Below are 83,250 nucleotides of genomic sequence, written 5' to 3'. Positions count from 1 at the left end.
ACGGCAATGCACTACCTGTCAGCTATACACTTCCGCCACTGCGGCGTGTTCGGGACTTTCACCCGTTAGTCCGATGCGCTGCCAAGCGCACAAAGATACAGGTTCATGGTTGGAACCTGTATCTTTTCTTTTGTAAAGTTTCAGCCTGTCTGACCTTTTCCTTTTTTTCGACCTGAATCTTCCTGACAAAGAAATAGATGATTGAATGCCCTCCGCCAAGGACTAGAAATAAATAGGGGATGCTTTGCTTGATATCCACATAATGGATCACAGCTAAAAATAAGAGAATGGATAGAAATCGCCCGCTGTTTAGGAATATTTCCCTGACAACGATATATTCAATTCTCATTTCTGCCGCCTTCCAACCGCTTCCGATCACATCATACGTCATCCCCATAAAAGGAACAAGCAGTAAAGGATAACCAATGGCAATCGATACGGCATAGATTAACAGCCTTCCGTATGTAACATCAAAGGCAATTAAGAAAAGGGATGCATAGAGCAAAATTCCCCCAGCCAAGACAGCTTTAAGTCGATGGTTTTTATTGAGGAACCTTGAAACAAGAAAATAAGCAACAAAGGAGACAGCTGAATTTAATAATCCGTAAGTTCCAAGGGCCATTTCTGTTCCAGTAGAAATGAAGACCATAACTGAAATCAAAAAGGCAAAAATCCCCTCACGAAGCCCTTGGCAAAAGGTGGCATTGGTCACCATACGCCAATTATGATTATGTTTTCGTTCGGTCACAATGCGAGTAAAAGAGAATTTCCCATGTGCAGGTCTGCGTTTTAAAAAAAAGCTTAAAAAGACTGCGAGGGAAAATAAGCCAAGGGATATGCCGAAAATCACGGAGTAGCCGGTAAATTTCTCTAATCTAGAAATGATATATCCTGCCGCAATTGGTCCAAGCATTCCGCCTACAGAAGTCAGGATCCCAAGAAAACCATTGAAAAAATCCCTTGTTTCCGGCTCCGTTATTTCAAAGGTCAAAACATTAAAGGCGAGCCAGTAAAAGCCATAGCCTATCCCTAACAAGGCACCAAGCAGCAGCAAATATTTTGCAGCTGAAGCACCTATTGCTAAAACCGTTAAATAAAAGAGAGCAAGGAAAATAACGCCTATTCTTAGAACCAAAACCCGATCAATCCTTTTTGCCCAGCGCCCGGCAAGAATAAAGGTGAGCGGCTGAACCGTCACAACGGCCAGATTGTAAAATCCAATATCCTTTAGGTCACCTGTCTGCTTCCAGAGGTATATATTTACAAAGGTATTGGATAGCGCCACACTTAAGGAATAGAGCCCGCCTACCAAGAGTAACAGTGTTAAATCTTTTGTCAGCTCTACTTCACCAAATAAATGCTTTTTAAATTTACTCATAAAAAAACTCCTCTTTATTTCTAAAGAGTAGTCTTTTACAAATCAGCTTATGTTATGCAAAAACGGCTTTGCATCATTTGACCAATACTTTTTCACGTAAATGATACGCCTTTTTCGGCGTATAGATACAATATGGTTCACTCTCCAAATAATCCCCTGTCAAGTTATAGGCACGTGAGCGGTTTCCGCCGCATACATAACGGAATTCGCAGATTCCACATTTTCCTTTTAGTAAATCAGGATTCTTTAATTTTTTAAATAACGGTGAATAGCGGTAAATAACCTTCAGCAATTCATCTTTTACATTTCCAGCTTTAATCGGCATGATCTGGCTTGGATACACATCACCGTTATGGCTAATATATAAGGTTCCATTGCCGTCATTCAGCCCCTGCGGATTATAGTTCAACAGTTGCTGAACCCCTGCAGGTCCTTCACGCAGAGCATTCTGATATTCCAAGCCATTATAATTGATATGCAGCTGCCGCATTTTATTTTGAATCACTACCCGCTGATAATGCTGCCCGTATATTGTTTTGACCTTAAAAGGTGCCTTCCTGCTGTAATCATAAAGCCATTGAAAAAAGAGTTCATGCTCACTCGCTGTCAAAGGAGTAATTTCCTGGTTTCCGGGAGTCGGCACCATCATGATAATATTCCAAAGCGCTACGCCAAGATCTTTCACGAGCTTTCCCATCTCTTCTATCCTATCGTAATTAATCTTGCTGACAACCGAATTGATCTCTGCGGACAGACCCATTTCCTTTATAAAGCGGAGCAAAGACAGGGTTAAGTCAAAGGTACCCGGAACTCCGCAAAGTGCATCATGTGAATGCCTATCAGGACCGTCAAGGGTAAATGCCCACCTGCTTACCCCGATGTCATGCGCTCTTTTTATAACATCGTTTGTTACATTATGAGTAGCGCTTGCAGCGATGACCACTTTTAATCCTTTATTCAATCCATACTGAACTAAATCAAAAAAATCTGTGCGTGTAAAGACATCTCCTCCGGTCAGGATAAGCAGCGGGTTATCGAGCTCTGTAATTTCATCCATCAGCCGCATCCCCTCTTCAAATGTCAAGTCATCCGGTTCTTTTTCAATCTGTGTTTTCAATTGACAATGCAAACATTTCAAGCTGCAGGCTCGTGTCATCTCCCAAATGACAACGAAAGGACTCTGGTGACGATTTACATTTATAATCTCTTTCTCCATAAGCCAACCTCCTCAGTTAACACAACACACCTTATAAAAAATGTATCATGTTTCCAATATAATGAAAGTTAGGTATATCACTATGGGGAAGGCTAATAAGTGAATTTTCCCCCACAAAAAAAACCAGCAAAGAGAGCTGCTGGTTTTTTATATTTATTCCTAATTTATTTAGCCGCTTCAAAACGTTTTGCCACTTCAGTCCAATTAATGACATTGAAAAAATTATTAATATATTCGGGACGGCGGTTTTGATATTTTAAATAGTAGGCGTGCTCCCAAACATCCAGACCAAGAATTGGCGTTTTCCCTTCCATTAACGGTGAATCCTGGTTTGCTGTGCTTGACAGCTCCAGTTCCCCATTATGAATCGAAAGCCATGCCCAGCCGGAGCCAAATCGGCCGGCAGCTGCTTTTGAAAATTCGTCTTTAAAGCTTTCAAAACTGCCAAATTTAGACTTGATAGCATCTCCTATGGCACCGGTGGGTTCACCGCCGGCATTTGGCGCTAAAATCTGCCAGAATAACGAGTGGTTGGCATGACCGCCCCCATTGTTGCGCACCGCCGTTCTTACTGCTTCCGGGACCGCATTTAGATTGGCAATCACTTCTTCTACTGTTTTCGAAAGAAGATCAGGATGTCCTTCCAATGCATTATTTAAATTCGTTACATACGTGTTATGGTGCTTAGTATGATGAATATTCATTGTCTCCTTATCAATATAAGGCTCCAGGGCATCATATGCGTAAGGTAATGGTGGTAATTCAAATGCCATAAAAAAATTCCTCCTGTAACTGTATTTTTGGTCGAAAAATGAACCATAAATGATAAACATTCATGGTACTTCTTAAATTTTTATGTTTGCAGACGAACATAAATAGTATGGCATATTCAACAAAAAAATATTCTAAAGACATTATTCTAATATCGTGTTTTTTTCGTATCATAAAAGAAAGGCGAAGGAATTTGAAAGTCGCTAAAAGTTCAATAATTTGTCATGAATCCGCAAATCTGCGCGGTGTCAGCGATATATGTCATATCTTAAATGGATTTATCACCAAAAAAAGGCAAAGCTATATTGACATGTTAACAATATTTGATTAAATCTTAAGTATAGGTACGAAAAAGGAGTGATCAAGCATGTCGAAAAATATGCAAGAATTACAAATTTCGTTATATAGTCTTTTAATACAATATTTTATTGATAAAGAACCGGTACAGAAAATTCCAATGGGCACCTATCTGTTTCAGGAAAAAGAAGAAGTAGAAAATATTTATTTGTTAGTCAACGGCAGCGTCTCCATCGGCAGATTTCACGTAAAAGGGAAAGAATTTATTATCAAAATTCTAGGCGGCGAAGAGTTGATTATGGAATATCAACTCTTTACGAAACACCCGACATACCATTTCTTTGCGAAAACGATGAATGATTGCGAAATGATCGTCATCAAGAAAAAACAATTTGAAGAATACGCAATGAGCGAGCCGGCTGTGCTCAGTGCCATAACAAGCTGGATCAGTACACGGTATGTAAAGGCGCAAATGAAATGCATGGATTTAATCATGAATGGAAAAAAAGGCGGACTCTATTCCATTCTTATCCGCCTCTGCAACAGTCATGGCATCATGACGGAAAACGGCATCGTCATTGATATTCCTTTGACCCACCAAGAACTGGCCAACCTAACCTTTGGTACAAGAGAAGTGATTCAAAGAATGCTGAAGGACCTGCGTGAAAAAGATGTAATCGATTATGATCAACAGCGCTTTACGGTTAAAAATCTGTCTTATTTAAGATGCGAAGTGGATTGCCAGCGGTGCAGCAGGGAAATCTGCGGCATAAACTAATTCTTTTTAAAAATCCATATAAGGGTCTCACATCTGTTAACGATAGCGAATCACAGCCTGTTATTATAGCAGGCTGTTTTTTTAAGGTTCTATTCCCTTTTGGACAGGCATATACATCGATATATCGTGTTCAGGAGGAAAGATTTATGAAGCGTTTAGTTATGATCATTGCTGCTGCAGTCATCCTGTATGCTATTTATTATGATATTAATTACGGCACCCTTCCTGCTACTTCTAATTTTGCCCCAGTGACCCGCAAAACGGACGATGTAACAACAGCAAAAAACAAGTCTCCCCTTCCCTATTATGAAAAAAAAGTATCGCCCGGAGACACGGTTCTGTCACTCGTCGAAGAGCAGCTGAATGACTCCATTCCCGTCCCTCTATCAAATGTGGTTTCCGATTTTAAAAAACTAAATAATGGCCTTTCACCTACAGAAATTCAGGCTGGGAAAATATATAAATTTCCAAAATATGAAAAAGAAATCTCTGCGGATCCGTCCTAGAAATACACCGTTTCACTCAACTTCCTTGTCAATTTTGTCTGTTCATTCTACAATAAGAAAGGTACTGCAAAAGAAATGGGTAAAAAATTAGAAGATTGATTTTCAATTAAAGGAGCGAATCACTTTTGAGTGAAATCATACATCGTACAAAAACCCGCCCCATTAAAGTAGGAAACTTAACTATTGGCGGTAATAATGAAATCGTTATTCAAAGTATGACAACCACCAAAACACATGATGTGGAGGCAACGGTTGCACAAATTAAAAGACTTGAAGAAGCCGGATGTCAGCTGGTTCGTGTGGCATGTCCTGATGAGCGCGCCGCAAATGCGATCTCCGACATTAAGAAGCGGATTAACATCCCGCTTGTCGTGGATATCCACTTCGACTATAAATTAGCTTTAAAAGCCATTGAAGGCGGAGCAGATAAAATTCGCATCAACCCGGGCAATATCGGAAAACGGGAAAAAGTGGAGGCTGTTGTTAAAGCAGCAAAGATGCGCGGCATTCCCATTCGGATTGGGGTCAATGCCGGATCACTAGAAAAAAGAATCCTCGATAAATACGGTTACCCGACAGCAGATGGGATGGTCGAAAGTGCCCTCCACCATATTAAAATTCTCGAGGACCTCGACTTTCATGATATTATCGTCTCCATGAAGGCGTCTGATGTGCCGCTTGCGATTGAGGCCTACGAAAAAGCTGCTCAAGCCTTTGATTACCCGCTTCATTTAGGTATAACCGAGTCCGGTACGTTATTTGCCGGTACGATAAAAAGTGCAGCAGGACTAGGTGCCATTTTGAGCAAGGGCATTGGAAATACGATGCGTATTTCATTAAGTGCTGATCCGGTTGAGGAGATTAAGGTGGCACGTGAGTTGTTAAAAGTGTTCGGTCTCACTTCTAATGCTGCAACGCTTGTATCCTGCCCGACATGCGGCAGAATTGAAATTGACTTAATCAGTATCGCCAATGAAGTAGAAGAATATATCCAAAAGATTAAAGCACCAATTAAAGTAGCGGTTCTCGGCTGCGCTGTAAATGGACCGGGAGAAGCCCGAGAAGCCGATATCGGCATTGCCGGGGCAAGAGGTGAAGGTCTGTTATTCCGTAAAGGAGAAATTGTCCGCAAAGTTCCGGAATCCGTGATGGTTGAGGAGTTAAAAAAAGAAATCGACCAAGTGGCCGCAGAATACTTTGCCAAACAGAAAGCAGAAAATCAAAAAGCTTGATGAGAAAAGCGTAAGGCCCGAGGTCCTTACGCTTTTCTTTGCTACCCTCTTGTATTGATTACTTCCCAGTTAATATTAAAAAAACGGGAGAATAAATAAACCAAGCACCAAGGAGATAGCCCCTATTGTAATCGCCCATGTACCGGATGATGCTCCGCGTCTTCTGGCAACAAAGCCTAGAATAATGCCTGCTACCCCACACAAGACCGGGAAAACAAACAACGAAATAATCGAAAGAGCCAGCGCGGCAAGACCAATGCCTGTACCGCTTCCAACTTCTGATTCATTGTCTGAAGCATCCCTGCTTCGTAATGTTAAAGGTTCAGCAAGTTCAGCTGAGGTTTCTTCTTGATAGCCGCCCGTTCCAAAATAATCTTCTTCAAACGATCGGCTCTCTTTTTGTAGATCCTGTTGTTCTTTTTCCAGGTCTGCCATCATGATCCCTCGCTTTCTTTTTGCATGCATCGCCCGATAAACTAACGAGACGGCTAAGCAAATGGAATGCTGCCCGATCAGGCTAATCATCCATTTTGATTTAGCAATCTTAGTGTGTGCTGATTTCGCGTCTTTCAACATGGCAATTTTTTGCTGAGAAGTGATGGATAACCATTTATACAAGCGCAATTTTGAACTCTCAATCATATTCATTGCAGATACATGCAGATTTGGATAAACTATTTTCAAGACAACTAACAGAAACTGACGAAGGTGAAGAGGATGAAAACACGCTTTGGAATTGATATCGACGGGACAGTAACATGCCCGACCGCGATTCTGCCTTATATCAATAAAGCATTTGGTTTAAATATCACATTGGATGATGTGATACAATACGAATTAGATCCGTTAGTGGATATTACGAAGGAAGAATTTGCCCAGTGGTACTTGCAAAACGAGCAAACGATCTACGCCGAATCTCCGCTTGCAGAGGGGGCAAAAAATGTCTTAAAATCATGGGAAAATAAATATGAATTGTATTTTATCAGTGCGCGTGATCCTTATTTACTCCCTTTAACCAAGGATTGGTTTTTGCAACAAGAATTACGCTTTGACCATATTCATTTACTCGGCTCACATAACAAGATTGCTGCTGCAAAGCAATTCAATGTCGATGTTTTCTTTGAAGATAAGCACGATAATGCCGTCATGATTCACAAAGAATGCGGCATCCCTGTTGTTCTTTTTGATACACCCTATAATCGCGAACCCATACCCAATGGTGTGATTCGTGTGCAAAATTGGGAAGAAGCAGCAGAATGGATTGATCATTGGTTCGATACAGCAAAAGCTCTGCAGGGTTAAACTGCAGAGCTCTTTTTTACCCGATGATTATTCTGCTGCGACTGTGGCACACTCGGGACAATGACCATAAATTTCAAATTTATGTCCGGATATATCATAGCCCTGTAAACTATCGTTCAGTTCTTCCATCGGGCAGGTCTCAATTTCCTTCGTTTTGCCGCAGCTAAGACAAATAAAATGATGGTGATGCTGAGCATGCGCGCATGTTAAACGGAAATGCTTTTCCCCTGATAACTCAGTCATCTCAACAATCCCCAACTCGACAAAAAGGGATAAATTGCGATAAATGGTATCAAAACTTAAGCCCGGATACTGATCCTTCAAATGATCCAATACATCCTTGGCCGTTAAATATTTATTGTGAGCGGAGAAAAGCTTGAGCAAATCCTCCCGTTTATCCGTATGCTTGAAGCCCTTCTCCTTTAACAACTGCATAGCCTTATCTACATTCATATTTACTCACCCCATTTGACAGCTTTTTTGTGCCTTCCTTTTTTATACAATATGGAGAAAATTAAGATCATCACGGCAATGATGACAATGGTTCCCCCCGGAGCCAAATCGAGGTAAAAAGAAAGCATTAAGCCGCCGATAACAGCGATTTCTCCAAAGATAATCGAATATAGGATCGTCTGTTTAAAGCCATGAGCCACTCTGATGGCAGCCGCAACCGGCAGTGTCATAAGCGAGGATACAAGGAGGATCCCCACTATTCTCATCGATGCTGCGATCACTAACGCCACCATGATGATGAAAATTAAATGCAGGCTTTTCACTGGCAGTCCGGAAGCTTTCGCATGCTCTTCATCAAAGGAAATTAAAAACAGCTCTTTAAAAAGAAGCATAATCATTCCGATAACGAAAACACTAATCAACAATATAACCCATAAATCAGTCCTGCTGACAGCCGATACACTGCCGAATAAATAACTGAACAAATCCGTATTAAAACCGTCTGCTAATGAAATAAAAATCACGCTTAATCCGATTCCTCCAGAAAGAATAATAGGAATCGCTAATTCTTGATAATGCTTATAAACCGTCCGCAGCTTTTCAATAAACAGCGATCCTGCCACGGAAAATGCCATTCCCATATAGATCGGATTTAACGAACCGGCAGCAAGAAACTTTTTCTCTAACAACAGGCTGGCCGCAATTCCCGCCAGCGTCACATGACTAAGGGCATCGGCAATCAATGATAATCTGCGGACAACCACAAATACTCCGAGAAGCGGGGCAATAATGCCGATAATCAACCCTGTTAAAAAGGCATTTTGTAAAAATTCATATTCCAGGATACTAGTAATCATTTCACATTCCCCCCAGACCCAGGAACATGATGGTGCAGGTGATCATGCTCATGCGTTAGCAACTGAAGATCATAGCCATAAAATGAAGACATCCCGCTTTGATTTAATTCTTCAAATTCCCTTATATTCCCGTGAAAATAAAGATGTTTATTCAAACAAGCTACATGGGTCACTTTATTCGTAATGGTGCCAATATCATGCGTCACTAACACTAAAGTAATCCCGATACTCTTATTTAACTCGCCAAGCATCTCATAAAAAGAGCGTACATTTCCAGCATCCACCCCCACTGTCGGTTCATCTAAAATTAAGAGCTGCGGGTCGCTGACAAGGGCTCTGGCAATAAACACTCTTTGCTGCTGCCCGCCGGAGAGTTCTCCGATATTTCTTTTTAGAAATGGAAGCATTCCAACGGATTCAATGGATGCAAGCACCTTTTCCTGATCCTCTTGCTTCATTTTATGAAATAAACCAATTTTTTTCGTTAAGCCGCTTCTTACCACTTCATAGACGGTAGCGGGAAATCCTGTATTAAATGAATTAGCCTTTTGCGAAACATAACCAATTTTCTCCCACTCTTTAAAGCGGTTAATTTCCTCGCCAAAAAGCTTAATTTCACCTTTTTGTTTTTTTAATAATCCAAGAATAAGCTTTAATAATGTTGATTTTCCGGAACCATTTGGTCCGACAATTCCGAGAAAGCTTCCTTTTTCAATCCGGAGATTGATGTCTTCAAGGACATACTCGTGTTCATAGCGGTAAGAAAGGTTTTGTATCTCTATTGATAGCGGTTCATTATCCATATGCATCACCTTTTATTTCGTAATCAATCCGATTTAGTAGTATACAGGAATAATGGAAAAAAGTAAAGCGTAGCACCTTTATGAGGCTATGCGTCACTTTTCCCGATTATCCTTCATATGATATAGGGAGGTGGGTAGCATGAAAATTTTCGAGAGTATTATTAATCATAAGGTCAGTACGATGACAGCAGATGAATTATTAAAATATGCAAACCAGTTTCAAATCGCTATATCAAGGCAAGAGGCCGAGCAAATTGCGAATTATTTGCGGGGAAAACAGGTCAATATCTTTAATGAAGGGGAACGAAAACTATTAATTAAGGAAATAGCGAAAACAGCCGGGGTGGATACAGCCAAACAGGTCAATCAGCTTTTCTTACTTTTTACAAAATAAAAAAACTCAGACACCACTCAGCAAAAGCTTTGCGGTGTCTGAGAAATGAATTTTAGCTTCAGCCTTCCATTACGTCAGCCAATAGTTTTTCATTAAAGGTTTTGTTGCGCAGCATGAGAATTTCATGCTTATAGGGCGGTTTTTTATTCTCTTTATCTTCACCGACATAAGGAGTTTCCAATATTTTTGGTACATCTTGTAACTGCGGATGATGGACGATATAATTTAAGGCACTAAAACCAATATGCCCGAAGCCGATATTTTCGTGGCGGTCTTTTCGTGCACCCTGGGCATTTTTACTGTCATTGATATGCAGCACTTTTAAGCGTTCAACCCCGACAATCTTGTCAAAGTCATTCAGAACACCGTCAAAATCTTCAACAATCGGATAACCGGCATCATGGGTATGACAGGTATCAAAGCAAACAGACAGTTTTTCATTATGAGTAACTCCGTCCATAATCATTGCCAGCTCCTCGAATGTTCTGCCGCATTCCGACCCTTTGCCGGCCATGGTTTCAAGGGCGATCTGCAGCTGCTCCTTACCGGTTAACACTTCATTTAGCCCCTCGATAATCTTTTTAATCCCGACTTCAGTACCCTCTTTCACATGTGCTCCCGGATGAAGCACAATCTGGCGGGCACCAATTGCTTCTGTCCGTTCGATTTCAGTGCGTAAAAAGTTTACTCCTAATTCAAATGTAGCCGGATTCACGGCATTGCCAATGTTTATAATATACGGGGCATGGACGATGATTTCATCAATCCCATTCTCCTCCATATGCTTTCTTCCGGCTTCGATATTTAAATCCTCAATTTTTTTTCTTCTCGTATTTTGCGGGGCTCCCGTATAGATCATAAATGTATTAGCGCCGTAAGACACCGCTTCTTCACTTGCTGCAAGCAGCATTTTTTTCCCGCTCATCGAAACATGTGAACCTATTTTAAGCATCGACATCTCCTCTCACTCCCCTTACTTTTTCCGTTGTAATCTTTTTTGCCGCTTTTTAAATTCTTCTGTTTCATGCTGCAGTTTCTTTTTATAACCAGGCTTTACCTTTTTCGGTTTTTGAAACAAAGATTTTGCTTTTAAATCGATTTCATCCGCCTGCCGCTGCCTTTTTTTCCTTCTATTCCGGTCCTCAAGCTCAACCCATTCATCCTGTTGAAAATCAGCATTTTTGAATTCAATGCCCATTTTTTCGAGGCGGATTAATGCATCTTCATCACTATCTCCATAAATCGTAAGGGCAATTCCTGACGTACCGGCACGAGCCGTTCTGCCGACACGGTGAATATAAAAATCCAAATCCGTCGGCAGTTCGTAATTGATAACATGACTGATTCCCTGAATATCGATGCCGCGCGCGGCAAGATCAGTGGCGACAATATATTGATACTCCAAATCAAGGATTTGTTTCATCATTTTCTTTCGTTCACGAGGCGCGAGATCGCCATGAATTCTTCCAACCTTCATTCCCTTAGCCATAAGACCGTCTGCGATCTCATCTGCCATTTTCTTTGTGTTAGCAAAGACTATGGCTAAATACGGATTAAAATGAAGCAAGGCATGGTGAACAAGGTTGAGCTTGTTCCGGTGGCGTGATGGCAGCAAATAGTGCTCAATATTGGCTGCCGTCGCCTGCTTCGGCGCAATATGAATATATTTCGGATTTTCCATGTATTTTTTTAAGAAAGGCTTCAGTTTTTCCGGAATTGTCGCGGAAAAGACAAGCATTTGCAGCTGCTTTGGCAGTCTGGACGCTATTCGGTCGACATCCTCCAAAAAGCCCATATCCAGCATCAAATCAGCTTCATCGACAATCAGCGTCTCGGCTGTGTGGACGAAGAGAGCCTGTTCTTTCACTAAGTCATGAATACGGAAGGGTGTACCGACAACGATCTGCGGCTGGCTTTTTAACTTTTCGATGGACTTTTGTTTATCCGTACCGCCGATAAATAAGCGGGCGGTGATTTCTTGTCCTGCCGCTGCATGCCCTGCAATCTTCAGAACTTCATGGTAGATTTGTGAAGCAAGTTCTCTTGTCGGTGCAGTAATAATAACTTGTACCTCTTTGCGGTTCGGATCAATTTTATGCATCGATGGCAGCAAATAGGAATGAGTTTTTCCTGTTCCAGTCTGTGACTGCCCAATCACACTCTCCCCTTTTAAAGCGGAAGGAATAATCCGTTCCTGTATTTCAGTCGGTTCATAAAAGCCTAAGTCTTTCACAGCTTCTATAATAAATGGTTTCAGATTAAAACCGGTAAATTTTGTTTCGCTCATATGGTATTTAACTCCTTTATTTTCAAGCCTCTTACATTCATTATGGCCAAATACTTGTCAATACAGCCTTTTTTGCCCATCTTATTATAATCAATAAATGTTAGAATCACCAGTAAATCCTTTGCTGGATTCCGTTTATAAATGTTTTACTTCTTTATCAACCAAATCGGAAGCTGATGCATATCCTGTATTAAGATACATTGGGCAGTCTCTATTGACCAAGACTAAATGAATGAAGAAAGGAAGTAAATCATATGCTGCCAGGAAATCCTACACATAGACCGATGTCTATGCACCCGCACTATCCGCCGATGCACCCCGGCTATTACAGACAAATGCCCGTACAACCGCGCTTTTCTCAGATGAACTATAGAGGTCCAGCACCAATGCGGCAAAGACAAGGCGGCGGACTGTTAGCTAAACTGTTAGGGGGAAAGCAGCGTGGCGGCGCTCCGCGTAACCTTTTAGGCGGAATGGCAGGACAAAATACAGCCCGGGGTCCTTCCATTCTGCAATCACTGACTAACCCTTCATCAATAAATGGTTTTTTGACGAACACGCAAAAGGTGTTAAACACAGCCCAGCAACTTGGACCGCTCGTGCAGCAAGTGCAGCAATACGGTCCGCTGGTAAAAAATCTTCCCGCCATGTGGCGTCTTTACAGGGGACTTAAAAATGTCCCGGATGCGGAGACGGAGGAAGAAACTGAGACTAAAACTAAGGCTAAATCTCAATCTAAGAAACAGCACTCTGATGCAAACGAACAAACAGAGGAAAAGGCTTTTTCCGAATCAGCCGCTGCCAATATGGAAGAAAGCGGTTCGAAGTGGGATGTCCCCGGTCCGTCTGTGCCCAAAATGTATATTTAGAAAAAATGCCGCAGGGCATTTTTTCTTTTTACAGCTGAACATTTAACTTAGCTGTTTCTAAAATTTGGTTGTTATCCACAAACGTTATTCAGGAGGCAATTGGTTTTGTATAATTATATATAGTTTTATATAATGAAATTAGATTCTATAGATAAAGTGAGAGGATACGCCAATGAAGGTCATTAAAATATCACCGCGCGGTTATTGCTACGGAGTTGTAGATGCCATGGTCATTGCCCGCAATGCGGCTTTAGATAAGGCACTGCCAAGACCCATTTATATATTGGGCATGATTGTCCATAACAAACATGTGACAGATGCTTTCGCTGAGGAAGGCATCATCACATTAGACGGGAAAAACCGCAAAGAGATACTGGAACAAGTGGACAGCGGTACGATCATCTTTACCGCCCATGGAATTTCCCCTGAAGTACGAGAACTGGCAAAGGAAAAAGGGCTTGTCACCATTGATGCAACCTGTCCGGATGTAACGAAAACCCATGATTTAATCAGGGAAAAAGAGCATGAGGGATATACCGTGATTTATATCGGCAAGAAGGGTCATCCAGAACCGGAGGGTGCGGTTGGTGTTGCCCCCCATATCGTCCATCTCGTCTCAAACATGGAGGATGTAGATGGGTTGACTATTCAAAGTGATAAAATCCTTGTGACGAATCAAACAACGATGAGTCAATGGGACGTAGCTCATATTATGGAGAAAATTAAAGAAAAATATCCACAGGCAGAATTTTATAAAGAGATCTGCCTCGCAACACAGCAAAGGCAGGAGGCCGTTGCCGCACAGGCTGGCGAAGCAGATGTGTTAATTGTCGTTGGCGACCCACGCAGCAATAACTCCAACCGTCTTGCCCAGGTATCAGAGGAAATTGCCGCTACGAAGGCCTACCGGATTTCAGATATTACCGAACTGAATCTTGATTGGATCATGAATGCCAAAACCGCAGCCGTAACATCAGGTGCATCCACACCGACTCCGATTACTAAAGAGGTTATCACATTCCTTGAACAATTTAATCCTGATGACGAGAAAACATGGATAAAAGAGAAAAACGTACCGTTAAGTAAAATACTGCCCAGAGTCAAAACAAGCGAATAAAATAAAGAGGCTGTTCCTCGGAGGTACATACCCCAGGACAGCCTCTTTACATTGTTATAGAAATTGAAACGGCTCAGTATTTTCCGTGGAAGAAAATATACTGACATCGTACCCTTTCTCGGAGCATTTTCCCGTTAAATATTGTGCCACCCCCTGCTTCATAATCTTCTCCACATTATGCCCGGGGTCAATTACATTCAGCCCCAGCATCATCGCGTCATGGGCGGTATGGTAATATAAGTCCCCTGTAATATATACGTCTGCACCGTTAAATTTCGCTGCGGAAATATATTTATTCCCGTCACCGCCAAGGACAGCCACCTTTTTCACTTTGGCTGATAAATCGCCGACGACTCGGACTGCCGGTACAGCGAGAGCCTTTTTCACCATTCCGGCAAATTCCTTCAGGGTCATTTCTTGAATTTCCCCAATTCTGCCCAGTCCCAGCGTTTCCCCTTTATTTTCAAGAGGATAAATATCATAAGCAACTTCCTCATATGGATGGGCTTTGAGCATCGCCTGTAGAACTTTTTTCTCGAGATGTTCCGGAAAAATCGTTTCGATCCTCTCTTCGCTCACCTGTTCCAGTTCCCCAATATGTCCGATAAACGGATCGGTCCCTTCTCCAGCCTTAAATTGCCCCGTTCCCCGGCTGCTGAACATACAATGACTATAGTTGCCTATTGCTCCTGCTCCGGCCTCTCCCAGCGCATTTTTTACCGTCTGAGACTGTTCCTGCGGTACATAGACAACCAGTTTTTTCAGCTTTGTCTCATAAGTTGGCACTAACACCTTCGTATTCTCTAAACCAAGTGCAGCTGCCAGCCAATCATTGATACCGCCCTGGGCAATATCTAAATTGGTGTGAGCTGCATAGACCGTAATTTCGTGTTTGAGCAGCTTTTCAATCATTCTTCCCGGAAGTTTATCAGTTAAAATATTTTGCAGCGGCCGGTAAATAAGCGGGTGATGAGCAATAATCAAATCAGCTTTCTTGGCAATGGCTTCATCGACCACATTCTCCAAAACATCAAGGGCTATCATGACCCGCTGTACCGGTTTATTCAAGCGGCCAATTTGCAGGCCGACTTTATCCCCTTCCATGGCATACTGCTTCGGAGCAAACTGTTCAAATAATTGAATGATTTCATGACCATTAACTTTTTTCACTGACCCAGTACCTCCTCTGCGAGCTGAACTTTCCGTAACAGTTCCTGTTTTTTCCGGTTATTCTCATCGGTTGCAGAAGCATGCTCTAAATTCCGCACAATTTTCAGCCAGTTTTCTTTTTCGCCATGCCACTTTTTCTGAAATACCGGATTCTTTTCTTTCAGTAAAAACGGACCGAATAACAATCCTTTCTCAAGTTCATCTCCATAAGCAGCATGGGTATCCGTTTGTTCCGCAACCAGTATTTCATATATTTTACCGTCCTCTTCCACTATCTCTTCACCCGTTAATCCCCACTTGTTTTCAAGGAGCCACGTGCGAATGGAAAAAGCGCTGATATTTGGCTGCAGGATGAGACGTTTTACACTCTCGAGTTTTCCCTTCCCCGCTTCTAAAATACTTGCGATTAAAGCGCCTCCCATTCCGGCAATCGTGATACAATCAACTTCTCCCGGCTCGATTACCTCTAAGCCGTCCCCTTTGCGGACAGAGATTTTTTCCGCCAGCGCTTTTGCTTCCACCTGACCTGTAGCCGATTGAAATGGCCCTTCTGCCACCTCCCCGGCAATAGCAAATGGAACCACTCCTTTTTGCACCACATGGCATGGCAAATAAGCATGGTCAGAGCCGATATCAGCTAGACGGGCACCACTCGGTATGTATTTAGCGACGATTTCCAGCCGCAGCGATAATTTTTCACTATTCATTCCTTCACCACTTAACCTTCAAATATATAGATTTTCATTCTCTATAAGTATAAGAAAAGTCCTCTGCATATGCAAAGGACTTCCTTTTTTACTGCTTGTGTATCCGTTTTCTTTTATCGATACAACAAATTTGGATTAAAGACCCATTAACCACTCTGCAACTTCGCCGGCTTTATCCGCAGGAACTAAACCTTTAGGCATAGCGACGTTATTTGTTCCAGTCGAAATAATATCCTGAATTTCTTCCTTCGTTCTTCTGTCACCAACACCTTTTAATGCAGGTCCAACTGCGCCTTGATATTGGTCTCCATGACAAGCAAGACAGCTTTGCTTATAAATATCCTCAGGATTTGAAGCAACTTGTTCAGTCGGTGCTTCTTGTTTGCCTCCGTTTGCTATTTCATCAGCTAACTGTTTTGAATCGCCAATACCTTTGAATGAAAAAAGAAACATGGCTAAAACTCCAACCACCATAATAACCACAAATGGCATAATCGGATTGCGTTTCATAACATTACCCTCCCTTATGTACAACATTTTGAATAAATAACGTATTTAAACAACTTCTATTTTACTTGAAAAATGATCATAGGAAAAGACCTAATGCAAACTTTGTCACATGAGTTTGCAAAATAGACATAAATTCACCAATATAATGAATACTACGACCTTATCCTTAGTTTTTCCGAAAAAAATACCTCTATCCCTTTATATCACATGGCTCAGAAAAAAGAACAGCAGCAGGATCATTCCCAGGATTCCGGAAATAGTAAAATAAACCAACTTCAACTTAATTCCGCTAAACAGCCAAATAAAACAATTGCACAATAAAATTCCATAAAGACTGAAAATATGATTAGAAAAGAGCTTTTGTACTACTTCCACCGACATAAGTAATACAAATATTGCCGTAAGAATAAGCGGAATCTGATAGAAAAAGCCTTGTTTTGTAAAATAAATGGTTAAATAAGTACCAATGAATAGAAAAATAATGGAAATAGCGATTTGCAAAATGAGAGATAATTCAGTAAAATATAGAAAAAATATGAAAACAGGAACAACAAGGAGCCATAGCAGCTGTTTTTTGTTTTTACTCAACTTATTTCTCTTATTCTTAATCCCATTCCCTTCTGTGTAAAGGGCCAATAAAAAATTGCAGTATTGTTCCGGCAGCAAATGATGTTCCTTCCAGTAATCAATTTCTTTAATAATAATTTGTTTTCGAGTCTCATCCATCAGTAAGTCATCACTTCCTAAAATGTAAAAAAAATAGTTCACCTCTATCATAAGAAGTAAACTATTTTTAAGCAATACTATTCTAAAAAGTCTTTCAACCTTTTGCTTCTGCTTGGGTGTCTCAGCTTTCTTAATGCTTTTGCTTCAATTTGACGAATACGTTCACGTGTTACACCGAAAACCTTTCCTACTTCTTCCAGTGTACGTGTCCGGCCATCGTCAAGACCGAAACGGAGACGCAATACATTTTCTTCCCGATCTGTCAAAGTATCCAATACATCCTCAAGCTGTTCTTTTAACAGCTCATAGGCAGCATGCTCAGATGGTGATGTTGCATCCTGGTCCTCAATGAAATCGCCAAGATGTGAATCATCTTCCTCACCAATCGGTGTTTCAAGTGATACTGGCTCCTGCGCGATTTTTAAGATTTCACGAACTTTATCCGGTGATAAATCCATATCTTCTCCAATTTCTTCCGGAGTCGGTTCGCGCCCTAAGTCCTGGAGCAATTGACGCTGCACACGGATTAATTTATTAATGGTCTCAACCATATGCACCGGGATACGGATCGTTCTTGCCTGGTCAGCAATGGCACGAGTAATGGCCTGGCGGATCCACCATGTTGCATACGTACTGAATTTAAATCCCTTTTGGTAATCAAACTTTTCTACTGCTTTGATTAAACCCATATTTCCTTCTTGGATCAAATCGAGGAATAGCATACCTCGACCGACATATCGTTTGGCAATACTGACAACTAAACGAAGGTTTGCTTCAGCGAGACGCTTTTTCGCTTCTTCATCCCCTTGTTCAATACGATGCGCCAGATTGATCTCCTCTTCAGCGGATAATAAATCGACACGGCCAATTTCTTTTAAATACATCCGTACAGGGTCATTAATTTTCACCCCTGGAGGGACACTTAAATCATTTAAATCAAATTCTTCTTCGTTTTTAGCTAACTCTTTCACATTCGGATCAGATTCCTCTTGCTCTCCTACAAGCTCAACTCCGTGATCACCAAGAAATTCATAAAATTCGTCCATTTGGTGGGAATCGAGCTCAAATGATGCTAATTTTTCTGCAATATCATCATAGGCTAAGACACCTGTCTTCTTTCCCAGCTGTGTTAATTGTTCTTTCACTTGTTCCAGGGTCAATTCTGATTCAACCTCTTTTGAATGAGCCGACTTTTCAGCCATTTGTCCCCCTCCTTCCAGAAATCAAAGAAAAACATTTATAATGTTTTGCGTAATTGTATTATTTCTGTTAAAAGCGCTTTAGCCCGGTTAAAATCATGATGGCGTTCAGCATCCTTTAATTCCGTTTCTTTTTCTTTTATCTTTAACATCTTTTGATGTTTCAACACCTGATTTATATAATCGAGTAATTCCTGCTCAGAAATATCTTCTTCCACGGAGATCATTTCAATCTCAACCAAGATTCTCCGCAGCTTTACATCATCGATGAAACTAAGAAATGCACTGACATTTGGTTCATGACCACTTTCATAAAAGGCGTATAAATAAGTTATGATTGCCTGATGCACATCAATATTAAAGGAATTTCCCCTCATAAGCTCTTGAACTTTATAAGTCAAATCAACATCACGAAGCATATGGGCAATCAGCAGCCGTTCCGCATTCTGATAAGCAGGCTTAATACGAACTGTCTGCTTATGCATAACGGGTGGTCTTGGCGGCTGTTTCTGATTTTGCTTCCTGGAGTATTGTTTTTCCTGTTCTTTTAATGCTTCTAATGAAAGTTGAAATTCATCTGCCAGCTGTCGTAAGTACATATCTCTTTCAACAGCCATATCAAGGCGACTGATTTCTAACAATATCTGTTCGATATATCGTAATCGATCTCCTTCATTTTGCATATTTTTCCCTTTACGATAATAAAGCAGCTTGAAGCTCATCAGGGTCATACTGCCCTGAATGATATCAGTACGGAATTTCTCCTCCCCGAATTCCTTTACATATTCATCAGGATCCATCCCATTTGGCATCATGGCAACTTTAACTTGACACCTCGATTCATGCAGCATTTTTCCTGCCCTAAATGCAGCTTCAATACCGGCAGAATCTGAATCGTAACAGATCGTTATCGATTGAACATTTTTCTTCAAAATTGAAACATGCTCTTCTGTTAGGGATGTTCCCATCGTAGCAATGCCGTTTTCAACACCTGAGCGATCAGCAGCGATGACATCAGCGAATCCTTCAAATAATACAGCCTGCTGTAGTTTGCGGATCGCCGGTCTTGCTTGATGATAATTGTATAACACTTTACTTTTATTAAAGATAGCTGTTTCAGGACTATTTAAATATTTGGGCTCTCCCGCCCCCAAGGTTCTTCCTGAAAAAGCAATCGTATTGCCATTTTGGTCCATGATAGGAAACATAATCCGATCACGGAAGCGATCAAAATAACTTCCATCCTGTTCACGCCGGATAATAAGTCCTGCCTGCTCTATCAGGCTTGGCTGGAAATCTTTCTTCGTTAAAAATTTATAAACAAAATCCCATGAGTCCAATGCATAGCCAATGTGAAACTTATCAATCGATGCGGAAGTGAATCCTCTTTTCTGTAAATACTCTAATGCATGCTGACCCTCTTTTGTGTTTACTAACAAATGATGATAAAATTTACTTAACAGATTATGTGCTTCGATCATTTGCTGGAACTGAGGAGCAATCGATTGCTGGCTTTGTCCTGATGGGGCAAGTTCCACACCCAGATCCATATTGGCTCTGTCAGCAAGCTTAATGGCCGCTTCCTGAAAAGAATAACCTTCTATTTCCATTAAGAAGGAAAAGACATTTCCTCCTGCACCGCAGCCAAAGCAATGGTATATTTGTTTATCTGAAGAAACGGAAAAAGATGGAGTGTTTTCGCCATGGAACGGACAGAGACCGAAATAATTACGTCCTTGTTTTTTCAGCTGCACATAATCGCTAATGACATCAACAATATCCGAAGCCTGCCTGATTTCGTTTAACTTGTCTTCGGAAATCCGTTTTAACAAAGGAACACCTCCATTCCTTTTATGAGGTATTCGCTAAAAAAGTCTAATTTCCTTCAAAATTCGTTAAGATTTTCGACAAATCTTGCGTAAATTTTGCCTAATCCTGACTGAATTCCCTATTGTACTAATAATTCTACATCACTCCGCATATTCCTTCTTTCGCTGAGTAACTTTTCTGATGAAGAAATGTCGAATTTTTTTTCATCAGCCTTCTTGACTTCTCACAATAAATAGTTTATTCCCCGAATGGAAAGTCTAAACCTATTCTGAAGCATTTTTATCACAATTTTTTATTATAGTATATAAATCTGATATTTGCATTAGTTTTTTTATAAAAAATGATGTAATTACTGAGTTTTTTATGAATAAAATTCAACTATTTTGAATGAACCTCTTTAATATATGTAATACACTTGCGTTTAAAAACAAACAATTAAAATAGCACATTGCCTTGATGTGCTATTTTAATTCTATATTTTTTTGATGCGTATCAAAAATAATATTGGCTGTTTCTTCAACCGCCTTGTTTGTCACATCTATAATCGGGCAGCCAATTTTTTCAATAACCTTTTCAAAGTAATCAAGCTCTTCTTGAATCCGCTCCATTTTTGCATATGTCGCACTATCACTAAGACCCAAAGTTTTTAAACGTTCCCGCCTAATATTATTTAACTTTTCGGGACTGATTTTTAGACCAAAGCATTTGTCTGGTGCAATCTTAAAAAGTTCTTCTGGAGGATCTACCTCAGGAACAATCGGCACATTCGCCACCTTTATCCTCTTATGAGCTAAATATTGCGAAAGCGGCGTTTTCGATGTTCTGGATACACCGACAAGTACTAAATCAGCCTTCAATATGCCTCTTGGATCACGCCCATCATCATATTTCACGGCAAATTCTATCGCTTCAACCTTATTGAAATACTCTTCATCTAATTTATGCATGATGCCAGGTTCATTCAATGGTTTTTCACCGCATAATATTTCGATTTGCTCGATAAGCGGACCAAGAATATCAGATGCCATAATTCCTTCTCTTACCGAGGTCTCTTTCATATACTCACGAATTTCCGGTTTCACGAGAGTATAGACGATCATTCCTCTATCATGCTTCGCAAGAGAAATCACTTCATCTACATTGTTAATATCCTCTACAAATGGAAATCGTTTTACTTTCACCACTTCGCCGTAAAATTGGCTTATTGCCGCTTTTGTGACGAGTTCAGCTGTTTCTCCAACTGAGTCGGATACAACATAGATGACAGGCACTTGTTCATCCACATAACATCCCCCTTTATTTCATTAATTGAGTGTTTACATCACGCATCCTCAGCAAGTGCTACCAATGCCTTGGCGATATTCGTTTTTGTCACTCTGCCAATGACCTCAAAACCGGCATCGGTCTCCTTCACTACAGGCATGGCGTCAATCTGCCGTTCAATCAATTTCTTTGCTACATCAATTAGTAAATCATCGCGGGTGCACATAGCAATATTCGGCATTCTGGTCATAATAATATTGACTGGCAATGCATTTAATTCCTGCTTGCCGATACTCGCCCGCAATAAATCCTTGCGTGATACTACACCGACGAGTAATGAAGATTGATCCACTATGAATAGAGTACCCACATCTTCTAAAAACATTGTCACAATGGCATCATAAACAGAAATATTCTCGCTGACAACAACCGGAATGGATTGATAATCCTTCACAAGCAGTTTTTGCAGGTTTTCCGTCAGCAGTTGTACACCAGTTTTTCCTGTATAAAAATAGCCCACACGAGGTCTTGCATCCAAAAAACCAGCCATTGTTAAAATGGCAAGATCGGGTCTCAGTGTTGCTCTCGTCAAACTCAACCGGTCAGCTATGTGTTCACCTGTTATCGGACCATTTTCCTTTACGATTTCCAAAATTTGTTCTTGACGTTTATTCAGTTCGATTGTCAACACCACCTAACATGCCTGATAATACATAATAATGCTATACTATTATGTAATTATTATATACTATTTATTTTACAAATGAAAAGATAGTCTACATAAGAGACCTTTTACATTCCCCATGAATACCCCTTTTAGAATCCATGGAACCCGGCATGAGATGATTAAGCTCAGACAAAAGAGAGCCCAGAAAGTCAGGCTCTTTTTATCTTAACGATCCGTTCATTATTTTTCAAGCATTATGCTACTTCACAATAATTTCATTTACATTGGCAAACTTCTTAATTAATTGCGCAATGGCCGCCATTTGATTTAAACGATTTTGTTTCTTCGCCAGATCATCCGCCATAACCATCGTATGGTCAAAATATTCGTTGATCGCTGGTTTCAAGGAAATAAGCAGAGCAAAATAATCTTCTTCCGCTGCTGTATCTTTCAGCGCTGCTTTAACAGCCAGATATTGCTCATACAAATGCTTTTCAGACTCATTTTCAAATAAGGATTCTTGAATTTCGCCAGCTTGCTCTGCCTTGCTGGAAATATTTAATACCCTGCTCAATGCTTCTATATTTTCTTTAAAGTCAGCATTCGTTCTTGTGGCTTCAAGCACAGCAGCTTTTGCCACGAGCTTCGCAGTATTTCCAATTTCACCAGCTAGTACAGCATCAATTAAATCATAACGAATCCCTTCCTCCTGAAGCAGATGCTTTAGACGAAGCTTGAAGAAAGCAGCCAACTCAGCAGGAACTTCTGCCAATTTTTCCGTGCCGATGCCATCAGCTTTCAGTTCGCTTACGGCATGTTCAAAGATTTCCTCCAGCGTAATATCCCATCCCTTGCTGTTAAGCGTCTGTACAACTCCTGTAGCCTGGCGTCTTAATGCATACGGGTCCTGTGAACCGCTCGGAATCATCCCAATGGCAAAGAAGGAAGCAATCGTATCGATTTTTTCAGCAATGGAAAGCGCAGCGCCCACACTACTTGCAGGCGGAACATCATCGGCATTGCGCGGCATATAATGTTCGTTCACAGCCTTCGCTACTGCCTCATTTTCTCCTTTTTGCAGAGCGTACTTTTCTCCCATAAAGCCTTGCAGTTCAGGGAATTCATATACCATATTGGATACTAAATCAAATTTGCAGATTTCCGCTGCTCTGTCAGCATTCTTTTGCTGCTCCTCAGTAAATTGAAGTTGTCCGGTCAGCCAATTCGTCAAGCGGCGCACCCTTGTCACTTTTTGCGCCAATGTACCGATCTCTTCATGATAAACGATCTTTTTCAGCTTTTCTAAGGCTTGACCAATCTCTGCTTTTTGATCTTCACGGTAAAAGAAGTCAGCATCTGAAAGACGCGCGTGCAGCACCTTTTCATTTCCGCGGGCTACATTTTCTAAATATTCTTGATTACCATTTCTTACTGTGACAAAGAAAGGAAGCAATTTCCCATCCCCAGCTTTCACTGGAAAATAGCGCTGATGCTCCTTCATCGAAGTAATTAACACTTCCGCAGGCAGATCTAAAAACGCTTCGGAAAATTTTCCAAACAGAGCTGTCGGATATTCGACCAGGTTATTAACCTCTTCTAACAAATCTTGGTCTACTGGGATCACCCATCCATTTTCGTTCTCAAGGACTTTAATTTGCTCAAGAATCATCCCTTGTCTTTTTTGCGGATCAGCAATCACAAACGCATTTAACAATACTTCTTCATAATCTGACGGATTGGTAAATTCTACTCGACCGCCCAGAAAACGATGTCCCATGCTCCAATTGCTTGTTTCGACATTTGTAATGGAGAAAGGAATGATTTCCTGTCCATATAGAGCCACTAACCATTTAATGGGTCTAATGTAGCGAAGTTCCTGATCGGCCCAGCGCATGTTTTTTGGGAATGTCAGAGATTTTATCAATTCCTGCAGTTCCGGAAGCAGTGTGCTTGTTTCTTGTCCTTCGATAAACTTATTCACATGGGCATATTCCACACCGCTGATTTCTTTAAAATAAATATCGTCAACAGTCATTCCCTGTCCGCGGGAAAAGCCGATTGCGGCCTTTGTCCATTCACCGGAATCAGTCAAGGCGATTTTTTTCGCCGGTCCTTTTGCTTCCTCATGAATATCTTCCTGCGTGGCATCAACCTTTGTCACAAGAATCGATAAACGGCGCGGTGTTGAGTAAGCCTGGAGCTTTTCATAGCCGATTTTCTTTTCTTCAAACCATTTACGCATCTTTTCAGCCAGCTGATTCATCGAGTCTGTCACAACACGTGCCGGCATTTCTTCTAAGCCAATTTCTAATAAAATATCTTTCTTAGCCACGGCTGTTTTCCTCCTTTGCCATTAAAATAGGAAAGCCCAGTTTTTCACGTTCCTCATAGAAAGTCTTGGCAACTTTACGAGCCAAATTGCGGCAGCGGGCCAAATAGCCTGTTCTTTCGGTTACTGAAATAGCACCTCTTGCATCAAGCAGGTTAAAGGTATGAGAACATTTTAAAACATAATCATATGCGGGATGGACAAGACCTTCATCCATTTGCCGATGGGCTTCTTTTTCATATATATTAAATAAATTAAACAGCATCTCGACATCAGATGTTTCAAATGTGTATTTCGAATGCTCGTATTCCGGCTGACCGAATATATCGCGAACCGTGAATCCCTCTGTCCATTCAAGGTCAAAAACATTTTCCTTGTCCTGTATATAAGAGGCGAGACGTTCAATTCCGTAAGTGATTTCAACAGAAACAGGCTTACATTCAAGACCTCCTACCTGTTGGAAATAGGTAAATTGCGTAATTTCCATTCCGTCAAGCCACACTTCCCAGCCCAGTCCGGCACAACCTAATGAAGGATTTTCCCAGTTATCTTCTACAAAGCGAATGTCATGCTGCAGCGGGTCAATTCCCAAAGTCTTCAAAGAATCTAAATAAAGCTCTTGAATATTATCAGGCGATGGCTTCATAATAACCTGAAATTGATGATGCTGATACAGACGATTTGGATTTTCTCCGTAACGACCGTCAGCAGGACGGCGGGACGGCTCAACATAAGCCACATTCCAAGGCTCAGGTCCGATAGCGCGCAGGAATGTGTATGGACTCATCGTTCCCGCACCTTTTTCTGTATCATAGGCCTGCATTAAAATACAGCCTTGCTCCGACCAATGTTTTTGCAACGTTAAAATCATATTTTGAATATTCATTGGTAAACCTCCTTAAAATTTTTTCAATGCAACAAAAAACTCCCGTTCCTATGCATGACTGCATAGGGACGAGAGTTTTACCCGCGGTTCCACCCTATTTGCCGGTGCTTTTACCGGCCGCTTTTAAGTAGTGCCTTATGACACTTGTATTGCTCCGGAATGCCCTTCCTTAACGCTCTACATTCGGCTCACACTATCCCGAATTCGCTTTACTAGAGGGAGCTAAGTACTCCTTTCCATCACAGCAATTTATCCATTTGATATTTCTAGTTGAATCATAGCGAAAACAAAATCAATTGTCAATATTGGATCGATCCACTTTTCCAAGTTTCTCAAGCTGTTCAAGAAATTTCCTCGTTTTTAGAAATAAACCGGAATACTCCTCATAATAGCTGTCAATCACCTTTTTTAATTCCGCTTTTGTTTGTGGTTTGACAGATATGTTTCCGAGGCGGGTTAAGTCCAGGTAATAAAAGATCCGCAGCAGCTTAACCGCTGCTGCTGAAACTTTGAGATGGTATGGGTCTTTATCGAGACAGCGGTGGCAGATGATCCCCCCCTCTTTAACGGAAAAGGAAAACTGTCCTTCGGTGGCACCGCATACGACACATTGATTCAGCACCGGATACATTCCCAAAGTGGGAAGCATTTTCATCTCATATATATTTTTCATAATATCTGGGTCATAGCCTTCATTAATAAAATTTAAGGTTTGATAAAGTAATTCAAAAAAATAGGGATTGGTCTTTTTTTCTTCCGCGCACCTGTCGGTTAATTCGACAATAAAACTAGCATAAGCGGTCAAGAAGATATCTTCTTTGATTCCACGCCAGGAAGCGATCATTTCTCCCTGCTGCAGGCTTCCAAGCCCACTGCCTTTCTGCACTAAAAAATAGCCGTATGTAAAAGGCTGGGTGATTGCCGCCAGCCTGCTTTTTGGTTTTTTCGCGCCTCTCGCCATAACCCCAATTTTTCCCCATTCCCTTGTAAACAAGGTAATAATTTTATTGGTTTCTCCATAGTCCGTTGTTCGAAGGACAATCCCTTCACATTTTTGCAGCATCTTACACCATCCCTGTAAAAAGAGACAAACCTACACTACAGAATTGGAAAATCTATTTCTGTTAGCTCACTGTCCTGACTTTCGGGTATTTCTTGATTCTCCTTTTCCAATTCCTTAAAAAGAAGATATGTGTCAACATTACCTGTTTGTACAAACAGTTTCCAGGTAAAATCTAACATTGAAAACCCCACCTTTCAATTTATGGACTAGCTATTTGTTGTTCCAAATCCTTTTTCTTATAGTTGCCAGTATTCAATTGATCATGAGACGAAAATATTGTCAATCAAAAAACAAGTATGAAACCAAACCCCCATTAAAAGTTAACCAAGTTAATATTCATCTTCGCGGAACCCGTAATCGCGCAGCTGCGAAGCTTTATTGCGCCAATCCTTTTGCACCTTCACCCATAATTCCAGGAAAACCTTTGAACCAAGTAAATTTTCTATATCTACCCGCGCTCGCTTCCCAATTTCTTTTAACATCTTGCCTTGTTTCCCAATAATGATTCCTTTCTGCGAATCTCTTTCCACTATGATTGTCGCCATCACATGAATCATTTCTTTATCGCTCTTCCGTTCCATTTTATCCATGACAACCGCCAGAGAATGCGGCACTTCTTCTCTTGTTAAATGTAATGCTTTCTCTCTAATCAACTCCGTTATGATAAAACGTTCCGGGTGATCCGTTACCTGATCCGCCGGATAGTACTGCGGTCCCGCTGGAAGGTAATTCTTAATAATATCCAGCAAATTGTCGACATTATTCCCCTCAAGAGCGGAAATCGGTACAATTTCGGCAAATTCATACTTTTCTTTATAGGAATCAATGACAGAAAGCAGTGCGTCAGGATGAATCCGATCAATTTTATTTATGATTAAAAAGATCGGCGTTTTAATATTTTGGAATTTCTCTAAAATAAATTCCTCCCCGCGGCCATATCCTTCCTCTGCATTGACCATAAACAAGATGACATCTACTTCCTTCAAAGTATTTTGTGCCACCTTCATCATAAAATCGCCTAATTTATGCTTTGGTTTATGAATACCAGGTGTATCAATAAAAATAAACTGAGCATTATTGGTTGTTAAAACACCCTGCACCTTATTCCTTGTCGTTTGCGGTTTATCACTCATAATCGCAATTTTTTGGCCGATCACCCGGTTAATAAAGGTGGATTTTCCTACATTTGGTCTTCCGATTATCGAGATAAACCCTGATTTATATTCTTGTTCGTTTGCTTCACTATTCATTATGGCCTCCGATGTAAATGATCCCTTAATTATTCTTTCTTTTTATTTTACCCTATTTTATTTATTATTTCACTGTCTGCAGGAAATTCACTATAATTGTTTGGAATTTTCCAACAATTTAAGTTTCCATTTTAAACAAAAAAATAAAACGTGCTGTAACGAAAATTCTAGCATTACAGCACGTTTTTCACTATTTTGGGCAGGAAGATGATACACCCAATGATCACCGACAGGATGGCATACACAAGCACAGCCCCTGCTGCAATATCCTTGGCCTGCTTTGCCAATGGGTGAAACTCCTCTGTTACAAGATCGACGGTACGTTCAATGGCTGTATTAACCAGCTCAAGTGAGAACATACCGCCAATCGCTAAAAGGATAAAAATCCATTCGCTTGCAGACAGCTGAAAGTATAAACCGAACAGGATAACAAGTCCCGCTGCCGTACAATGAATCCTCATGTTTCGCTCATGACGAATCGTATGGAAAATACCTGAAAATGCGAATGAAAATGAATGAAGAAGAGTGCCCTTTTTCCTACCTTTGCAGTCCGAACTCATCTAAAAGTTCCTTTTGTCTAACAAACATCTTTTTCTCGTCTTCCTCTTCTTCATGATCATAGCCGAGCAGATGAAGAAATCCGTGTACGGCTAAAAATCCAAGCTCACGGCTGAATGTATGGCCATATTCTGCCGCTTGTTCTTTTGTTTTGACAACAGAAATAATAATATCTCCCAATACCCTTGGCATATCAGCTCCGATTAGCGGGATTTCCCCTTCACCAAGCTCTTCCATAGCGAATGAGATAACATCTGTTGGCTGGTCTTTATCACGGTACTCGCGGTTTATTTCCCGGATGCGCTCATTAGTCACAAATGTAACCGATAATTCACTGCCATCCTCCACTTTTTCTTTACCCGCAGCGAAATCTAACAAACGCTCGAGCATAGCAAAATCCTCGTCCTTAAGCGTTTCGGTTTCGTCCATAAAATCAAGATTTAAACTCATGCATGCTTCACCTTCTGTTCCTTCAATTCAGGATATTTGATTCTTGAGTGGAATATCCCATTCAGCGTTTCACATAATGTATCGGCGACCATATCCAATTCCTTAATCGTAATATCGCATTCACTAAATTGATTATCCTGTAACCTGGAAGCGATAATATTTCGTACCAGTCCTTCGATCTGCTCTGGAGTCGGCTGACCCATCGACCGTACAGCTGCTTCCACACTGTCCGAAATACCAACAATTGCCGTTTCCTTTGTCCGTGCTTTCGGTCCGGGATAGCGAAATTCTTCCTCTGTGACCTCCACACCGCTTTGCATTACCTTATGATAAAAAAACTGCAGCAGTGTTGTTCCATGATGCTGTTCCGTAATATCGATAATTTCCTTTGGAAAACGGTGTTTCTTTAACAACTCTACACCATCCTTTACATGATCCATAATAACATCTTTGCTCGTCTCCGGCTTTAAGTGATCATGCGGGTTTTCGATATTCATTTGATTCTCAATAAAAAACTGCGGTCGTTTTGTCTTTCCAATATCATGATAATAACAGCCGACTCTTGCCAAAAGACCATTGGCGCCAATTGCCTCACAAGCACTTTCAGCCAGGTTTGCGACCATAATGCTATGATGATACGTTCCCGGTGCCTCTGTTAAAATCTTCCGTAAGAGGGGATGATTCGGATTAGAAAGTTCAATCAGCTTCATCGTTGACAATAGGCCAAATCCCGCCTCAAAGAATGGCAAGAGTCCAATCGTTAGGACAGCTGATAACACCCCTGACGTCAAAGCAAGCAAGACTAAGACCGCATACTCTTCTACGGAATACTGACTGTTACGCAAGAAAAGGATCGAGAATATAACCAGCACATTGACAATGGAAACAAACAGACCGGCCCGTAGTATTTTGGCCCGATGATTATGTTTGCTTAAAAACATAATCGAGGCATAACCACTGCAGAGGATATAAATCGCAATAGTCATATGGAGTGAGCCTGAAACACCTTCATTAAACATAATACTGCCGCACACAGCCATAATAGAAGTATATAGGACTGCTATTTTTTCATCGATTAATATTTTAAGCAGCATGGCTCCCACTGCTGCCGGAAAAACAAAGGCAATTTCCGAATCCGTGTACATTGGAAAAAAGCTAATCATTTTCATTAAGACAATGGAGAGAAGAAAAATCAGGCTGAACTGCATCATATAGCTGTGTTTTGTTTCATTTTTGACATCTAAATGATTAAAATAATAATACAATGCAGTGATAAAAAGGGAAATAAAAATCAGCAGCCCGGCGAACGGCTGAAGCGAGTGCTTATTATCCAGCAACCCGACGAGCTCCAGCTGGCGGAATATATCCCGGTCAATTAATTGATTTTCTTCCACGATAATCTGCCCCTGAAGAATTTTAACCGGATCGACTGCTTCTACGGCTTGATTCCTCAGCTCCTTTGTTGCCTGTGGATCATAGAATTCATTTTGAATAATGGCATATCTCCCCAGTTCAATCGTGGAATTCTTCAACCCTGTCCCTAAAGAGGTAAAACGCAGTTCCTCCTCCACTTCTTTTTTAGCATTTTCCACACTGCGCGCAGGGATACGGCGGCTCATGACTTTATTAATCGCGGTAACCGAAAGATCGCGGGCAATCGTCAATTCATCATTTGCCGTTGAAAGCAAGGTTTTTAATGACGAATCAGACAGATCCTTCGCTACAGTTTCCGATAATTTGCCTTTGAAATTATTCAGCTTTTCTGCCTCTAATTCCGCTAAGCTTAGTCCTTCCTTGTCCTCTTTTTTCGCAAAATCGCTGTTAACCTCTTTTGCAGAATTATAGATCGAAGTGATTAAATCAATCCGGTTTTGCGTTATATCCTTATTTAATATATAAACATCTTTTACTTGATTCTCGGCTTCTTTCTTTTTTTCAGCCGTACTTACTTTATCTTCAATCGTAATCGGTGAGCGGATCGTCTGCTCGGCCACAGAGAATAGGTTTAAATCCAGCTTCTCCGGCTTCACATTCTGATACATCGTGATAAAGAGAACTACTCCCAGTATAAAAAACAGAGCAACCCGAAAAAAGGTCATTCCCAGAAGGCTTCTTATTTTCAATAAATGGTGCTGCAAGTTTTTCTACCACCTTTATCTAATGAAATTTTCCTCTCACGTTATGTAAAATGATAACAGTTTTTCTAATAACTTTCACCGTTTTCTAAAATTTTCCTCAAAATAACCAATTATCCCTTCATTTTATCCATATTCCATCATTCGTAAACTTTTGTTGACCTTTATACACCTTGATGATTTAAAGCGCAAAAAACCATTCGGAAACCCGAACAGTTTTTTTTATTCTTTCGCTTCATAAGCTTGGATAATTTTTGACACTAACGGATGACGGACGACATCACTGTGCTCAAGATAAATCATGCGAATGCCAGACACATCATGGAGAATTTCTTCAGCAATCACCAGCCCGCTAGTTACGCCCTTAGGCAGGTCAATCTGGGTTTTATCCCCTGTGATAACCATTTTTGAGCCAAACCCCAGCCGGGTTAAAAACATTTTCATTTGCGCAATCGTTGTATTCTGGGCTTCATCCAGAATGACAAAAGCATCATCCAGCGTTCTGCCCCTCATATAGGCTAATGGAGCAATTTCAATAATCCCGCGTTCCATCATTCTCACCGTTTGTTCTACACCTAATACATCATGCAGGGCATCATACAGAGGACGCAGGTAAGGATCCACCTTCTCCTTTAAATCCCCAGGAAGAAATCCTAAACTTTCCCCAGCTTCCACCGCCGGGCGGGTTAAAATAATCCGCTTCACTGCTCCGCTTTTAAGCGCAACGATCGCCATGACAACGGCCAAATACGTTTTCCCTGTTCCAGCGGGTCCAATCCCAAAAACGAGATCATTTTTTTTGATGGCCGATAAATAATAGCGTTGTCCGATCGTTTTGACACGAATCGATTTTCCTTTTGCGTTCTTGGCAATTTCTTCCTCATATAAATCTTTAAAATAGCTAAGTGTTCCTTTTTTCGCCATCTTTACGGCATAGGCGACGTCTCTTTGGTTAATGTGAATCCCTTTCCGGATCACATATAGCAAGGCATCAAGAATTTGCCCGACCATTTCTACATGTTCCGGATCACCAGAAACGTAAACCGTTTCACCTCTGGTAATGATGGAAACACCAAGTTCCAATTCAATTACTTTTAAATTTGCGTCTGAATTTCCAATTAAGACAATCGCCTCATTTGAATCCTTCAGCTGTACATTCATGGTTTTTAAATCTGCTGTCATTCCGACTCTCCTTGAATAATTGGTTGTCCCTCTGCAATATTTTCGATAATTTGAAAATGTACTGATATTTTTACTTTACCATTGTCTATGGACTGGTGCAAAACATTTTCACCCTTAATCGAGGCATCCTCATCCAGCTTATCTTTAATATCAGCCCGTGCCATCTCCAATGCTGTTTCTATCGCTTCATCCTTTGAATAAATTCTTGTCTCCTGGTCTTTTTCCCTTATCGTATCACTAACAAACGAAACAGGCAGTTTCCATTTTAGAAAATTCACCGTTTTTTCATTGGATTCAATATCATAATCTTTGTATTCGGTTCTGCCAAAACCCCAAACCGGAATATTATAGTTCCATGCCTTTAAGTAAAATTTGCGTTTTTCATTTCCGTTGTACACCTGAAAGGTGCTTTTGAGCGGCAGTTCCACGTCGGAACGATACCACGTTTCCCCCCACACCTTCCCTTTAGCAGGAACCTCGATCGTTTCCCCTTCTTTTCCGATTAATCCCGAAACTAAAAGCTGTCCCTCCGCGACACTGTCATGGATATCGACTACCATCTGTCCTTCTTCCACAAACATGTCCACGATGACGGCCTTCTTTTTCGCCACAAGATGCTGTGGACTCAAGTATTCAGGCTGCTTCGGTTCATTTTTTTCCACGACTTGCAGATGATAGGTTGTCCCGTTTAATTCCACACCGACCCATGTAATCTCCTCAATACGATTCGACAGCTGGCGCTGAATCGATTCCACGTTATCAACCGACCATTGGAATTTACCAGTCTTTATCCCTATTTTGTCCAATTCCTTGCGAATCTTATACTCTGTTGCCGGATCGGCCCCGTCAATTTTAATGCCCCAAACCATATTCGATAAAAGCAGGAGCACGACTAAAAAAAATATAGCACCGACAAGAATCCCGCTGTTTTTATATAGTCTTTTCAAAAAGAACGGGACTCCCTCCCGCTTGAGAAATTCGGCACGGCAGCCACTGCCTCTTATATTCACCCTAAGCTTATGGACTTCATCAAGTTTAATTTTAAAGGTAATGGATTGGACTCCCTGGCGGCGGACATCCCAAATAGATAATCCATTTCTTGTCAGGTTATTAATGCATCGTTCAAGCCCTTTTCCGGTGATTTTGACGACGACACTTCCAAGATAAAAATTCAGCCATTGATTCTTCATTTATGTCCTCCCCCCGATACTGATCAGTGAAACCGTTCCTGCACCCGGTTTAGCCATGATTATTCCTGCAAAAAAGTGACCTGGTCAATTTTCCCCTCCAGCAAGATTTCTTCCGGTAATATCGTTTTAATCACAAATGCTTTCCCTTTTATTAATAACTGCCCTTGTTTTAACAGCAGTCTAAGTTCCTTATCAGAAAAAGTAATCAGCCCGCGGTGGTTTTCGATATAGATATGTATGTTGCCGATCATCGTAATTCGGGGTAGGTCCATCATGACATCCTGTGGAAGCTCCATATTTTTGGTAATCCAGCTGCGTAAGATGTGTCCCCACTTTTTCGCCATAAAAAAGAACCCCCTTTCATCACATATTATGAAATGAAAAGGGGTTCTAGCACCTTTTTTTCCTGCCTGCTTTAACTTCTAAAATTATTCCTCATGTATGGCTTTTTTGCTCTGGGAGGACCCAGGATTTCCGACCAAATAATCGCATCGATGACTTGATTCTCCCGGACTTCTAATTTCTTTTGTGATGTTGTTCCCGGCGTCAGCGCTGCAGGCGTATCAGCCTCCTGAGCCGTTTCAGGTACAACATCTTGCAGACCAATCGACGTTCGTTCGGCACGAACTAAGTTGCTTGCCGCGGTTTCTGCACTGCGTTTCAACTGGCGAACCGTTTTTTCCCTCGTTTTTTTTGAAATAGGCTTCGTCTCTTCTGAAACAGAACTCGCTAATTCCTTAAATAGCTCCCGCGCTTCTTCAAAAGGATTCAGCGGTCGAGGCTTATGACCGTTGCCCAACTGTTTTGGACTGCCCTGTTTTTGCGCAGAATCCTCTTTTTTCTTTTTAAAAAAGGAGGAAATAACAGCAATTAAGATAATAGCCAGAAATGGATTATCAAAGAAAAAGTTCACCTGAAGAACCTCCTTTCGCCCTTTTTAAGCTGGATTCACGACCTAGTTGCGTTTTTCATCCTTTGTTCCTGACCCTGACATCTTACTGATGGAATCACGCATATCTGTATCTGCCGTAATATTTTGCAGGTTCATGTAATCCATAACACCAAGGTTACCACTCTTCAGCGCTTCTGCCATGGCTAATGGAACCGTCGCTTCCGATTCGACAACCTTTGCTTTCATTTCTTCTACACGGGCCTTCATTTCCTGCTCAAGGGCTACAGCCATAGCACGTCGTTCTTCCGCCTTTGCCTGGGCGATTTTCTTATCGGCTTCAGCCTGCTCTGTTTGCAGGTGTGCTCCGATATTTTTACCGATATCTACGTCCGCAATATCGATCGATAGGATTTCAAATGCTGTTCCCGAATCAAGCCCCTTCGAAAGAACAGTTTGCGAAATGGAATCCGGGTGTTCCAATACTTGACTATGGTGCTCACTTGAACCGATTGTACTGATGACCCCTTCGCCGACACGGGCGATAACCGTTTCTTCACCGGCCCCCCCTACAAGGCGGTCAATATTGGCTCTGACGGTAATTCTCGCTTTCGCCTTTACTTCGATCCCGTTCATCGCCACACCGGCAATAAATGGAGTTTCAATCACCTTCGGATTCACACTCATTTGTACGGCTTCCAGCACATCACGGCCAGCTAAATCAATCGCGGCACAGCGTTCAAAGCTTAATTCAATATTAGCTCTGTGTGCGGCAATTAAAGCATTCACCACACGGTCTACATTCCCTCCGGCAAGATAGTGGCTTTCCAGTTGATTTGTGGTCACCGTTATCCCTGCTTTATGGGCTTTAATCAAGGGATTAATCACCCGGCTTGGGATAACGCGGCGCAGCCTCATTCCAATTAAGGTAAAAATACTGACCTTAACACCTGCTGCAAGAGCTGAAATCCACAGCATGACAGGGACAAATGTAAATAATACGGCTAATAAAATAAGACCAATGACTACAGCAATTAATAAAAAAGCTGTTCCTGCGCTTATCATCATAAATCACTCCTCTATTCTTTTTCAAAATCCGCAAGTTCGCGGACGACAATTCTGGAACCTTCAACTTTAATAAACTTCACCTTTGTTCCTTTGGCAATAAAACTACCTTCTGATACGACATCGATCCGCTCATCTTCCACCAGAACCGTACCTGAAGGGCGCAAATCAGTTAGAGCCATGCCGATAATCCCGAGCAATTCAGTCCGATTGCGATTGGAAACATACCCGCTTTCGGTTGTCGTTGCATCTGTTAAAATTAGCTTTTTAAAAAATTTCATTTTTCTATCATACACCTTTATCATGACGATACTTGCCAAGATGGAAACTGTAAACGCGATTAACAAAGAGAAGGCCATATGGACAAAATTGCCCGCGGCAAGGAAAAAGCTGGCTAAAAATGCCCCAAAGCCGATAATCCCAATGATTCCTCCCGGCAGCACCATCTCTAATAAAATAAGGATAATACCAGCGGCGAATAATACCAGCGGCATAATACCGGCGATGCCTGCTGTTAAATGCCCGTAAAAAAAGAGCGCAAACGCGGCAATGCCGACGAAACCGGGAAGTCCAATACGGGGCGTAAATAATTCCAGCACCAGACCTAAACAACCAATGGTTAAAAGGATCGGAATAACAGCAGGATGAATCAGAAAGTCTGTCAAATGCCCGAAAAATGAAGGATCAGCCTCGCTGCTCTTATTCATCGTACTGGCATTTGCAACTACCGGAAAAACTGTTGATAGTAGGATAAATCCAAGGGGAATCCGCAAATGAAAGCTCCGGTTCACGGTTCCAGCCTCCTTTCTTTACTTTCATTATAAATGAATACGATTCAACAAAGAAATGGTTTCAAAAATCGCAAAAATATGAAATAAGCCAAGCAAACTAAATTAAAAAGGCTGCAGAGGAATCTGCAGCCTTTTATAAGCAATAATAGATGTTTTATGAAAGATGTTGTTGTACAAGTTTATTTACAAGTGAACCGTCTGCTTTGCCCTTGACTTTTGGCATCACAGCAGCCATTACTTTACCCATTTCCGCTTTTGACGAAGCTCCCGTTTCTGAAATCGCTTGTTTGACAATTTCAGATACCTCTTCTTCCGATAGCTGTTCAGGCATGTATAGCTCTACATATTTTAATTCAGTTCGAATTTTTTCAACAAGATCATCACGACCTGCTTTATCAAATTCATGGAGGGAATCCTTACGCTGTTTTAATTCGCGTGTAAGGACAGTTAATTCTTCTTCATCAGTAAGCTCATGACCAAACTTTAGTGCTTCATTTTGCAATGATGCCTTAATCATTCGGATAACACTCAGCTTATCTTTTTCTTTGTTTTTCATCGCTTGTTTCATATCATTGTTAATGCGTTCGAGAAGACTCAATTATTACACCCTCTCTTAGAACTTGCGTTTTCTAGCTGCTTCAGACTTCTTCTTACGTTTTACGCTAGGTTTTTCGTAGAATTCGCGTTTTCTAGCTTCTTGAATAGTACCTGATTTAGATACAGTACGTTTGAAGCGTCGAAGAGCATCTTCAAGCGATTCGTTTTTGCGAACGACAGTTTTAGACATTCTCTTTCCCTCCCTCCGAGCACAACACACTTACATCAAGTACATGAAATACCATGTACTTTGCAATTATAATATAACCGTGAAACTAGGTCAACTGTATTTCTTCTTAACCTCTGTTTGATTTTGTCAAACCTTGCTTAAAAAGTGCTTTTTATTTTTCAGTAAAGCGATGATCGTGCTGTTTTAATTCTTCAACGATTTGAATACCCGCGCTTGCCCCAATTCGCGAAGCACCGGCTTCAATCATGGTTAAAGCATCATTTGCGTTTCGGATTCCCCCAGAGGCTTTCACCCCTATTTCAGGACCTACCGTCTGCCGCATCAATTTAACATCTGCTACATTTGCCCCGCCGCTGGAAAACCCTGTTGATGTCTTAACAAAATCAGCACCGGCCTTGACGGCAAGTTTACAGACCAATTCCATTTCTTCTTTTGTTAATAGACAAGTCTCAATAATGACCTTCGTAAGAGCATTGCCGCGCGCAGCATCCACAACAGCACGGATATCCTGTTCAACGGTTTCCAGATCATGGCTTTTCAGCGCTCCGATATTGATAACCATATCTACTTCTTCTGCACCATTTTCAATGGCGTTGGCCGTTTCAAATGCTTTTGTCTCGGGAGTGGCAGCACCCAATGGAAAACCAATTACCGTACATACCTTTACCCCAGTGCCCAATAAGCGCTGACTTGCCAGCTTGACCCATGCCGGATTAATACATACAGAAGCAAAGTGGTGTTGAACGGCTTCGTCACAGAGCTGTTCTATTTGCTTCTTTGAAGCATCGGCTTTTAATAATGTATGATCAATCATACCCGCAACATTCATAGTGAGGAACGGCTCCTTTCAACAAGAAGTTTACCTCTATAATGATAACATGTCCCAAAAAAACATGCGAGTTGCATGGGAAATATTTGCTAAAGAAACACGAAGTGCTGCATATAATGACGGGGCGTCACAATAACGCCCCGTATTTTGTCGAAGGAAACTGGATTAAACAGCCTTTTCTTCTGTTATTTCCGTATCTTCAAGGACACGAACAAATTTACCTTCATTGTATGGATAGCCGGCCTTTTCAATTTTCACTTTCACGATTTGACCAACCATATCTTCTGTTGCAGGGAATACAACTTTGAGATAATTATCGGAATAACCTTCGTATAAGCCAGCTTCTGGATTATCTGAAAATCTTTCTTCCGGTATCACTTCCAGCACTTCTCCCTCAAACTTAGATGCATATTCCTTGGCCAGCTGGTCAGATAAAGTGATTAAACGATGAACCCGCTCATTTTTGACTTCCTCATCCACCTGGTCTTCCATTCGCGCTGCAGGCGTGCCTGTGCGTTTAGAATAAGGGAAAACATGCAGTTCAGAGAATTGATGTTTTTGAATAAAATTGAAGGTTTCCATGAACTCTTCCTCTGTTTCACCAGGGAAACCGACAATGACATCGGAAGTGACCGCAAGTCCGGGAAGCACCTCTTTTAAGCGATCCAATCTTTCAGCAAAGAATTCCATCGTATATTTTCTGCGCATTCTTTTTAATACACTGTTTGAGCCTGATTGAATGGGAATATGCAGGTGTCTCACAATGATATTGGACTCTTTTATGACCTCGATCACTTCATCTGTAATCTGACTTGCCTCGATTGAGGAAATACGGAGACGTTTTAACCCTTTTACCTGTGCTTCTAAATCGCGAAGAAGCATCGCAAAATTATAATCCTTTAAATCCTCACCATAGCCGCCGGTATGAATTCCAGTCAGGACAATTTCCTTGTATCCTGCATCAACCAGCTGCTGCGCTTGATGGATGACTTCCTCCGGATCCCTTGAACGCAATAGCCCTCTTGCCCATGGAATAATACAAAAAGTACAGAAATTATTGCAGCCTTCCTGAATTTTCAAGGAAGCCCTTGTCCGATCGGTAAAGGCCGGTACATCTAATTCCTCATAAACACGGCTTTTCATAATGTTTCCAACCGCATTGATCGGCTCTCTTTCCTTTTTAAATTGATCGATCAGCGGCAGCAGTTTTACCCGATCCTGTGTTCCAATAACAATATCTACACCCGGAATCTCCAAAATTTCAGCAGGGGAAGTTTGTGCATAACAGCCTGTTACACCAATGATGGCATCCGGATTTTTCCGGATCGCACGGCGGATTATCTGCCGGCTTTTTTTATCCCCGGTATTCGTTACGGTACAAGTGTTTATAATATATACATCGCTCGTTGCTTCAAAATCAACGCGTTCATAGCCTTCTTGTTTAAATAATTGCCAAATGGCCTCTGTCTCATAATGGTTTACTTTACATCCCAGTGTATGAAATGCCACCTTTTGCATATTTTTCACCCCAATAATTCTAAATGATAGGAAACAGCTGATAAAAGATAAAGTGGTGCTGTTTCTGTCCGTAATATCCTCGGCCCAAGTCCGCATGCTCTAAATCCATTTCCTTCAAGCTCTTTAACTTCATTTTCTGTCAAGCCGCCCTCGGGTCCAAAAACTACAAGAAGCGTGCTTCCCGTTTTCAGTCCTTTGAGTGCATGAGCAAGTACTGATTTTTCGCCCTGCCTGGCCTGATCCTCGTAAGCAATTAATTTCACATCATATTGACTGCCCATTCTAAGCAAAGTTTGAAATGAGATGGGAGGTAACACTTGCGGGATGACTGCCCGATGTGATTGTTCTGCAGCCTCTTTCGCAATTTTCTCCCAGCGGCTCACCTTCTTTTCCGCCTTTTTTTCATCCCATTTCACAACTGAGCGGGCTGCAGTAAAAGGGATAAACCGGGCTGCACCTAATTCTGTGCCCTTTTGGATAATCCATTCAAGCTTATCCCCTTTGGGCAAACCGCTCACAATGGTTACATCAACCGGCATCTCAGCAGACTCTTCCATCCATTGTATAACATCTGCCAGCACTTCATCATCGGAAATTTTTGTTAGCGAACATAAAGCTGTTTTCCGCTCTTCGCTTACGCAAAGAATTTCTTCCTTTTCCTTCATCCGCATCACCCTTGCGATATGATGGCAATCATCGCCTGTGATCCGGAATCTGTTTTCTTGACTGTTATAATCTGCAAAATAGCGCTGCATCGTATGAACTCACCTCCCGCAAAAAAATGGTGAAAAAGGGGTGTGTAAGTGACACGGTACCCCCTTTATCTTCCCTTATTTCCTTTTCGCGATTATCGCGACCCAGTCTTCCATGTACAGTGTTTCTACAATATCAAAGCCAGCCTTTTCAATCGCATCCTTGACCTCGTCTTTTTTCTGTTTAATAATTCCCGATGCAATGAAATAGCCGTCTTTCTTGACTGTCTTGGCAGCAGCATCCGTAAACATTAGGATCACCTCGGCAAGAATGTTGGCCACGATAATATCCGCGGCAATATCGATGCCTTCAAGCAGATTATTTTGCGTAACCGTTACGTTCTCCTGCACTTTATTCAATTCAATATTTTGCTTGGCAGATTCTACAGCAACCACATCTAAATCAAGCGCATGAACATTCCCCGCCCCAAGCATCGCAGCGGCAATACTTAACACACCGGATCCGGTCCCGACATCAACGACCCTGTCGCCTTGTTTGACCGTTCTTTCTAATGCCTGGATACACATGACGGTCGTTGGATGTGTCCCCGTACCAAATGCCATACCCGGATCCAATTCAATAATCAGCTCGTCACTTTGCACCGGTGTATATTCCTCCCAAGTGGGAACAATCGTAAAGCGCTCCGAAACCTTCACGGGATGATAATACTTTTTCCATGCAGTTGCCCAATCTTCTTCATGAACCTCGGATACTGATACACTATTTTCACCAATATCAATATTATAGGAAACTAAATTGTTAATGGAATTTTTAATTTCTTCTACTGTTTCAGCCAAAAAGCTATTGAGCGGTAAATAGGCTTTGATAATAACACCTTGATCAGGATAATCTAAAGGGTTGAGTTGGTAGATTTCGCCAAATTGATCCTTCCGCTCTTTTACTAGTTCAAACGGGTCTTCAATCACAACACCGCTTGCACCTGCTTCATGGAGAATATTTGATATCGGCTCAATCGCTTCATTTGTGGTATGGATACTGATCTCTGACCATTTCATTACTTCCAACTCCTACTATAATTATTCACCCTTGAAGGCTCTTTTCATTTTCCCGAAAAAGCTGTCATCTTCTTTATCATTTGATCCGCTTGTTTCAGCAAATTCCTGAAGCAGCTGTTTCTGCTTTTCCGTCAGCTTCGTCGGTGTGATCACTTTGACGATAATATGCTGATCGCCCGTGCCGCGGCCTCTGACATTTGGAATTCCTTTTCCTCTTAAACGGAATTTCGTGCTTGTTTGCGTACCGGCCGGCACTTTTAATTTGACTTTACCATGTAAAGTTGGAACCTCTAACTCGTCACCAAGTGCTGCCTGAGCAAAAGTGATTGGCACCTCGCAATATACGTCGTCGCCGTCCCGTTCAAAAAATTCATGAGGCTGAATATGGAACACAACATACAGATCTCCTGAAGGTCCGCCGTTGATGCCTGGTTCCCCCTGACCGTTTACACGCAGCTGCTGCCCATCATCAATACCGGCAGGAATTTTCACGGCAATTTTGCGGCGTTTCTTCACTCTGCCAGTACCGCCGCAGGTTGAACATTTATGTTTAATTTCCTTACCTGTTCCATTACAGTAATGACAGACACGACGGTTAACAATTCGCCCGAATGGTGTATTTTGTTCTGTATTTAATTGACCTGAGCCATGACAATGAGAACATGTTTGTGGCTCTGTGCCTTTTTTGGCACCCGTGCCATTACAAGTCTCACAATTTTCTTCCCGCGGAATTTCAATCTCTGTTTCTTTACCAAAGACAGCATCCTCAAATTTTAACGTCATCGTATATTGCAGATCGGCCCCTTGTCTTGGAGCATTTGGATCACGTCGTCTGCCGCCCCCGCCGCCGCCAAAAAAGGTGCTGAAAATATCTTCAAAGCCGCCGAACCCGCCGAAGTCTCCTCCGCCTCCGAATCCGCCATATCCCTGATTAGGATCGGTATGACCGAATTGATCATAGTGAGCCCGTTTTTGCTCGTCACTTAATACTTCGTAGGCTTCTTTTACTTCAATAAACTTTTCTTCTGCACCCGATTCTTTGTTGATGTCCGGATGATATTTTTTTGACAGTTTTCGATAGGCCTTTTTAATTTCATCCTGCGTGGCACCTTTGCTTACGCCAAGTACCTCATAATAATCTCTTTTACTCACTGATTGCCACTCCCCGAATCATTTCACATAAAGATTATTCTAGCATTTCAATATTTGTTCATGCAACATGTTTACCTGTCTTCTAAGCAAAAAAATCAAAGCCAAGTTAAACCTGACTTTGACTTTTTTCTGTTTCTCTTTCAATTTGTAGGCTCGATACAGTTTATTGTTTATTCATGCCGTTGTGCAAATTTATTTATCGTCTTTTACTTCTTCAAATTCTGCATCTACTACATTGTCATCCTTGCTGTTTGTGCTGCCTTCAGCGCCGCCTTGTGCAGCCTGTTGTGCTTTTGCCGCTTCTTCGTAAAGCTTAACTGTTAAGTTTTGTACGATTTCTTGAAGGGCGTCTTTCTTCGCACGGATTTCATCTAAATCGTTTTTCTCGATAGCTGCTTTTAGATCGTCCTTAGCAGCATTTGCCTTTTGAATTTCTGCCTCATCAACCTTGCCTTCAAGGTCCTTCATAGTTTTATCTGTTTGGAAGACAAGCTGGTCCGCTTCATTGCGAAGTTCTACTTCTTCTTTGCGCTTTTTATCCGCTTCAGCATTCATTTCAGCTTCTTTGATCATTTTTTCAATTTCATCATCGGATAAGCCTGTAGAAGATTTGATCGTAATCGCCTGTTCTTTGTTTGTGCCAAGATCCTTCGCACGAACATTTACGATACCATTCTTATCAATATCAAAAGATACTTCAATTTGCGGGATTCCTCTTGGTGCTGGCGGAATATCGCTTAATTGGAAGCGGCCAAGTGTTTTATTGTCGGCAGCCATTGGACGTTCCCCTTGAAGAACGTGAATATCAACGGCTGTTTGGTTATCAGCTGCTGTAGAGAATACCTGTGATTTAGAAGTAGGGATCGTTGTATTGCGATCAATCAACTTCGTAAATACACCACCCATTGTTTCGATACCAAGTGACAGTGGAGTAACGTCTAGAAGTACTACGTCTTTGACATCTCCAGTAATCACGCCGCCTTGAACAGCAGCTCCCATTGCTACTACTTCATCAGGGTTTACGCCTTTATGCGGCTCTTTACCAGTTGCTTTCTTAATCGCTTCCTGAACGGCAGGAATACGAGTCGATCCGCCGACTAAGATCACTTTGTCGATTTCAGATGTTGACAATCCGGCATCTTGTAACGCTTGGCGTGTTGGTCCCATTGTCCGTTCAACAAGATGTGCAGTCAATTCATCAAACTTTGCCCGAGTTAAAGTGACTTCCAAGTGCAGAGGACCTGCTTCACCTGCTGAAATAAACGGCAGTGAAATTTGTGTGCTCATCACACCAGAAAGATCTTTTTTCGCTTTTTCAGCGGCATCTTTTAGACGCTGAACAGCCATTTTATCTTTTGACAGGTCAATTCCGTTCTCTTTTTTAAATTGATCGACTAAATAATCGATAATCACTTGGTCAAAATCGTCACCGCCAAGACGGTTGTCACCAGCAGTTGATTTTACTTCGAATACACCATCGCCTAATTCCAAAATAGAAACGTCGAATGTACCGCCGCCCAAGTCATAGACAAGGATGGTTTGGTCTTCATCTGTTTTATCTAAACCATAAGCAAGTGCGGCTGCAGTTGGTTCGTTAATAATCCGTTCTACTTCAAGACCGGCAATTTTTCCGGCATCTTTTGTTGCCTGGCGCTCTGCATCATTAAAATAAGCCGGAACGGTAATAACCGCTTTTGTTACAGTTTCACCAAGATAGGCCTCAGCAGTTGCTTTTAAATTTTGCAGTATGATAGCGGAAATTTCTTGAGGGCTGTATTCTTTCCCTTCAATCTCCTCTTTGTAGCTTGTTCCCATATGACGTTTAATCGACATAATCGTATTAGGGTTTGTAATTGCCTGTCTTTTGGCAACTTCCCCCACCTGGCGTTCGCCATTTTTAAATGAAACAACTGAAGGAGTTGTTCGGTTGCCTTCTGGATTAGGAATTACCTTTGGTTCTCCGCCTTCTAGCACAGCAACGCAGGAGTTTGTTGTTCCTAAGTCAATACCAATAATTTTACTCATTTTACCATTTCCTCCCAATCAATATGTAGCTACTGATTTACCTTTACCATCGCAGGACGAATCACTCTGTCCTTTAATACGTAGCCTTTTTGAAATTCGTCAACAACAATATTAGACTCGAAGTTTGGATCCGCTGCCTGCATCACTGCCTGATGAAAGTTTGGATCAAATTCTTTTCCTGTTGCTTCGATTGGCTCTAAGCCTTCTTTTTTCATCGCGTCCAGCAAACTGCGATATACCATTTCCATTCCTTGTAAAATAGCTTTCGCTTGTTCATTGTCCGCTTCCATTTTCAGCGCCCGCTCAAAGTTATCTATTGCAGGCAATAGATCAGTCAATAAACTTTGTGCTCTATATTTTTCGGCTGCAGCAAGATCAAGTCTTGCACGGCGACGAGAATTGTCAAAGTCTGCTTGCAAACGAAGCATGCGGTTTTCAGTTTCTTCCAGCTTTGCTTCCAGCTCAGCAGTCTTTCTGCAAGCCTCCTCCAGTTCGCTTTGTAATTGTTCTACAGAAGGAGCTGTACTCGTTTCTGCACCACCTTGAGCCGGTTCTTCAGCAAGCTTATTTTCAACTGTCTCTTCTGTTTCCTTTTCATCAGTTTGGACAGTTAACTCTTCTTGAGATAGATCCTTTTCTGTCACCATCGTCACCTCCTCAACATATTAGTTCACATTGTGAATCATGATTGTATATGAACATATTGAAAGGGATGGAAAACACTTCCACCCTTATCAATATTTCCACGACTATTTCGTTTGATACAATTCTGTCAGTACAGTTGATAAGTCTTTCGCTAAAACCTGCATAAGACTGACAACACGGGAATACTTCATCCTCGTCGGTCCAAGGATCGCAATCGAACCAAGCTGTTCTCTTCCAACTGAATACGTGGCCGTAATTAAACTGCAGTCTTCCATGGCCGTGTTATTATTTTCCCTGCCAATGCGAATGTGAATTCCCGTTGGATTTTTCCGCAGAATGTCATAAAAATCATCTTCCTGTTCAATCAGTTTTAACAGATTGCGCACTTTATCGATATCATTAAATTCAGGCTGACTGAGCATATTGGTTTTGCCGCCAAAGAACAGCTTTTCATTATGAGTCAGCTTTAAGGAATCGGCAAGGTTATACATAATGGCATCATAATGATGAATATGCTGGCGTAACAGAACGGCTACTTCTTTAAAGATATTATCATTTAAGCGATCGAGTGAAACCCCTGTTAAGCGATCATTTAAAATGTTAACAAGTTTCTCGATATCACTGGCATCGAGTGATTCCGGCAAATGAAACATCTTATTCTCTACATGACCGGTATCTGTTACGATAATGGCGATAGCCGTTTCTTTATTGAGCGGAACAATTTGAATTTTTTTCAGCTTATTATCCCTGGCCATCGGACCAAGAACAATGGCGGTGTAGTTCGTTAGCTCAGATAATATTTTCGCTGAGTTTTTTACGATTAATTCCATTTCATAAATACGCTCAGCAAATATGGATTTAATTTTGTGAATATCCTTATGCTCTAATTTCTGCGGCGACAGCAAATGATCGACATAGTAGCGGTAACCTTTTTCAGACGGAATCCTGCCTGATGAAGTATGGGTCTTTTCAATAAACCCAAGTTCTTCTAAATCTGCCATCTCATTACGGATTGTCGCGGAACTATACGTAATTTCATCCTTTTTCGCCAAACTTCGAGAACCGACCGGCTGTGCATTTTGGATGAAATCATCAACGATCACCTGCAAAATAAGCAATTGTCGATCAGTCAGCAATCTTCATCACCTCTGTTAGCACTCTTTAAGCCCGAGTGCTAATTCTAATAATAAATTATCAAATAAACTGGTATGATGTCAATAATAACGCAGTGTGTTTTTTCAAACTTCGCAGTACAAATGTCGAAATTTAGCAAAAAGCAGCAGGTGAATGAATTTCGCCTATTCACCTTTTATTATATTAACCATTTTATAAATGTTGATTAAAAACGATTCGGATGCTGCACTAATCTGGTGATCACAAAAATGCCTGGAAGACCTCGTTGCCTAAAAAACGCCCCTGTCTCGTCAAGGATATATACCCACCCGTAACCTGAATCCATTTTTTTTCGCTTAGCTCTTCTATTTGCTCCTTAAAATAGTGCAATGGATTATCGCCATACTTTTCCTGAAAAATGGCGATCGAAACACCTTTCGTTTTGCGCAATCCGAGAAACATTTCTTCCTCCATCATTTCCCTTTGCGTCACCGTGTGTTCCTCATAAACAGGTAATTTCCTTTCTTGAAGCGGGGTCATATATTTCTTCAACGGTCCGTAATTAGACATGCGCACTCCGTTCAAATAGCTGTGTGCACCAGCCCCAAAACCATAGTAATGGTTATTATCCCAATAGGTTAAATTATGACGGCTCTCATATCCGCTTTTGGCAAAATTGCTGATTTCGTATTGTTCATAGTGATGCTGTTCCATTTTCTCCATCAATAATTCGTACATGGCGGCTTCCGTATCCTCACCCGGCAGTTCCAGCTTTCCCTTGTTCAGCAATTGATAGAATACGGTTTTCGGTTCAACGATGAGAGAGTAGCCGGAAAAATGCGTCGTCTCCAGGGAAAAAGCCGTTTGCAGCGTTGCTTTGAAATCAGCAAGTGTCTGTCCAGGAAGGCTGTAAATCAGATCAACACTTATATTATCAAACCCGGTTTTCCTTGCAGAGGCCAAGGAACGGAACACATCTTCCGCTTTATGTGTTCTGCCGATTTTTTTTAACAGTTCATCGTTAAAGGACTGGACACCAAAGCTGAGACGATTAACTCCGGATGCATATAACAGCTTAAGCTTATCCTCTGATAAATCCCCGGGATTAGCCTCGACTGTGAATTCTGTCTCCTTATTCAGCGGTAAATACTTATGAATAACGGCAAACAGCCTGTCCAGCTGAGCAACTGTCAGCGCTGTGGGTGTTCCCCCGCCGATAAAAACGGAATGAAGACTTTCAGCGGGCAGACGTTCCAACGTAAGCACGATTTCCGCCTCCAGTGCCGTAATATACTGTTCTACCGGCTGTCCTTGTAAAAATACTTTATTAAAATCACAATAATGGCATATATGTTCACAGAATGGAATATGGATATAGGCTGCTTTCACCATGGTCTTTATCTCCTTACAATAGGAAAAAGAGGCTTAGTCCGCTTTATTGGAAAACAAAGCAGCCAACCTCTTTTTTTATCTATAATCATCTAGTTTGGTAACCCATTATCGATAAAAATTATTTCTTTGTGTTACTGCTGTCATCCATTTTCAGCACAGCCATAAACGCTTCCTGCGGCACTTCTACAGAACCTACCTGCTTCATGCGCTTTTTCCCTTCTTTTTGCTTCTCTAAAAGCTTACGTTTCCGGGAAATATCACCGCCGTAACATTTAGCCAATACGTTTTTGCGCATCGCTTTAATGGTAGACCTTGCGACAATTTTTTGTCCAATCGCCGCTTGCACAGGAACTTCAAACTGCTGGCGTGGAATCAGCTCTTTTAGTTTCTCGACAATCACTTTTCCGCGTTCATAGGCAAAATCCCTGTGCACGATAAAGCTTAGTGCATCAACTGTTTCAGCATTTAAGAGAATATCCATTTTCACCAGCTTCGATGGTTTATAGCCGATCAACTCATAATCAAAGGAGGCATATCCTTTTGTACTTGATTTCAATTGATCAAAGAAGTCATAAACAATTTCCGAAAGCGGAATTTCATAGATAATACTTACCCGTTTTTCGTCCAGGTACTCCATATTAACGAAATTCCCGCGTTTATTCTGGCAAATCTCCATAATGGCGCCAACGTAATCATTGGGAGACATCATTGTTGCTTTGACATAAGGTTCTTCAATTTTTTCAATTTTTTGCGGATCCGGCATGTTGGATGGGTTATCTACCTTTATCATTTCTCCATCTGTCAGGGTTACTTCATAAATAACACTTGGCGCTGTTGTGATCAAATCAATATTGAATTCACGTTCAATCCGCTCCTGAATGATTTCCATATGAAGCAGACCGAGAAATCCGCAGCGGAATCCAAAGCCTAATGCCTGCGAAGTTTCCGGTTCAAATTGCAGTGCGGAGTCATTTAATTCAAGCTTTTCTAAGGCATCACGCAGGTCATTAAATTTAGCACTGTCAATCGGATACAACCCGCAATAGACCATCGGATTTAAACGACGGTAACCCGGCAGCGGTTCTGCCGCACCATTTTTCGCATTGGTAATCGTATCCCCGACACGGGTATCACCAACGTGTTTAATCGAAGCCGATAAATAACCTACGTCGCCGACTGTTAATTCATCAACCGCCAGCGGTTTCGGATTATGAACACCGACTTCCGTTACTTCAAACTCTTTTCCGGTTGCCATAAAGCGGATTTTGTCTCCGACTTTAACCGTACCATCGACAACCCTAATCGAAACGACTACGCCGCGGTATGCATCGTAAATAGAATCAAAAATAAGCGCCTTTAACGGAGCATCCGGATCACCGGACGGTGCAGGCACTTTCTCGACAATTTGTTCAAGAATCTCTTCGATTCCGATACCCGCCTTTGCCGAAGCAAGTACAGCTTCAGAAGCGTCTAATCCGATCACGTCCTCAATTTCCTGTCTGACACGTTCAGGCTCTGCACTTGGCAAATCAATTTTATTTATAACCGGAACGATTTCCAAATCATTATCCAGCGCTAAATACACATTCGCCAGCGTTTGGGCTTCAATTCCCTGCGCTGCATCGACAACGAGGACAGCCCCTTCACAAGCTGCAAGAGAGCGCGATACCTCATAGGTAAAATCCACGTGTCCCGGAGTGTCGATCAGGTGGAAAATATAGGTCTCTCCATCTTTAGCCTGATGCTTTAATTGTACGGCATTTAATTTAATCGTAATGCCTCTTTCTCTTTCCAAATCCATCGAATCGAGAAGTTGCTCCTTCATTTCTCGTTTAGTCAATGCCTTCGTTTTTTCTAAAATCCGATCAGCTAATGTCGATTTTCCATGGTCGATATGAGCAATGATGGAAAAATTGCGGATTTTTTCCTGCCTTTTTAGTCTTGCTTCTCTATCCATAACGTTCACTCCTACTAACATCCACATGTACACTAGTTTTGATTATATCAGCAGGATTGTGAAGATTCAATAATTCATTTTTATACGCCATGCCCTTTACATTTCATAAAGGTTCGAGTGCAAAAGGAACAAATGCCCGCCTTTTTATACATGGTCCTGAATAAGACTGACGAAATAATCAATCATATTTTCTGTCGTGCCGGAAACAATTTCTGCTATTTTTTTCCCTAACGAGGAGAAGAAATTATAAGCCTTCAGTTCCTCCAGCTCTTCTTTTTTCTTTTCAAGATCATGACTTGAGACTTCATTTCCGAGGATGGACGCTTCTATTTCTCCGCCATCCTCCTGAAGTGTGAGTGCCCCTTTTAAACCTTGATCGTCATAGCCCTTCATTTTATGAATCCCTTCATTTGCCTGCTGCATCCCGAATAATACAGAGATAAACATTGCACTTGCAATTAAAATTGCTTTTGCCATAAAACGCTTCAATCACAAACACCTTCTTTTCTAACTTTCCTGACCCGGTTCGGAAACAGGCTGATTTACCTTCTCGGCCTGCCAGTAATATTCACTTACCACGTCTGCCAATGCTTCTGCTGATCGATTTAATTCTTCAAAGGTGTTATCCACTCCGCCAAACTCGACAAGAATGGCATGTTCGGATAAATCCTGATTAAACTTGCCATTTGTCCCTGCACCGGCCTTTGTAAACGTTCCCCGGCTTAATCCATTGTATTTTTGCTGCAGCAGGTCATGTAATTGATTGGCAAAAGCAAGATTCTTTTCATAATTTGCATGTTCACCGCCAACAATAAAGGCCAATTTCGCGTAAGACTTGCCATTGATCATGATTGAAGTATGTTGTTTTCGCCGTGAATCCCGATGAATATCGATTAAATAGGTTAAATCGCGGTCGCCTGAAACCGCTGCCTCGACAATCTCCCTAGATTCCTGATAGGACTGGACATAGGACCAGCCTTTTTTTGACAGATTTGCTTGTACATCGGTTTTATCTACCACGGTTCCGATTCCGCGTTTTTCCAATTCCTCTTTCAGTTTATCGCCAATTCGCGTCACATTTAATTGCGAATGAAAAGCAAGATTGGGGTTTGTTACCCCTTCTAAATACGGGAGAAATGATTCACGATTATGGGTAAAATAGACATACACTACTTTCCGATCACCTGTAGAATTAGGCGGCGATTCTGGTGATTCAGTGCCAGACCCGCTTTCCAGCCCTTCAATATTCTGCAAGGCCGCTTCCTGTTCGGCATGTAAAATCTCCATTGGAGGTGCGGATTCAATTGGCATATTGGTATAATTTGTTCCTTCCCCCGCGACTAAAATCTCTGTGTCAAACAAGGAAAATGCCGGCAATTCTCTTCCGAGTAAACTCCTTGGGTCATCAAGATTAATATTTGTAGTCAGCTTAAATAAATAAGCCGAAAGTTTAGGCGTTAAAGCTTCCGCTGGCAGCCCATCTAAAAAGTAATGATTTTCCCAGCCCATTAGGTGATAAAGCATCTCTCCTGTTATATTTGACGCTGCCGAATTTACTGAATTGGAAGCCGGTCTATACTGCGGATTTAACGATGTTAATAAACCGCTGACTGAAAAAATAAGCAAAAGAAACAGGATAAAGCCAATAACTGCTTTCACAATGCTTGTCCCTTTGACTGCGATCATGACACGGTCGAATTTTTGCGATTTCATTATCCCACCTCTTCTAAGCAATTCTACTAATTAATATGTAATTGCTAGAAAAGATAGAACATAAAAAAAAGCGAAAGAAGGCTTGCTATCTGGTATAAAATCCTGTATTATCCTGGTTCACCTTCTCGTGCAGACTCGCATTTAAGCCGTTAGCGAGGAGATTGGCCATGTCTTCGATAAAGACATCTACTTCCTTCGGCGTCACCATCAGGTTATGTCCAAGCGGTGCCAGCACTTCATAAATCAGCTTTCTTTTTTCATCCTCTGAAAGGGTTCCCACCATTCCCAAGAAGGTATTGCGGTGATGCTCCTCAGGTAAATCCTCCTCCGTCAGCTTTTTGCGTTTGCCAAATGTCATTCCTGCCGGTGCCAATGAACGGGAAGGACGGTTTCCTTCACGCAGTTCTTTTCCAAAATGTTTCAAAATATAATCAATAGTATCGCTTGTAATCGAAACGGCGTCGACAACAGTGGGCACCCCGATCGCGATCACCGGAATTCCGAGTGTCTCTTTACTTAACTCCTTACGCTTATTTCCTACACCTGAACCGGGATGAATCCCTGTATCTGAAATTTGAATGGTAGAATTCACTCTTTCAATCGAACGTGCTGCGAGAGCATCGATAGCAATGACAAAATCCGGCTTCGTTTTTTCAATCACGCCCATGATAATATCGCTTGTTTCAATTCCGGTCAGACCCATGACTCCCGGTGATAAGGCACTGACAGGACGATATCCTTCTTCCACACTTTCAGGCTGCAGCTCGTACAGATGTCTTGTAACTAAGACATTCTCACAAACCTGCGGCCCAAGAGCGTCCGGTGTCACATTCCAGTTTCCTAAGCCCACGATTAAACAAGAGGCATCCTTTTGGATCCCGCATTGCTCGATGAAATGGGAAAATTCCTTGGCAAATGCATTTTCTACTTTCATTTGCAATTCTGAATCTCCCTGTCTGATCCCGATCACTTCAAGCGTCAAATATTTCCCTTGTTTTTTCCCAATCGTTTTTTCCCCTTCTTTCGTTACCTCAACAAAGGAAACTTTGATATCATCCTCTTCTTTTTCCTTTATAATGACTCCTTCAATTTGTGAAACATTTTTCTCTTTCCCGACATGTGTCTCTTTTTCAAGCACCATTTCACGCGCTTCAATGGCGAGGTCGGTTCTGACAGCATATTGGCTTAAATCGAGCGAATCCTTCATATTTGAAATCCCCCTGCTCATTTTTTTCATACGTATACCTTCCATTTTTTCCGTAATGAGGATAATTCATTCACAATGATCAGGAAACCATCTCCATTCCTCTCTAAATTCAACAGAAGATCTTGCATAATTGATTTTCCTTTGATAAAATATCATTTGTTGTTAACTAACGATATTGATGAATGTAAAGTCGAGTTCATATAGTCTCGATGTTTTTTTTAGGAGGTGAATGGAATGCCAAATATTAAATCAGCTATTAAACGTGTTAGAATTAACGCGGATAAAAATGCACAGAACACTATGACTAAATCTGCAATGCGTACATCTGTAAAGAAAGTTGAAGCTGCTATCGTTCTTAACGATGCTGAAGCTGCTACAAACTCTTTCGCAGAAGCTGCTAGCAAGCTGGACAAAGCTGCTTCTAAAGGTCTTATCCATAAAAATGCTGCTGCCCGTAAAAAGTCCCGTTTAATGAAAAAAATGAACGCATTAAACGCGTAATACAATAAAAAGACTGCCTGAATCTTTCAGACAGTCTTTTTATTTATCTTTATTGATTTAGTTTTAACAAAAATAACTCAATTAATAATTCCTTATTCATCTGACCCGTTTTCATTTTGAGATCGGCTTCAGCTAACTCCTTCATAATATGTGTCAATTCTGTGTCACTAAATTTCTGCGCCTGCCCTGCAGCAAGCTTGATCCGGAACGGATGCACCTTTAAATAGCCGGCGATTTGCTGCTGTCCGTATCCGCGCCGTGATAGCTCCTTCACCTGGTAAATCAAGCGGAATTGTCCGGTAATGACGGACAGGATCTTAATCGGCTCTTCGTTTAATTTCAATAAATCATAATAAATCCTTAATGCCTCATCGATTTTACGGCCGACTATCTTATCAACGAGAGCAAAAATATTTTGCTCCAGCGACCGGGAAACCAATTTTTCTACTGTTTGGGCATCGATCGTTAATCCCCTGCCTGTATAAAGAGCAAGCTTATCCACTTCGCTGGTGAGCATAAATAAATTCGTTCCAGCGAGAGTGAGCATTAAATCAACCGCTGCCGGTTCGATCGCAACGCCATTAAATTCGGCTCTTGAACGAATCCAATTTTTCAACTCTGCCTCATTTAATTTCTTTGCCTCAAATACAGCCGCTTTTTTCTTTAATTCTTTTGTTAGTTTTTTCCGTTCATCCAATTTTTCATATGGCGCAATAAAAACCATAACCGTATAGGGTGCCGGCTCTTTAAGGTAAGCCTCCAGCCTGGATAGATTATGTTCGACCTTTTCTTTTGTTTTCTCTGCTGTTAGAAAAAACGGATGATGTAAAAATAGCAGTTTTTTCTCACCTAAAAACGGCAATGTTTCTGCATCCTCAAGTGCGGTTTCAATTGGAGTTTCATTTAAATCATAGGATGATAAATTAAATTCAGCATCTTCTTCCTTTAACACCTGCTGGGTTAACAGCTGCTTCGTTTCGTTAATAAGAAATGTTTCTTTTCCATATAATAAATAAAGCGGCAGGATTTCATTTCTTTTGATTTGTTTCCAAATTTGCGCAATCATTGTTTTCGCTCCAGACAAACCTTATTTCTTTTCTTTATCCTTAATGGTAATGAAGCGAAGGAGATTTGACAAGTATGTACAAGGAATTGGCACTCCCTAAGAATGCCAATTCCCAATCTATATTGAACGTCATCCAGCTAAGCCCTAGGAAATTAGATGGTGACGGTAAAGCGGTATTACTATTTTGACCTCCATCCGGTCAAGTATTAATGACAACTATTGTCAACCATGAAAAGGCTTTAAAGGAGTGGTAGATTTTTTTTTTGTAATCGCTTATACTATGATTAGAATGCTAGGAGGGGAATGCTATGAACCAATTCGAACATGATGTTCAATGTAACAGAAATGATGCTGTAGACTCAGGGGTAGGCTTTTTTGTGTCATTTGGTTTCTTTGCAACATTATTTATCATTGCAACAGTCGTAAAACTTGTTGCTGCTTAATTTACATATTGTCATGTAAGAGGGACTGCCATGTTTGGCAGTCTCTTTGATTTGTCGTTTTTCTTTTCATGTATTTATGCGCGCCGGAATCTTTAAGTACGTTAATATACTATGGATGATGAACAGAAAAGGTTCCTAATTCTTTTTCGAATGTATAGGTGATTGCCCCAGATAGATCTGTACGCAGGATTTTTATTTTCCGCTCCGAAAGTCTCTCGATTACTTCCTCGGAGGGGTGTCCATAGCGGTTATGTTTGCCGACAGAAATCACCGCGATATGAGGCGATAATTGCGCAACAAATGCTTCGGATGTCGAAGAATGACTCCCATGATGTCCTGCCTTCAAGACGTCTGCTTTGAGGGCCGGATATTTTCTCATTAGTCTTGCTTCTCCCTCTTCTTCTAGATCCCCGGTAAAAAGCCATTTCAGCCCGCCTATTTCCGCAAAAAGCACAATGGAGCCATCATTCCCCTCAGAAGTACTGTCTGCTTCCGGTGATATAATTTGAAAAAGATAATCCCCGCTTTTCCAACGCTCTCCATCATGAACGAATTTCAGTGGGATCTGCTGTTTTTTCGCCAATTGAATCATCCTGTTTACCAAGTCATTCCGTTCCCTTACATCCGGCAGGACCAATTCCTTTACCTTCACTTCCTTTAAAACAGCCGGAGCACCGCCGGCATGATCCTGATCCCCATGTGTGATGATTAGCTTATCAATCACAGTAACCCCTTTACTTTTAAGAAAAGGAACGACCGTATCCTTCCCGGTATCATAACGGCTTTTCCTAATCTGCCAGGGTTCCTGCTCAAATGGAATATTTCCTCCGGTGTCAATTAAGTATATCCCCCGTCCGAAAGGCAGCTTGATGAAGATACAATCCCCCTGTCCGACATCCAAAAAAGTGATTTCTCCTTCTAATGAAAAATGGTTATAAGCATACTGAGAGGCAAAAAGCAGGAAAGGCAGCAGAAAAAGAAGCGTGCGCCATTTCCCTTTATGACCTGCTTCCCAAAGAACAAACAGCATGAGAAATCCCCAGATATATAAAAGAAGAAAAGGCGGTTCCGGTCTGCCTAAAACCAAGGTATTCCATGGTAATGAAGCTATTTTTTCTGTTAAATGATTCATAAAAATAATTACACTGTTTAATGGCATGAGCAAATGTCCAGCTAATCCGGGAAAGAGCAAATCGAAAAGGAAGCCGAAAAAAACATAGGGGAGGAGAACAAGATTAAACAATGGGATGTAAAGCAGATTAACAAGAAGAGAAATAAAGGAAAACTCAAAGAAAAAATAAAGCAGCACCGGTGCGGTACAAATCATCGATATGTAGGAGACCGCAAGCCCAAGTGAAACAGGATGTGTATATCGCGTGAGGATGATTGGGGCCGAGAGCAGGATGGCATATGTGGCCAAAAAAGACAGCTGGAACCCAACGTCATAAATAGAATTGGGCAAGACAAAAACATAGAGGAGAAAAGTCAGACTAATGACATCTAAGAGGCGCTGACGGTCTTTTCTCCATGAACAAAAAAGAAGCAGCATCGTCATCAAAACCGAACGATTCACAGATGGAGAAGCCCCTGCTAGGATGCCATAAATGGGGAGGCAAATGAAGAGCAAGAGAATGCCTTTTTCCCTTGTTACACCTAAGCGCAGCAGGAGAAAATAAATCATGGTCACAAGGATGGTAATATGAAGCCCGGAAATCGCTATAAGATGAACAATCCCCAGCTCCCGAAAAGAATCCAGCATATCCTCATCCATCAATTCACTGGTGCCAAACAATAGTGCAGCAGAAAGCGGTACCGCTTCCTCCGGGAAATGTTCTTCTAAATAGGAAATCCCTTTCGCCCGAATACCTTTTAATCCAGAAAGTAATCCTTTTGTCCTTTGACAATTCTCAAGATTAAATTTTTCCGGCTCCAGCAGCCAATATATGTGCTTTCTTTCTAAATAGGTTTTGTAATTAAAGGAATTTTCATTGGTAGAGGACTGCGGCCTTTCGAGAGTGCCCTGCATACGGCAAATAAGCCCGGGGGTTAAATATTTCTTGAGTGCGGTGTGTTCTTCCTCTGATTTAATGCGGTATTTCATGACGAGTTTTTCATGAAAATGGCGCTCTTCTGCTGTAAGCGTCAGCTTATCGCCGTCTATCGTTCCAAGCTCATTGAGCGATAACTCAAAGGTTTTTTCTTTCCCTGATAGATTTGTTTGCACGTTCATTTCTTCTATCTCCGCCCTGATCAAAAAGAGAAAAAATATCAGGAGAACAAGTGCCAGCTCTTTACGGTGATACTTTTTTCTTTTTTGCAGGAAGAGAAGCAAGAGTCCCAAAAGAAAAATCGGCAAAGCAAAGCTTTGAAAGACAGCCAACACTCCAAGTAAAGCTGAAAAAGCGCAAAAGACACCTTTATTTTTCATTTTCTTCCTCCTTGACAAGAAAGAGCAAAATCAACCAAATTTTAAATAAAGAGGAAAAACAGGTAATCCCGTTTCCCTCCATTGTTTTCGCCTTATGCAGATTTCATTGCTTTGGCAAATGAACCACTTCGATATCCTTTAAAAAAACTTCATTCCATTTATTAGGATAGGCATCGCGGAAAACAATTCGGCCGATACCGGCTTGGGCTAATGTTTTCGCACATTTTTCGCACGGTTCGTGGGTGATGTAAGCCGTTGCCTCCCGCAGCAAACCTCTTTCGGCATGGATAACGGCATTTTCTTCAGCATGAAGCGTCCGGATGCATCTTCCCTGATCGTTAATTAAGCAGCCGATATCCTCACAGTGGTCATGACCATGAATTGATCCGTTATAGCCTGTCGAGACAATATGCTTATCCTTCACGATCACACAGCCGACATGAAGACGCGGACAAGTCGATCGGGTTCCAACTTCTTCTGCAATATCTAAAAAATAATCATCCCAGCTTTTTCTTTTCATTTGACAGATCCTTTCATGCTACAGTATAAAGTGAAAACATGTATCTTTATTTAGTTTATCTTCTGTAAGAAAAATACGTCAATGCCGGGAAAAATTCAAGTATTATTTGACTGATACTTCCTCTTTTAATTTTTCAAACGTTTTTTCCCCGATGCCGCTGATCTCCATTAATTGTTCAACCTCCTGAAAATGCCCGTTTGTTTCTCTGTATTCAATAATCGCTGCTGCCTTTGATGGTCCGATGCCCGTTATGGTTTGCAATTCCTCTTCTGAAGCAGTATTTAGATTCACCTTCCCTTCATCAGATGATCCAAGAGCCGCAGCAGCGCCTATAGCAGGTGTTTCACTGTTATTTTCTATCGTCTGTTCCCCCAATTGCGGCAGATAAAGAACCATCTCATCTGTGACTTTCATCGCAAAATTAATTTGGTTTTTATCCGCATTTTCGAGCAGTCCACCGGCTAAATGAATGATATCAATCACCCTATCCCCGGGTTTCGCCTCATAAACACCCGGGTTTACTACTGCCCCCTTTACATCTACCATGATCATCTCTGGTTCCACTGGGGCTGCGGCAGTTTCCTGACCTTGTTCTTCCTTTAATGGTTCCGCAGCGTCTTCCTCCCACCCCGAATCTGCAGGTTCTGCATTTTCCGGCTTCGCCGGCATAAAATAGTAAATAGCAAGGGCCGCAATAATTAAAACACCAACAAAAAGATACATTTTATTTGCTTTTAACCAATCCGTCATAATCAACATTCCTTTCTATTTTAAAAGGGATAACTATATTAGTTAGCATAATAAATCTGCTTTTTTCATAGCATTATATGAGAGTTCGTCTGTAAAGGAGGGATGGTACAGTGAAAATTGGCATCATTGGAACAGGAAACATGGGAAGAATATTAATAGAAGCATTGATGGAAGGTAAGGCGGTTTCCCCTTCCTCCATGATTATTACAAATAGAACCATTTCAAAAGCAATGGCCATCAAAAAACAGTTTCCGGGGATACATGTCACAGAAGAAATAATTGAGGTGGGCAGGACTGCCGATTTGATTTTTATCTGTGTGAAACCACATGATATACTGCAGGTACTGCTCCAGCTTAAATCCGTGCTATCAGAAGAAAAATGTCTCATCTCGATCACAAGCCCAATCAATACAGACCAAATTGAGGCATATGTACCTTGTTCAGTGGCGAGAGTGATTCCAAGCATTACAAACCGGGCCTTATCAGGGGTGACGCTCTTGACGTATGGCGCAAGCTGCGACAAAAGATGGAAAATGATTTTAAACTGTCTGCTGAGCCCTATTTCAACACCTGTTGAAATAGAGAGCAATATTACAAGAGTCGCCTCAGATATTGTCTCTTGCGGACCTGCTTTTTTCAGCTATTTAACCCAGAGATTTATTCAAGCAGCCGTCCATGAAACAGAGATTGACCAAGAGACAGCCACTACTTTAGCGAGTGAAATGTTAATTGGACTTGGAGAATTATTGCGGAAGGGATATTATACACTCCCGACACTTCAAGATAAAGTTTGTGTAAAGGGCGGCATTACCGGAGAAGGGATCAATGTTTTAGAAAATGAGCTTGGAAATATTTTTGAACATATATTCCAAGCAACACAGATTAAATTTGAGGACGATCTTAAAGACATAAAGAAACAGTATACTATTAATAATTCTCCATAATTTTACGAACTCCTTCTTATTTTTTAAAAAAACAGGTGACTTTTTTTGAAAGCCACCTGTTTTGCCCTGCTTCATTGTTTTCTTGCGGTAAAAAATATCCGCTCAGACAGTTCTTTCGGCTCATGATCCTGGAAATCTGCCGTTACGGAGAGAATCTCAAACCCGCTCATTTTTAACCATTCCTCATATTGGGCAGCGGGAAACGTCCGCTGAAAATGAAGCTCATCATAACGATGGTACAGCCCGTTTGCCGGATCCAGTTCAAAAAAGGTTAATTCATGTTCAACACTGTATGGATGATTTCCTTCAAAGCACTGCCAGATATAGCTGATCTCCTCGCCATTATAGGCATAGGTTTGATCCTTAAATAATTCATTCATTTTATACAAGGAGTGAACATCAAACAGGAATAAGCCACCCGTTCTGGTGTGGTTCCACACCCCACGAAACGTCGCGAGAACCTCCTCTTCTGTCTGCAGGTAATTAAGGGAATCACAGAAAATCCCCACCATATCATATTGCTCCAGACCTTCGAGCTGCGACATATCCTGTTCAATTAAAAACAGCGGCAGCTTTTTTCCGGCAGCTTTCTCCTGTGCTACTGCCAGCATATCCTGTGACAGATCCACACCTGTCACATCGTATCCTGCAGCGGCTAATCTGACAGACAGTTCGCCAGTACCGCATGCTAAATCAAGAACTTTCCTTCCAGAGATCCCATATCTTGTTATTTGTAAATCCAAGAAGTGAACCCAGTCCTCATATGGGACGTCCTTCATTAGATCATCATAAAGATAGGCAAATCTTGCATAGGTCATTGACTAAGCACACTTTGCATATTTTCTAATGGAGCATCGCCCCATAAACGTTCCAAATTATAGTAGCCTCGTTCATCGCGGTGGAAAATATGCGCTACTACATCTCCCAAATCAACGAGGATCCATTTTGCTTGGTCATAACCTTCGATTCTTTTGATATCAATGCCAAGCTCTTGTACCTTATCCTTCATTTCATTGGCAATAGCCTGGACTTGTTTATCTGAATTCCCATGGCAAATAATAAAGTAGTCTGCCACAAGGGAGATACCTTTCATATTTAGTACAACAATGTCTTCAGCACGTTTATCATCAGCAGCTTTTACTGCAGTTTCCAGTAATTGACGTTCGTTCATTCAATCGGCCTCCTTGGATATTAAATCATTATATGTCAAAATAGTCAGCGGGAAAACACGCTGATTCCTTTTCAATAAAAAATGTACTGTATTTTTAATGGCTTGAATTAAAGCTTGATCTAAATCTTTCTCGGCCATTTCCCTGACTTCCTCGACACCGGGAAAATGTCTTCCCGGCTCAATATAATCCGCCAAGTAAACTACTTTTTCCAAGCTAGTCATCTTCGCTCTGCCAGATGTATGGTAGCGGACGGCATCAAGAATTTCCGGGTCCGTGATTCCGGCTTCTTTTTCTGCTAAATAAGCACCAACTGGAGCATGCCACAATTCACTGTTAAATTCAAGCAGTTCATTTCCCAACCGCTGTTCCAGAATGATTTGTTTCATTTCCTCTTTATCACGAAACTTTGCGTAATCATGAAAAATTGCTGCCAACTCAGCCTTTTTCCTATCAACACCGTATTTTTCTGCTAAATAGACAGCTGTGTCCATTACCCCCAAAGTATGTTCATATCGGTGCTTTGTCAATTGTTTTTTTACGATGTCCAATGCCTTTTCGCGTTTCATATAACCCATTCTCCTCAATATACTCCACGACTGAATGCGGAACGTAGTAGCGGATGCTCTCTCGTTCTTTAAGTTTATTTCTGATCATAAGCGAAGAAACCTCAAGATTCGGTATGTTCACGGTCAGTATCGGATAGGGTGCCTCTTGCCTGTAATGAGGCCGGTTCACCCCGACAAACTTTACTAACTTGAGTAATTCTTCAATTTTATGCCATTTCGGTAAATATTCAACCATATCGGCGCCAATAATGAAATAAAATTCATGTTCATACTTTCTTGTTAAAAGCTTCATTGTGTCATACGTATACGATCTGCCGGGCCGCTCCAGTTCAATGGTCTGGACATGAAAAAATGGATTATCCTCCACAGCTCTTCGTACCATTTCCAGCCGATGAGTACTCGTTACCATCTCAGGACTTTGTTTATGAGGAGGCTCTTGATTAGGCATAAACCAGATTTCATCTAAATCCAATCCTGATCTCACCTCATCGGCAATGATCAAATGACCTAAATGCGGCGGATTAAACGTTCCCCCCAAAATACCAACCTTTTTCAGAGCTTTCCCCCCTTTCCCCTTTATCCAAAAACGCTCTGCTACAGTCTGTAACAGAGAGCTAGCTTTTCAGGCCTTCTTTCACTCGTCCATACCGGAGTACATATCCTGATATTTATTCTATAGTCTTTGCTTTTTTTAGATGATGAAGCCTAGTTTGTTTTTGGAAGTACCAGCTGTTTATTTTCCTTTGATTCCTTATAAAGGACAATGATATTGCCGATAATCTGAACAAGTTCCGCTTTCGCTCCATTTTTCAGGGCTTCTGCTACCTCGTTTTTATCTTCATCACAATTTTGCAGAACACTGATTTTCATCAGTTCCCTTGCTTCCAGCGCATCGCTGATTTGTTTAATCATATTTTCATTTACGCCGCCCTTCCCTACCTGAAAAATTGGATTCAGATGGTGAGCTTTTGAACGTAAAAATCTTTTTTGCTTTCCAGTTAGCATTTTTCTCCTCCTAGTTGTCGCAATACAACTGCTTCCATTCTATCTGCATCAGGGAAGATACCCATCCACTTTTCAAAAGCCAATGCACCTTGATAAACAAACATTGGAATTCCATTTTGTGTAATAGCTCCCTGCTCTCTTGCCTGGCGTAAAAATCTTGTTTCTAGCGGTGTATAAATAATATCGCTGACAAATGCACCTTCTTTTACATTCCGAAGATGAAGAGGGGTCTCATTTACTCGCGGATGCATTCCAACAGAAGTAGTCTGGATAATAATATCGTATTCGCTGCAGTCTTGCTTTGTTTCTGTAATCACCATGACCTCAGATTGTGTTTTATACGGACAATGTTCAATCAGACTTTCAGCTGACTGCTGTGTCCGGTTGGCAATATCAATTCGTTCCACACCCGCATAAGCCATTGTATAATAAATCGCCTTTGCGGCACCGCCTGCTCCAACCAATAGGACTGTTTTCCCCTCAACATCGGAAACTGCTTGTTTAATGCCTTCAAAATAGCCGGTTCCATCTGTATTGTAGCCTATCAATTTTCCCTCTTTATTAACGACCGTATTGACCGCTCCAATTGCTTCTGCCAGCGGATCAATTTCATCCAAAAAAGGCATGATTGCCGTTTTATGGGGCACAGTGATATTAAAACCAGCTACATTAATCGCTCTAAAGCCTTTTACTGCATCCTCTAACAGAGGTCCCTTAATATGGAATGGGAACATTTCCGCATCCATACCGTAGAATTCAAATAAATCATTGTGCATAGCCGGTGACATCGAATGGGCAATCGGATCGCCGATGACTCCGTATAACTTTTTCACTTTTCTCCCCCCTATAACTGTGTCTATCCACTAATGTCCTATCATTTCTCTCTATTATTACGGCGCTTCGCTTATGAACGAACACCGAGTTAAGGCTAAATTAATGATTTTCTGATAAGTGAATGTACTCCTTTTGGTGCATATGCCGCTATGACCGCACCGGGATCGTTTACAGTAATCCAGCCAAGACCGGAAAATACAATGTCCATTTTTCCTTCTTTAATCGAATATTCATACCGAACCAATTCAGGAAAATCAGCTTGTTCGTCTTTTCCAGGTGGAACCAGCAATTCTCCCTTTTGCCGTTCATACAATTCATCCGCATTTTCCAGCTTTGTCCGGTGAATCGTAAGTTCATTCGAAAAATAACAAGAAAAAGATCTTCTTCCGCCTTTGATATAATCAAACCGTCCAAGACCGCCAATAAATAAAGTTTGCCCTTCGTTTAACTGGTAAACTCTAGGTTTAATCTCTTTTTTCGGTGTGATGATTTTCAAATCGTTTTTATTCACAAAGTGTGCCATTTGATGGTGATTGATGATTCCCGGTGTATCCACCAGTGCTTTTCCATCTGCAAGCGGAATTTCAATGATATCGAGTGTTGTACCCGGGAAATGAGAAGTGGTAATAATATCTCCTTCACCGGTTACTTCTTTTAAAATCCGGTTGATAAAAGTAGACTTGCCGACATTTGTACAGCCGACAATATAGACATCTTTCCCATCTCTGTATTCATCAATCGCCGCTGCTGCTTCCTTCATTGAATATCCCTTTTGCGCACTGACCAATAGAACATCGGCGGTCTTCAACCCCAGTTCTTTTGCCTGCCCTTTCATCCAATTAATCAGCTTGTTCGGCTTCACTGATTTCGGGAGCAAATCCACTTTATTGCCAATCAGCAGCACTTTATTTTTTCCGACAAAGCGGTGCAGCCCTGGGAGCCAGCTTCCGTTAAAATCAAAAATATCGACAATCTTAACAATTAAGCAATCGCGTTTACCGATTTCATTTAAAATTCGTAAGAAGTCATCATCTGTTAAGCTGACATCCTGAATTTCATTGTAATGCTTTAACCGAAAGCATCTTTGGCAGATAATGATTTCCTTTTGCAAAGCGGACGGGGGTGCATAGCCCAAAGCTGCAGGATTTTCCGTTTGAATCTGTACACCGCATCCGACACATGAATATTGTTCACTCAAAGCTTTATTCCTCCCATTGTAACATGCCCTTTTTTCTAAACCAATTCAGCATTCTTCTCTCGACAAAGCGATTAAATTGTGTGGCCAGTCCATCCGTTTGTGATACCGGTACGACTAAAATCGTTTTAAAGCCGCTGCGGTTCCCGCCAAAAATATCGGTTAACAGCTGGTCTCCAATCACAACGGTTTCTTCTTTTTTTAAGTTCATTTGTTTTACGGCATGCAGAAAAGCATGTGTCAATGGCTTACGGGCACGGTAAACAAAAGGGATTTGCAAGGGATCAGAAAAAGCTTTGACTCTTTTTACATCATTATTCGATACGATCGTTACTTTTATATCATGCTGTTTCATTTTCTCAAACCACTCGACAACGTGGGGCGTGGCATTTGGGCGATCCCATTCTACAAGCGTATTATCAAGATCGGTAATAATTCCCTTGATCCCGTTTTCCTTCAAGTCTTTTGCTTGAATATCCAAAATACTTTTTACATGTTGATTTGGAAGAAATTGTTTCAACACTATTGTCTACACCTCTAAATGAATTTCCTAAAGCAAAATTCCAATTATGTCAATATTACTCTATATTACCTTAAACATCATAACCAATTTTATAAATACTTTCAAAATGTTTCTGCGGGATATGGCGTTTTTGGTAGAAACTTGAAAACTTTTCGACAGTAATCAACAGTTCCTTATTTTGTGGATAACTTTATGCACAAAATAAACGTTCATTCAGTTTAGCTCATTCTATTTATTAACAAAATATTCACAACTTATCCACCCATCCCTGTGGATAAAGGAACGATTGTTCTTAAGATTCAATTTTGATAAAGTAAGAATACGAACCAGACCTGCTGAATAGAATATGGTTTTATGTTACGTCTTAGAACCATTTCATGGCATTTGCTAATTACTAACTATTATCTGCACAATTAGCAAAAAAATGGAGGTGACTTCTGACATGCGCAAATTGTCAGACGAGCTGCTTATTGAAACTTACTTTAAAGCCAAGGAATTAGACTTGAGCCTTGATTTTATCCGCTTACTTGAAAAAGAACTTAATCGACGTTCCATCTATCCCATCATGACTATCTCTTCACAAGCCTGAATTCTCATCCCGAATATAACCGATGCATTCGCCAACGTGAATGGCACATGGAATCTGAATCGCAGGAGATATTTCAAATAGTCCGTTTTCAAACAGCAGGACAACCGTGGATCCGAATGTGAAATAAGCCATTTCCATTCCCTTTTCTAAGTCTTCACCTAAGTCTTGAATTTCTATAGAATTGATAAACATGGCGCCTACTTTCACAATGGCTAACGAGCGATCAGCCAGTTTTACCTCAGTAATCGTCCGGTAATTTTTCGAAAGCGGGCTTTTGCCGTACTTTAGACCATATTTATTGACAGGATAAGAAGATGACCCCAATGACCACTGTTCTGCCACTCTTCCGTTGACAGGGCTATGGATTCGATGATAGTCGCTCGGACTCAGATAAAAAATCATATACGTTCCATTTTGATATTTTTTTGCCCGGGACAAACCGCCGAGCATTTCAGAAATGGAATAGCTTTTCCCCTTCACCATTATTTGCTGGTCCATTGTAATCATTCCGATGTCTTCAATGACAGCATCAACCGGACTGACGACAGCAGCTTGATTCTGGTCAACCTTTCTTGCGTCTTGCTTTAAATTTCGAATAAAAAAATCATGAAGTGATCGATATTCGCTAAGCGGCATTTCCATTTCATCCTGATTTATTTTATAAACATGAGCAAAAGAAGGAATGAAAATCCTGCTTTTCTCAGATTTTGAGAATCTTGCCAGCAACTGCGAAGTCCACTTTCTATTGGTTAATTCAATGAAACAACGATACATGACCTGCAGCAATTTATTCCAACCTCCAAAAAGATTTCTCTGATTTTCGCTTTACTATTTGTCATAAAAATTTTAAAATAGAATATCAATAGATAATACACATTGTGGAGCAATTCCTTTCCCGAAATAAAGGAGTGAGGAGAATGTTTTTATTACATATTGTCGATCAGACAATAAAAAAGTTTAAATCTCAAACGGCAAATGTCTTGACATTAGGAAATCTATCACTGGGTGGATTTTCTATTATGGCATCTGTCAGGGGCGAACTAAATTTAAGTTTGCTGCTTATCTTTATTGCGGCATTGCTCGATCGCTTCGATGGCATGACGGCAAGAAAATTAAACATTGAGTCAGACCTTGGTAAACAATTAGATTCTATGAGTGATATTATATCATTTGGCGTGGCACCTGCAATATTATTATATCAAGGTATTTTATCTGACTTTGGAGCACCTGGGGCATTTTTCGCTGTTTTCTATATTGGCTGCGGTGCTTTCCGTCTTGCCCGTTTTAATATTTCTGACAATAACGGGTATTTTACCGGACTGCCGATCACTGCTGCAGGCTGTTTAGCAACATTAAGCTTTTTAGCGATTCCGTATTTCCCATCATCACTTTTTCCCTTTATCATGATAGTCCTTTCATTATTAATGGTCAGTTCCTTCCGTATGAAAAAAGTTTAACAATGATACCCAACAAAAAAATCCACTAAGCGAAAGCTCCTCCGCTATAGTGGATTTTTTATTTTTTATTTTTCCGCCTGCCGCATAGTATGAACTTGTTTATTTTTGCTGGACAGGCAAATACTTGCTGTTTATAACATACACATTAGTTAACAGTCTGCATGATCATGTGGAGGTGATTTCATGTCCGGACTTCTTACAGCACTGGGCTACATCATTAAAGAAATCATTTTTCTCGTTTCCTATGTGAAAAACAATGCCTTTCCGCAGCCGCTGTCTCCTGCAGAGGAAAAGAAATTTCTGCAATTAATGGCTGAAGGCGATTCCCACGCCCGGAATATGCTGATTGAACATAATTTACGTCTCGTGGCCCATATTGTGAAAAAATTTGAAAATACAGGTGAAGATGCAGAAGATTTAATTTCCATCGGGACGATTGGGCTCATTAAAGCGATTGAAAGCTATTCTGAAGGAAAGGGAACAAAACTAGCCACCTATGCAGCACGATGTATTGAGAATGAAATCCTGATGCACTTAAGAGCATTAAAGAAAACAAAGAAAGACGTTTCTTTACACGACCCAATTGGCCAGGATAAAGAAGGGAATGAAATATCGTTAATTGATGTCCTGAAATCTGAATCAGAAGACGTCGTGAATACCATTCAGCTGAATATGGAGCTTGAAAAAGTGAAGGAGTATATCGATGTCCTGGATGAACGAGAAAAAGAAGTGATTATCGGCCGTTTTGGTCTTGATCTTCAGAAGGAGAAAACACAGCGGGAAATTGCCAAAGAACTTGGAATTTCGCGGAGCTATGTATCAAGGATCGAGAAAAGGGCATTGATGAAGATGTTTCACGAATTCTACCGCGCAGAAAAAGAAAAACGCAAACGATTTGACTAGCTTGGGATAAGAAAGAAAAAGGACCATTGCGGCCCTATTCAGCACTTACTTCCGCGGCAATAATACAGCCAATGACACTGCAAACGCTAAAAGACAACACCATCAACAACATCTATTCCACCCCTTTGATGAATATCTATAGCTTGCCCAAAGTACATGTTTTCATGAAAGAACGCTTTATGAGATATTTTCCTTTTTAAATAAATATTCTTGACCTTCTTCTGTTTCCAGAAGCTTTTTGCGATAGGTCGTGGAAGAGGAAAAGAAGAAGATTGAACCAAATAGAAAAACAATGGAACCCGCCATCATCACCGTGATCTCGATTTGACTTTTCGCTGCTGAAGGAATGATAAGTCCCAAATAGAAAAAAATGCTGGCACAAAGCGTCACAATCCCATAACCTTTAAAATCAATCATTTTTTCGTAATATTGCTTTACCCTCTGCATTTGGTCACCCGCTTTATCCATGATACCAATCATAAGTATACTGCTAATCTACTAGACTACTGTATCATAAATAACAAATAGCAGGCGTATGTAAATAATAACAATCATGGGGTTTTTGGATGGCAGGGCTTAGAGGGTTCGTGAAGCTTGGCTTCACTCTGTGGTGAGGATGAATTTGGACGCAGTACTTTTATTTGTTTAGTTTGCGGCTTTTCCCAGCCTTCAATGATTTTTGGGTTTATGGGAAAAATAAAAGAGGTGTGATTTCTGGTTTGACGACCAGATTTCCTACCTCTTTTCTTGTGTTGGATTTAGTCTTCCAGAGCATGGGTTAAGTCTTCGATTAGATCCTCGACATCTTCTAGGCCAACGGAGATCCGGACAAGACCATCTGTGATTCCGAGTTCTGCACGTCTTTCAGCTGGAATGGAAGCATGCGTCATTTTAGCGGGAAGAGAGATTAAACTCTCGACGGCACCAAGGCTTTCCGCCAGCGTAAAGAGTTTCACTTTTTTCAGGAGCCTTTCCGCCTTTTCCCCGCTTCCTGTATCAAAAGAAACCATGCCTCCGAAACCGCGTGATTGCTGCTTTGCCGTCCTGTGGTCCGGATGCGATTCAAGACCAGGATAATAGACTTGTGCGACCGCTGGATGCTGCAGAAGAAAGTCCGTAATCACCTTTGTATTTTTTTCATGCTCTTCCATTCTGACTGCAAGGGTTTTGATTCCTCTCATTAAAAGCCATGAATCCTGCGGTCCAAGAACCGCGCCAGTCGAATTTTGGATAAAATGAAGCTCCTTGGCTAATTCCTGGCTATTCACGACAGCAAGCCCGGCAACAACATCGCTATGACCGCCTAAATATTTCGTTGCCGAGTGGAGGACAATATCGGCACCAAGTTCCAGCGGGTTCTGCCAGTAAGGGGTGGCAAATGTATTATCGACAATCGTCAACAGCTGATGTTTCTTCGCCAGCCGAGCCGCTGCCGCAATATCCGTAATCTTTAATAATGGGTTAGTCGGAGTTTCGATGAAGATGGCTTTCGTATTTTTACGGATTCCTTTTTCCACCTTTTCCATGGCACTCGAATCAACAAAGCTATACTCTATCCCAAAACGGTTCAATACCTTTGTGATCACACGGAAGGTTCCGCCATAGACGTCATCTGTCAGTATGATATGATCCCCGCTGTTTAACAGCATCACAACGGCCGTAATAGCTGCCATTCCGGAGCCAAAGGCAAATCCGGCTGTGCCGCCTTCCAAATCCTTGATTAATTCTTCTACTCCATGTCTTGTCGGGTTGCCAGTGCGGGAATATTCGTACCCCTTATGCCCGCCGATTCCGTCCTGTTTATAGGTACTTACCTGATAAATGGGTACAGACACCGCACCTGTCTGTGGATCCTCCGCAATCCCGCCATGAATCAGTTTTGTTTTCCGCTTCATTCGTCATACCCCGCCTTCATAAATCTTTTTGCTCAAATAACGTTCACTTCCATCCGGAAATACGACAACAATATGGCTGCCCGAAGCCGCAATAGCTGCTTCTTCTAAAGCTGCAAATAGTGCAGCACCGGATGAGCTGCCTATTAGCAGCCCTGCTTTAACAGCCGCTTCCTTGACATAGTGGATGGCGGCTTTATCCGAAACGGTATATATTTGATCAAAGTAAGCGGGATCCATGTATTCAGGCAGAAACTCCATTCCAATTCCCTCTGTTTTATGCGGACCGGGCGTTCCTCCGTTTAAGATGGATCCTTCTGGTTCGACGATGACAGTTTTAATTTCAGGGTTTTTTTCTTTTAAAAAACGCGATGTTCCCATAAAAGTACCGCCAGTTCCGGCTCCTGCTATAAAGACATCAATACGGCCTTCCATTGTTTCCCACAGCTCAGGTCCTAATGTCTTATAATAGGTTGCCGGGTTGGCGCGGTTAGCGAATTGCTGCGGACAATAAGCCCCTGGAATAACACCTGCCAGTTCCTGAGCCTTTTCAATTGCCCCCTTCATTCCTTTTTCTGCCGGGGTTGTCACAATGGATGCACCTAAAGCTTTCATAATGGTTTGTTTTTCAATACTAAACTTTTCAGGGACGACTAGGAGAACGTTAATATCATGGTTAATGGCTGCAAGTGCTAATCCGATTCCTGTATTACCTGCTGTTGGCTCAATCAACGTTCCTCCCTTTCGCAGCTTCCCGCTTTGGAAGGCATCCTCCAGTAGTTCCATCCCCAAGCGGTCCTTCACACTGCCGCCGGGATTCAAATATTCCAGCTTCGCAAATAAGCGTACCCCTTGTTTTAAGGGAAATTGACTGATTTCAACTACAGGCGTATTCCCAATTAACTCATGGACATTATGAAAAATCTGCAAAAAGCTCCTCCCCTTTTGCCCTTACCGTACTTTCAACAACGCCGCCATTTTCATCACAAGATTTGCAGAATGAAGAGCTGCTTTTTCTAGATACTGATCAAAAGAAATATTCGATTCCTTTCCGGCAATATCAGACAGAGAACGAATAATGACAAAAGGAACTCCAAATTGATAGCATACCTGTGCAATGGCTGCAGCTTCCATTTCAACCGCCTTAACTACATTGAACTTATCACGAATATTTTCAACTACTGCCAGTTCATTGACAAAAATATCTCCTGATGCAATTAATCCCTGCACAACCTGAACCCCTTGAAGTTCCTTGGCCCCTTCCCAAGCGACTTTAACCAATTCCTCATCAGCAAGAAAAGCGGGCGGCAGTTGTGGTACTTGGCCATACTCATAATCAAATGCAGTTACATCAACATCATGATGGCGCACCTCTGTAGAAATCACGATATCCCCAACATTTAAACTCTCCTCTGAACCGCCGGCTGAACCTGTATTAATGACAAAATCAGGCTGGTATTTATCGAGTAAAATCGTTGTTGACATGGCTGCATTTACTTTTCCAATTCCGGATCGAAGCAAAACAACCTCAACACCATTCATCATGCCGGAAGTATATTCACAACCTGCTATCACTTCCACTGTTTTGTTCTCTATCTTGTCTCTTAATAAAACTACTTCTTCTTCCATTGCTCCAATAATTGCGATTTTCATTGTATTATTTAACCTCTCTTTATCTTTTTATTTCAACCCAGACAAAATCATTGTTTTATTCCCATTCGATAAGTGTCTTTCGTTTACGAAAATAGATGAGAATACCGCTATAGTTTATAGTATTCACGCTGCATGTCTTCTGCTAAACGATAAACAATTTTTCAATACTTTATGTACCTTTAAAAAAACAGTGAAAACAAATTCTTTGCTGGCTTCCGCAACCACTATTTTACCACCACTTGGAAGCATCTTTCTATAGCAGAAGCTTTCAGCAGTCTTTTAGATTGTATCCAGATTTAAAAGTGCGTTAAAATGGAGGGGCAGAGTGCAACCGAAAGGATGAGTCTATATGGATTTTAAATTTGATTTAATCGAGGATAAAATTGAATTTTTTGCAGGAAATGACCTCAAAACACTGGAAAAGAAAATTAATGAGCAAATTGATCATAACAAGGCTCTGCTTATAAGTGTCCATTCCGTTTCCCATCAAATGCATGTTGATGAAAATGGAAAGCCTTTTTACTCCGCAGTGGTTCATTTCAAAGCAAAAAAATAAAGTGGAGTCTTATCTCCACTTTACTCTGTTAATTCTTCGACTAACGTCGGCTTCCAGCCTTTTTCATCCACCCATTCAATGTAAACACGATATTTCTGTTTCGTATCCTTCGCCTGGATCGTACCAACAGATTTATTCTCTCCATTGTTGCCGAGGTAATGAATGGTCATATTGCCTTGATCAATCCCGGTTGCATAACTAATCGCCTGTACCATTTCATCCCAGTCAACACCGCCGTAACTATTGGAGTGTTCCCCGGTCTGAGCGGTGCCGACAGGTTCCCAAGCAGGGTTTACAATCGTTTTCTTCACATCCGGGTCATTTCCGCCTTCAGTAACGATTTCACTGTCCTCTTTCACCTTTGCATCCTTTTTATCACTGTCTTTATCTGCTGGATTCTTTTCGTCTTCATTATCCTTTGATGCTGCCGTTTTATTTCTATTTTCTGCTGAAGCAGTGTCCTTATTTATATCATCCGCTTTGTCAGCCTTGTTCGAATGCTCTAAAGTACCAGGCTCCTTCTCTGTCGCCACTTGCTCTTCAGTGGCAACAGAAGCAGTCTTTTTGTCATCCTTAAAAAAAATCTGTACTGAAACGATGACAATTAGTAACAATACAATCACAATCAAGCTGTTTAAAATAATATTCGTTTTACGTCTCTTCTCTCTTTGCTTTATACGAGAATTGTGAAAAGGTTGCTGCTCGTCTTTCATCATCATTCTCCTCTCTCAAAAAATAGCTGCTTGTACATATTGTACAGTCGGAGCTGCCTCCCTATCAAATCATAAGCCTTTTCTACCTTATACAAAGGAGGCTATTAACAGAGTCCCTCATTAAATGTAGTATACTATATCACAAGGTTCCACAATTGAAAAGAACAAAAGGAATTATTTGGCATTTTCCTGATCGCTTTTATATACGAAATTTACCATATCCGCGAACAATGGATTCACTCCGCCTTCATTGGAGCGCACATCTAGATTGACTGTAACAAGGGCATACTTCGGTTTATGAAAAGGGAAATAGCCGGCAAACCATTTGTTATGGAGTTGTTCCCCATCCTTTGTATATTTTCCGGTTTCACCTGTTCCTGATTTTCCCGCGACTTCAAACGGCAGATTTTGAAACCACCTTCCTGTCCCCTCCTTGTTCATTACTACTTCACGAAGGAGCTTCTGCAGCTTTGATGCTGTATAAGGAGAAATCGTGTCTCCTTGAAGTTCCTGCTCCTTAAAACTAAGCAGAGACGCCCCGTTTTTATACTCAATTTTCGACGAAAATCGAACCATTTCTTTTTTTCCGCCCCTGGCAATCGTCGCCATCATATTCGCTACAGCCAGCGGTGTTGCCCTCACCTCATGTTGACCGATTCCTGTCAATGCCGCAAAATTCGGGTCCTTTTTTGCTTCCTCAGTTAGAAAAACACGCCCATTCTCTTCCTCTGGCATCTGTTTAAAATCCTCAAAATGATAAATGTCTCCCTGCCAGCCGACCGGTCCGGTAATAGAGAGCTTATTAGCATATTCCTCAAGGATGTTTACATCCAGCTTCTGTAATTCTTTAGCCAGGGTAGCAAATGTATTATTACAGCTTCTTGCAAAGCTTTCGGAAAAATTAAGCATCCCGTACTGATACTGAAGATCCGGCTCCCCATTGATTTTTCTGCTGCAATTAAACAGGCGTGTCGGGTCATCAAGCTGATGATCGATGGCGGCTGCAGCAACAACCGTTTTAAAAATTGAACCTGTGATTTGCTGCTTTAACATCACATTGGTAATACCGCCCGTATGCTCATTAAACGGGTCCTTGCGGTTAATTTCCGGCCGGGAAACGAGGGCAAGCACAGAGTTGGTTTCAATATCTAAAAGGACCAATCCGCCTTTTTTTATCCCATACTGATCAACAAGTTCTTCGGCCTTCCGCTGCAGGTCGGAATCAATCGTTGTTTTCACATTGATCGGGTAAAATGGATTTGCCGGTTCCACATACTTTACATTAATTCCAAAGAGGGGACCGCCACTTGCATCAACATGAAAGACAAGCTTAGCTTCCCCTTCCGGAAGCAGGAACTCATCAAAGCTTTTCTCCATCCCCGTCAAACCGATCGCTGTTTTCCCTGAAATATTCTTACCCGGATATCTGGATGACAACAGCTGTTTATTTTCCCCGGTAATGCCAATTAGGTGCTCCGCAAGGTCATTCTGCAATTCAACTTTTTTCTCTACAGCAAACACTCCCGGAATTTGCAATCCGTTTATTTCTTTCATCTGTTTGTTTGTTAAAGTAAGGGGCTTCGGTGTCCCGAAGACAAAGGGTTCTTTCGCCCTCTGAACCTCCGCCGTCAATGAATTCTTGGAAACTCCAAGGATGTCTGCCACCTTCATAGCATCCCATTCCGATTTCTTTAAAAAAGGAAACAAGATCAAAACCGGAATATATTGATGCGTTAACGGATTACCGTTTTTATCGAGAAACCCGCCTCGACCGCTGTCTATGACGATCTCCTGTGAGCGCTGTGCAACACTTTCCTGCAGTAAATTAACCTTATGCTTTGAGAAATGTTCTGTTGCAAACAGCTGGAGCTGCATTAATCTTCCTAACAATAATGAAAAGCAAATGAAAAACAGACATATAATAAAGACGGCTCTTTTCTTCCACATAAATAATAAACACCTCGTCAAAAGTGTTGACGAGGTGTGGTTTTTATAAACAGATCATGCCAAATTATTTAATGGAAATAATTCGAACATTCATTTCTCCGCCTGGAGTGGATACTGATACTTCTTCTCCAATTTTACGGCCTAAGAGGCTTTTTGCAATTGGTGAATCATTGGATATTTTCCCTTCAAATGGATCTGCTTCCGCACTACCCACGATCGAGTAGGTTTCTTCCTCTCCATCCGGAAGTTCGATGAAGGTTACAGAGCTTCCTAATGAAACCGTATCACGGCTTAATTCAGCTTCGGAAATAATTTTTGCATTGCGGATCATATTTTCAAGTGTTGTAATACGACCTTCCACAAAAGCTTGTTCTTCTTTTGCGGAATCATATTCAGAGTTCTCGGATAAGTCACCGAAACTGCGGGCAATCTTAATCCGCTCTACCACTTCTTTCCGTTTAACCGTTTTCAATTGTTCTAGTTCTTGTTCAAGCTTTTCTTTCCCAGCTTGCGTCATTGGAAATTCTTTTTCTATTGCCAAAACCCTTCACTCCTTCTAGTATTCACAAACCCAATAGATGGTGTAGTAATAAATAAGTGCAAAATCTGCTATTGATTAAAATATATACATGCGCGTTCTTTCTAGAACGCGCACATTTATTTTGCATCACTAATGGAATTTTTATATTTATGCTATTGTTGCACAAAACGTAAGATTATGCAATTGGTTAACATGTAATTTTGCCGTTTTGTAATAATCATCGCTAAATGTTATTAATATTTAAAGTTAAAGTTCTTTTCTCATCATATTATTCGGATATACCGGTTTAGCCACTTTGAATTTTACAATTTGCAGCGGGTGGCGTGCCGCATCTAATTCCTGTCCATCCTCATCCCAAATCTTCTCTATTGTTTGAGTAAAGTTCTCAATTTCAGGTCCGAAGAATTCAACTTCCTGCCCCGGTTTAAAATGGTTCCGCTGCTGGAGCGTAACGATACTTGTTTCAGGATCATAATCTAGAACAAGTCCGGCAAAATCGAAGCTTGTCTTTTTGCTATGATTACCAAACATTTGCTCTTTATACCCCGGTACCCCTTCGAAAAATGCCGGAGCGGTTTCCCGATTCGCACATTTTTCCAATTCATCAAGCCATTCCTGCTGAATCACAAAATGGTCCGGATCGGCACAGTAGGTGTCAATGACTTTTCGATAGACGCTCACAACGGTGGCAATGTAGTGAATCGACTTCATTCGTCCTTCAACCTTCATACTGTCGATTCCTAATTCAACAATCTTAGGAATTGATTGAACTAAGGTCAAATCCTTCGGGCTCATGGCAAATGGTGAATCTTCTGCAGCAAATAATGGAACCTCTTCGTTTTCATCCCGCTGATAAAGATCATAATCCCATCTGCATGACTGACAGCATCCGCCGCGGTTTGAATCCCGCGCCGTCATGTGGTTGCTCAGAGTGCAGCGGCCAGAATAGGCAATACACATCGCACCATGGACGAATGTTTCAATTTCGATATCTACTTTTTCTTTCATTAACCGGATTTCCTCAGCACTCGTTTCACGTGCCAAAACAACACGCTGCAGCCCTTCTTCCTTCCAGAATTGGACTGCTTTCCAATTGGATAAGGATTGCTGTGTGCTTAAATGCACTTCAATTTCCGGTGCCAGTCTTTTACACGTTTCAATGATTAATGGATCGGCAACAATAATCCCATGTATGCCGGCCTCTTTTAGACCAAGCATATATTCTTCCAAGCCGGCAATATTCTCATTATGGGCAATAATATTGGTTGTTACATATACTTTTGCTCCATATTTCTTGGCGAACTCCACGCCTTCCTTCATTTCTTCAAATGTAAAATTATCCGCATTTGAACGAAGACCGTATTCCTGTCCGCCGATAAATACAGCATCGGCACCGTAGTGAACGGCAATTTTTAATTTTTCAAGATTCCCGGCAGGTGCCAGCAATTCCGGCTTTTTGACAATAACCCGCTTACCGTCCACGATTTGTGAAATCGGTTCTCTGACAATGGTCATCTTAATCCCCTTTCCTTGTTTAAAAATTTCATTCCTGTACGTTCGCTTATCTATTAATAAACCGTTTCTTTAAAGAAAAAGCCTGTATCTAGCGGACGGTGCGGCGGTTGAATTTCTTCTATTTTCTCCACCCATTCATTCTTCATATCTTCATATGCATCCGGATCTTCCACGCAGGTATCAATCGCCTGACGGTAAAGCTTTGTTACAGCATAAATATATTCTGGGCTTTGCAGAATACCATCGATTTTAAAGGAATCTACGCCCGCCTCAATCAAGTCCTGCAATTCATCAATGATACAAAGGTCAGCAGGACTCATGATATGGGTTCCATTTTCATCTTCAAAAACAGGGTATTTATTTCCCCTTTCTTTATCATGAAGAAACATATCTTTTTCATATTTACGGTTTTGCACTTCAAGGGATTTCCCCTGATATTCAAAATAATTGCCTAAGAGCGATCGCTTCGATTGAAACATGTTCAACATCCCATGCACCTGGACTTCAATTTCTACTTCCGCATGTTCCTTCATTTCGATGATGGCATCCATGTTGATTTCCCGGGCAGCTACGGCACGTTTGGCACCTTTACGTCCCCAGTAGTTACATGTATACCAATTTGTTGCCAATTTCTCTGTATCCCAATGCAGCGGTAAATTCGGCGCCGCCTCTTTTGCGGCCATTAAAACCGCCGGATCGCCAAAAATAACGGCATCGGCACCTGCATGATCCACGAACTCTAAGTAGCCGCCGAGCTCGGGCACTTTGTCATTATGAAACAATGCCGTCATTGCCACATACACTTTTTTTCCTTTTTCATGAGCGATGGCAATAACCTTTTCCACATCCTCACGAGAAAATTCCCCTGCTATCCGCAAACCATATCGTTGTTCTCCGATCACAAATGCATCAGCCCCAGCATCAATCAATGGCAGGATATCATCTACATTTGTTGGTGTTACTAATAATTCTGGTTTATTCACCCTTTACACCCCTTCTTGCTTATTGCAACTCCGTCACCTACCGGTAAAATCACCGTATCGTAATCAGGATGGCTCATCAGCCACTCATTGAAGTGTTTGATTTTCTTGACGAGCCCGTTTGTTCGTTTATGTTCAATTGTTTCCTCGGCAACCAGGCCTTTAAACAATACATTATCCGTAATAATAATACCGCGTTCTGTCAAGTAACGGGAATAAAGCTCAAAAAAACGCTGATACTGCCCCTTAGCGGCATCAATAAAAATAGCATCATACGGCGCATATTTAGCCGCCTCTTCTTCCATTTCAAGGGCATCACCCTTGATTAAATGAATTTGCTCTCTGCCAAACATGGCGAAATTCTCTTCCGCCATTTCTACCCGTTCCTCATCTCTTTCAATCGTCACGATTGAAACGTCAGGCACAGCATAGGCCATGCGCAAAGCAGAATATCCAATCGCGGTTCCAACTTCTAAAATACGTTCCGGTTCTAATATTCTTAAGATTTGCAGCATCGCTTCCATACCTGCCGGTTCCATAATCGGCACATGATAATCAGCGGCATATTTCTCCATCTTCATGAAAAATTCCGGTCGTTCCGGAATTAGGTTTTCAATGTAAGCATGTATCTTATCATTTTGCAATATGTGTCCCCTCAATCCATTAGGCATGAAAAAAATAGCGTTTCACAGGTCTGCCTACTTCGCCGCACACCTGTGTCTACGCTACTTAACAACGTCCGTTAAAAACACTCTTGTTATTCTATCATACTTCTGCGAAGAATGCCACTTCCCAGCATCCTCTGCTTCTGTATCGTGCATAATCCCTGCCGCACCTGAATCATTATGGGCTGCTGATATGCTCTTCTTTCTTCACATTATGCTCATCATTCGTTTTCGAGAATAATACGTCCCCTTCCGGTGTTGCCAAGAAATATAAATAATCGGTTTCGGCAGGAGAGACAGCGGCCTCAATCGAGGATGTTCCTGCATTGGCAATCGGACCAGGAGTCAGACCAGTATTTTTATAGGTGTTGTATGGTGAATCTACTTCCAAATCTTTATAATAGACGCGATCTTTATGCTCCCCAAGGGCATATAATACCGTTGGATCCGTCTGAAGCGGCATTCCTGCTTTGATACGGTTATAAAAAACACTGGCAATTTTATGGCGGTCAACCTTTTCCGTCGCTTCTTCCTCAATTAAAGACGATATCGTAAGTAATTCATGCACAGTCAATTGTTTTTCTTCCATCTGTCCCCGGTAATCATCGACAACCGATTTTGTTTTATCAAGCATGACTGTGACAATTTCCTCTATCGAAGGGTTTTCAGTATAAAATGGATAAGTGGCAGGAAACAAATAACCCTCAAGCGGATATTTAATGGTCGGTTTAAGCATTTCTTCTGATAAAACATCCGGATATTTCGCAATTAACCCTTCAATAAAAATCGGATCATTCAATTGCTTCATAACATCTTCCTGATTTCGTTTCGTCTTTTCCGCAATAATCGTTGCAATTTCCTCCAGCTTTTTCCCCTCTGGAATCGTTATCTTAAATACCACTTCCTGCATAACCTTTCCAGTCTTTAAGCTGTCGACAATCTGCTCGATTGTCATCGAAGGCTCCATTTCATATTCCCCGGCCATAAAACCCGTTTCATTATTAAACTTCACATAATATTTAAACACACGGGCATTCTTGATAACACCACTATCTTCCAGCATTTGGGAAATAGTAGAAACTCCCGAACCAATTGGGATCTTAACTAGAATCTTTTGATTACTGTCAGGATCTACCGGTTTTAATGCTGAATGTACGTATAAAAAACCGCCTCCAAAAATCAACAGCGCTAAGAGTAATAAGGAAGCTGAGATAATCGTTACAATCTTACGCACAAGCTTTGCTTCATTCTGTCTTTCGATTAATTCCTCCGTCATATCAGAATTTTTACCATCTTTCTTGCCGGAAACCTTCATTTTCCCCCTCCATTCATCAGGGTGTTGCCTTTTTCTCGAATCATTATACTATATTTTTACGCTATAGTAATTAAATTACAAAAAAATGACCGGTCATATTTTATGACCGGCTTGAATCCATTACTCTTCCTCTTCGTCAAGAAATGTATTGAGCATTTCTTCTACTAAGTCCCATTCTGCATCGGTTTCAATTGGCATTAATTCGCCGTCATCACCGTTTTCATTTGGAGTAAAAGCAGATGCATGAATTTCGATCTCTTCATCATCGTTCTCATCGTTACCAACAGGATAGTAAAGAACATATGATTTTCCAAATTCTTCAGAGTCAAATGTAAACAGCACTTCACAAAGCTGCTCGTTTCCCTCATCATCCACAACTGTAATATTATTTTCGCCGTGATTCATTTTATCACCTCATTCATTTTGACTGGCTATCTAAATATCCTTGCAGGATCATAGCTGCTGCCATCTTATCAATCACTTTTTTGCGTTTTTTTCGGCTGACATCCGCTTCGAGAAGCACCCGTTCAGCAGCGACTGTTGTCAGTCTTTCATCCCAAAGGATAACCGGGAGTCCAAACCGTTTCCGTAACTCCTCGGCATAAAACTGACTTGCCTCGCCGCGCGGACCGATAGTGCCATTCATATTTTTTGGCAGACCTACCACTACTTTATTGACCTCATATTCTTCAATGAGGCTGCCGATCGCATCAAAGCCATACTGCTCTTCTGCTTCATTAATTTCTAATGTTTTCAAGCCTTGAGCAGTCCAGCCAAACGCATCGCTCATCGCTACGCCAACCGTTTTGGAGCCAACATCTAAGCCCATTGTCCTCATATATGACCCCTTTACTCTATCCCTTATTTTCCTTTAAATAAGATTTCATCAGCTCTTCAATGATTTCGTCCCTCTCGAGCTTGCGAATCTTATTTCGTGCATCGCGATGTCTTGGAATATATGCCGGATCACCGGATAGCAGGTAGCCTACAATTTGGTTTATTGGATTATATCCTTTTTCCTGCAGGGCATCATAGACTTGAAGCAAAACTTCTTTCACATTATGCTCAACAGGCTCTTCAGGAAAATTGAATCTCATCGTTTGATCAAATGAGCTCATCATCTACACCTCACTTTTTGTAGAAGAAAAACAACATCAATAGATTCATGAGAAATAACTAATGTATTCGTCTTCCGTCAACCATACTTATAGTTACCTACATTTTACACTACTTTGTGACATTATCAAACGGATTTTACCCATTCTTCAACATATTGTAAAGCTGCATCAAGCTGTTCCGGATTTTTCCCTCCGGCCTGCGCCATATCTGGACGTCCGCCGCCGCCGCCGCCGCAGCGAGATGCCACTTCTTTAATTAGTTTACCGGCATGGAACCCTTTATCAATTAAGTCCTTCGATACTCCGGCAATTAAATTGACCTTTCCTTCTGCTGGACTGCCAAGAACGATAATCGCAGATGGAAGTTTCTGTTTCAAATCGTCTGCCATGTTACGAAGATTATTCATATCTGTTGCTTGAACCTTAGCCGCTAAAACAGGTATACCATTGATATCCTTGACTTTTGAAACGAGACTTCCCGCTTCAATATTACCCAATTTCGCTGCTAATGATTCATTTTCACGCTGTAATTGTTTGATTTCTGTATTCAGTGCTTCAATTCTAACCGGTACATCTTTTACATTTGTTTTTAGTTTCGATGCTGCTTCTTTTAAGAAGCCGATTTGTTCATTTAACATATTGTATGCCGCCTGTCCGGTTACCGCCTCAATTCGGCGTGTACCCGCCCCGATGCCGCTTTCTGACACAATTTTGAACAAACCGATAACAGCTGTATTTGGAACATGACAGCCTCCACAAAGTTCAAGACTGAAATCACCGACTTTGACAACGCGGACGATGTCGCCATATTTCTCGCCAAAGAGCGCCATTGCTCCCATTTCCCTTGCTTCATTGATCCCTTTAAAATCAATATCCACATGAATGCTTTTCCAAATTTGTTCGTTGACCATTTCCTCCACTTTTTCCAGTTCTTCCGGATGTACTTGTCCGAAATGCGAAAAGTCAAAGCGCAGACGATCTGGTTCTACTAAGGAGCCTGCCTGATTAACGTGTGATCCCAGTACTTCCTTCAATGCTTTTTGCAGCAAGTGTGTCGCTGTATGGTTTTTAATAATTTTTGCACGTGTTTCTGCATCAATTGCTGCTTGTACAGTTGTATTGACCTTTAAAGTCCCTTCCGTCACAATGGCACGATGCAGATGCTGTCCATTTGGCGCCTTTTGCACATCTTGAATTTCAGCCTTAACTCCGGCAGCTGTGATCGTACCTTTATCGGCAATCTGACCGCCGCTCTCAGCATAGAATGGAGTCTTATCAAGGATGAATTGAATTTCTTCTCCTGCCGCCGCTTCTTGAACCACCTGACCTTCTTTTAACAGCACTGAGACATTTGCCGTCACTTCCAGGTTGTCATAGCCAATAAACTCACTCTCATTCTTAATATCCGTGAGGACACCACTTTGTACATGCATGGAGTCGACATCAGCGCGTGCCGAACGGGCTCTTTCCCTTTGCTGCTCCATTTCCGCTTCAAATCCTTCATGATCAATGGTCATCCCTTCATCTTCCGCATATTCCTCTGTTAATTCAACCGGGAAGCCAAATGTATCATATAAACGGAAAATATCCGCGCCGGAAATGACTGTGCTGCCTGAGTTTCTCTCCTGCTTAATCACTTCGGAAAGAATCGCTAACCCCTCATGCAATGTTTCATGGAAACGATCTTCTTCATTTTTAATCACCTTTTCGATGAAGGCACGATTTTCTTTTACCTGAGGGTAGAAATCAACCATGATTTCACCGACAACGGAAACTAACTCATACATAAATGGACGTTCAATCCCGATTTGTTTTGCATAACGAACTGCACGTCTTAGCAGGCGGCGGATGATATAACCTCTTCCTTCGTTAGAAGGCAGTGCGCCGTCCCCAATCGCAAATGCCACCGTTCTGATATGGTCGGCAATTACTTTAAAAGCGACATCATGTTCTGTACTTGCTCCATATTTTGCCCCGGAGATTTCTTCTGTGGCATGAATAATCGGCATAAATAAATCCGTATCAAAATTAGTCGGTACATTTTGCAGGACAGAAGTGATGCGCTCAAGTCCCATCCCTGTATCAATATTTTTCTTTGGCAGCGGGGTATAAGTGCCATCAGGATTATGGTTGAACTCAGAGAAGACTAAGTTCCAAATTTCTAAATAGCGATCATTCTCACCGCCAGGATAGTTTTCAGGATCTGATGGATCGTTACCGTATTCAGGACCGCGATCATAGAATATTTCTGTATTTGGACCGCTTGGACCTTCACCAATATCCCAGAAGTTTCCTTCTAAGCGGATAATTCTTGCTTCAGGAATCCCGATTTTCTTTTTCCAAAAATGAAAGGCTTCTTCATCCTCAGGATGGATCGTGACGGAAAGCTTATCTTTTTCCAAGCCGAGCCACTTTTCATCCGTTAAGAATTCCCACGCCCAGTCAATGGCTTCTTCTTTAAAATAATTTCCAATCGAGAAGTTTCCCAGCATTTCAAAAAATGTATGGTGGCGGGCTGTTTTGCCGACATTCTCAATATCATTAGTACGAATCGACTTTTGGGCATTGGTAATGCGTGGATTTTCCGGTACAACGCGGCCGTCAAAATATTTTTTTAATGTTGCTACCCCGCTGTTAATCCACAAGAGTGACGGATCATCATGCGGAACAAGCGGTGCACTTGGCTCTACTGCATGACCTTTTTCTTTAAAGAAATCAAGAAACATTTGGCGAATTTGCGAACCTGTAAGCTTTTTCAATCTATTTCCTCCTATTTTTTCATGGATCAGCGAACGAAAGTTTTTGTCACACACAAAAAAAGCCCTCTTCCCCAGACAGGGACGAGAAGCTTACTCGCGGTACCACCCTGATTATGAACAGTCAAACACGCTCATCTCTCAATATAGCCTTAACGCGGCGGACGGCAGTGATTAGCTGCACTCAGGATTAGCGCTCTGTTATCCTTCATCTAGAGCCTTTTTCAGCCTAAGAAAGCTCCTCTCTTCCTGTGAAACACACATCAGATGGACTATAACATACTCGTTCCTTCTTCATGTTACATATGTAATATTATTATACTTCGCATTATAGCGATATTTTTTTGAAGTTGTCAACAATCCAGCGGACAAATAATCATTATTCTTCTAAGAGCGGTGTCCGCTTCCTGCCAAAATACTTTCTCAAATGAAGCAGTCCGACTTTGATAACAGCCAGGATAGGAACAGCTAGAATC

88 protein-coding genes, 1 pseudogene and 1 other annotated feature (1 of these 90 running past the window's edge) are annotated in these 83,250 nt (G+C 41.4%); of the genes and pseudogenes, 14 read left to right on the top strand and 75 right to left on the bottom strand.

Annotated elements, in window-relative coordinates:
• Positions 1 to 103 precede the first annotated feature (103 nt).
• From HNR53_RS12965 to HNR53_RS12955, 3 genes are all read right to left on the bottom strand, one after another.
• Positions 104 to 1,378 (bottom strand): MFS transporter, encoded by a 1,275-nt coding sequence (locus HNR53_RS12965; RefSeq protein ID WP_184526574.1) that lies wholly within the window; start codon positions 1,376 to 1,378, stop codon positions 104 to 106.
• A 73-nt stretch (positions 1,379 to 1,451) separates the two neighbouring features.
• A complete protein-coding gene (locus HNR53_RS12960; protein ID WP_184526572.1) occupies positions 1,452 to 2,594 on the bottom strand; it encodes a TIGR04053 family radical SAM/SPASM domain-containing protein in 1,143 nt (380 codons plus the stop codon).
• A 164-nt stretch (positions 2,595 to 2,758) separates the two neighbouring features.
• The gene (locus HNR53_RS12955; RefSeq protein ID WP_184526570.1) at positions 2,759 to 3,367 is read right to left on the bottom strand and encodes a superoxide dismutase; all 609 of its coding nucleotides are present in this window, start codon (positions 3,365 to 3,367) and stop codon (positions 2,759 to 2,761) included.
• 365 nt (positions 3,368 to 3,732) lie between these two features.
• Between HNR53_RS12955 and HNR53_RS12950 the strand changes: the two genes are divergently transcribed.
• The 3 genes from HNR53_RS12950 (at position 3,733) to ispG (ending at position 6,178) form a co-directional block, all read left to right on the top strand.
• The gene (locus tag HNR53_RS12950) at positions 3,733 to 4,440 is read left to right on the top strand and encodes a Crp/Fnr family transcriptional regulator (RefSeq protein WP_246439562.1); all 708 of its coding nucleotides are present in this window, start codon (positions 3,733 to 3,735) and stop codon (positions 4,438 to 4,440) included.
• A 146-nt stretch (positions 4,441 to 4,586) separates the two neighbouring features.
• Positions 4,587 to 4,946, top strand: a complete 360-nt coding sequence (locus tag HNR53_RS12945; protein ID WP_184526568.1) for a hypothetical protein — start codon at positions 4,587 to 4,589, stop codon at positions 4,944 to 4,946.
• A gap of 134 nt (positions 4,947 to 5,080) precedes the next feature.
• Complete coding sequence (ispG, locus tag HNR53_RS12940; RefSeq protein WP_184526617.1) at positions 5,081 to 6,178, top strand: flavodoxin-dependent (E)-4-hydroxy-3-methylbut-2-enyl-diphosphate synthase; 1,098 nt, start codon at positions 5,081 to 5,083, stop codon at positions 6,176 to 6,178.
• A 75-nt stretch (positions 6,179 to 6,253) separates the two neighbouring features.
• Here the strand turns inward: ispG and HNR53_RS12935 are convergent, their stop codons facing one another.
• Complete coding sequence (locus HNR53_RS12935; protein WP_184526614.1) at positions 6,254 to 6,613, bottom strand: DUF4190 domain-containing protein; 360 nt, start codon at positions 6,611 to 6,613, stop codon at positions 6,254 to 6,256.
• 282 nt (positions 6,614 to 6,895) lie between these two features.
• Between HNR53_RS12935 and HNR53_RS12930 the strand changes: the two genes are divergently transcribed.
• Positions 6,896 to 7,480 (top strand): 5' nucleotidase, NT5C type, encoded by a 585-nt coding sequence (locus HNR53_RS12930; RefSeq protein WP_184526566.1) that lies wholly within the window; start codon positions 6,896 to 6,898, stop codon positions 7,478 to 7,480.
• 27 nt (positions 7,481 to 7,507) lie between these two features.
• On the opposite strand, the gene HNR53_RS12925 is transcribed toward HNR53_RS12930, so the two are convergent.
• The 3 genes from HNR53_RS12925 to HNR53_RS12915 are packed head-to-tail and all read right to left on the bottom strand — an operon-like array spanning position 7,508 to position 9,593.
• Positions 7,508 to 7,933 (bottom strand): Fur family transcriptional regulator, encoded by a 426-nt coding sequence (locus HNR53_RS12925; protein ID WP_184526564.1) that lies wholly within the window; start codon positions 7,931 to 7,933, stop codon positions 7,508 to 7,510.
• A gap of 2 nt (positions 7,934 to 7,935) precedes the next feature.
• Positions 7,936 to 8,790 (bottom strand): metal ABC transporter permease, encoded by an 855-nt coding sequence (locus tag HNR53_RS12920; RefSeq protein ID WP_184526563.1) that lies wholly within the window; start codon positions 8,788 to 8,790, stop codon positions 7,936 to 7,938.
• Positions 8,787 to 9,593, bottom strand: coding sequence for a metal ABC transporter ATP-binding protein (locus HNR53_RS12915; RefSeq protein ID WP_184526561.1), 807 nt, complete (start codon positions 9,591 to 9,593; stop codon positions 8,787 to 8,789). The genes HNR53_RS12920 and HNR53_RS12915 overlap by 4 nt, the downstream gene beginning before the upstream one ends.
• 139 nt (positions 9,594 to 9,732) lie before the next feature.
• Here HNR53_RS12915 and HNR53_RS12910 point away from each other — a divergent pair, with 139 nt between their 5' ends.
• Positions 9,733 to 9,987, top strand: a complete 255-nt coding sequence (locus HNR53_RS12910) for a DUF2624 domain-containing protein (RefSeq protein WP_184526559.1) — start codon at positions 9,733 to 9,735, stop codon at positions 9,985 to 9,987.
• Positions 9,988 to 10,045: 58 nt separating this feature from the next.
• Here the strand turns inward: HNR53_RS12910 and HNR53_RS12905 are convergent, their stop codons facing one another.
• Entirely contained in the window at positions 10,046 to 10,939 is an 894-nt protein-coding gene (locus tag HNR53_RS12905; RefSeq protein WP_184526612.1) for a deoxyribonuclease IV, read from the bottom strand.
• A gap of 21 nt (positions 10,940 to 10,960) precedes the next feature.
• Positions 10,961 to 12,274 (bottom strand): DEAD/DEAH box helicase, encoded by a 1,314-nt coding sequence (locus HNR53_RS12900; protein ID WP_184526557.1) that lies wholly within the window; start codon positions 12,272 to 12,274, stop codon positions 10,961 to 10,963.
• Between the two features lie 254 nt (positions 12,275 to 12,528).
• Between HNR53_RS12900 and HNR53_RS12895 the strand changes: the two genes are divergently transcribed.
• Together HNR53_RS12895 and HNR53_RS12890 are read left to right on the top strand one after the other, a co-directional pair.
• Positions 12,529 to 13,143, top strand: coding sequence for a YqfQ family protein (locus tag HNR53_RS12895; RefSeq protein ID WP_246439560.1), 615 nt, complete (start codon positions 12,529 to 12,531; stop codon positions 13,141 to 13,143).
• 172 nt (positions 13,144 to 13,315) lie between these two features.
• Entirely contained in the window at positions 13,316 to 14,260 is a 945-nt protein-coding gene (locus tag HNR53_RS12890) for a 4-hydroxy-3-methylbut-2-enyl diphosphate reductase (protein ID WP_184526555.1), read from the top strand.
• 54 nt (positions 14,261 to 14,314) lie between these two features.
• Here the strand turns inward: HNR53_RS12890 and HNR53_RS12885 are convergent, their stop codons facing one another.
• The 37 genes and pseudogenes from HNR53_RS12885 to gpr all read right to left on the bottom strand — a co-directional run bounded on the left by HNR53_RS12885 (position 14,315) and on the right by gpr (position 52,227).
• The gene (locus HNR53_RS12885) at positions 14,315 to 15,430 is read right to left on the bottom strand and encodes a Nif3-like dinuclear metal center hexameric protein (protein ID WP_184526553.1); all 1,116 of its coding nucleotides are present in this window, start codon (positions 15,428 to 15,430) and stop codon (positions 14,315 to 14,317) included.
• Positions 15,427 to 16,137 carry a tRNA (adenine(22)-N(1))-methyltransferase gene (locus HNR53_RS12880; protein ID WP_184526551.1) on the bottom strand — a complete coding sequence of 237 codons (711 nt, stop codon included), beginning with the start codon at positions 16,135 to 16,137 and terminating at the stop codon, positions 15,427 to 15,429. Before HNR53_RS12880 ends, HNR53_RS12885 begins: the two co-directional genes overlap by 4 nt.
• A 135-nt stretch (positions 16,138 to 16,272) precedes the next feature.
• Positions 16,273 to 16,647, bottom strand: a complete 375-nt coding sequence (gene cccA / locus HNR53_RS12875; protein ID WP_184526549.1) for a cytochrome c550 — start codon at positions 16,645 to 16,647, stop codon at positions 16,273 to 16,275.
• Between the two features lie 198 nt (positions 16,648 to 16,845).
• Complete coding sequence (locus HNR53_RS12870; protein WP_184526547.1) at positions 16,846 to 17,373, bottom strand: hypothetical protein; 528 nt, start codon at positions 17,371 to 17,373, stop codon at positions 16,846 to 16,848.
• A 77-nt stretch (positions 17,374 to 17,450) separates the two neighbouring features.
• Positions 17,451 to 18,575 carry an RNA polymerase sigma factor RpoD gene (gene rpoD, locus HNR53_RS12865; RefSeq protein WP_184526545.1) on the bottom strand — a complete coding sequence of 375 codons (1,125 nt, stop codon included), beginning with the start codon at positions 18,573 to 18,575 and terminating at the stop codon, positions 17,451 to 17,453.
• 35 nt (positions 18,576 to 18,610) lie between these two features.
• Positions 18,611 to 20,404 (bottom strand): DNA primase, encoded by a 1,794-nt coding sequence (gene dnaG / locus HNR53_RS12860; RefSeq protein ID WP_184526543.1) that lies wholly within the window; start codon positions 20,402 to 20,404, stop codon positions 18,611 to 18,613.
• Between the two features lie 459 nt (positions 20,405 to 20,863).
• Positions 20,864 to 21,685 carry a pyruvate, phosphate dikinase/phosphoenolpyruvate synthase regulator gene (locus tag HNR53_RS12855; RefSeq protein ID WP_184526541.1) on the bottom strand — a complete coding sequence of 274 codons (822 nt, stop codon included), beginning with the start codon at positions 21,683 to 21,685 and terminating at the stop codon, positions 20,864 to 20,866.
• A gap of 38 nt (positions 21,686 to 21,723) precedes the next feature.
• On the bottom strand, positions 21,724 to 22,356 hold the full coding sequence (ccpN, locus tag HNR53_RS12850) for a transcriptional regulator CcpN (protein WP_184526608.1): 633 nt from the start codon (positions 22,354 to 22,356) through the stop codon (positions 21,724 to 21,726).
• A gap of 235 nt (positions 22,357 to 22,591) precedes the next feature.
• The gene (gene glyS / locus HNR53_RS12845; RefSeq protein ID WP_184526539.1) at positions 22,592 to 24,664 is read right to left on the bottom strand and encodes a glycine--tRNA ligase subunit beta; all 2,073 of its coding nucleotides are present in this window, start codon (positions 24,662 to 24,664) and stop codon (positions 22,592 to 22,594) included.
• Entirely contained in the window at positions 24,657 to 25,547 is an 891-nt protein-coding gene (gene glyQ, locus HNR53_RS12840; protein WP_184526536.1) for a glycine--tRNA ligase subunit alpha, read from the bottom strand. The genes glyS and glyQ overlap by 8 nt, the downstream gene beginning before the upstream one ends.
• Positions 25,548 to 25,608: 61 nt before the next feature.
• Positions 25,609 to 25,799: a binding site (T-box leader), on the bottom strand.
• 40 nt (positions 25,800 to 25,839) lie between these two features.
• Positions 25,840 to 26,610 carry a DNA repair protein RecO gene (gene recO / locus HNR53_RS12835; RefSeq protein WP_184526534.1) on the bottom strand — a complete coding sequence of 257 codons (771 nt, stop codon included), beginning with the start codon at positions 26,608 to 26,610 and terminating at the stop codon, positions 25,840 to 25,842.
• 35 nt (positions 26,611 to 26,645) lie between these two features.
• Complete coding sequence (locus HNR53_RS12830; RefSeq protein WP_184526532.1) at positions 26,646 to 26,789, bottom strand: YqzL family protein; 144 nt, start codon at positions 26,787 to 26,789, stop codon at positions 26,646 to 26,648.
• Positions 26,790 to 26,939: 150 nt separating this feature from the next.
• The gene (era, locus tag HNR53_RS12825; protein ID WP_184526530.1) at positions 26,940 to 27,860 is read right to left on the bottom strand and encodes a GTPase Era; all 921 of its coding nucleotides are present in this window, start codon (positions 27,858 to 27,860) and stop codon (positions 26,940 to 26,942) included.
• A gap of 173 nt (positions 27,861 to 28,033) precedes the next feature.
• Entirely contained in the window at positions 28,034 to 28,420 is a 387-nt protein-coding gene (locus HNR53_RS12820; protein ID WP_184526528.1) for a diacylglycerol kinase family protein, read from the bottom strand.
• Positions 28,398 to 28,868, bottom strand: a complete 471-nt coding sequence (gene ybeY / locus HNR53_RS12815) for an rRNA maturation RNase YbeY (protein ID WP_184526526.1) — start codon at positions 28,866 to 28,868, stop codon at positions 28,398 to 28,400. The genes HNR53_RS12820 and ybeY overlap by 23 nt, the downstream gene beginning before the upstream one ends.
• Positions 28,865 to 30,967, bottom strand: a complete 2,103-nt coding sequence (locus HNR53_RS12810; RefSeq protein ID WP_184526606.1) for an HD family phosphohydrolase — start codon at positions 30,965 to 30,967, stop codon at positions 28,865 to 28,867. The genes ybeY and HNR53_RS12810 overlap by 4 nt, the downstream gene beginning before the upstream one ends.
• A 258-nt stretch (positions 30,968 to 31,225) precedes the next feature.
• Positions 31,226 to 32,185 (bottom strand): PhoH family protein, encoded by a 960-nt coding sequence (locus HNR53_RS12805; RefSeq protein ID WP_184526524.1) that lies wholly within the window; start codon positions 32,183 to 32,185, stop codon positions 31,226 to 31,228.
• The gene (gene yqfD / locus HNR53_RS12800; protein ID WP_184526522.1) at positions 32,182 to 33,375 is read right to left on the bottom strand and encodes a sporulation protein YqfD; all 1,194 of its coding nucleotides are present in this window, start codon (positions 33,373 to 33,375) and stop codon (positions 32,182 to 32,184) included. Before yqfD ends, HNR53_RS12805 begins: the two co-directional genes overlap by 4 nt.
• Positions 33,376 to 33,434: 59 nt before the next feature.
• Positions 33,435 to 33,719 carry a sporulation protein YqfC gene (gene yqfC / locus HNR53_RS12795; RefSeq protein ID WP_184526520.1) on the bottom strand — a complete coding sequence of 95 codons (285 nt, stop codon included), beginning with the start codon at positions 33,717 to 33,719 and terminating at the stop codon, positions 33,435 to 33,437.
• Between the two features lie 71 nt (positions 33,720 to 33,790).
• Positions 33,791 to 34,288: a hypothetical protein gene (locus HNR53_RS12790; protein ID WP_184526518.1), complete on the bottom strand. Its 498-nt coding sequence runs from the start codon at positions 34,286 to 34,288 to the stop codon at positions 33,791 to 33,793.
• 42 nt (positions 34,289 to 34,330) lie between these two features.
• Complete coding sequence (gene floA, locus HNR53_RS12785) at positions 34,331 to 35,329, bottom strand: flotillin-like protein FloA (protein WP_184526604.1); 999 nt, start codon at positions 35,327 to 35,329, stop codon at positions 34,331 to 34,333.
• 14 nt (positions 35,330 to 35,343) lie between these two features.
• Positions 35,344 to 36,024, bottom strand: a pseudogene (locus tag HNR53_RS12780) (NfeD family protein); the annotation flags it as partial.
• A 250-nt stretch (positions 36,025 to 36,274) separates the two neighbouring features.
• Positions 36,275 to 36,718: a GatB/YqeY domain-containing protein gene (locus HNR53_RS12775; protein ID WP_184526516.1), complete on the bottom strand. Its 444-nt coding sequence runs from the start codon at positions 36,716 to 36,718 to the stop codon at positions 36,275 to 36,277.
• 15 nt (positions 36,719 to 36,733) lie between these two features.
• Positions 36,734 to 36,907 carry a 30S ribosomal protein S21 gene (gene rpsU / locus HNR53_RS12770; RefSeq protein ID WP_015595024.1) on the bottom strand — a complete coding sequence of 58 codons (174 nt, stop codon included), beginning with the start codon at positions 36,905 to 36,907 and terminating at the stop codon, positions 36,734 to 36,736.
• A 151-nt stretch (positions 36,908 to 37,058) separates the two neighbouring features.
• Positions 37,059 to 37,736 carry a deoxyribose-phosphate aldolase gene (deoC, locus tag HNR53_RS12765; RefSeq protein ID WP_184526514.1) on the bottom strand — a complete coding sequence of 226 codons (678 nt, stop codon included), beginning with the start codon at positions 37,734 to 37,736 and terminating at the stop codon, positions 37,059 to 37,061.
• A 165-nt stretch (positions 37,737 to 37,901) separates the two neighbouring features.
• Positions 37,902 to 39,254, bottom strand: coding sequence for a tRNA (N(6)-L-threonylcarbamoyladenosine(37)-C(2))-methylthiotransferase MtaB (gene mtaB / locus HNR53_RS12760; RefSeq protein WP_184526512.1), 1,353 nt, complete (start codon positions 39,252 to 39,254; stop codon positions 37,902 to 37,904).
• 5 nt (positions 39,255 to 39,259) lie between these two features.
• Positions 39,260 to 40,009 (bottom strand): 16S rRNA (uracil(1498)-N(3))-methyltransferase, encoded by a 750-nt coding sequence (locus HNR53_RS12755; protein ID WP_184526510.1) that lies wholly within the window; start codon positions 40,007 to 40,009, stop codon positions 39,260 to 39,262.
• A 75-nt stretch (positions 40,010 to 40,084) separates the two neighbouring features.
• Positions 40,085 to 41,023: a 50S ribosomal protein L11 methyltransferase gene (gene prmA, locus HNR53_RS12750; RefSeq protein ID WP_184526508.1), complete on the bottom strand. Its 939-nt coding sequence runs from the start codon at positions 41,021 to 41,023 to the stop codon at positions 40,085 to 40,087.
• Between the two features lie 21 nt (positions 41,024 to 41,044).
• On the bottom strand, positions 41,045 to 42,175 hold the full coding sequence (dnaJ, locus tag HNR53_RS12745; RefSeq protein ID WP_184526506.1) for a molecular chaperone DnaJ: 1,131 nt from the start codon (positions 42,173 to 42,175) through the stop codon (positions 41,045 to 41,047).
• A gap of 192 nt (positions 42,176 to 42,367) precedes the next feature.
• On the bottom strand, positions 42,368 to 44,200 hold the full coding sequence (gene dnaK / locus HNR53_RS12740) for a molecular chaperone DnaK (protein ID WP_184526504.1): 1,833 nt from the start codon (positions 44,198 to 44,200) through the stop codon (positions 42,368 to 42,370).
• 29 nt (positions 44,201 to 44,229) lie between these two features.
• Positions 44,230 to 44,847, bottom strand: coding sequence for a nucleotide exchange factor GrpE (gene grpE, locus HNR53_RS12735; RefSeq protein WP_184526502.1), 618 nt, complete (start codon positions 44,845 to 44,847; stop codon positions 44,230 to 44,232).
• Positions 44,848 to 44,949: 102 nt separating this feature from the next.
• On the bottom strand, positions 44,950 to 45,981 hold the full coding sequence (gene hrcA / locus HNR53_RS12730) for a heat-inducible transcriptional repressor HrcA (protein ID WP_184526500.1): 1,032 nt from the start codon (positions 45,979 to 45,981) through the stop codon (positions 44,950 to 44,952).
• Positions 45,982 to 46,219: 238 nt separating this feature from the next.
• Positions 46,220 to 47,350 (bottom strand): radical SAM family heme chaperone HemW, encoded by a 1,131-nt coding sequence (gene hemW, locus HNR53_RS12725; RefSeq protein WP_184526498.1) that lies wholly within the window; start codon positions 47,348 to 47,350, stop codon positions 46,220 to 46,222.
• Positions 47,351 to 47,468: 118 nt separating this feature from the next.
• Positions 47,469 to 49,307 carry a translation elongation factor 4 gene (lepA, locus tag HNR53_RS12720; RefSeq protein ID WP_184526496.1) on the bottom strand — a complete coding sequence of 613 codons (1,839 nt, stop codon included), beginning with the start codon at positions 49,305 to 49,307 and terminating at the stop codon, positions 47,469 to 47,471.
• Between the two features lie 144 nt (positions 49,308 to 49,451).
• Complete coding sequence (locus tag HNR53_RS12715) at positions 49,452 to 49,796, bottom strand: YqxA family protein (protein WP_184526494.1); 345 nt, start codon at positions 49,794 to 49,796, stop codon at positions 49,452 to 49,454.
• A gap of 18 nt (positions 49,797 to 49,814) precedes the next feature.
• A complete protein-coding gene (gene spoIIP / locus HNR53_RS12710) occupies positions 49,815 to 51,020 on the bottom strand; it encodes a stage II sporulation protein P (protein ID WP_184526492.1) in 1,206 nt (401 codons plus the stop codon).
• An 85-nt stretch (positions 51,021 to 51,105) separates the two neighbouring features.
• Positions 51,106 to 52,227, bottom strand: a complete 1,122-nt coding sequence (gene gpr, locus HNR53_RS12705) for a GPR endopeptidase (protein ID WP_184526600.1) — start codon at positions 52,225 to 52,227, stop codon at positions 51,106 to 51,108.
• A gap of 234 nt (positions 52,228 to 52,461) precedes the next feature.
• On the opposite strand from gpr, the gene rpsT reads away from it, so the two are divergent.
• Positions 52,462 to 52,728, top strand: a complete 267-nt coding sequence (gene rpsT, locus HNR53_RS12700) for a 30S ribosomal protein S20 (protein WP_184526490.1) — start codon at positions 52,462 to 52,464, stop codon at positions 52,726 to 52,728.
• A 49-nt stretch (positions 52,729 to 52,777) separates the two neighbouring features.
• On the opposite strand, the gene holA is transcribed toward rpsT, so the two are convergent.
• Entirely contained in the window at positions 52,778 to 53,794 is a 1,017-nt protein-coding gene (gene holA / locus HNR53_RS12695; RefSeq protein ID WP_184526488.1) for a DNA polymerase III subunit delta, read from the bottom strand.
• Between the two features lie 308 nt (positions 53,795 to 54,102).
• Here holA and HNR53_RS12690 point away from each other — a divergent pair, with 308 nt between their 5' ends.
• Complete coding sequence (locus tag HNR53_RS12690) at positions 54,103 to 54,237, top strand: YqzM family protein (RefSeq protein ID WP_184526486.1); 135 nt, start codon at positions 54,103 to 54,105, stop codon at positions 54,235 to 54,237.
• Between the two features lie 109 nt (positions 54,238 to 54,346).
• Here HNR53_RS12690 and HNR53_RS12685 read toward each other — a convergent pair whose 3' ends face one another.
• The 3 genes from HNR53_RS12685 to HNR53_RS12675 all read right to left on the bottom strand — a co-directional run bounded on the left by HNR53_RS12685 (position 54,347) and on the right by HNR53_RS12675 (position 57,935).
• Positions 54,347 to 56,665 (bottom strand): DNA internalization-related competence protein ComEC/Rec2, encoded by a 2,319-nt coding sequence (locus HNR53_RS12685; RefSeq protein WP_184526484.1) that lies wholly within the window; start codon positions 56,663 to 56,665, stop codon positions 54,347 to 54,349.
• A gap of 103 nt (positions 56,666 to 56,768) precedes the next feature.
• Positions 56,769 to 57,185 carry a deoxycytidylate deaminase gene (locus HNR53_RS12680; protein ID WP_184526482.1) on the bottom strand — a complete coding sequence of 139 codons (417 nt, stop codon included), beginning with the start codon at positions 57,183 to 57,185 and terminating at the stop codon, positions 56,769 to 56,771.
• Positions 57,186 to 57,287: 102 nt separating this feature from the next.
• A complete protein-coding gene (locus tag HNR53_RS12675; RefSeq protein ID WP_184526480.1) occupies positions 57,288 to 57,935 on the bottom strand; it encodes a helix-hairpin-helix domain-containing protein in 648 nt (215 codons plus the stop codon).
• Between the two features lie 110 nt (positions 57,936 to 58,045).
• On the opposite strand from HNR53_RS12675, the gene comER reads away from it, so the two are divergent.
• Positions 58,046 to 58,879: a late competence protein ComER gene (gene comER / locus HNR53_RS12670; RefSeq protein WP_184526478.1), complete on the top strand. Its 834-nt coding sequence runs from the start codon at positions 58,046 to 58,048 to the stop codon at positions 58,877 to 58,879.
• A 71-nt stretch (positions 58,880 to 58,950) separates the two neighbouring features.
• Here comER and HNR53_RS12665 read toward each other — a convergent pair whose 3' ends face one another.
• From HNR53_RS12665 to HNR53_RS12630, 8 genes are all read right to left on the bottom strand, one after another.
• Positions 58,951 to 59,697: a class I SAM-dependent DNA methyltransferase gene (locus HNR53_RS12665; protein WP_184526476.1), complete on the bottom strand. Its 747-nt coding sequence runs from the start codon at positions 59,695 to 59,697 to the stop codon at positions 58,951 to 58,953.
• Positions 59,694 to 60,050 carry a ribosome silencing factor gene (gene rsfS, locus HNR53_RS12660; RefSeq protein WP_184526474.1) on the bottom strand — a complete coding sequence of 119 codons (357 nt, stop codon included), beginning with the start codon at positions 60,048 to 60,050 and terminating at the stop codon, positions 59,694 to 59,696. The genes HNR53_RS12665 and rsfS overlap by 4 nt, the downstream gene beginning before the upstream one ends.
• Positions 60,051 to 60,617, bottom strand: a complete 567-nt coding sequence (gene yqeK, locus HNR53_RS12655; RefSeq protein ID WP_184526472.1) for a bis(5'-nucleosyl)-tetraphosphatase (symmetrical) YqeK — start codon at positions 60,615 to 60,617, stop codon at positions 60,051 to 60,053.
• On the bottom strand, positions 60,559 to 61,173 hold the full coding sequence (locus tag HNR53_RS12650; RefSeq protein WP_184526598.1) for a nicotinate-nucleotide adenylyltransferase: 615 nt from the start codon (positions 61,171 to 61,173) through the stop codon (positions 60,559 to 60,561). The genes yqeK and HNR53_RS12650 overlap by 59 nt, the downstream gene beginning before the upstream one ends.
• Before the next feature lie 149 nt (positions 61,174 to 61,322).
• Positions 61,323 to 61,622: a ribosome assembly RNA-binding protein YhbY gene (gene yhbY, locus HNR53_RS12645; RefSeq protein ID WP_184526470.1), complete on the bottom strand. Its 300-nt coding sequence runs from the start codon at positions 61,620 to 61,622 to the stop codon at positions 61,323 to 61,325.
• Positions 61,616 to 62,455 carry a shikimate dehydrogenase gene (gene aroE, locus HNR53_RS12640; RefSeq protein ID WP_184526468.1) on the bottom strand — a complete coding sequence of 280 codons (840 nt, stop codon included), beginning with the start codon at positions 62,453 to 62,455 and terminating at the stop codon, positions 61,616 to 61,618. Before aroE ends, yhbY begins: the two co-directional genes overlap by 7 nt.
• A 95-nt stretch (positions 62,456 to 62,550) precedes the next feature.
• Positions 62,551 to 63,654, bottom strand: a complete 1,104-nt coding sequence (gene yqeH / locus HNR53_RS12635) for a ribosome biogenesis GTPase YqeH (protein ID WP_184526467.1) — start codon at positions 63,652 to 63,654, stop codon at positions 62,551 to 62,553.
• 4 nt (positions 63,655 to 63,658) lie between these two features.
• Entirely contained in the window at positions 63,659 to 64,174 is a 516-nt protein-coding gene (locus HNR53_RS12630; protein ID WP_184526465.1) for a YqeG family HAD IIIA-type phosphatase, read from the bottom strand.
• A gap of 442 nt (positions 64,175 to 64,616) precedes the next feature.
• On the opposite strand from HNR53_RS12630, the gene sda reads away from it, so the two are divergent.
• The gene (gene sda / locus HNR53_RS12625) at positions 64,617 to 64,763 is read left to right on the top strand and encodes a sporulation histidine kinase inhibitor Sda (RefSeq protein WP_184526463.1); all 147 of its coding nucleotides are present in this window, start codon (positions 64,617 to 64,619) and stop codon (positions 64,761 to 64,763) included.
• Here the strand turns inward: sda and HNR53_RS12620 are convergent.
• Complete coding sequence (locus HNR53_RS12620) at positions 64,752 to 65,549, bottom strand: phosphatidylserine decarboxylase (RefSeq protein ID WP_184526460.1); 798 nt, start codon at positions 65,547 to 65,549, stop codon at positions 64,752 to 64,754. The two genes, sda and HNR53_RS12620, sit on opposite strands and share 12 nt — an antisense overlap.
• A 131-nt stretch (positions 65,550 to 65,680) precedes the next feature.
• Here HNR53_RS12620 and pssA point away from each other — a divergent pair, with 131 nt between their 5' ends.
• On the top strand, positions 65,681 to 66,220 hold the full coding sequence (gene pssA / locus HNR53_RS12615; RefSeq protein WP_184526458.1) for a CDP-diacylglycerol--serine O-phosphatidyltransferase: 540 nt from the start codon (positions 65,681 to 65,683) through the stop codon (positions 66,218 to 66,220).
• Positions 66,221 to 66,403: 183 nt separating this feature from the next.
• The gene (sigK, locus tag HNR53_RS12610) at positions 66,404 to 67,123 is read left to right on the top strand and encodes an RNA polymerase sporulation sigma factor SigK (RefSeq protein ID WP_184526456.1); all 720 of its coding nucleotides are present in this window, start codon (positions 66,404 to 66,406) and stop codon (positions 67,121 to 67,123) included.
• A gap of 177 nt (positions 67,124 to 67,300) precedes the next feature.
• On the opposite strand, the gene HNR53_RS12605 is transcribed toward sigK, so the two are convergent.
• The 4 genes from HNR53_RS12605 to mtnN form a co-directional block, all read right to left on the bottom strand.
• Positions 67,301 to 67,603 carry a YrhC family protein gene (locus tag HNR53_RS12605; protein ID WP_246439559.1) on the bottom strand — a complete coding sequence of 101 codons (303 nt, stop codon included), beginning with the start codon at positions 67,601 to 67,603 and terminating at the stop codon, positions 67,301 to 67,303.
• 278 nt (positions 67,604 to 67,881) lie between these two features.
• Positions 67,882 to 69,018 carry a bifunctional cystathionine gamma-lyase/homocysteine desulfhydrase gene (locus HNR53_RS12600; protein WP_184526454.1) on the bottom strand — a complete coding sequence of 379 codons (1,137 nt, stop codon included), beginning with the start codon at positions 69,016 to 69,018 and terminating at the stop codon, positions 67,882 to 67,884.
• A gap of 3 nt (positions 69,019 to 69,021) precedes the next feature.
• Entirely contained in the window at positions 69,022 to 69,945 is a 924-nt protein-coding gene (locus tag HNR53_RS12595) for a PLP-dependent cysteine synthase family protein (RefSeq protein WP_184526452.1), read from the bottom strand.
• A gap of 21 nt (positions 69,946 to 69,966) precedes the next feature.
• The gene (gene mtnN, locus HNR53_RS12590) at positions 69,967 to 70,668 is read right to left on the bottom strand and encodes a 5'-methylthioadenosine/S-adenosylhomocysteine nucleosidase (protein WP_184526450.1); all 702 of its coding nucleotides are present in this window, start codon (positions 70,666 to 70,668) and stop codon (positions 69,967 to 69,969) included.
• Between the two features lie 349 nt (positions 70,669 to 71,017).
• On the opposite strand from mtnN, the gene HNR53_RS12585 reads away from it, so the two are divergent.
• Positions 71,018 to 71,224 carry a YrzA family protein gene (locus HNR53_RS12585; RefSeq protein ID WP_184526448.1) on the top strand — a complete coding sequence of 69 codons (207 nt, stop codon included), beginning with the start codon at positions 71,018 to 71,020 and terminating at the stop codon, positions 71,222 to 71,224.
• 20 nt (positions 71,225 to 71,244) lie between these two features.
• Here the strand turns inward: HNR53_RS12585 and HNR53_RS12580 are convergent, their stop codons facing one another.
• From HNR53_RS12580 to HNR53_RS12525, 12 genes are all read right to left on the bottom strand, one after another.
• Positions 71,245 to 71,943, bottom strand: a complete 699-nt coding sequence (locus HNR53_RS12580) for a YrrS family protein (RefSeq protein WP_246439558.1) — start codon at positions 71,941 to 71,943, stop codon at positions 71,245 to 71,247.
• 168 nt (positions 71,944 to 72,111) lie between these two features.
• Positions 72,112 to 73,884: a peptidoglycan D,D-transpeptidase FtsI family protein gene (locus tag HNR53_RS12575; protein ID WP_184526445.1), complete on the bottom strand. Its 1,773-nt coding sequence runs from the start codon at positions 73,882 to 73,884 to the stop codon at positions 72,112 to 72,114.
• 64 nt (positions 73,885 to 73,948) lie between these two features.
• On the bottom strand, positions 73,949 to 74,425 hold the full coding sequence (gene greA / locus HNR53_RS12570) for a transcription elongation factor GreA (RefSeq protein WP_184526443.1): 477 nt from the start codon (positions 74,423 to 74,425) through the stop codon (positions 73,949 to 73,951).
• 246 nt (positions 74,426 to 74,671) lie between these two features.
• A complete protein-coding gene (locus HNR53_RS12565; RefSeq protein ID WP_184526441.1) occupies positions 74,672 to 75,940 on the bottom strand; it encodes a peptidase U32 family protein in 1,269 nt (422 codons plus the stop codon).
• A gap of 53 nt (positions 75,941 to 75,993) precedes the next feature.
• Complete coding sequence (locus HNR53_RS12560) at positions 75,994 to 76,923, bottom strand: U32 family peptidase (RefSeq protein WP_184526439.1); 930 nt, start codon at positions 76,921 to 76,923, stop codon at positions 75,994 to 75,996.
• Positions 76,920 to 77,564: an O-methyltransferase gene (locus HNR53_RS12555; RefSeq protein WP_184526437.1), complete on the bottom strand. Its 645-nt coding sequence runs from the start codon at positions 77,562 to 77,564 to the stop codon at positions 76,920 to 76,922. The genes HNR53_RS12560 and HNR53_RS12555 overlap by 4 nt, the downstream gene beginning before the upstream one ends.
• 199 nt (positions 77,565 to 77,763) lie before the next feature.
• Positions 77,764 to 78,900 (bottom strand): endolytic transglycosylase MltG, encoded by a 1,137-nt coding sequence (mltG, locus tag HNR53_RS12550; protein WP_184526435.1) that lies wholly within the window; start codon positions 78,898 to 78,900, stop codon positions 77,764 to 77,766.
• 120 nt (positions 78,901 to 79,020) lie between these two features.
• A complete protein-coding gene (locus HNR53_RS12545) occupies positions 79,021 to 79,305 on the bottom strand; it encodes a DUF1292 domain-containing protein (protein ID WP_184526433.1) in 285 nt (94 codons plus the stop codon).
• A 13-nt stretch (positions 79,306 to 79,318) separates the two neighbouring features.
• A complete protein-coding gene (gene ruvX, locus HNR53_RS12540; RefSeq protein WP_184526431.1) occupies positions 79,319 to 79,738 on the bottom strand; it encodes a Holliday junction resolvase RuvX in 420 nt (139 codons plus the stop codon).
• A gap of 16 nt (positions 79,739 to 79,754) precedes the next feature.
• A complete protein-coding gene (locus HNR53_RS12535) occupies positions 79,755 to 80,018 on the bottom strand; it encodes an IreB family regulatory phosphoprotein (protein ID WP_184526592.1) in 264 nt (87 codons plus the stop codon).
• Between the two features lie 125 nt (positions 80,019 to 80,143).
• Positions 80,144 to 82,744 (bottom strand): alanine--tRNA ligase, encoded by a 2,601-nt coding sequence (alaS, locus tag HNR53_RS12530; protein WP_377802147.1) that lies wholly within the window; start codon positions 82,742 to 82,744, stop codon positions 80,144 to 80,146.
• Between the two features lie 409 nt (positions 82,745 to 83,153).
• A protein-coding gene (locus HNR53_RS12525; protein ID WP_184526427.1) for an AI-2E family transporter crosses the window boundary here: on the bottom strand, positions 83,154 to 83,250 show its final stretch. 983 nt of this gene lie beyond the right edge of the window; only the last 97 of its 1,080 coding nucleotides appear in the window; its start codon lies off the right edge, out of view — the gene reads right to left on this strand; the stop codon is at positions 83,154 to 83,156.

Origin of the sequence: Bacillus benzoevorans (assembly GCF_014207535.1) — a bacterium.
GTDB classification, from domain to species: Bacteria; Bacillota; Bacilli; order Bacillales; family Cytobacillaceae; genus Bacillus_BD; species Bacillus_BD benzoevorans.
Note: the sequence above shows the minus strand (reverse complement) of the source record. Positions and strands in the feature narration are given on the sequence as shown.

What these genes read in the sequence shown, in the direction of transcription:
- HNR53_RS12965 (WP_184526574.1), bottom strand. Translation starts at nt 1,378, where the DNA reads ATGAGTAAATTTAAAAAGCATTTATTTGGTGAAGTAGAGCTGACAAAA.
- HNR53_RS12960 (WP_184526572.1), bottom strand. Translation starts at nt 2,594, where the DNA reads ATGGAGAAAGAGATTATAAATGTAAATCGTCACCAGAGTCCTTTCGTT.
- HNR53_RS12955 (WP_184526570.1), bottom strand. Translation starts at nt 3,367, where the DNA reads ATGGCATTTGAATTACCACCATTACCTTACGCATATGATGCCCTGGAG.
- HNR53_RS12950 (WP_246439562.1), top strand. Translation starts at nt 3,733, where the DNA reads ATGTCGAAAAATATGCAAGAATTACAAATTTCGTTATATAGTCTTTTA.
- HNR53_RS12945 (WP_184526568.1), top strand. Translation starts at nt 4,587, where the DNA reads ATGAAGCGTTTAGTTATGATCATTGCTGCTGCAGTCATCCTGTATGCT.
- HNR53_RS12935 (WP_184526614.1), bottom strand. Translation starts at nt 6,613, where the DNA reads ATGGCAGACCTGGAAAAAGAACAACAGGATCTACAAAAAGAGAGCCGA.
- HNR53_RS12930 (WP_184526566.1), top strand. Translation starts at nt 6,896, where the DNA reads ATGAAAACACGCTTTGGAATTGATATCGACGGGACAGTAACATGCCCG.
- HNR53_RS12925 (WP_184526564.1), bottom strand. Translation starts at nt 7,933, where the DNA reads ATGAATGTAGATAAGGCTATGCAGTTGTTAAAGGAGAAGGGCTTCAAG.
- HNR53_RS12920 (WP_184526563.1), bottom strand. Translation starts at nt 8,790, where the DNA reads ATGATTACTAGTATCCTGGAATATGAATTTTTACAAAATGCCTTTTTA.
- HNR53_RS12915 (WP_184526561.1), bottom strand. Translation starts at nt 9,593, where the DNA reads ATGGATAATGAACCGCTATCAATAGAGATACAAAACCTTTCTTACCGC.
- HNR53_RS12910 (WP_184526559.1), top strand. Translation starts at nt 9,733, where the DNA reads ATGAAAATTTTCGAGAGTATTATTAATCATAAGGTCAGTACGATGACA.
- HNR53_RS12905 (WP_184526612.1), bottom strand. Translation starts at nt 10,939, where the DNA reads ATGCTTAAAATAGGTTCACATGTTTCGATGAGCGGGAAAAAAATGCTG.
- HNR53_RS12900 (WP_184526557.1), bottom strand. Translation starts at nt 12,274, where the DNA reads ATGAGCGAAACAAAATTTACCGGTTTTAATCTGAAACCATTTATTATA.
- HNR53_RS12895 (WP_246439560.1), top strand. Translation starts at nt 12,529, where the DNA reads ATGCTGCCAGGAAATCCTACACATAGACCGATGTCTATGCACCCGCAC.
- HNR53_RS12890 (WP_184526555.1), top strand. Translation starts at nt 13,316, where the DNA reads ATGAAGGTCATTAAAATATCACCGCGCGGTTATTGCTACGGAGTTGTA.
- HNR53_RS12880 (WP_184526551.1), bottom strand. Translation starts at nt 16,137, where the DNA reads ATGAATAGTGAAAAATTATCGCTGCGGCTGGAAATCGTCGCTAAATAC.
- cccA (WP_184526549.1), bottom strand. Translation starts at nt 16,647, where the DNA reads ATGAAACGCAATCCGATTATGCCATTTGTGGTTATTATGGTGGTTGGA.
- HNR53_RS12870 (WP_184526547.1), bottom strand. Translation starts at nt 17,373, where the DNA reads ATGGATGAGACTCGAAAACAAATTATTATTAAAGAAATTGATTACTGG.
- rpoD (WP_184526545.1), bottom strand. Translation starts at nt 18,575, where the DNA reads ATGGCTGAAAAGTCGGCTCATTCAAAAGAGGTTGAATCAGAATTGACC.
- glyQ (WP_184526536.1), bottom strand. Translation starts at nt 25,547, where the DNA reads ATGAATATTCAAAATATGATTTTAACGTTGCAAAAACATTGGTCGGAG.
- recO (WP_184526534.1), bottom strand. Translation starts at nt 26,610, where the DNA reads ATGCTGCAAAAATGTGAAGGGATTGTCCTTCGAACAACGGACTATGGA.
- HNR53_RS12830 (WP_184526532.1), bottom strand. Translation starts at nt 26,789, where the DNA reads ATGTTAGATTTTACCTGGAAACTGTTTGTACAAACAGGTAATGTTGAC.
- era (WP_184526530.1), bottom strand. Translation starts at nt 27,860, where the DNA reads ATGAATAGTGAAGCAAACGAACAAGAATATAAATCAGGGTTTATCTCG.
- HNR53_RS12820 (WP_184526528.1), bottom strand. Translation starts at nt 28,420, where the DNA reads ATGAGTTCGGACTGCAAAGGTAGGAAAAAGGGCACTCTTCTTCATTCA.
- ybeY (WP_184526526.1), bottom strand. Translation starts at nt 28,868, where the DNA reads ATGAGTTTAAATCTTGATTTTATGGACGAAACCGAAACGCTTAAGGAC.
- HNR53_RS12810 (WP_184526606.1), bottom strand. Translation starts at nt 30,967, where the DNA reads ATGACCTTTTTTCGGGTTGCTCTGTTTTTTATACTGGGAGTAGTTCTC.
- HNR53_RS12805 (WP_184526524.1), bottom strand. Translation starts at nt 32,185, where the DNA reads ATGACAGCAGATTTAAAAACCATGAATGTACAGCTGAAGGATTCAAAT.
- yqfD (WP_184526522.1), bottom strand. Translation starts at nt 33,375, where the DNA reads ATGAAGAATCAATGGCTGAATTTTTATCTTGGAAGTGTCGTCGTCAAA.
- yqfC (WP_184526520.1), bottom strand. Translation starts at nt 33,719, where the DNA reads ATGGCGAAAAAGTGGGGACACATCTTACGCAGCTGGATTACCAAAAAT.
- floA (WP_184526604.1), bottom strand. Translation starts at nt 35,329, where the DNA reads ATGATAAGCGCAGGAACAGCTTTTTTATTAATTGCTGTAGTCATTGGT.
- rpsU (WP_015595024.1), bottom strand. Translation starts at nt 36,907, where the DNA reads ATGTCTAAAACTGTCGTTCGCAAAAACGAATCGCTTGAAGATGCTCTT.
- deoC (WP_184526514.1), bottom strand. Translation starts at nt 37,736, where the DNA reads ATGAATGTTGCGGGTATGATTGATCATACATTATTAAAAGCCGATGCT.
- mtaB (WP_184526512.1), bottom strand. Translation starts at nt 39,254, where the DNA reads ATGCAAAAGGTGGCATTTCATACACTGGGATGTAAAGTAAACCATTAT.
- HNR53_RS12755 (WP_184526510.1), bottom strand. Translation starts at nt 40,009, where the DNA reads ATGCAGCGCTATTTTGCAGATTATAACAGTCAAGAAAACAGATTCCGG.
- prmA (WP_184526508.1), bottom strand. Translation starts at nt 41,023, where the DNA reads ATGAAATGGTCAGAGATCAGTATCCATACCACAAATGAAGCGATTGAG.
- dnaK (WP_184526504.1), bottom strand. Translation starts at nt 44,200, where the DNA reads ATGAGTAAAATTATTGGTATTGACTTAGGAACAACAAACTCCTGCGTT.
- grpE (WP_184526502.1), bottom strand. Translation starts at nt 44,847, where the DNA reads ATGGTGACAGAAAAGGATCTATCTCAAGAAGAGTTAACTGTCCAAACT.
- hemW (WP_184526498.1), bottom strand. Translation starts at nt 47,350, where the DNA reads ATGGTGAAAGCAGCCTATATCCATATTCCATTCTGTGAACATATATGC.
- lepA (WP_184526496.1), bottom strand. Translation starts at nt 49,307, where the DNA reads ATGGATAGAGAAGCAAGACTAAAAAGGCAGGAAAAAATCCGCAATTTT.
- spoIIP (WP_184526492.1), bottom strand. Translation starts at nt 51,020, where the DNA reads ATGAAATCGCAAAAATTCGACCGTGTCATGATCGCAGTCAAAGGGACA.
- gpr (WP_184526600.1), bottom strand. Translation starts at nt 52,227, where the DNA reads ATGAAGGATTCGCTCGATTTAAGCCAATATGCTGTCAGAACCGACCTC.
- rpsT (WP_184526490.1), top strand. Translation starts at nt 52,462, where the DNA reads ATGCCAAATATTAAATCAGCTATTAAACGTGTTAGAATTAACGCGGAT.
- holA (WP_184526488.1), bottom strand. Translation starts at nt 53,794, where the DNA reads ATGATTGCGCAAATTTGGAAACAAATCAAAAGAAATGAAATCCTGCCG.
- HNR53_RS12690 (WP_184526486.1), top strand. Translation starts at nt 54,103, where the DNA reads ATGAACCAATTCGAACATGATGTTCAATGTAACAGAAATGATGCTGTA.
- HNR53_RS12685 (WP_184526484.1), bottom strand. Translation starts at nt 56,665, where the DNA reads ATGAAAAATAAAGGTGTCTTTTGCGCTTTTTCAGCTTTACTTGGAGTG.
- HNR53_RS12680 (WP_184526482.1), bottom strand. Translation starts at nt 57,185, where the DNA reads ATGAAAAGAAAAAGCTGGGATGATTATTTTTTAGATATTGCAGAAGAA.
- HNR53_RS12675 (WP_184526480.1), bottom strand. Translation starts at nt 57,935, where the DNA reads ATGACGGATTGGTTAAAAGCAAATAAAATGTATCTTTTTGTTGGTGTT.
- HNR53_RS12665 (WP_184526476.1), bottom strand. Translation starts at nt 59,697, where the DNA reads ATGACCTATGCAAGATTTGCCTATCTTTATGATGATCTAATGAAGGAC.
- rsfS (WP_184526474.1), bottom strand. Translation starts at nt 60,050, where the DNA reads ATGAACGAACGTCAATTACTGGAAACTGCAGTAAAAGCTGCTGATGAT.
- yqeK (WP_184526472.1), bottom strand. Translation starts at nt 60,617, where the DNA reads ATGAAACGCGAAAAGGCATTGGACATCGTAAAAAAACAATTGACAAAG.
- yhbY (WP_184526470.1), bottom strand. Translation starts at nt 61,622, where the DNA reads ATGCTAACTGGAAAGCAAAAAAGATTTTTACGTTCAAAAGCTCACCAT.
- sda (WP_184526463.1), top strand. Translation starts at nt 64,617, where the DNA reads ATGCGCAAATTGTCAGACGAGCTGCTTATTGAAACTTACTTTAAAGCC.
- pssA (WP_184526458.1), top strand. Translation starts at nt 65,681, where the DNA reads ATGTTTTTATTACATATTGTCGATCAGACAATAAAAAAGTTTAAATCT.
- sigK (WP_184526456.1), top strand. Translation starts at nt 66,404, where the DNA reads ATGTCCGGACTTCTTACAGCACTGGGCTACATCATTAAAGAAATCATT.
- HNR53_RS12605 (WP_246439559.1), bottom strand. Translation starts at nt 67,603, where the DNA reads ATGATTGGTATCATGGATAAAGCGGGTGACCAAATGCAGAGGGTAAAG.
- HNR53_RS12600 (WP_184526454.1), bottom strand. Translation starts at nt 69,018, where the DNA reads ATGAAGCGGAAAACAAAACTGATTCATGGCGGGATTGCGGAGGATCCA.
- mtnN (WP_184526450.1), bottom strand. Translation starts at nt 70,668, where the DNA reads ATGAAAATCGCAATTATTGGAGCAATGGAAGAAGAAGTAGTTTTATTA.
- HNR53_RS12585 (WP_184526448.1), top strand. Translation starts at nt 71,018, where the DNA reads ATGGATTTTAAATTTGATTTAATCGAGGATAAAATTGAATTTTTTGCA.
- HNR53_RS12580 (WP_246439558.1), bottom strand. Translation starts at nt 71,943, where the DNA reads ATGATGATGAAAGACGAGCAGCAACCTTTTCACAATTCTCGTATAAAG.
- HNR53_RS12575 (WP_184526445.1), bottom strand. Translation starts at nt 73,884, where the DNA reads ATGTGGAAGAAAAGAGCCGTCTTTATTATATGTCTGTTTTTCATTTGC.
- HNR53_RS12565 (WP_184526441.1), bottom strand. Translation starts at nt 75,940, where the DNA reads ATGACCATTGTCAGAGAACCGATTTCACAAATCGTGGACGGTAAGCGG.
- mltG (WP_184526435.1), bottom strand. Translation starts at nt 78,900, where the DNA reads ATGAAGGTTTCCGGCAAGAAAGATGGTAAAAATTCTGATATGACGGAG.
- HNR53_RS12545 (WP_184526433.1), bottom strand. Translation starts at nt 79,305, where the DNA reads ATGAATCACGGCGAAAATAATATTACAGTTGTGGATGATGAGGGAAAC.
- ruvX (WP_184526431.1), bottom strand. Translation starts at nt 79,738, where the DNA reads ATGAGGACAATGGGCTTAGATGTTGGCTCCAAAACGGTTGGCGTAGCG.
- HNR53_RS12535 (WP_184526592.1), bottom strand. Translation starts at nt 80,018, where the DNA reads ATGAGCTCATTTGATCAAACGATGAGATTCAATTTTCCTGAAGAGCCT.
- alaS (WP_377802147.1), bottom strand. Translation starts at nt 82,744, where the DNA reads ATGTTTCTTGATTTCTTTAAAGAAAAAGGTCATGCAGTAGAGCCAAGT.